Source organism: Amycolatopsis halotolerans, from assembly GCF_042647905.1.
In the GTDB taxonomy this organism is placed as follows: domain Bacteria; phylum Actinomycetota; class Actinomycetes; order Mycobacteriales; family Pseudonocardiaceae; genus Amycolatopsis; species Amycolatopsis halotolerans.
The window spans coordinates 1-115,343 of record NZ_JBHRWI010000011.1 but is presented as its reverse complement, the minus strand read 5'-3'; the positions used below and the strand labels follow the sequence as shown (position 1 = coordinate 115,343).

The 115,343-nt window shown below is 69.5% G+C and carries 102 protein-coding genes, 1 pseudogene and 1 riboswitch (1 of these 104 running past the window's edge); of the genes and pseudogenes, 47 read left to right on the top strand and 56 right to left on the bottom strand.

Annotated features, from left to right (window positions below; all coding sequences use genetic code 11):
- A protein-coding gene (locus tag ACFORO_RS08065; protein ID WP_377870624.1) for a cytochrome P450 family protein crosses the window boundary here: on the top strand, positions 1–467 show its final stretch. 757 nt of this gene lie to the left of the window's left edge; only the last 467 of its 1,224 coding nucleotides appear in the window; the start codon falls outside the window, past its left edge; the stop codon is at positions 465–467.
- 103 nt (positions 468–570) lie between these two features.
- Here ACFORO_RS08065 and ACFORO_RS08060 read toward each other — a convergent pair whose 3' ends face one another.
- The gene (locus ACFORO_RS08060; RefSeq protein ID WP_377870625.1) at positions 571–1,665 is read right to left on the bottom strand and encodes a CaiB/BaiF CoA transferase family protein; all 1,095 of its coding nucleotides are present in this window, start codon (positions 1,663–1,665) and stop codon (positions 571–573) included.
- A 209-nt stretch (positions 1,666–1,874) separates the two neighbouring features.
- On the opposite strand from ACFORO_RS08060, the gene ACFORO_RS08055 reads away from it, so the two are divergent.
- Positions 1,875–2,315 carry an antitoxin gene (locus ACFORO_RS08055; RefSeq protein ID WP_377870626.1) on the top strand — a complete coding sequence of 147 codons (441 nt, stop codon included), beginning with the start codon at positions 1,875–1,877 and terminating at the stop codon, positions 2,313–2,315.
- A 584-nt stretch (positions 2,316–2,899) separates the two neighbouring features.
- On the opposite strand, the gene ACFORO_RS08050 is transcribed toward ACFORO_RS08055, so the two are convergent.
- The 3 genes from ACFORO_RS08050 to ACFORO_RS08040 are packed head-to-tail and all read right to left on the bottom strand — an operon-like array spanning position 2,900 to position 5,066.
- On the bottom strand, positions 2,900–3,529 hold the full coding sequence (locus tag ACFORO_RS08050) for a class I SAM-dependent DNA methyltransferase (RefSeq protein WP_377870627.1): 630 nt from the start codon (positions 3,527–3,529) through the stop codon (positions 2,900–2,902).
- A 32-nt stretch (positions 3,530–3,561) separates the two neighbouring features.
- On the bottom strand, positions 3,562–4,674 hold the full coding sequence (locus ACFORO_RS08045) for a DUF1648 domain-containing protein (RefSeq protein WP_377870628.1): 1,113 nt from the start codon (positions 4,672–4,674) through the stop codon (positions 3,562–3,564).
- Entirely contained in the window at positions 4,671–5,066 is a 396-nt protein-coding gene (locus ACFORO_RS08040; protein ID WP_377870629.1) for a GntR family transcriptional regulator, read from the bottom strand. The genes ACFORO_RS08045 and ACFORO_RS08040 overlap by 4 nt, the downstream gene beginning before the upstream one ends.
- 57 nt (positions 5,067–5,123) lie before the next feature.
- Here ACFORO_RS08040 and ACFORO_RS08035 point away from each other — a divergent pair, with 57 nt between their 5' ends.
- The 3 genes from ACFORO_RS08035 to ACFORO_RS08025 are packed head-to-tail and all read left to right on the top strand — an operon-like array spanning position 5,124 to position 7,134.
- Positions 5,124–5,471, top strand: a complete 348-nt coding sequence (locus tag ACFORO_RS08035; RefSeq protein ID WP_377870630.1) for a hypothetical protein — start codon at positions 5,124–5,126, stop codon at positions 5,469–5,471.
- Positions 5,468–6,349: an ABC transporter ATP-binding protein gene (locus tag ACFORO_RS08030; protein WP_377870631.1), complete on the top strand. Its 882-nt coding sequence runs from the start codon at positions 5,468–5,470 to the stop codon at positions 6,347–6,349. Before ACFORO_RS08035 ends, ACFORO_RS08030 begins: the two co-directional genes overlap by 4 nt.
- Entirely contained in the window at positions 6,346–7,134 is a 789-nt protein-coding gene (locus tag ACFORO_RS08025; RefSeq protein ID WP_377870632.1) for an ABC transporter permease, read from the top strand. Before ACFORO_RS08030 ends, ACFORO_RS08025 begins: the two co-directional genes overlap by 4 nt.
- Here ACFORO_RS08025 and ACFORO_RS08020 read toward each other — a convergent pair.
- Positions 7,127–8,011, bottom strand: coding sequence for an ornithine cyclodeaminase family protein (locus tag ACFORO_RS08020; protein ID WP_377870633.1), 885 nt, complete (start codon positions 8,009–8,011; stop codon positions 7,127–7,129). The genes ACFORO_RS08025 and ACFORO_RS08020 overlap by 8 nt on opposite strands.
- A gap of 92 nt (positions 8,012–8,103) precedes the next feature.
- On the opposite strand from ACFORO_RS08020, the gene ACFORO_RS08015 reads away from it, so the two are divergent.
- The 3 genes from ACFORO_RS08015 to ACFORO_RS08005 all read left to right on the top strand — a co-directional run bounded on the left by ACFORO_RS08015 (position 8,104) and on the right by ACFORO_RS08005 (position 13,584).
- Positions 8,104–8,742: a GntR family transcriptional regulator gene (locus tag ACFORO_RS08015; protein ID WP_377870634.1), complete on the top strand. Its 639-nt coding sequence runs from the start codon at positions 8,104–8,106 to the stop codon at positions 8,740–8,742.
- Positions 8,739–9,962 carry an MFS transporter gene (locus ACFORO_RS08010; protein ID WP_377870635.1) on the top strand — a complete coding sequence of 408 codons (1,224 nt, stop codon included), beginning with the start codon at positions 8,739–8,741 and terminating at the stop codon, positions 9,960–9,962. Before ACFORO_RS08015 ends, ACFORO_RS08010 begins: the two co-directional genes overlap by 4 nt.
- Positions 9,963–10,206: 244 nt before the next feature.
- Positions 10,207–13,584 (top strand): S8 family serine peptidase, encoded by a 3,378-nt coding sequence (locus ACFORO_RS08005; protein ID WP_377870636.1) that lies wholly within the window; start codon positions 10,207–10,209, stop codon positions 13,582–13,584.
- Between the two features lie 63 nt (positions 13,585–13,647).
- Here the strand turns inward: ACFORO_RS08005 and ACFORO_RS08000 are convergent, their stop codons facing one another.
- Both ACFORO_RS08000 and ACFORO_RS07995 read right to left on the bottom strand, forming a co-directional pair.
- A complete protein-coding gene (locus ACFORO_RS08000) occupies positions 13,648–14,583 on the bottom strand; it encodes a LysR substrate-binding domain-containing protein (RefSeq protein WP_377896510.1) in 936 nt (311 codons plus the stop codon).
- Positions 14,559–15,512 carry a LysR family transcriptional regulator gene (locus tag ACFORO_RS07995; RefSeq protein WP_377870638.1) on the bottom strand — a complete coding sequence of 318 codons (954 nt, stop codon included), beginning with the start codon at positions 15,510–15,512 and terminating at the stop codon, positions 14,559–14,561. Before ACFORO_RS07995 ends, ACFORO_RS08000 begins: the two co-directional genes overlap by 25 nt.
- 318 nt (positions 15,513–15,830) lie before the next feature.
- Here ACFORO_RS07995 and ACFORO_RS07990 point away from each other — a divergent pair, with 318 nt between their 5' ends.
- The 5 genes from ACFORO_RS07990 to ACFORO_RS07970 all read left to right on the top strand — a co-directional run bounded on the left by ACFORO_RS07990 (position 15,831) and on the right by ACFORO_RS07970 (position 21,307).
- Positions 15,831–16,514 carry a tRNA-dependent cyclodipeptide synthase gene (locus ACFORO_RS07990; protein ID WP_354744545.1) on the top strand — a complete coding sequence of 228 codons (684 nt, stop codon included), beginning with the start codon at positions 15,831–15,833 and terminating at the stop codon, positions 16,512–16,514.
- Entirely contained in the window at positions 16,511–18,193 is a 1,683-nt protein-coding gene (locus ACFORO_RS07985) for a cytosine permease (protein WP_377870639.1), read from the top strand. The genes ACFORO_RS07990 and ACFORO_RS07985 overlap by 4 nt, the downstream gene beginning before the upstream one ends.
- Before the next feature lie 11 nt (positions 18,194–18,204).
- Positions 18,205–18,669: a thioredoxin family protein gene (locus ACFORO_RS07980; RefSeq protein ID WP_377870640.1), complete on the top strand. Its 465-nt coding sequence runs from the start codon at positions 18,205–18,207 to the stop codon at positions 18,667–18,669.
- A gap of 61 nt (positions 18,670–18,730) precedes the next feature.
- Entirely contained in the window at positions 18,731–19,894 is a 1,164-nt protein-coding gene (locus ACFORO_RS07975; protein ID WP_377870641.1) for a S8 family peptidase, read from the top strand.
- A gap of 252 nt (positions 19,895–20,146) precedes the next feature.
- The gene (locus ACFORO_RS07970; protein WP_377870642.1) at positions 20,147–21,307 is read left to right on the top strand and encodes an MFS transporter; all 1,161 of its coding nucleotides are present in this window, start codon (positions 20,147–20,149) and stop codon (positions 21,305–21,307) included.
- A 15-nt stretch (positions 21,308–21,322) separates the two neighbouring features.
- Here ACFORO_RS07970 and ACFORO_RS07965 read toward each other — a convergent pair whose 3' ends face one another.
- Entirely contained in the window at positions 21,323–22,393 is a 1,071-nt protein-coding gene (locus ACFORO_RS07965) for a TetR/AcrR family transcriptional regulator (RefSeq protein WP_377870643.1), read from the bottom strand.
- A gap of 97 nt (positions 22,394–22,490) precedes the next feature.
- On the opposite strand from ACFORO_RS07965, the gene ACFORO_RS07960 reads away from it, so the two are divergent.
- The 4 genes from ACFORO_RS07960 (at position 22,491) to ACFORO_RS07945 (ending at position 26,230) form a co-directional block, all read left to right on the top strand.
- On the top strand, positions 22,491–23,627 hold the full coding sequence (locus ACFORO_RS07960) for a cytochrome P450 (protein ID WP_377870705.1): 1,137 nt from the start codon (positions 22,491–22,493) through the stop codon (positions 23,625–23,627).
- 86 nt (positions 23,628–23,713) lie between these two features.
- A complete protein-coding gene (locus ACFORO_RS07955) occupies positions 23,714–24,307 on the top strand; it encodes an HdeD family acid-resistance protein (protein ID WP_377870644.1) in 594 nt (197 codons plus the stop codon).
- A 44-nt stretch (positions 24,308–24,351) separates the two neighbouring features.
- Positions 24,352–24,903: a DUF6069 family protein gene (locus ACFORO_RS07950; RefSeq protein WP_377870645.1), complete on the top strand. Its 552-nt coding sequence runs from the start codon at positions 24,352–24,354 to the stop codon at positions 24,901–24,903.
- 94 nt (positions 24,904–24,997) lie between these two features.
- Entirely contained in the window at positions 24,998–26,230 is a 1,233-nt protein-coding gene (locus ACFORO_RS07945; RefSeq protein WP_377870646.1) for a pentapeptide repeat-containing protein, read from the top strand.
- Here ACFORO_RS07945 and ACFORO_RS07940 read toward each other — a convergent pair.
- The 4 genes from ACFORO_RS07940 to ACFORO_RS07925 all read right to left on the bottom strand — a co-directional run bounded on the left by ACFORO_RS07940 (position 26,227) and on the right by ACFORO_RS07925 (position 28,485).
- Positions 26,227–26,991 carry a hypothetical protein gene (locus tag ACFORO_RS07940; RefSeq protein WP_377870647.1) on the bottom strand — a complete coding sequence of 255 codons (765 nt, stop codon included), beginning with the start codon at positions 26,989–26,991 and terminating at the stop codon, positions 26,227–26,229. The genes ACFORO_RS07945 and ACFORO_RS07940 overlap by 4 nt on opposite strands.
- On the bottom strand, positions 26,988–27,152 hold the full coding sequence (locus tag ACFORO_RS07935; RefSeq protein WP_354744560.1) for a hypothetical protein: 165 nt from the start codon (positions 27,150–27,152) through the stop codon (positions 26,988–26,990). Before ACFORO_RS07935 ends, ACFORO_RS07940 begins: the two co-directional genes overlap by 4 nt.
- A 25-nt stretch (positions 27,153–27,177) precedes the next feature.
- Positions 27,178–27,534, bottom strand: coding sequence for an ArsR/SmtB family transcription factor (locus tag ACFORO_RS07930; RefSeq protein ID WP_377870648.1), 357 nt, complete (start codon positions 27,532–27,534; stop codon positions 27,178–27,180).
- Between the two features lie 96 nt (positions 27,535–27,630).
- On the bottom strand, positions 27,631–28,485 hold the full coding sequence (locus ACFORO_RS07925) for an NAD(P)H-binding protein (protein ID WP_377870649.1): 855 nt from the start codon (positions 28,483–28,485) through the stop codon (positions 27,631–27,633).
- Positions 28,486–28,572: 87 nt separating this feature from the next.
- Here ACFORO_RS07925 and ACFORO_RS07920 point away from each other — a divergent pair, with 87 nt between their 5' ends.
- Complete coding sequence (locus ACFORO_RS07920) at positions 28,573–28,980, top strand: winged helix-turn-helix transcriptional regulator (RefSeq protein WP_377870650.1); 408 nt, start codon at positions 28,573–28,575, stop codon at positions 28,978–28,980.
- Between the two features lie 590 nt (positions 28,981–29,570).
- Here ACFORO_RS07920 and ACFORO_RS07915 read toward each other — a convergent pair.
- Both ACFORO_RS07915 and ACFORO_RS07910 read right to left on the bottom strand, forming a co-directional pair.
- Complete coding sequence (locus ACFORO_RS07915; protein ID WP_354744570.1) at positions 29,571–30,725, bottom strand: acyl-CoA dehydrogenase family protein; 1,155 nt, start codon at positions 30,723–30,725, stop codon at positions 29,571–29,573.
- A 20-nt stretch (positions 30,726–30,745) separates the two neighbouring features.
- Positions 30,746–31,597: a 3-hydroxybutyryl-CoA dehydrogenase gene (locus tag ACFORO_RS07910; protein ID WP_377870651.1), complete on the bottom strand. Its 852-nt coding sequence runs from the start codon at positions 31,595–31,597 to the stop codon at positions 30,746–30,748.
- Positions 31,598–31,737: 140 nt separating this feature from the next.
- Between ACFORO_RS07910 and ACFORO_RS07905 the strand changes: the two genes are divergently transcribed.
- Complete coding sequence (locus ACFORO_RS07905) at positions 31,738–32,406, top strand: TetR/AcrR family transcriptional regulator (protein ID WP_354744574.1); 669 nt, start codon at positions 31,738–31,740, stop codon at positions 32,404–32,406.
- A 4-nt stretch (positions 32,407–32,410) separates the two neighbouring features.
- Here the strand turns inward: ACFORO_RS07905 and ACFORO_RS07900 are convergent, their stop codons facing one another.
- From ACFORO_RS07900 to ACFORO_RS07885, 4 genes are all read right to left on the bottom strand, one after another.
- Complete coding sequence (locus tag ACFORO_RS07900) at positions 32,411–33,013, bottom strand: YbaB/EbfC family nucleoid-associated protein (RefSeq protein WP_377870652.1); 603 nt, start codon at positions 33,011–33,013, stop codon at positions 32,411–32,413.
- A gap of 1 nt (position 33,014) precedes the next feature.
- Entirely contained in the window at positions 33,015–34,052 is a 1,038-nt protein-coding gene (locus ACFORO_RS07895; RefSeq protein ID WP_377896509.1) for a hypothetical protein, read from the bottom strand.
- Between the two features lies 1 nt (position 34,053).
- On the bottom strand, positions 34,054–34,431 hold the full coding sequence (locus ACFORO_RS07890) for a hypothetical protein (protein WP_344279014.1): 378 nt from the start codon (positions 34,429–34,431) through the stop codon (positions 34,054–34,056).
- A 121-nt stretch (positions 34,432–34,552) separates the two neighbouring features.
- Positions 34,553–35,377, bottom strand: coding sequence for a DUF1295 domain-containing protein (locus ACFORO_RS07885; RefSeq protein ID WP_377870655.1), 825 nt, complete (start codon positions 35,375–35,377; stop codon positions 34,553–34,555).
- Between the two features lie 51 nt (positions 35,378–35,428).
- On the opposite strand from ACFORO_RS07885, the gene ACFORO_RS07880 reads away from it, so the two are divergent.
- A complete protein-coding gene (locus ACFORO_RS07880; protein WP_377870656.1) occupies positions 35,429–35,935 on the top strand; it encodes an EXPERA domain-containing protein in 507 nt (168 codons plus the stop codon).
- A 200-nt stretch (positions 35,936–36,135) separates the two neighbouring features.
- Here the strand turns inward: ACFORO_RS07880 and ACFORO_RS07875 are convergent, their stop codons facing one another.
- From ACFORO_RS07875 to ACFORO_RS07865, 3 genes are all read right to left on the bottom strand, one after another.
- On the bottom strand, positions 36,136–37,503 hold the full coding sequence (locus tag ACFORO_RS07875) for an MFS transporter (RefSeq protein WP_377870657.1): 1,368 nt from the start codon (positions 37,501–37,503) through the stop codon (positions 36,136–36,138).
- A 159-nt stretch (positions 37,504–37,662) separates the two neighbouring features.
- Entirely contained in the window at positions 37,663–38,031 is a 369-nt protein-coding gene (locus ACFORO_RS07870) for a VOC family protein (protein ID WP_377870658.1), read from the bottom strand.
- A gap of 16 nt (positions 38,032–38,047) precedes the next feature.
- Positions 38,048–38,593: a dihydrofolate reductase family protein gene (locus ACFORO_RS07865; protein ID WP_377870659.1), complete on the bottom strand. Its 546-nt coding sequence runs from the start codon at positions 38,591–38,593 to the stop codon at positions 38,048–38,050.
- 98 nt (positions 38,594–38,691) lie between these two features.
- On the opposite strand from ACFORO_RS07865, the gene ACFORO_RS07860 reads away from it, so the two are divergent.
- Together ACFORO_RS07860 and ACFORO_RS07855 are read left to right on the top strand one after the other, a co-directional pair.
- The gene (locus tag ACFORO_RS07860) at positions 38,692–39,063 is read left to right on the top strand and encodes a YciI family protein (RefSeq protein WP_354744589.1); all 372 of its coding nucleotides are present in this window, start codon (positions 38,692–38,694) and stop codon (positions 39,061–39,063) included.
- Positions 39,060–40,268, top strand: coding sequence for an RNA polymerase sigma factor (locus ACFORO_RS07855; RefSeq protein WP_377870706.1), 1,209 nt, complete (start codon positions 39,060–39,062; stop codon positions 40,266–40,268). The genes ACFORO_RS07860 and ACFORO_RS07855 overlap by 4 nt, the downstream gene beginning before the upstream one ends.
- Here the strand turns inward: ACFORO_RS07855 and ACFORO_RS07850 are convergent.
- Entirely contained in the window at positions 40,265–40,816 is a 552-nt protein-coding gene (locus ACFORO_RS07850) for a D-alanyl-D-alanine carboxypeptidase (RefSeq protein ID WP_377870660.1), read from the bottom strand. The genes ACFORO_RS07855 and ACFORO_RS07850 overlap by 4 nt on opposite strands.
- Positions 40,817–41,015: 199 nt before the next feature.
- On the opposite strand from ACFORO_RS07850, the gene ACFORO_RS07845 reads away from it, so the two are divergent.
- From ACFORO_RS07845 to ACFORO_RS07835, 3 genes are read left to right on the top strand one after another with little or no spacing between them, the layout of a single operon-like run.
- Positions 41,016–41,708, top strand: coding sequence for a response regulator (locus tag ACFORO_RS07845; protein ID WP_377870661.1), 693 nt, complete (start codon positions 41,016–41,018; stop codon positions 41,706–41,708).
- Positions 41,705–43,114, top strand: coding sequence for an ATP-binding protein (locus ACFORO_RS07840; RefSeq protein ID WP_377870663.1), 1,410 nt, complete (start codon positions 41,705–41,707; stop codon positions 43,112–43,114). Before ACFORO_RS07845 ends, ACFORO_RS07840 begins: the two co-directional genes overlap by 4 nt.
- Complete coding sequence (locus ACFORO_RS07835; protein WP_377870664.1) at positions 43,111–43,569, top strand: hypothetical protein; 459 nt, start codon at positions 43,111–43,113, stop codon at positions 43,567–43,569. The genes ACFORO_RS07840 and ACFORO_RS07835 overlap by 4 nt, the downstream gene beginning before the upstream one ends.
- A gap of 1 nt (position 43,570) precedes the next feature.
- Here the strand turns inward: ACFORO_RS07835 and ACFORO_RS07830 are convergent, their stop codons facing one another.
- The gene (locus tag ACFORO_RS07830) at positions 43,571–44,740 is read right to left on the bottom strand and encodes an MFS transporter (RefSeq protein WP_354744599.1); all 1,170 of its coding nucleotides are present in this window, start codon (positions 44,738–44,740) and stop codon (positions 43,571–43,573) included.
- A gap of 110 nt (positions 44,741–44,850) precedes the next feature.
- Between ACFORO_RS07830 and ACFORO_RS07825 the strand changes: the two genes are divergently transcribed.
- Positions 44,851–45,450: a TetR/AcrR family transcriptional regulator gene (locus ACFORO_RS07825; protein ID WP_377870665.1), complete on the top strand. Its 600-nt coding sequence runs from the start codon at positions 44,851–44,853 to the stop codon at positions 45,448–45,450.
- Positions 45,451–45,962: 512 nt separating this feature from the next.
- Here the strand turns inward: ACFORO_RS07825 and ACFORO_RS07820 are convergent.
- The 4 genes from ACFORO_RS07820 to ACFORO_RS07805 all read right to left on the bottom strand — a co-directional run bounded on the left by ACFORO_RS07820 (position 45,963) and on the right by ACFORO_RS07805 (position 49,170).
- Complete coding sequence (locus ACFORO_RS07820; RefSeq protein ID WP_377870666.1) at positions 45,963–47,057, bottom strand: Gfo/Idh/MocA family protein; 1,095 nt, start codon at positions 47,055–47,057, stop codon at positions 45,963–45,965.
- Positions 47,054–47,785, bottom strand: a complete 732-nt coding sequence (locus tag ACFORO_RS07815) for a sugar phosphate isomerase/epimerase family protein (protein ID WP_377870667.1) — start codon at positions 47,783–47,785, stop codon at positions 47,054–47,056. The genes ACFORO_RS07820 and ACFORO_RS07815 overlap by 4 nt, the downstream gene beginning before the upstream one ends.
- 94 nt (positions 47,786–47,879) lie before the next feature.
- Positions 47,880–48,419, bottom strand: a complete 540-nt coding sequence (locus tag ACFORO_RS07810; protein ID WP_377870668.1) for a GNAT family N-acetyltransferase — start codon at positions 48,417–48,419, stop codon at positions 47,880–47,882.
- A 19-nt stretch (positions 48,420–48,438) separates the two neighbouring features.
- On the bottom strand, positions 48,439–49,170 hold the full coding sequence (locus ACFORO_RS07805) for a FadR/GntR family transcriptional regulator (protein WP_043833627.1): 732 nt from the start codon (positions 49,168–49,170) through the stop codon (positions 48,439–48,441).
- A gap of 214 nt (positions 49,171–49,384) precedes the next feature.
- Here ACFORO_RS07805 and ACFORO_RS07800 point away from each other — a divergent pair, with 214 nt between their 5' ends.
- Genes ACFORO_RS07800 through ACFORO_RS07770 form a run of 7 tightly spaced genes read left to right on the top strand, consistent with a single transcriptional unit; the run spans position 49,385 to position 59,680 of the window.
- Positions 49,385–50,992, top strand: a complete 1,608-nt coding sequence (locus ACFORO_RS07800; RefSeq protein WP_377870669.1) for an ABC transporter substrate-binding protein — start codon at positions 49,385–49,387, stop codon at positions 50,990–50,992.
- A 15-nt stretch (positions 50,993–51,007) separates the two neighbouring features.
- Complete coding sequence (locus tag ACFORO_RS07795) at positions 51,008–51,967, top strand: ABC transporter permease (RefSeq protein WP_354744610.1); 960 nt, start codon at positions 51,008–51,010, stop codon at positions 51,965–51,967.
- 40 nt (positions 51,968–52,007) lie between these two features.
- On the top strand, positions 52,008–53,969 hold the full coding sequence (locus tag ACFORO_RS07790; RefSeq protein WP_377870707.1) for a dipeptide/oligopeptide/nickel ABC transporter permease/ATP-binding protein: 1,962 nt from the start codon (positions 52,008–52,010) through the stop codon (positions 53,967–53,969).
- Positions 53,966–54,925, top strand: coding sequence for an oligopeptide/dipeptide ABC transporter ATP-binding protein (locus ACFORO_RS07785; RefSeq protein ID WP_377870670.1), 960 nt, complete (start codon positions 53,966–53,968; stop codon positions 54,923–54,925). Before ACFORO_RS07790 ends, ACFORO_RS07785 begins: the two co-directional genes overlap by 4 nt.
- Positions 54,922–55,851 (top strand): dihydrodipicolinate synthase family protein, encoded by a 930-nt coding sequence (locus ACFORO_RS07780; protein ID WP_377870671.1) that lies wholly within the window; start codon positions 54,922–54,924, stop codon positions 55,849–55,851. Before ACFORO_RS07785 ends, ACFORO_RS07780 begins: the two co-directional genes overlap by 4 nt.
- The gene (locus ACFORO_RS07775; protein ID WP_377870672.1) at positions 55,851–57,857 is read left to right on the top strand and encodes a beta-galactosidase; all 2,007 of its coding nucleotides are present in this window, start codon (positions 55,851–55,853) and stop codon (positions 57,855–57,857) included. The genes ACFORO_RS07780 and ACFORO_RS07775 overlap by 1 nt, the downstream gene beginning before the upstream one ends.
- Positions 57,854–59,680, top strand: coding sequence for an exo-alpha-sialidase (locus tag ACFORO_RS07770; protein ID WP_377870673.1), 1,827 nt, complete (start codon positions 57,854–57,856; stop codon positions 59,678–59,680). Before ACFORO_RS07775 ends, ACFORO_RS07770 begins: the two co-directional genes overlap by 4 nt.
- 43 nt (positions 59,681–59,723) lie before the next feature.
- Here the strand turns inward: ACFORO_RS07770 and ACFORO_RS07765 are convergent, their stop codons facing one another.
- Positions 59,724–60,449 carry a sulfite exporter TauE/SafE family protein gene (locus ACFORO_RS07765; protein ID WP_377870674.1) on the bottom strand — a complete coding sequence of 242 codons (726 nt, stop codon included), beginning with the start codon at positions 60,447–60,449 and terminating at the stop codon, positions 59,724–59,726.
- Between the two features lie 142 nt (positions 60,450–60,591).
- The gene (locus tag ACFORO_RS07760; protein WP_377870675.1) at positions 60,592–61,317 is read right to left on the bottom strand and encodes a GntR family transcriptional regulator; all 726 of its coding nucleotides are present in this window, start codon (positions 61,315–61,317) and stop codon (positions 60,592–60,594) included.
- Positions 61,318–61,483: 166 nt separating this feature from the next.
- Here ACFORO_RS07760 and ACFORO_RS07755 point away from each other — a divergent pair, with 166 nt between their 5' ends.
- Positions 61,484–62,413 (top strand): LLM class flavin-dependent oxidoreductase, encoded by a 930-nt coding sequence (locus ACFORO_RS07755; protein ID WP_377870676.1) that lies wholly within the window; start codon positions 61,484–61,486, stop codon positions 62,411–62,413.
- 287 nt (positions 62,414–62,700) lie between these two features.
- Here ACFORO_RS07755 and ACFORO_RS07750 read toward each other — a convergent pair whose 3' ends face one another.
- Entirely contained in the window at positions 62,701–63,465 is a 765-nt protein-coding gene (locus tag ACFORO_RS07750) for an SGNH/GDSL hydrolase family protein (protein ID WP_354744626.1), read from the bottom strand.
- A 126-nt stretch (positions 63,466–63,591) separates the two neighbouring features.
- Here ACFORO_RS07750 and ACFORO_RS07745 point away from each other — a divergent pair, with 126 nt between their 5' ends.
- Positions 63,592–64,791, top strand: a complete 1,200-nt coding sequence (locus tag ACFORO_RS07745) for a glycosyltransferase (protein ID WP_377896507.1) — start codon at positions 63,592–63,594, stop codon at positions 64,789–64,791.
- A gap of 10 nt (positions 64,792–64,801) precedes the next feature.
- On the opposite strand, the gene ACFORO_RS07740 is transcribed toward ACFORO_RS07745, so the two are convergent.
- The 5 genes from ACFORO_RS07740 to ACFORO_RS07720 all read right to left on the bottom strand — a co-directional run bounded on the left by ACFORO_RS07740 (position 64,802) and on the right by ACFORO_RS07720 (position 69,070).
- On the bottom strand, positions 64,802–65,170 hold the full coding sequence (locus ACFORO_RS07740) for a DUF5684 domain-containing protein (RefSeq protein ID WP_377870678.1): 369 nt from the start codon (positions 65,168–65,170) through the stop codon (positions 64,802–64,804).
- Positions 65,171–65,314: 144 nt separating this feature from the next.
- Complete coding sequence (gene glgC / locus ACFORO_RS07735; protein WP_354744632.1) at positions 65,315–66,532, bottom strand: glucose-1-phosphate adenylyltransferase; 1,218 nt, start codon at positions 66,530–66,532, stop codon at positions 65,315–65,317.
- Complete coding sequence (gene glgA / locus ACFORO_RS07730; RefSeq protein ID WP_377870679.1) at positions 66,529–67,686, bottom strand: glycogen synthase; 1,158 nt, start codon at positions 67,684–67,686, stop codon at positions 66,529–66,531. Before glgA ends, glgC begins: the two co-directional genes overlap by 4 nt.
- A gap of 66 nt (positions 67,687–67,752) precedes the next feature.
- Positions 67,753–68,505 carry a putative protein N(5)-glutamine methyltransferase gene (locus ACFORO_RS07725; RefSeq protein WP_377870680.1) on the bottom strand — a complete coding sequence of 251 codons (753 nt, stop codon included), beginning with the start codon at positions 68,503–68,505 and terminating at the stop codon, positions 67,753–67,755.
- 70 nt (positions 68,506–68,575) lie between these two features.
- The gene (locus ACFORO_RS07720; protein WP_037713536.1) at positions 68,576–69,070 is read right to left on the bottom strand and encodes a universal stress protein; all 495 of its coding nucleotides are present in this window, start codon (positions 69,068–69,070) and stop codon (positions 68,576–68,578) included.
- 201 nt (positions 69,071–69,271) lie between these two features.
- Here ACFORO_RS07720 and ACFORO_RS07715 point away from each other — a divergent pair, with 201 nt between their 5' ends.
- The gene (locus ACFORO_RS07715) at positions 69,272–71,344 is read left to right on the top strand and encodes an AMP-binding protein (RefSeq protein ID WP_377870682.1); all 2,073 of its coding nucleotides are present in this window, start codon (positions 69,272–69,274) and stop codon (positions 71,342–71,344) included.
- A gap of 1 nt (position 71,345) precedes the next feature.
- Here ACFORO_RS07715 and ACFORO_RS07710 read toward each other — a convergent pair whose 3' ends face one another.
- The gene (locus tag ACFORO_RS07710) at positions 71,346–75,506 is read right to left on the bottom strand and encodes a tetratricopeptide repeat protein (RefSeq protein WP_377870684.1); all 4,161 of its coding nucleotides are present in this window, start codon (positions 75,504–75,506) and stop codon (positions 71,346–71,348) included.
- A gap of 73 nt (positions 75,507–75,579) precedes the next feature.
- The gene (locus ACFORO_RS07705; RefSeq protein ID WP_377870685.1) at positions 75,580–76,464 is read right to left on the bottom strand and encodes a LysR family transcriptional regulator ArgP; all 885 of its coding nucleotides are present in this window, start codon (positions 76,462–76,464) and stop codon (positions 75,580–75,582) included.
- 40 nt (positions 76,465–76,504) lie between these two features.
- On the opposite strand from ACFORO_RS07705, the gene ACFORO_RS07700 reads away from it, so the two are divergent.
- From ACFORO_RS07700 to ACFORO_RS07670, 7 genes are all read left to right on the top strand, one after another.
- Positions 76,505–77,140, top strand: coding sequence for a LysE/ArgO family amino acid transporter (locus tag ACFORO_RS07700; protein WP_377870686.1), 636 nt, complete (start codon positions 76,505–76,507; stop codon positions 77,138–77,140).
- A 70-nt stretch (positions 77,141–77,210) separates the two neighbouring features.
- Positions 77,211–77,666: a MarR family winged helix-turn-helix transcriptional regulator gene (locus ACFORO_RS07695; protein WP_354744644.1), complete on the top strand. Its 456-nt coding sequence runs from the start codon at positions 77,211–77,213 to the stop codon at positions 77,664–77,666.
- Positions 77,663–78,460, top strand: a complete 798-nt coding sequence (locus ACFORO_RS07690; RefSeq protein ID WP_377870687.1) for an ABC transporter ATP-binding protein — start codon at positions 77,663–77,665, stop codon at positions 78,458–78,460. Before ACFORO_RS07695 ends, ACFORO_RS07690 begins: the two co-directional genes overlap by 4 nt.
- Entirely contained in the window at positions 78,420–79,241 is an 822-nt protein-coding gene (locus ACFORO_RS07685) for an ABC transporter permease (protein ID WP_377870688.1), read from the top strand. Before ACFORO_RS07690 ends, ACFORO_RS07685 begins: the two co-directional genes overlap by 41 nt.
- Before the next feature lie 45 nt (positions 79,242–79,286).
- A complete protein-coding gene (locus ACFORO_RS07680; protein ID WP_354744650.1) occupies positions 79,287–81,416 on the top strand; it encodes a transglycosylase domain-containing protein in 2,130 nt (709 codons plus the stop codon).
- 102 nt (positions 81,417–81,518) lie between these two features.
- Positions 81,519–81,938, top strand: a complete 420-nt coding sequence (locus ACFORO_RS07675; RefSeq protein WP_377870689.1) for a contact-dependent growth inhibition system immunity protein — start codon at positions 81,519–81,521, stop codon at positions 81,936–81,938.
- Between the two features lie 408 nt (positions 81,939–82,346).
- Positions 82,347–83,960: an AMP-binding protein gene (locus ACFORO_RS07670; RefSeq protein WP_377870708.1), complete on the top strand. Its 1,614-nt coding sequence runs from the start codon at positions 82,347–82,349 to the stop codon at positions 83,958–83,960.
- A 162-nt stretch (positions 83,961–84,122) separates the two neighbouring features.
- Here the strand turns inward: ACFORO_RS07670 and ACFORO_RS07665 are convergent, their stop codons facing one another.
- The 5 genes from ACFORO_RS07665 to ACFORO_RS07645 form a co-directional block, all read right to left on the bottom strand.
- The gene (locus ACFORO_RS07665; protein ID WP_354744677.1) at positions 84,123–84,539 is read right to left on the bottom strand and encodes an ATP-binding protein; all 417 of its coding nucleotides are present in this window, start codon (positions 84,537–84,539) and stop codon (positions 84,123–84,125) included.
- Between the two features lie 2 nt (positions 84,540–84,541).
- Complete coding sequence (locus ACFORO_RS07660; RefSeq protein ID WP_354744654.1) at positions 84,542–84,916, bottom strand: STAS domain-containing protein; 375 nt, start codon at positions 84,914–84,916, stop codon at positions 84,542–84,544.
- A 204-nt stretch (positions 84,917–85,120) separates the two neighbouring features.
- Positions 85,121–85,387: a hypothetical protein gene (locus tag ACFORO_RS07655; RefSeq protein WP_377870690.1), complete on the bottom strand. Its 267-nt coding sequence runs from the start codon at positions 85,385–85,387 to the stop codon at positions 85,121–85,123.
- A gap of 25 nt (positions 85,388–85,412) precedes the next feature.
- Positions 85,413–87,008, bottom strand: a complete 1,596-nt coding sequence (locus tag ACFORO_RS07650) for an FMN-binding glutamate synthase family protein (protein WP_377870691.1) — start codon at positions 87,006–87,008, stop codon at positions 85,413–85,415.
- 41 nt (positions 87,009–87,049) lie between these two features.
- Complete coding sequence (locus ACFORO_RS07645; RefSeq protein ID WP_377870692.1) at positions 87,050–87,568, bottom strand: DUF6790 family protein; 519 nt, start codon at positions 87,566–87,568, stop codon at positions 87,050–87,052.
- 59 nt (positions 87,569–87,627) lie between these two features.
- Here ACFORO_RS07645 and ACFORO_RS07640 point away from each other — a divergent pair, with 59 nt between their 5' ends.
- From ACFORO_RS07640 to ACFORO_RS07630, 3 genes are all read left to right on the top strand, one after another.
- Entirely contained in the window at positions 87,628–88,041 is a 414-nt protein-coding gene (locus ACFORO_RS07640; RefSeq protein ID WP_354744662.1) for a MarR family winged helix-turn-helix transcriptional regulator, read from the top strand.
- 114 nt (positions 88,042–88,155) lie between these two features.
- Positions 88,156–89,436: an AAA family ATPase gene (locus tag ACFORO_RS07635; RefSeq protein WP_377870693.1), complete on the top strand. Its 1,281-nt coding sequence runs from the start codon at positions 88,156–88,158 to the stop codon at positions 89,434–89,436.
- 126 nt (positions 89,437–89,562) lie between these two features.
- Positions 89,563–90,021: an RloB family protein gene (locus ACFORO_RS07630; RefSeq protein WP_377870694.1), complete on the top strand. Its 459-nt coding sequence runs from the start codon at positions 89,563–89,565 to the stop codon at positions 90,019–90,021.
- 131 nt (positions 90,022–90,152) lie between these two features.
- On the opposite strand, the gene metH is transcribed toward ACFORO_RS07630, so the two are convergent.
- From metH to ACFORO_RS07565, 13 genes and pseudogenes are all read right to left on the bottom strand, one after another.
- On the bottom strand, positions 90,153–93,758 hold the full coding sequence (gene metH, locus ACFORO_RS07625; RefSeq protein ID WP_377870695.1) for a methionine synthase: 3,606 nt from the start codon (positions 93,756–93,758) through the stop codon (positions 90,153–90,155).
- A 17-nt stretch (positions 93,759–93,775) separates the two neighbouring features.
- Positions 93,776–93,852: riboswitch (S-adenosyl-L-homocysteine riboswitch) on the bottom strand.
- A gap of 44 nt (positions 93,853–93,896) precedes the next feature.
- Positions 93,897–94,499, bottom strand: a complete 603-nt coding sequence (locus ACFORO_RS07620) for a maleylpyruvate isomerase N-terminal domain-containing protein (protein ID WP_377870696.1) — start codon at positions 94,497–94,499, stop codon at positions 93,897–93,899.
- 4 nt (positions 94,500–94,503) lie between these two features.
- Positions 94,504–95,874 (bottom strand): carboxylesterase/lipase family protein, encoded by a 1,371-nt coding sequence (locus ACFORO_RS07615; protein ID WP_377870697.1) that lies wholly within the window; start codon positions 95,872–95,874, stop codon positions 94,504–94,506.
- Positions 95,875–96,125: 251 nt separating this feature from the next.
- Positions 96,126–96,887, bottom strand: a pseudogene (locus ACFORO_RS07610) (lysylphosphatidylglycerol synthase domain-containing protein); the annotation flags it as partial.
- Positions 96,887–97,903, bottom strand: a complete 1,017-nt coding sequence (locus tag ACFORO_RS07605; RefSeq protein ID WP_377870698.1) for a glycosyltransferase family 4 protein — start codon at positions 97,901–97,903, stop codon at positions 96,887–96,889. The pseudogene ACFORO_RS07610 and the gene ACFORO_RS07605, both read right to left, overlap by 1 nt.
- 47 nt (positions 97,904–97,950) lie before the next feature.
- Positions 97,951–98,790, bottom strand: coding sequence for an aldo/keto reductase (locus tag ACFORO_RS07600; protein WP_377870699.1), 840 nt, complete (start codon positions 98,788–98,790; stop codon positions 97,951–97,953).
- Between the two features lie 43 nt (positions 98,791–98,833).
- Positions 98,834–99,169: an STAS domain-containing protein gene (locus tag ACFORO_RS07595; RefSeq protein ID WP_354751122.1), complete on the bottom strand. Its 336-nt coding sequence runs from the start codon at positions 99,167–99,169 to the stop codon at positions 98,834–98,836.
- 619 nt (positions 99,170–99,788) lie between these two features.
- The gene (locus ACFORO_RS07590) at positions 99,789–100,202 is read right to left on the bottom strand and encodes an SsgA family sporulation/cell division regulator (RefSeq protein WP_354751121.1); all 414 of its coding nucleotides are present in this window, start codon (positions 100,200–100,202) and stop codon (positions 99,789–99,791) included.
- 1,035 nt (positions 100,203–101,237) lie between these two features.
- Positions 101,238–101,546, bottom strand: coding sequence for a DUF4190 domain-containing protein (locus tag ACFORO_RS07585; protein ID WP_377870700.1), 309 nt, complete (start codon positions 101,544–101,546; stop codon positions 101,238–101,240).
- 101 nt (positions 101,547–101,647) lie between these two features.
- Complete coding sequence (locus tag ACFORO_RS07580; RefSeq protein ID WP_377870701.1) at positions 101,648–103,054, bottom strand: L-fucose/L-arabinose isomerase family protein; 1,407 nt, start codon at positions 103,052–103,054, stop codon at positions 101,648–101,650.
- Between the two features lie 3 nt (positions 103,055–103,057).
- Positions 103,058–104,068: a substrate-binding domain-containing protein gene (locus ACFORO_RS07575; protein ID WP_377870702.1), complete on the bottom strand. Its 1,011-nt coding sequence runs from the start codon at positions 104,066–104,068 to the stop codon at positions 103,058–103,060.
- 23 nt (positions 104,069–104,091) lie between these two features.
- Complete coding sequence (locus tag ACFORO_RS07570; RefSeq protein WP_354751058.1) at positions 104,092–105,081, bottom strand: ABC transporter permease; 990 nt, start codon at positions 105,079–105,081, stop codon at positions 104,092–104,094.
- Positions 105,078–106,607, bottom strand: coding sequence for a sugar ABC transporter ATP-binding protein (locus tag ACFORO_RS07565; RefSeq protein WP_377870709.1), 1,530 nt, complete (start codon positions 106,605–106,607; stop codon positions 105,078–105,080). The genes ACFORO_RS07570 and ACFORO_RS07565 overlap by 4 nt, the downstream gene beginning before the upstream one ends.
- 509 nt (positions 106,608–107,116) lie before the next feature.
- Between ACFORO_RS07565 and ACFORO_RS07560 the strand changes: the two genes are divergently transcribed.
- Positions 107,117–112,579 carry an ATP-binding protein gene (locus ACFORO_RS07560; RefSeq protein WP_377870703.1) on the top strand — a complete coding sequence of 1,821 codons (5,463 nt, stop codon included), beginning with the start codon at positions 107,117–107,119 and terminating at the stop codon, positions 112,577–112,579.
- A gap of 131 nt (positions 112,580–112,710) precedes the next feature.
- Here the strand turns inward: ACFORO_RS07560 and dnaE are convergent.
- The coding region (gene dnaE / locus ACFORO_RS07555) for a DNA polymerase III subunit alpha (RefSeq protein ID WP_377896506.1) at positions 112,711–115,343 on the bottom strand (2,633 nt) is incomplete at its 5' end.

Sequence of the window (115,343 nt, the reverse complement as noted above, 5' to 3'; positions counted from 1 at the left end):
CCGTGACCGCGCTGCTGACGCATCCCGCGCAGCTGCGTGCGGTGCTGGACGGAACGCGCACTTGGTCCGACGTCGTGGACGAGACTTTGCGCTGGCAGGCACCGCTTTCGCACCTGCCGCTGCGGTTCGCGCGGGAGGACATCGAGGTCGAGGGCACGACGATCCACGCGGGCGACCCGATCCTCGCGTCGTTAGGCCCCGCCGGACGCGACGAAAACCACCACGGGCCGGACGCGAACGAGTTCGACCTGTCCCGGAAGGACAAGTCGGCGCTCGCGTTCGGGCACGGCGTGCACTATTGCCTCGGCGCACAGCTCGCCCGGATGGAAGCGGAGCTCGGGCTGCCCGCGTTGTTCGAGCGCTTCCCGGACTTGGCGCTGGCAGTGGCCGGGGAGAAGCTGGAGCCGGTGCCGTCGTTCATCACCAACGGGCACGTGACGCTGCCGGTGCGGCTCAGGCGCTCGTGACTCTTCTGCTGCGCCACGGCCTCCCCGCGCCAGCGCGCCTGTCCCGCGCGGGTATGCGTCGGGGGTCGTGAGTGCGCATCCGGGTTCTCACCGGCAGCGCCGCTCACGACTCCCAGTCGGCCAGCACCTCTTCCGTGTGCGAGCCCGGGACCGGCGGCGGCGAAGGCACATCCGTTGTGCTGCGCGAAAACCGCGGCGCCGGAGCGGGCTGGACGATGCCGTCCACCGTGATCAGGCCTGACCGTGCGGCGATGTGCGGATGCTTGGGCGCCTCGTCGGGCGCGAGGACCGGCGTGACGCACGCGTCGGTGCCGTCAAAGACCTCGGCCCATTCGTCGCGGGTCCGGCTGAGGAAGGCGCGGGTGAAGGTGGCGCGGAGCGTGGGCCAGCCGTCGCGGTCGAGCTGCGGCGGCAGGTCTTCCGCAGCGAGGCCGAGGCCGTTCAGGAGAGCCGCGTAGAACTGCGGTTCGAGCGAACCGACGGCGACGTAACGGCCGTCCGCGCAGACGTACGTGTCGTAGAACGGCGCGCCGCCGTCCAGGAGGTTCGTGCCGCGCTCGTCGGACCACGAACCCAGGCCGCGCAAGGCCCACATCATCTGGGACAGCACGTTCGCGCCGTCGACCATCGCCGCGTCCACGACCTGGCCGCGCCCGGTCCGGCCGCATTCCCACAGCGCCGCGAGCACGCCCGCGATCAGGAACATCGAGCCGCCGCCGAAATCGCCGACCAGGTTGAGCGGCGGCACCGGCCGTTCGCCCGCGCGGCCGATCGCGTGCAGCACGCCGGTGAGGCCGAGGTAGTTGATGTCGTGGCCGGCGCGCTGGGCGAGCGGGCCCTCCTGGCCCCAGCCGGTCATCCGGCCGTAGACGAGGCGGGGATTGCCCGCGAAACAGTCGTCCGGGCCGACGCCGAGCCGTTCGGCGACGCCCGGGCGCAGACCCTCGATCAGCACGTCCGCCTTCGCCGCGAGCCGCAGCACGAGGTCGCGGCCTTCGGGGGTCTTGAGGTCCGCCGCGACCGAGCGGCGGCCGCGCAGCAGCGGGTCCGGCTTGCCGCCGCTGAGGTCGAGCGAGCCGGAGGGCCGTTCCACCCGGACGACGTCCGCGCCCAGGTCGGCGAGCACCATGCAAGCGTGCGGCCCCGGCCCGATCCCGGCCAGTTCGACGACTTTCAGCCCGCTCAACGGTCCCGCCACATGTCCTCCTCGGCTCCGGTGCCCCTGCCGCGGCGACCCTACCGGCCGGTCCGGCCCGCGTCCGGGCGTGTGGGGTAACCCACCCGTGCCCCGACCCGGGCAGAACCGGCGCCGCACCTCACCCGAACCGGGGACTGGCGTCTCGCCGCCGCGTCAGCCGGGTACCCGGCTGGTATCCATGTGTCACGAATAGATCAAGGAGGATTTCGATGAGCTTTTTCGACCAGGCCAAGGACAAGATCCAGGAATTCGCGGGCAACAACCAGGACAAGGTCGGCGAGGGCATCGACAAGGCCGCCGAATTCGCCGACGAGAAAACCGGCGGCAACCACGGCGACCAGATCCGCCAGGGCGCGGACAAGCTGAAGGAAAACTTCGGCGGCGGCCAGCGAGGCGGCCAGGAACAAGGCGGCGGGCAGCCCCAGGGCGGCTTCGACCAGGGCGGTCAGCAGGGTCAGCAAGGCGGCCAGCAGGGCGGTTTCGGCCAGGGCGGCCACGAGCAGGGCGGCCAGCAAGGCGGTTTTCAGCAGGGCGGCCAGCAGCAGGGCTTCGAACAGGGCGGCCAGCAGGGCGGTTACGGACAGGGCGAACAGGGCGGCTACGAGCAAGGCGGTCAGCAGGGCGAGCAGCAGTGGGGAAACCAGCAGTAGCAAGGACTGTTCCGGCCTGAGTCCCCGTGCCGGGCGCGTCCGCCGGACAGCCGCGGCGAGCGAACGGCGCACGCGGCAACCGCGGTCAGCCGCGGAAATCGTTGGCAGCAAAGGAAGAAAGCCAGCCGGGAACCTCAGGCCGGACGTTGCGGACCAGCCGCACGAACGGTAGCCACAGGCAGTCCGCCGGTCGGTCGCGGCGAGCGACCCGCGCTCTCCAGGCACCACGGCAAGCTACCGTGCGAATCGACCACCCTGGACAGCCCGCGGGCCGGGAGCGGCAAACGAACAACGCGAGTCAGGAGCCGCAGCAAACGATCCGCGCGAACCGACCGTTGCGGCCGACACGCGAATCGGCTGAGGCGAGCGAACCGCGCTGATCCAGGAATCGCCAGGTCGCAGCGGAGATTTATTAGTCTGGCCAGAGAACCGGCCGCACAGAGCGGACGGGGCGGCATTTTCCGCGCGGTTTCCGGCGTGTTCACCCGGCCGCGCGGAAATGCCGCCCCGTTTTCGTGCGCGGGACGCGAGCCGCTGAATTTATTTCACGCCCCCGTTGACCCGGCGCGCTTTTCCCGGCTCGCTCAACCGGGTTTGCGGGCCGAGATCAGCAGGTGTTCCTCCGGTTCCGCTCCCGGCTTGCCGGGCGCGAACCTCTCCGCCCTGGTTCCGGTCACCTCGAACCCGGCCGCGCGCACCCGGTCGGCCAGTGCGTCCGCCGAGAAGCTCGTGACCCGGATCGAGTGGCCGAGGAACTCGATCGGCACGTCCTCGATGTCGGCGGGCACCGTCACCAGCGCGAACCTTCCGCCCGGGGCGAGCCAGCCCGCGATCCGGCCGAGGACCTGCTCCGTCTCGGCCCTCGACAGCTGCACGAACGAGAAGAACGCGCACACCGCGTCCCACGTCCCCGGCGCGGTTTCCCATTCCCGCACGTCAGCCCGCACGAACTCGGCCCCGGGCACCTGTTCGCGCGCGATCCGCAGCATCTCTCCGGACACATCGATCCCGGTCACCCGGTGTCCGGCGGCAGCCAGCTCCGCAGCAGCGGGACGGCCGGTCCCGCTGCCGATGTCGAGCACCCGCGCGGACGGCGGCAGCACCTCGATCAGCTCGCGTACGGCCGCGTCCACCACGGGTCGGTGGCCGAACGCCTCCTCGTACCTGGTGCCGATCGCGTCGAACAGCTCCGCGGTGGTCAGCTCTTCGGACATCCCGGTCTCCCCTCGCCGTCGAAGGAACCAGGCTAGCGGCCACGGGAAGGCAGTTCGACGACGCCGAATCCGGCCAGCGCGACCACCGCCGCGAGTGCGGCGAGGATCGCCCAGCTGATCGGGTGGCCGAGGTTGAGCGTCCAGGCGACGCCCGCACGCCGGTGCACGAGAAGAGCCGGGTCGCCGCGGTTGACGTAGACCTGGCCCGCCAGGTGCCAGTACCGGTCGTCGTCGCGCTGTACGCGGCTGGAATCCTCTTCTTCAGACGGCAGCCGATGCCCGGCGTCGCCGACCCGGAACGTGAAGGCCACCCACGCAACCAAAGCGACGGCGAGCGGAAGGTAGCTGACGACAGTCACGCCGGTCGTGGCCGGGACGATCTCCCATACTTCCAGCGACGCCACCAGCAGGCTCGCGGTCACGCACCCGGCGGTGCCGAACAACAGCCGCAGCACGCCGGCGAGGTAAACCCGGTACCGGGCCGCCGAGGCAGCGGGCTGCGCGGCGTCGAGTTCCGGGCGGGCGCGCGGGAGGGCGATCCCCAACAAGCCGACGAGAACGGTGATCAGCAGCTGCGCGATGACGGTCGCGAAGGCGTGGCCGACCGTCGTCTCGCTGCGCCGGGCGACGTCGACGATCACTCCGTTCGGCGTCGGCAAGGTCGCGGGCAGCTCGCCGTATCGCCAGGCCCCGATCGCCGCCGTGATCCCGAACAGCACCGCCGCAGGTGCCAGGAAAATCCACTGTGGACGGACGGGGTCGGTGCGCAGGGAGGTATCGGTCGCGACTGCCTGGCGGGTGCCGGAATACCAGTCGCCGGAGCGTTTCGCGGCAGCGACCGTGCGGTGCGCGAGGTAGCCGAGGCCGCAGCAAGCAGCCGCGAGTACCGGCACCGCGAACGCGGCCGCCGATTCCCAGCGCAGTCCGGCCGAGGCGAACGCGACCAGGACGAACGCGAACGTGCCGGCCACCAGCACTCCGCGCGCGTAACGATGGTGCGCGCGGACGATCGCCGATTCGGCGATGCGCGCGGCCGGCACCCGTACGCCGAACGGAAGCGTCGGCCGCGTCAGCGCGGGCATCGCCCAGAACACGGTGGCCAGCAGGGCGATCACCGCAAGATCCAGCAAAACCGACGACGTCACGACGACGCCTTCGCACGGAAAGACTCGAGCACCGAGCCGCAGCGAGCGGTCACCTCGTCCGCGTCCAGCCCGAGCGCGACAGCCTCCGCCAGCAGCGTGCGGAGCCGTTCCTGCCATTCGTCGGCGAACCCGGATTCGGCGGGACCGGACCGGGCGTCGCGGCGGATCACCGCGCCGCTCTTGCGGTTGATGCGGATCAGGCCCTGCGCGCGGAGCAGGTCGTAGGCCTTGTTCACGGTGTGGAAGTTGATGCCGAGGTCGGCGCCGAGCTGCCGGGTGGACGGCAGCGCGTCGCCCTCGGCGAGGTCGCCCTCGGCGATCGCCTCCACGATCCGGTCGCGGATCTGCAGGTAGATCGGAGCCTCGCTGTCGAGATCCAGAGTCAGCAGCACCCGTCCAGGATATCTGCTATACATCTAATAGAACAGATAACGCAGGGGGTGGTGGCGATGGCGACGGCCGAGATCGTCGGCGACGGGCTCCGGGTGCGGTTCGCCCGCTGGGAGCGGTTCGCGGTGCGGCGCGAAGAAATCACGTTCCCGCTGGCCAGGGTCCAGACGGCCGAACTGGTCGGGAATCCGCTGGCCCGCACGCGCGGCGGCCGGATCGGGATGCTGGTCAGCGGGGTGTTCAAGGTCGGGGTGTGGGGGCTGGGGACCGGGACGCGCCAGCTGGTTTCGGCGCGCAGGCGCGGCCCGGCGCTGCGGATCGTCCTGGACGGCGGGAAGTTCGACGAACTGCTCCTCAGCCTGCCCGACGCGGCCGCGTTGGCCGACGCGATCAAGGCCCGCGCATGACCATCGCCGTCGCGAACCTGACCAAGCGGTTCGGCACGACCCCGGCAGTCACCGATCTGACGTTTTCCGCCGCTCCCGGGGAAATCACCGGTTTCCTCGGGACGAACGGATCCGGCAAGACCACCACGATGCGGATGCTGCTCGGCTTGGTTCGGCCGAGCGCCGGAACCGCGACGATCGAAGGCGTCCGGTACGCCGAGCTGCCGCATCCGGTCCGTACCGTCGGCGCCGTGCTCGACGGAGCGGACCCGCATCCGTCCTGCTCCGCGCGCGAGCACCTCCGCGTCTACGCCGCGATGGCCCGGTTGCCGCGCCGACGCGTCGACGAGGTCTTGGAGCAGCTGGAGATGACCGACTTCGCGGGGCGGCCGTCGCGCGGCTATTCCACTGGCATGCGGCGACGGCTCAGCCTCGCGACCGCGTTGCTCGGCGACCCGCGGGTGCTGGTGCTCGACGAACCCGGCAACGGACTGGACCCGCAGGGCATGGCGTGGCTGCGCGACCTGCTCACCGGGTTCGCCGCGAGCGGTCGCACCGTGCTCGTCTCCAGTCACGTGCTCAGCGAACTGGAGCAGATCGCCGGGCAGGTCGTGGTCATTCGCGACGGCCGCCTCGTCGCCGCCGGGGCGCTCGCGGAACTGTCCGGCGCGACCGCGTCCACCGCGCTCGTCCGCTCCCCCGACACCGACGGCCTCGCTCGAGCATTGGACGGAACCGCCGAGCGGATCGCGCCGGATCTCCTTCGCGTCACCGGTCTCAGCACCGCCGAGATCGCGGACCGGGCGGCCGCGGCCGGGCTGCGGATCCACGAGCTGACTCCGGAAAAGCCCGGCCTGGAACAGGTTTTCCTCGCCCTCACCTCGGGAGAGCGCCGATGATCGCCGCGGAACTGCGCCGGCTGCGCTCCACCCGGCTGTGGCTGTGGGCGTTCGTCACCGCCGCGGTGTGCGGCGGCGGCCTGGTCGGGCTGATCGGCTTGATCGGCCCGCAGCACGTCCAGCCGCCGATGCCCGGTCTCGACACCGCCGCCGGGGTGCGGAACGTGCTCGGCATGGCGACCGTGACGGTGCTGTTCCCCGCCGTCTTCGGCACTGTCGCGATGACGTCGGAATACCGGCACCGCACGATCTCCGTCACGTTCCTTTTCGCCCCGCGCCGCTGGCGGATCCTCACCGCGAAACTCGCGGCGTTCGCCGTCGGAGGTCTCTGCTACGGCGTCGTCACCGCGTCGGCCGCCGGGCTCGCGCTTTACGGAAGCGCCGCTTTCCATGGCGTGACAGTCGGTCTCGCGCCAGCTACCGTCGCCGAGCTTCTCCTCCGGATGGCCGCCGCGATGGCGATCTATACCGTGTTGGGCGTCGGAATCGGGGCGCTGCTGCGAAATCAGATCGCAGCGCTAGCTGTCGTGATCGGCTATCTGTACGTGGCCGAAATCGCGCTTCTCGCCATTCCCGGCGTGAACACGATCTACCCGTACCTGCCCGGTGGCGCGACCGCCGCGCTCACCGAATTCGGCTACCTCACCGACGCGCTGGCACAGCAGACCGGCCACGCGGGCGGGCAACTGCTGCCCACCGCGGGCGGCGCGCTCGTTCTCCTCGGGTACGCACTGGTCGCGGCCGGGCTGGCGGTCGCGTTCCCGCTGCGCCGGGACGTCACCTGACAGCTTCGTAGGCGGCCGCGGCGACCACCAAATCCTCCCAAGCCATCCCGACACTCTTGAACAGCCGTGGCCCCGAAGGCACCGCATGCCCCTGAGCCAGCGCTGCGAGCGGGACAAGATCATCCGCGGCGAGGGCACCGGATTCCAGTGCCAGCACCACATCCCCGGCCTCGCGGGTAGCCGCGCCGATTCCTTCGACGACCACTGTGGACCGTCCGATCAGGACATCGTCGACTTCCCGCGCTTCCGGTTCATGCGAACCGACGGCGACCACGGTGGCGTGTTCCGGGACTTTCGCGCCGTCGAAGACCGGGGTCCGCGACGAGGTGCAGCACACGACCAGATCGGCCGACGCCACGTCGTCCGGCGTTCCGACCCGCGCGAACGGGTACTGCTCGGCAAACGCTTGCGTCCGCTCGGGATTCCGCCCGACGACCACCACCTCCCGCACCGGCCGGACCGCCCGGAAAGCCTCGATGTGGCTCTCCGCCTGCGGGCCGGTCCCGAACACCACCAGGCGTTCCGCGTCCGGCACGGCAAGCAGGTCCGCCGCCACCGCGGAGACGGCCGCCGTGCGCACCGAGGTGAGCGCGACGCCGTCCAGGAGCGCCATCGGCGTGAGCGTCGGGCCGTCCATCAGCAGGTAGTGGCCTTGGATCCGCGGCAGGCCCCGCGCCGGGTTGTCCGGCGCGACGGACGCGACCTTGACCCCGGCGTAGCGGTCCCAGAACGCGGGCATGAGCAGGAACTGCCCGGTGGGCACGGGGACGACGGACCGCGGCGGGTCCTGGTCGGGGTCCAGGCCCGCGGCGAGCGCCGCGCGGACCGCATCGACGGCTTGCTGGACAGTCGGCCGGGCATCGAGGAGCAATCGCACTCCCGGAGCATGGCACAGGCCACCGACAGAACGTTGAGCCGCAGGTCACAACGCCTTAGATACAAGCTGGGATGCATGTTAGCGTCGAGCGCGTGACCGCTGTGAAACCCGCCGCCGACCGCGCCTACGAGCTCACCAAGGAACTGGTGCTCACCGGCGAGCTGCCCGGCGGGCACCTGTTCAGCGAGGGCGAGATCGCCGAGCGCCTCGGGGTCAGCCGGACTCCGGTGCGCGAGGCGTTCCTGCGGCTGCAGGTCGAAGGACTGCTCAACCTCATCCCGAAGCGCGGCGCGATCGTCGTGCCGATCACGCCCGGCGAGGCCGAAGACGTACTCGAAGCCCGCGAGGCCGTCGAGAGCGCAGCGGTACACCGGCTGGGCCGCCGTCCGGACCTGATCCCGGACGCGCTCAAGCAACTGCGCGCGGTGCTGGAAACCCAGCGCAGGCACGCGGACGCGGGCGACGTGCCCGCGTTCGCCGAGGCCGACGAGCTGTTCCACCGCACGATCGTCGCGGCAGGCGGCAATGCCCTGCTGCTCACCTTCTACACCACCCTCGCCGACCGCCAGCGCCGGATGAACGTCCACGCGCTCGCGCCGATCCCGGCCCGCCTGCCGCAGGTCGTCGGCGAGCACGAAGAGCTCCTGAACATCATCGCGGAGGCCGGGACGAAGGCCGACACCTTCGCCCCCGCCCTGCGAGCACACCTGGATTCGGTGCACCGTCGATGACTACTACCGCTGATCGCGCTCCTCTGCCCGGAACGCCCGAAACAACCACCCGCCCGGCCTGGTTCCCCGCCGCCGCCGCGGTGTTCGCCGCCGGATGGGGCGGCAACCAGTTCACGCCGCTGCTCGTGATGTACCACGCCGCGGGCTACTCCGCGTTCACCGTCGACGCCTTGCTCGGCGCGTACGTCGTCGGCCTCGTGCCCGGACTGCTGCTGTCCGGCGGACTGTCCAATCGGTACGGTCGCCGTCCGGTGATGTTCGCCGGAACCGTGGTGTCGCTGCTGGCGAGCGTGCTGCTGGCGCTCGGCCCGCTCGGCGTCGCGTGGATCGCCGGCGGCCGGTTCCTCTCCGGCATCGCGGTCGCGGTCGCGATGGCCGTGGGGTCCACCTGGATCAAGGAACTCGCCGACGCCGACCCGTACACCGCGGCCGACACCGGCACCCGCCGCGCGGCACTGTGCCTCACGCTCGGGCTCGGCATCGGCCCCGGCGTCGCCGGAGTGCTCGCGCAGTGGGGCCCGTGGCCGATGGTCCTCCCCTACCTGGTCCACATCGGACTCGCGCTGGTCTCGCTGGCCGCGGTCACGCGCAGTCCGGAAACGCTTACCGTCCGGACTGATTCGGTCCGCGCCGCACTTCCCGTCGCCACGCGGCATCCGCGGTTCCGCCGCGTGATCCTGCCTGCGGCGCCGTGGATTTTCGGCTCCTGCGGGGTGGCGTACGCGATCCTGCCGCAGCTGGTCCAGCACCGGACCGGGTCGTGGGCGCTGGCCTACTCCACCTTGCTGACCGTGTGCGCGATCGGCGCGGGCGTCGGGATTCAGCCGATCGCCAAGCGAGTCGACCGCGCCACCAGCGCGCGGGCCGTGCTCACCGGAATGACGGTGCTGTGCGTCGGACTCGTCCTGAGCGTCTTCGCGGCTGCCCAGGAATCGCCGTGGATCGCACTCGGCGCGGCGGTCGTGCTGGGAACCGCTTACGGCATCGTCGTGGTGTCCGGACTGCTGGAATTGCAACGCCTCGCCCGGCCGGACGAAATCGCGGAACTCACCGGCGTGTACTACGCGCTGGCGTACATCGGATTCCTCCTGCCGTCACTTTTAGCGGCACTGAACGGAGTAGCGGGCTACCCGGTGCTGCTCGCCTGCGTGGCACTGGTCGCGATCGCGGGAACCCTTGTGGTGTCCCGACACTCGCGCCGGCACCTGCCCCAGGACTGACCCCGATTCCGGCAAACGGGACCGAATGCGCGACCGCGCGGAAATTCGGTCCCGTTTGCCGGATTTGTTTCCCACTATTGTCTCTTGTGGATCGTGAAGGACTCGGAAAGAGTTCTGACTGCCGGGAAAACGAGCGTGCGACAAGTGCGCCCGATTTCATCGGGGCCGGTAACTCACGAACCCTTCTAGCAGGAAGTGGGAACTGCACATGGGGCGTTCCTCGCGATCCGTTCGCGCCCTAGTCATGGCTGCGACCGGCAGTCTGGTGCTGGCCGGGGTCACCCAGCCGGCGCAGGCTGCCGGGCCAGCCGCGGCTACGGCCGACACGACGCCGCAATCGGTGATCGTCGTCCTCTCCGACCAGCTGCCCAGCGCGCCGCCCACCAAGGCGGCCTCGGACACTCGCCGCGCCAAAGCCACCCAAGAACAGGACTCGGTGCTGGCCAAGCTCGCTGGCTCGGCACCGGCCAAGGTCAAGCACTTCGCTCTGGGCAACGCGTTTTCCGCCACCGTCACGCCCGCGCAGGCCGCACAGCTCGCGCACGACCCGGCGGTCGCGCAGGTGCTGCCGGACAGCAAGGTGACGCTGCCGGACGCCAAGCCGAGCGCACCGGCCGCCGCGCCGAAGGCAGGCGGACCGGCCACGTCGCAGGCCTTGCCGAACGCGACCTGCCCGAGCGACCCGGCGAAACCGTTGCTGGAGCCCGAAGCGCTGACCTCGATCCGCGCGTACAGCACCACCGGCGGGAAGAGCGCGTCCGACCTGGCCAACGGGGCCGGGGTGAAGGTCGCGTTCCTCGCCGACAACATGGACCCGAACTACGCGGACTTCATCCGTCCCGACGGCAGCCACGTGTTCTCGGACTACCAGGACTTCTCCGGCGACGGTCCGAACACGACCGACGCCGGGGCCGAGGCCTTCGGCGACGCTTCGTCGATCGCCGCACAGGGCGTCGTGGTCCACGATCTCTCGAAGTTCGTGAACGAGAAGCACCCGCTCCCGGCGGGCTGCAATATCGTCGTCAAGGGCGTCGCGCCGGGCGCGAGCCTGGTCGGCCTGAACGTTTTCGGCAAGACCGCCACGAACTCCGCGGTGCTGCAGGCGATCGACTACGCGGTGACCGTCGACCACGTCGACGTGATCAACGAGTCGCTCGGCCTCAACCAGTACCCGGATTCCAGCTCCCGCAACCTGTTCCAGGTCTTCAACGACCAGGCCGTGGCCGCGGGCGTCACGGTGACCGCCTCCAGCGGCGACGCGGGCACCACGTCCACGATCGGCAGCCCCGCCACCGACCCGCTGGTGATCTCCACCGGCGCGACGACCGACAACCGGCTGTACGCGCAGACCGGCTACGCGGCTTTCCCGTTCTCCAACGGGAAATGGGTGAGCGACAACATCTCCGCGCTGTCGTCGTCGGGCATCACGCAGAACGGCCGCACCATCGACCTCGTCGCGCCCGGCGAGGGCAACTGGGCCGACTGCGCGCCGGCGTACTCGGAATGCCGCAACTTCACCACGGTCCCGCAGCCGACCGACCTCGAATCGTTCGGCGGCACCAGTGAATCCGCCCCGCTGACCGCGGGGGTCGCCGCGCTGGTGATCCAGAGCTACCGCAATGCGCACCACGGTGCGTCGCCGTCGCCCGCGCAGGTGAAGCAGATCATCACCAGCACCGCGCGCGACCTCAACCTCCCGGCCGACGAACAGGGCGCTGGCCTTCTCGACGCGCGCGCGGCGGTCGAGGCCGCGCTCACCGCTCCGGGCTCGACCGGGGCGCCGACGGGAGTCGCGTCGAACATCTCGCTGTCGGCCGACCAGCTGACGCTGGAAGGCGCGCCGGGCAGCACGCAGCAGGCGTCGGTGAACGTCACCAACTCGGGCACCAAGCCGCTGACGGTCAGCACCGGCACGCGGACGTTCTCCCCGATGGGCACGCAGGCGCAGACCACCGCGTTCGACTCGACGAAGCTGCCGACGTTCCCGTACTACAACGGCACGAACTGGGCGTACAAGAAGGTCACGTTCTCCGTGCCGAACGGCGCGCAGCGACTGCTCGCGCGGATGGCGTGGCAGGGCAGCCCGAAGTCGGTCAACGGCCAGTCGGTCACCCCGGTGGTGCGGCTGACGCTGCTCGCGCCGGACGGCACTTTCGTCGCCAACAGCCGTCCGCAGGGCGGGGCCGCCACGGCGAACTACGCCAATGTGGACGTCACGCGGCCGGTCGCGGGCACGTGGACCGCGGTCCTGTACTCGGCGTCCGGACCGGCCGGTTACACCGGTGACGTCCAGCTCGCGACCACCGCGCAGCGCGCCGTCCCGTACGGCCAGGTGTCGCCGCAGATCCTGGAGCTCAAGCCGGGCCAGACCAAGCCGGTGCACGTCTCGCTGCAGACCCCGGCGAGCGGCGGCGACGCGGACTACTCGATCACCTTCGGCAGCTCCGACGGCCACCAGACCTCCGTGTCGGCCGTGCTGCGCAGCCTGATCCCGACCAAGAACGGACCGGGCTCCTTCAGCGGCACGATCACCGGGGGCAACGCGCGTGCCCAGTCGCCCGCGCAGACCTTCTCCTACGAATTCGATGTGCCGCGCGGCAAGCGGGACCTCGACGTCGCGGTGAAGCTGCAGGACCCGGGCACGCTGCTCGACGGCGTCCTGGTCGACCCGAACGGCGAACTCGCCGACGTGAACAGCAACGCCTTCCTCACCTCGGCCACGACGGTGGGGCAGGGCACCGGGTTGCAGCTCGTCGACGCGAACCCGCTGCCGGGCCGCTGGCACCTGGTGCTCGTCGTGCAGAACCCGGTGACGGGCAAGCAGATCGACCAGCCGTTCACCGGAACCGTCGGCTTCGACCAGGTCTCGGCCAGCGCCCCCGCGCTGCCGCAGTCCGCGTCGCTCGCCGCGGGCAAGGCCGTGACCGTGCCGGTGACGGTGCGCAACACCGGAGTCGAGCCGATCGCCATCGGCGTCGACGCGCGCACGAACGCCCGGCAAACGCTGCAGCCGCAGCCGATCCAGGGTTCGACCGAGGTCAACCTGCCGGAACTGAACACGGACGCACCGGTGTACTCGATTCCGCCGGAGACGAGCAAGTTCACCGTCGCGACGTCCTCGACCGTGCCCGCGCAGGCGGAGATCCAGGGCTCGGCGGCGGGCATCGACGTGCTCGGCGACCTGAAGTCCGCGCAGAACGGCAGCACGGTGTCGGTCGCGACGATCGGCGAGAAGACCGGGTATGTCACCAAGGGCGTCTGGTTCGCCGACGTGCAGGAGATCGGCCCGTTCGGTCCGGAAGGCGCGCCTGCCGGGCATTCGAGCTACACGGCGTCGATCCAGACGGCGGGCTTCGACGGTTCGGTGACGTCGTCGACCGGCGACCCGTACGGCCAGTCGGTGGACCCGAACGGCACCGGCGGCACGCCGCAGCTGGTGAAGCCGGGCGAGACCGCGACCGTGCTGGTGACGATCACGCCGTCGGGCAACCGCGGCGACAAGGTGGCCGGGCACTTGAACATCGTGACCGTGCCTTCGCTGCCGACCGGCGCGACCGGTCTGCCGCAGGTCGGAACCGGTGAGGTGCTGACGACTCTGCCGTACAGCTACCGCATCGGCTGATTTCGCGTTCCGTGAGGGGAACCCTGAGGGACTCTGAGTCCCTCAGGGTTCCCCTCACGTACGTCACGTGATGAGCGCGCGAAGGGATTCGGCGTGCGCGCGCGTCATTGCCGCACGGACGCGCGGGACGCAGTCAACGAGCGGCCCGTCGTCTGTCCAGGCCAGCACGAGAGTCGAATTCGTGGCCGCGCAATGCAATGGCCGGTAAGCGGTGTCCGGCATCGGCCTCGTCGGCGGAGCCGTGACGGTCAGAATTCCCGCCCCGTAACCAAAACACAGCACTGCCCATTCGCTGTTGGCGTAGCAGAGCCGCGGATCGGCACCGGCGTCGGCGAAGGCCGCTAGCAGTGCGCGCGTCCGGGGTTGCACTGCTTGGTCGAGAAGAACGCAGCGCTGCCCGGACAGCGCGGCCGGGGTGAGCGAGTCCGGAATGCCGAGCGGATGTCCGGGCGGAATGCCGACCACCAGCGGTTCCGTGGCTACCGACACCCATTCGAGAGGTCGTTCCCGCACGGCGTCCTGACGCAGCAGGCCGAGGTCCAGTTCGTCGCGAAGCAGCGCTTCGGCCAGCTCCGCCGCCGATTCGCCGGCCCGTACCGCCAATCCGGCGCCAGGATTGCGCAGGCCCACCTCGCGGATCAGCCGCGGCAGCACGGGCGTCAGCACCGAACCGATCCGGATCTGCGCCGCGGGGCGCTCCAGCCCGGCGCGAGCGGCGGTCAGCATCCGGTCGAATTGCGGCACCACCGCCGAGGCGTGTTCGAGCAGGAGCTCGCCGGTTTCGGTGAACAGCTTCCCGTCCGGTTCCGCGGCCAGCAGCGCGGCGCCGACCATCCGTTCCAGCCGCCGGATCCGCGGCACGAGTTTGGCCGGGGTGGTCCCGAGCGCGGTCGCCGCGGCGGCCACGCTGCCCGCCTCGGCGACCGCGACCAGCAGCTTCAGCTGCCGCAGCTCGAGGTCCGCGCCAGTGCGGATCAGCTGGTCCGGGCGGTCAGCCACGGCAGTTCCCCCGGAATCGCGCGCGGACCGTCGAAGCCGCCCCGTTCGTCGTGATAGGCGTCCAGGATCAACCCGGCCAGCAGGACCGCCCGCCCCGCGACCGGACTGTCCTCCCGGTACAGCAGGAAGTGGCTGGTCCGTGACCGCAGACCGGGGACCGGGCGGTGCACCACCCCCGGGGCGAGCGGGCGCGAGGCCTGGACGAGCGTGACGTCGCCCTGGTAGCGGACGATCTCGTCGCGCGGGCCGGAGACCGGCACGTAGTGGGCGATCACCGGGGCGAACCCGTACGGGCCGCACACCCGGGCCAGGAACTCGCGGCAGCGGTCCGGCCCGGTCGAGGAGATCCACCGCTCGTGCTCCAGGTCGGCCAGGTCCACCTCGCGGCGGGCGGCGAGCGGATGCCAGTCCGGGAGCATCATCAGCAGCGGGTCCTCGGCGAGGTCGATCCGGCCGGTGTTCGCGGGAAGCGGCACCTCGCACTGTTCGGACAGCACGGCGAGGTCGAGTTCGCCGCGGCCGAACCAGCCGAGCATCTCCGCGGTCGACTCGGCGGTCCGGATCTCCGCCCGGTCGCCGAGCCCGGTCGTCTCCAGCGCGCGGAGCAACGGGCCGGACAGCACGGTTTCCGACCAGCCGACCCGCAACGCGCTGTCGCGCTGGGCGCGGTGCTGCGCGAGAGCGGGCCCGATCCGGGCGGTGCGCGCGAGGATCCCGTCCGCGTAGTCGAGGATCAGCTGCCCGAACGGCGTGGGCCGCACCCCCGCGCGGGCGCGTTCGAACAGCGCCCGGCCGAGCAGTTCCTCGATCCTGCGCAGTTCGCGGCTGAGGGCGGGCTGCGGCAGCACCAGTTCGGTGGCCGCGCGGTTGAGGCTGCCCGCTTTGGCGATCGCCTGGAGGTGGCGCAAATGCTTGAGTTCCAACTCCACGAAAGTCCACGATATGACTCCCGCCGGGACGAGTGCACCGGCGAAAGTGTGGCAATCGCCCGACCAAAGTAGGAAATCCTCTTTCCGAACTGCGGCAGGGCTTCCCTCCCGCAGAAGTTCGTGAGGGGAACCCTCAGGGAATCAGATTCCGTGAGGGTTCCCCTCACGGACCTCCGCATCGCACGGCCGCCGCCGTCCCGCGACGGCATAACCGGCAGGCATTACCCGCGCCGCCCGGATCCCGGCACAGTGAGCGCACCAGACCCGCACCGCCGGGAGAAAACGCGGAATCGAGACGAGAAAAGGTGGAGATTTCCCATGTTCGACGCGACTCCGCTGTCTTCCGGCTGCGCCCGCCTGTATCCGGACGTCCGGCACGCCTGTGTCGGGGTGAGCCCGTTCAACGGCTATTTCACCGCGGAACGGCTGACCCGGCTCGCCGCCTGGACCGCGGACCGCTTCGCCGAGTTCTGCTTTTTCGTCCCGGACGAGGTCACCGCCTACACGCTCGAAGCGCTCGGATACCCGCCGGCCAGGGCGAAACAGAAGGCGCACCGGCAGTCCTGCCACGTGCACAACAAGATCGCCGCCGCGCTGCGCGCGCTGGACGTGCCCGACCCGGAGAGCCGGATCCTCGGCATGGCCCGGCTGCGCGAACTCCCCGCCTATCGGCGGCTGCTGGCGTCGGCGGAAAACCGCTTCGAAACCGACGGCGCATTCCGTTCCGCCTGCTACGGCGCTTCCACCTGGGTCCTGCAGGGCCGGACCGGAAACGTGCCGGACGAGCGGGCGCTGCGGCTCGCGGTGCGCTACTTCCTCGCCGAACTCCCGTTGTTCGCCGGTTCCGGGCTGATCACCGGAAATCCGCGGTCGATGTTCGTCTACCACCAGCGGGTGCCGTTTCTCGAGAAGTTCTTCGACCGGGAATTCGCGTTCCGGCCCGAGCCGGGCCAGGGTTTCCTGGTCGTCGCCGAAGCCGCGCTGGAAGCGACCGGCCGATGAGCGACCGCCACGACGACTATTCGCTGACCCGCGTCCCGGACGCCGCCCGCCGGTCCTGGCCGTCGGTCGCGGTGCAGCGGTTCGGGCAGGTCTCCTCGTTCCAGCAGTTCATCGTCGGCGCGCTGCTCGGCTACGGCATGACGTTCTGGCACGCGGTGCTGGCCATCACGATCGGTTCGGTGCTGCTGGAGGTCATCACCGTGCTGCTCGGCATCGCCGGGGTGCGCGAGGGACTGTCCACGTCGGTGCTCGCCCGCTGGGCCGGGTTCGGCCGGAAGGGCTCCGCGCTGGTCGGCCTGCTGGTCGCGGTCAGCCTCGCGGGCTGGTTCGGCGTGCAGAACGGGGTGTTCGCGCACGGGATGCGCGCGCTCGGCGGCGCGCTGCCGGAATGGGGCTGGGCGCTGGTCGGCGGGGCGGCGATCACCGTGATCACCGTCTACGGCTTCCGCCTGATGGCCTGGACCGCCTACCTCACCGTGCCCGCTTTCCTTGTGCTGGCCGGGTATTCGGTGCTGGACGCGCTGCACACGCACTCGCTCGCGGACCTGGTCGCCGCTCCCCCGCCGGGACCGCCGCTGTCGCTCGGCGCGGCGACCACGCTGGTGTCCGGGGCGTTCATCCTCGGCGCGCTGATGACGCCGGACATGACGCGGTTCAACCGCACCCGCGGCGACGTGGTCAAGCAGACCGTGCTCAGCGTGACGCTCGGCGAGTACCTGATCGGGCTGATCGGCGTGCTGCTCGCGCACGCCGCCGCGACCTCGGACGTCGTCGGCATCGTCACCACCTCCTCAGGGCTGCTCGGCACCCTGGTGCTGGCCACCGCGATCCTCAAGATCAACGACTGGAACCTGTACTCCTCCTCGCTCGGCCTGGTCAACGTCGTGGACGTGCTGTTCGACCGCAAAGTCAGCCGGGTGCGCGTGGTCCTGGTGCTCGGGGTGTTCGGCACCGCCGCGTCCGCGCTGGGGATCGCCGACAATTTCGCCGGGTTCCTCACCGCGGTCGGCGTGCTCGCCCCGCCGGTCGCCGGGGTGCTCATCGCGGAGTACTTCGTGCTTCGCCGGTGCCGTCCCGTTTTCGCCGCCCTGCGCCGCGGGCAGGCGGTCGCCGGTCGCGACTGGGAACCGGCCGCACTCGTCAGCTGGACCCTCGGGACCGCTTTCGCGCTCGTCTTCGACTTCGGGATTCCCACGATCAACTCGGTGGTCGTGGCGTTCGTCTGTCACCTCGCGGCGGGCCTGCTGGCCCGCCGCCGGAACCCGGGAGGAACCGGCATGCTGCCGCTGATCGGCCGCCAAGAGCTGAAAACCGCGATGGACGAGGGCACGGTGATCGTCGTCGACACCATGCCGCCCGACTACTACGCCCGCGAACACCTTCCCGGCGCCCGCAACATCCCCGGCTTCCCCTACGAGCAGGCCGCGCGGTTCACCGACGAGCACGCGCCGGGGGTGGTCCCGGACAAGACCGCGGCGATCGTCGTCTACTGCGCCAACACCCCTTGCCGCAACAGCGAATTCGTCGGCGCCCGGCTGCTCGAACTCGGGTACGCCGACGTCCGCAAGTACCGCGAAGGAATCGAAGACTGGGTCGAAGCCGGGCATTCCACCGAAACCGGCCCCGCCCCCGAAGCCCCGGCGCGCCCGGCGCCGGTGCCGGTCAACCACCCCGAATAGAGGAGAAGAACATGGGAACCAGAATCCGGATGTTCGCGGCCGTCACGGCGATCACGGCGGGAATCCTCGGCGGTGCGGCGGCGACGCCGGCGAGCGCCGCCCCGGCGTCTTACGTTTCGCTGGCCCCGCAGGACGAGACCGTCATCGACGTCACCTCGGCCAACTACGACCAGGTGATGGAGATGTCCAAGACCAAGCCGGTGGTGCTGGACTTCTACGCCAGCTGGTGCGGTCCCTGTCAGAAGATGGCCCCCTACCTGGAGAAATACCACGCCGCCGACAACGGCAAGTGGATCTGGGCGAAGGTGGACCTGAGCGAGCAGGGCCAGAACAAGGAGGTCGCCGACAAGTACGGCATCGAGTACATTCCGACGCTGATCGACGTCTCCAGCGGCCAGGAGAAGGGCAGCCGGGTGGTCGGATTCGACGAGGGCAGCGGCCCCGACGACCTGCGCACCTGGCTGAACGGTCTCTGACATCGACGACCGCCGCCGAGGCTCCCCGAGGTCCCGGCGGCGGTCCCCCGAAGGGATAACCATGAAACGCACCCCGAAAGCCGTCGTGCTGGCGGCGCTTCTCTGTGTCGCGGCCGGCACGGTGGCGCCCGCGGCGGTCGCGGAAGACACCGCGGTGTACATCGTGCGGCTCAAGCCGATGGACAAGGACAAGGACAAGGTCACCGCCGCCGCGAACGCGCTGATCGCCAAGTACGGCGGCACGCTGCGCCGGGTCTACTACTCGGTCTCGCAGGCGTTTTCCCTTTCGCTGACCAAGGAACAGCACGACAAGTACCTGACCGACGCCGCGGTCACCACGGTCGGGGCCAACCAGGTCTACACCGCGGCTGGCACCCAGGACGACCCGCCTTCGTGGGGACAGGACCGGATCGACCAGACGGACCTCCCGCTCGACGGCAGCTACACCTACCCGAACACCGCGGCCAATGTGCACATTTATGTGCTCGACACCGGGGTGCGCACCAGCCACCACGACTTCGACGGCCGCGCGCACGCCGCGTACGACGCGGTCGATCCCGACAACGACCAAAGCGGATCGGACTGCAACGGCCACGGCACGCAAGTCGCGGCCGCCATCGCGGGCCGCCGCTACGGGGTCGCGAAAGAGGCTTCGGTCGAGTCGGTGCGCACTCTCGGCTGCGACGGCACGGGCACGTCCGAGGAGATTCTGTCCGCTTTGGACTGGGTGAACCTCAACGCACAGCGCCCGGCCCTGCTGAACCTCAGCTTCGCCGGTCCGAGCGGCACGGTCCTCGACATCCAGCTCTACAAGATGACCCAGAACGGCCTCGCCTACACCGTCGCCGCGGGCAACGGCGACGGCAGCACCGGGGTGAACGCCTGCGACGTCACACCCGCCCGGCAGACCACCGGGATCACCGTGGGCGCCACCGATCAGGCCGACCGCCGGGTGCCGTCGTCGAATTTCGGCAGCTGCGTGGACCTTTACGCGCCAGGCAAGGACATTCCGACGGCGGACAGCACCGGCGACTGCGCGTCCGCCGTGGTTTCCGGGACGTCGATCGCTTCGGCGGAAGCCGCCGGGGTGGCCGCGATGTTCCTGTCCGCGCACCCGGACGCCACGCCGGACCAGGTGGCCAAGGGCATGACCGACGCGGCCACGAAGGACAAGGTCGTCGATCCCGGCGACGGATCGCACAACCTGCTGCTGCACACCGCATAACCGGTCGCGGCCGGGCCGCCAAAACCACCGCCCAACCCGCTGCAGCACCAATGCCAGGAACTTACGGCGGGCGAGACCAACTGTCCGTGAGGGGAACCCTGAGGGACTCTGAGTCCCTCAGGGTTCCCCTCACGGACAGTTGGCAACGGTCACGGGGTCATCAACCGGGCATTCCGGTTCCTGGCATTGGCTACTGCACACCACACAACCCGCGGCCGGGCCGCGGGCCGCCACGACCCCGAGGACCCCGCCATGGACGTCACGGCACCGCCCGGCCGCACCGCGCTCCCCCTCCCCGCCCTGCTGGCCCTGGCCGCCTCGGTGTTCCTGGGCTGCCTGACCGAGATCGTCCCGGCCGGAATCCTGCTCCCCGCCGCGGCCGACCTCGGCGTTTCCCCGGCCGCCGCGGGACAGCTGGTGACGGTGTACGCGATCACCACCGCGCTCACCGCGCTGCCGCTGACCGCGGCGTCGGCCCGGGTGCCCCGCCGGAAACTCCTGCTCCTGCTGGTCGCCGGGTTCGTGGCGACCAACCTGGCGATCGCGCTGTCCCCATGGTTCGCGCTGGTGCTCGCGGCGCGGGTGGCTTCCGGAGCGCTCACCGGGATTCTGTGGTCCCTCGTGGCGAACTACGCCATGCGCCTCGTGCCCGCGGCGCGTGCTGGCCGCGCGCTCGCCGTCGCGATGGCGGGCACCCCGGTCGGTTTCGCGCTCGGAGTCCCGGCCGGCGCCGCCCTCGGCGAACTCGTCGGCTGGCGCTGGGTGTTCGCCGGAATGGCCCTCGTCGCGGCACCGCTGCTGTGGTGGATCGTGGCGGTGGTTCCGCCGCTGTCCGGCGAGGAACCGGGTGCGCGGACGAGTCTCCGCGCAGTGCTGCGCACGCCGGGGCTGCGCCCGCTGTTGCTTCTGGTGATCGCATTCTCGCTGGCGCACAACATGTTCTACACCTATCTCGGACCGTTCTACGCCGGTCGCGGGCATCTCGCGCTGTTGAGCGCCGGGCTGTTGCTGTTCGGCGCCGCCACGGTGGCCGGGCTGTGGCTGGTCGGACTCGCCCTCGACCGGCATCCCCGCGCCGTGCTCACGTGCTGCGCCGCCGTCACCGCTTGCTGTTTCGGGATACTGGTCTTCGGCGGCCGCGATCCGGTGCTGCTGCTGGCCGCGTGTGCGTTGTGGGGCTTGGCTTTCGGCGGCGCGCCGACGTCGTTCCAAGCGGTCACCGCGGTCCTGGCCGGACGCCGTGCCGACATCGCGCAGTCGCTGACCATCGCCAGCTGGAACGGAGCCGTCGCGGGCGGCGCGCTGATCGGCGGCGTCCTGCTCGGCACGGCGCCCGGCGCACTGCCCTGGACGGCCATCGCGCTGATGGTCGTGCCGGTTTGCCTTTCCCGTTTTGTTCTCCAGCAACGGTGAAACGCCGGTCAGCTTTCAGCGCCCTTCCCCGGATTCGGCGGGCACCGGGCTGGTAGCGGCGGCCTGGCAGGCACCGAAGCCCTCGGCACGCAGCAGAATATGTCCATTGTGGACCCGGATCGCGGTCTCGGTCGCGTCGCTCACCGCCGAAACCCCTGCCGCGGCAGCCACCGCGCCGGTCTCGTCCACGATCACGCGCACGTTCGGCCACGCCGATTCCGGGCACGAGCGCTTCAGCAATCCGCGCAGATCCGCCAGCACCAGATTGGTCAACGGCACCAGCTCCCCCGGCTGACCAGTCACCACCACGAGCGTGACCTCGCCAGCCGCACGCAAGGCCTCCTCCACCGCGGACAACCGGTGCAGCCCGATCACCGCGACCACGCCGTCGCCGTCGATGCGCGCCGGGCGTTCGCGCATAGCGTCGAAAACCTCTGGCGGAGACCAGGATTCCCCTGCCGCCCGCGCTTGCGGCACGATCGGCGGCTCCGGCCAGGTGTCGCTCAGTCCTAGCGTGGGCAACGCTTCGCACGCGCGCACGACATTGAACGGCTCGCCGAAACCGGGTGCCGCGGCCGCGAGCTGACTCGCGCCGTGCAGCATCGTCAGCGCCGCTTCCGCCACCCGCACCAACCGGCCCGACGACGGCGAAAGCCGTTCCAGCGCCAGGCCGAGCACAATCGCGTCGAAGCGCAGCAACTGCGCGTACGGCCGGTGGGTGAGTTCGTCGGCAAGGATTTCCGGCAGCAGGTCGACGCCGAGGCGTGCGTCCAAGTCGGTGGCCAGCGGCAGCCGGGCGACCCACGCGCGGGCGAACGCGCCGAGCGCTTCGGCGGGCGTCAAGCCAGGGTCCGGTTCGGGCGGCTGGGCGGCGAACCGCTCCGCCTCGGCCGCGAGCACGGCGAAGTAGAGCGCGCGTTTGCCAGGGAAGTTGGAGTAGACCGCGCCGCGGGTGAGCTCGGCGCGCTCGGCGATCACGTCGATCTTGGCGTCGCGGAACCCGCGCTCGGTGAACTCGTCGCGAGCGGCGGCCAGCACCTTCGCCCGGTTGCGCTCCTGAGTCTGCGCCCTGGTCAGCCGCGCCATCGTGAGTCCTCCCGGTCCGCTTCCTTGCCAAGATACCGCCACCATTCATATGATGAGATCATCTGAATTACCCATCTGGAGGTTGCTGGTGTCTGCTTTGGCCCCCGTTCCCGAACTCGACCTGACCGATCCGGCCGTCACGAGCGACCCGTTCGCGACTTACGGCGCCGCTCGCGAGCAGGGCCCGCTCGCCAAGCTGACCGGCCCCGGCATCCCGCCGATGTGGGTGCTGACGCGGCACGCCGAAGCCCGCGCGATGCTCACTGACCAGCGGTTCGCCTTGAGCGAGGCCAGTTACCAGCGGCCGGACGTGCCCGAGCACTGCCGTCCTTACCTGCGGACCATGCAGGAAATGGAGGGCGCCGAGCACACCCGGCTGCGCCGTCTCGCCACGCCCGCGTTCGCCGCCCGCCGCGCGCTGGATTTCCGTCCGGAGATCGAGAAAATCGTCGCCCGGTATCTGGACGCGCTGCCTTCGGAAGGCCCGGTCGACCTGCTGACCGAGTTCGCCCAGCCGCTGCCGATGGAGGTCATCTGCGCGCTCGTCGGGGTGCCGGAAGCGCAGCGGCCGCGCTGGCACGAATACGGCGCGGCGGTCGTCCAGGTGTCCGGCGACGAATTCGCCACCGCCGTGCCCGGGATCATCGACAGCTCGCGGACTTTGGTCGCGCATCCCGACAGCGCGATGCTCGCGCATCTGACGGATGCGGGCCTGACGGAAACGGAAGCCGTCGCGTTGGTCTGGCAGCTCGTTCTGGCCGGGCAGACACCGGCGAATTTCATCGCCAATTCCGTGGAAACCCTGCTGGCGCACCCGGATCAGCTCGAACTGCTGCGCACGGAACCGGAACTGTGGCCGGGCGCGGTCGAGGAATTGATGCGCTGGTGCGGTTCGCAGCTGCTGACGATTCCCCGGCGGGCGACCGAGGACCTGGAATTGTGCGGCGTGCGGATCCGCGAGGGCGAGCCGGTGACCGCGTCGATCGCGGCGGCGAACCGGGACCCGCGCGTCTTCGAAGATCCGGACCGCTTCGACGTGCGCCGTTCGGCGGGCGCGCACCTCGGTTTCGCGCACGGGCCGCATTTCTGCCTCGGTGCGTCGTTCGCGCGGGTGCAGGCGGAGGCGGCGCTGACCGCGTTGCTGGACCGGTTCGCCGGACTGCGTGTCCTCGAGGCGAAGCGGGTACCCGACCCCGGAACCTGGCGGCTCGCCGGACTGACCGTCGATTGGTAACGCCCTCGATCGGGTGAGGTCCCGGCGACGGCGCCCAGGTCCGGCTACCGTTTCGCCAGGTCAGCACGACACCCAGGGAGGCATCCATGTCCACGCCCATTCCGCCCGTCCTCGGTTTCGCGGTGCTCGACCCGCGGCGCGCGTGGCCGCTCGTGCTCACGCGCGGGATCCTGGGCGTCCTGTTCGGCGTGCTCGCGCTGGTGTGGCCGGGGATCACCGTGCTGGCGCTGGCTTTCCTGTTCGGGATCTACGTGCTGATCGACGCGGTCGGCGCGATCATGCAGGCGTTCCGGCCGGGCGACGGCGCGCACCGGATCGCGTACGCGCTGCTCGCTGTGCTGGGCCTGGTCGCCGGGATCATGACGCTCGTGTGGCCCGGGGTGACCGTGCTGGTGCTGGCGACGCTCGTCGGGGCGTGGGCGGTGGTCACCGGGATCATGGAAATCGTCGCCGCGATCCGGCTGCGCAAGCAGATCACCGGCGAGGCGTTTCTCATCGTGGCGGGCGCGCTTTCGGTGATCGCCGGGGTGCTCGTGCTGTTCCACCCGATCGCCGGGGCCTTCGGCGTCGCGCTGCTGATCGGGATTTACGCGGTCATTTACGGGGTAACCCTGGTGGTCCTGTCGTTCCGGTTGCGTTCGCTGGCGAAATCCGCAGACCCAGCGAATCAGCCGAACTAGCGGGACAATCGGCAGCGACCGGTTTTGCGACGGAGGGACCACCGATGGCGCAGCACTACCCCGGCGATTACGGGGAGGACACCCGGCCAGGCATCGACGCGGCGAGGCTGTGGGCGGGCGGTGTGGCCACCGCGGTAGTCGCGGCGCTCGTGGCGGTGGTCGGCCTGCTGATCGCGCGAGGGATTTTCGACGTGCCCGTCCTGGCCCCGAAAGGCGATGGCCTGTGGGGCAAGGCGAGCACGCCGACGTACGCGATCTCCGCCGCTGCTGTCGCGCTGCTGGCGACGGGGCTGATGCACCTGCTGAGCGTGGCGACACCCGCGCCGGGCCAGTTCTTCGGCTGGATCATGGTGCTGGTCACGGCCATCGCGGTGGTCCTGCCGCTCACCCTGACGGTGGGCATGGAGGCGAAGATCGCCACGGCGGCGATCAACCTGGTGATCGGCTTGGTGATCGCTTCCCTGGTGAGCAGCATGGCGGCCAGTGCCCGGACGTTGCACCGGCGGAAGCGGAGCAGCCGGGCGGAGCAGCAGCCGCCCCCGCCTCCGCCTACGCGGCAGTGGCCGGAGGGGCCGACTACGTATTACGACCGCTGAGTCGTTCCGGGGTCTCGCGAACCATCCGGACGGCGGAGCGGGTTCCACCCCGATTGCCGCTTTCTTCCGTCGGCTGAAGGCTGATCATGGAGGAATGGCCGGCCCCGCCCCGAACGACTCCCGCACCGACGGCGTCCTCTCCAGCCGGACGATCCTGGTCTGCGCGGTAGCAGTGGCCGCGGTCGCGGCGGGCGCGTGCTGGATTCTCTTCGCCTGGTACGGACACGGCACCGAAGCGGACCGCATCCGGCTGGACGGAATCCGGACAGTGGGCACGATCGTGGTGGGCACCGGCGGCGCACTGGCGCTCCTGCTCGCCGCCCGTCGTCAGCAGACCGCCGAACGGGACCTCGCGACCAAACGCGCGGAATTGCGCTTGCGCGAGCAGGCGAATGACGATGCCCGCCACGACGCGACCGAACGGCGGATCAGCGAGCTCTACCTCAAGGCCGTCGAGCAACTCGGAGCCGGGAAGGCTCCGGTACGGCTGGCCGGGCTGTACGCGCTGGACCGCCTGGCCCAGGAAAACCCGCGGCTGCGCCCGACGATCGCCAACGTGCTGAGCGCCTACCTGCGCATGCCGTACGACCTTCCGGTCGACAGTGCCGACCCGCAACCGCGGCAGGAACGCGAGGTCCGGCTCACCGCGCAACGGCTGCTGGTCCAGCACCTCGTACCCGATGCCCCGCAGGAACTGTTCTGGAGCGGGGTGGAACTCGATCTTTCGGGTGCGGTGCTGTTCGACTTCACTTTGAACAGCGCCGCGCTGCACAACGCCCGCTTCGCCGGCGCCCGCTTCATCGGCGACGCCTGGTTTCACGAGGTCACGTTCACCGGCACGACTCGCTTCGACGACGCTGTCTTCGAGAACGACGCCTGGTTCGTCCGAGCCACCTTCTCCGGCAGCGCCGATCTCGGGCACACCGTCTTCCGTGGCGAAGCACGCTTCGAGGACACCGAATTCGTCGGGACCATCATGTTCCGCCACGCGAAGTTCGAGCAAGCCGCGCGATTCGACCATGCGCTGCTCCGCGGCGTCGCCCGTTTCAGCGGTGCGGAATTCGAACGCAGTGCGAGGTTCGACGGGGCTGGTTTCATGACCGCACCGGTGTTCGACGACGAGGCCGCGACCCAGAGCGCGTACTTCGACCGCGCCCGTTTCGGGAAGGAGGCGTGGTTCGACCAGGTGAGCTTCACGAACTACACCACCTTCGAAAACGCCAACTTCGACGGTGACGTGGGTTTCGACGGCACCACCCTCAACGGCGCGTCTTACCGACCTCCGCAGCTCCAGTCCGACCGGCTCAGCCTCGAGGACACCGTCTAGCGCCGCCGAGGCTGCCGAACCGCCTCCGTTATCGCGTCCAGCACCCGGGTGGCCACGTCCGGATCCGACAGCTCCGGCAACGGCCGATCCACCGGCGCGAGCGTCGTCAACGCGTGCGCGCAAGCCCGGTGCACGTCCAGATGGTCCATCGGGTCGGACACGCCCAGCCCCCGCCGCAGGGCCGCGAACAGCCCCGGCAGCGGCAGCAGCCTCGCGCACCGATCCGGCGGCATCAGCGCGGAACCCCCGAACTCCCCCACCACGTCGACCACCACCGTCGCGTTCCGGGCGACTTCCGGCAGCGGGAACCCGGCCGCGTCGTCTCGCCGCCAGGCCACCACCTCGCCCACCCCGGACGCCACCAGAAGCGGTACCAGCAACGGCATCGTGTCCGAACCGGCTACCACCACTTTCGCGTCGAACGGCGCGACGTGCAGCCGTCGCGAGCGGATCAGCACTGCTGCGGTCAGCACGATCCCGGCGGTTTCTTCCTCGGTGACGACTGGAACAGTCAAGGCGAGTTCCCGTTGCGCCGCACGCGCTTTCGCCGGTTCCGCCCCGGTCAGGTACACCGCCGCGACCTCGTCCGGCAGCGAGCGCAAGGCGGCCGCCAGTTCCGCCGCGTCCCTCGACCGCACGGTGAACGCCGACGTCGGCACGCCGGTGTGCTCCCGGATCGCCCGCGCGTCCTCCTGCGGCCGCGACACCCCGGCCGACGCGCCGTCCCCGACTATCGCCAGTTCAGGGTGCGCCCAGCTCATCGGCCGGACTCGCCGAGGTCGATGTCGTTCTGCTGCGCGATTTCCCGCAGTTCGGCCAATCTCTCGCGGTGGCCCTCCGCCTCGTCCTCGCCGGCGTGCTCCAGCGCCCGCTGCGCCGCCGCGATGCCCCGCTTCAGTTCCCGCACGAATTCGCTCGTCACATCGCCTCCGGTCGGATCGTCCGTCTCAGCTCTCCGGGGAACGCGGGCCGCCCGCGTGCGCGGTGCGCAGGTCGTCGAGCAGCTCGGCCTGACCCGACAGCACGCCGGTCAGGATCTCGCGCGCGACCGCCAGCAGCTCCGCGACCTGCGGGCTGGTCAGCGAGTAATAGACGCTCGACCCTTCCTTGCGCGTGGTGACCAGCCCCATCCGCCGCAGCACCGCGAGCTGCTGCGACAGGTTCGCCGGCTCGATCCCGACCTCCGGCAGCATCTCCGCGACGGCGTGCTCGCGCTGCGACAACAGCTCCAGCACCCGGATCCGCGCCGGATGGCCGAGCGTCTTGAAGAACTCGGCTTTCAGCTGGTAGAGCGGTCTGCTCACGATGCCGCCTCCGGGTCTCGCCTTCCCGCGCCGGAGGGAAGGGTTCAGCAATTGCAAATATTAGCAATTGCCGAACCAGTTAGACACCGGGCCTCCTCAACGCTCTGCGGGACCGAACTCGGCCGCGTGATCGGCCACCCACTGGGCGAAAGTCCGCGCCGGGACCCCGGTGACGTCCTCCACCGTCGTCGTCGGCCGGTCAGGTTCGCGACCGGCCAAGCGGGCGAACGCGTCGAGCATGGCGTCCGCGTACTTCGCCGGGATCCGCTCGAGCAGGAGTTCGCGCGCGGCCTCCCGGGACACCTCCTCCCAGCGGGTCTGGCGGCCGATCACCTCCCCGATCACCCGGACCTGCTCGACCTGCGTGAGCGCGGCGGCGCCGGTGAGGTCGTACTTGGCGCCGACGTGCCCGTCGGAAGTCAGCGCGGTCACCGCGACCGCCGCCATGTCGGCCTCGTGGATGAGCGTCGAGTACACCGGGCCGTAAGCCCCCCGAACGACGCCGTCCTCGCGAACCTGCGACGCCCAGCCGAGCGTGTTGGCCGCGAAGCCGTGCGGTTGAAGGAACGTCCACTCCAGACTCGTGCGCTCGATCGCCTTCTCCACCGAGCGATGGACCTGGCTGATCGCGTCGTCCGAGTCACTGCGCGCCGCGGCCGACGACAACAGCACCAACCGACGAGCGCTTCCGGCGATCGTGTCCGCGATCTCCTGGGCCGGATCGGCGGAAATCAGCGGCCACATCAAGAATACCGAGTCCACGCCCCGCAACGCGGCGCGCAGACTGTCCACATCAGACAGATCACCGGGAACGACCTCAACGCCGCCGGGCAGATTGGCCTGTTCCGGCCGCCGAGCCAACGCGCGCACGGGAAGGCCGCGCTCAGTCAGCTGAACAACCACCTGACGGCCGACGTTGCCGGTGGCGCCGAGCACCAGAGTCATGGTCATGGGAGTACCTCCTTGTGTCGCAATGAGGCTCACCGTAGGTTTTGGGCTATCCTTTCGTAAGTACGAACCGCGAGGTAAGCTCCCGACATGGGAGTAGGCATCGAGGCAGGACGCCGCGCCGCCGCGGACCCGGGTGACGCATTCAACAGCGACTGCCCCGGCCGAGAGGTGTTCAACCACGTGTGCAGCCGCTGGGGCATGCTGCTCCTGCTCTCGCTGCGCGATCGACCGGCGCGCTTCTACGAACTGCGCGACACCATCGGCGGGATCAGCGAGAAGATGCTCTCGCAGAACCTCCGCACCCTGACCCGGGATGGGTTGATCCACCGTGCGGTGGAGCCCGCTACGCCGCCTAAGGTGACGTACTCGCTCACCGAACTTGGCCAGGAGCTCACGACGCCGTTGCAGGGGCTGCTCGATTGGGTCGGTGCGCGGACGATTGATGTGGTCAAGGCGCAGCGGCGGCATGATCGGCAGCACAAACCCGCGTCCTGAACGAGGCAACCCCAGCAGGCAGTAACGGTCGGTCCGGAACAGCGAACCCTGTATGTAACAGCCTCGGTGTTCCATCCGATTTATGTGATATGGCTGGGCCAAATGGCGGAAAAGGGCAACGATCGCAGTCTGGAACCAAGGCTGCCGCAAGGATTGTTGCACGCCTTGAGGCAGATGTCGCAGCTCACGTCGCGCGTTATGGCACCAAACGTCGCCGCAAGCCGGGCCCCTTCCCCGCAGAGGCTCGCCAACACGAACGTGATCTCGAAGAGGCCCTTCGGGCTGTCATCCGGGTTTTCGAACGGAATCCGGCCCATTCCGTTCGGCAAAACGGTGTCCGCGCTCGTGCCTGGGCAACAATCCACCGGCTGCGCGGCACAAAGCCGAGGCTATTCGCTCCGGGCAAGGACAGGGCGAAGAAACGGATCAGCGGGCCGCTGTACCCGATGCGCCATGTACAGATTGTCAGCGGCGGACACCCGGGCTTGGGGAAGCGCGCCTGACCCCTCAGACGGCCTGGCACTCATGACAGCCTCGACGAGGCTCGATCATGAGCAGCCAGAACCGCCCGGACTACCGGATCAAGAACCTCAGCCCTTCAAAAGCTGCCGAGCCATCACGAGCCGCTGGATCTGGTTCGTGCCCTCGTAGATCTGGGTGATCTTCGCGTCCCGCATCATGCGCTCCAGCGGGAAGTCCCGCGTGTACCCGTACCCGCCAAGCAGCTGGACCGCGTCCGTGGTCACGCTCATCGCCACATCCGAGGCGTGGCACTTCGCCGCCGCGCCGAAGAACGACAGGTCGGCATCCCCGCGTTCGGACTTCGCCGCCGCGGTGTACACCATCTGGCGCGCCGTCTCGACTGCCATCGCCATGTCCGCCAGCATGAACTGGATTCCCTGGAAGTCCGCGATGTGCTTGCCGAACTGCTTGCGCTCCTTGACATACGCCAGCGCGTGGTCCAGCGCGCCCTGGGCGATCCCGACAGCCTGCGCGGCGATCGTCACGCGGGTGTGGTCGAGCGTCCGCAGGGCGATCTTCAGGCCCTGACCCGGCTCTCCGACCATCCGGTCACCGGGAATGCGCACCTGGTCGAACAGCAGCTCACGCGTCGGCGAGCCCTTGACGCCCAGTTTCTTTTCCTTGGCACCGAAAGAAAAACCAGCGTCGGACTTTTCCACCACGAACGCGCTCACGTTGGCGCCGCGGCGGCCGTCCGGGTCGGTTACCGCCAGCACCGTGTAGTACTCCGACACGCCGGCGTTGGTGATCCACGACTTCTGTCCATTGAGGATCCAGTCGTCGCCGGAAGGGGTGGCGCGGCACCGCATCGAGGCGGTGTCCGAGCCTGCGTCGCGTTCGGACAGTCCATAGGAGAATCCGGCCTCGCCCGAAGCCAGCGGCGGCAGGTATTTCGCCTTGACGTCCTCGTTCGCGGCCAGGATCAGCGGCAGGCTGCCGAGTTTGTTCACCGCGGGAATGAGCGAGGACGACGCGCACACTCGCGCCACTTCCTCGATCACGATGCAAGTGGCCAGAGCGTCGGCACCGGCGCCGCCGTACTGCTCCGGCACGTGCGGGGCGTGGAAGTCCGACGCGACCAGTGCGTCGTAGGACGCCTTGGGGAATTCTTCGCGCTCGTCGGCCTCGGCGGCGTGCGGGGCGATCTGCTCTTCGGCGACCGCGCGGACGGCCTCGCGGATCGCTTCGTGGTCTTCGTTGATTTTGAACAGGTCGAAACTCATCGGGATCTCCTCGCCGGAACTCAGTAGGTGTAGAAGCCGCGGCCGGTCTTGCGGCCCAGCAGGCCCGCGTCGACCATCCGGGCCAGCAGCGGCGGCGGCGCGTACAGCGGCTCCTTGAACTCCTCGTACAGCGATTCCGCGACCGCCTTCGTGGTGTCGAGCCCGATCAGGTCGGCCAGCGCGAGCGGGCCCTGCGGGTGCGCGGCGCCGCGCACGAGGCCCTCGTCGATCGCTTCCTTCGTCGCGAAGCCCGACTCCAGCATGCGCACGGCGGCGAGGATGAACGGGATCAGCAGCGCGTTCACCACGAACCCGGCCCGGTCCTGGCACAGGATCGCGTGCTTGCCGAGCGTCTCCTCGGCGAACTTCCGCGCGCGGTCGGTGGTCTCGTCGCCGGTGAGCAGGCTCGGCACCAGCTCGACCAGCGGCAGCACCGGGACCGGGTTGAAGAAGTGGATGCCGAGCACCTGCGCCGGCCGCTGAGTCGCGGTGCCGAGCTTCATGATCGGGATCGAGGACGTGTTGGACGCCAGCACCGCGTCCGGCGCGGCGACGATCTTGTCCAGCTTCTTGAACAGCTCCGCCTTGACCGCCTCGTTCTCCACGATCGCCTCGACGACGAGCGTGCGGTCGGCCAGGTCGTCGAGGTTCTCGGTGATCCGGATCCGCCCCAGCACGTCGGCCGCGGACGCGATCTTCCCCTTGCGCTCGGCCCGGGCCAGCGAGGCTTCGAGCCGCGCCCGGCCCGCGTCGGCGGCGGCCTGGCTCGACTCGACCGCCACGACGTCCAGCCCGGCCCGGGCGCACACCTCGGCGATCCCCGCCCCCATCTGGCCGCAGCCGACCACGCCGACGAGCTCCACGTGCCTCACCCATCCCTCCGGTACTTGGTTTCATGATGACGGTACTCAGTACCGACGGGTAGGCCAGGGCGGGGTGGCCCACCTCACCCTGCTCGCTCGGGCCGGCAGGCGATTAGGCTGGCCGCAGCGTGCGTGCGAAAGGTGGCCCGATGCCCGACAAACCGGCCAAGCAACGGCTGACCGAGGCCGCGTTCGCGCTGTTCGAGGAGCGCGGGTACGACCAGACGACGGTCGACGACATCACCGACCGCGCGGGCGTCGGGCGCAGCACGTTCTTCCGCGCGTTCCGGTCCAAAGAGGACGTGATCTTCCCTGACCACGAGGTGCTGCTGAGCGCGATCGAGGCCCGGCTGGCCGGTTCCGACCCGCGCACCGCGACCGTCGCGGTCACCGAGGCGTCGCGGCTGGTGCTGCGGCATTACGTCGCCGAGGGCGATCTGGCGCTGGCGCGGTACCGGCTCACCCGCAGCGTGCCCGCGCTGCGCGCGCGGGAGATCGCTGGCACACGGCAGTATCAACGGCTGTTCCAAGAATTCGTCCACCGCTGGATGGGCGGCGGTGAGGAAACCGCACTGCGCGCCGAACTCATGGCGGCGGCCGTGGTGACGGCGCACAACCACGTCCTGCGTCGATGGCTGCGCGGGCAGACGACAGACCCGGAAGCGGCCTTCGACGCCGCGATGGCGGACACGGTCGCGCTGTTCGGCAACACCGGCGAGACCGAGACGACGGTCGTCGCTTTCCGTACGGGCAAAGACCTTTCCGCGGTCCTGCCGGGGTTGCGCAAGCTGCTCGGCGACGAGGGCACGCTCAGCTGAGCCGCTACCAGGCCTCGTCGAACCGCACCCCGGCCTCGTACCAGTCCTCGTCGCTCACCGGGCGTTCCGGTTCCGCCGGTTGCCTGGGGTCGGCGGTGCGGTCGCGGAGGTAGTCGCCCTCGCCCGTCGCCGCGGAAGCGCCACCCGTTGTTTGCCGAGGACCGGGAGCTGCTGCCCGCGGTACGGAAGAATTCCCTGGCGCAGCAACGGGTTTCGGTTGGATCGGCACCACAACCGGTTGCGGCGGCGCAGCCGGTTTCGCTTCGACGGACGCACCAGGCCGCCGAGGAGCAGCGGGTGGAGTCGCGGGAGCGACGTCCGGAGTGAACCCGGCCCGCCACTTCAGCCGGTCCATCACGTACCCGCGAGTGCCGAGCGGAGCCAGCAACGACGCTGTCTCGTGCGCCGATTTCCGCTGCGCTTCGGCATACGTGTGCAGCACCAGCGCTGCCAGCTCTTCCGGCGGCAAATTCCGCACCGCGGCAGAGAGTTTCAGTCCAGTGAGGACACCGTCGGTGTTGACTGTGGCAGTGACCGCGTTGTCGGCCGAGGACGCCTCGACCGACAACGCGGACAGTGCCTGGAGCAGTTCTCCCGGATCGGCCACGTCAGTCCAGTGTGGACGGCGTCAGCGGCTGCGACACCGAACCGTCCGGCGCGATGTCGACGTTCCGGTCCCGGACCTTCTTCTCGGTGTCCTTCGGGGTGTTGGAGGTCTCGAAGTTGGACGGGTCGAACGAGTCGCCGGGGCTCACGTCGGCGGGCTTCGGGATGTCGGGCAGGCCGTCGGCCTTCTCGCGGATCTTGTCCGCGAGCCGTCCGGTCGACTGGTCCATTCCCGAGCGGATCTTCTCGACGTTGTCGAGGAAACTCTCGAAGATCTCCTTCGAGGACTCCCCTTCGACCCGCGCCGAGGCCTCCGCCACGACCTCGGACAGCCCCGCGCCCGCACCGGCCACCGCGGCCTGCGTGCCCGCCGCCGCGAGGCTCAGCCCGGCGCCCGCGGCCGCCGGGGTCGCGACCGCGGCCAGCATCCCGACCAGCGCCGCGGTGAAAGCCGTCGTCATCACCTTGGACAGCGAGATCTCGCCCTCCTTGGCCTTGTCCTTCTGGTACTTCTCCGCGGCGTCCTTGAACGACTTGCCCAGCGTATTGAGGTCGTCCCGCGCACCCCACACGCTGTCCCGGCCCGCGACGACGCCACTCTCCAGCACCGAGATCTCAGTGGCCATCTGGTCGTATGTCTCCGACAGCCGGTCGAGATACGTCTTCACGTCCTCGGCCGCCTCGCCGCGCCAGGAGCCCATCAGTTCCTTCGCCCGGCGCAGCTCCGTCATCGAGCCGCGGCCGAGGTTCTGCCAGATGTGCTCGTAGGAGTTGATCAGCGCCTGCAGGCCAGCGCCGGTGTCCTTGAGGTCGGCCTCGGAGAACTCGCGGAAGATGCTCGTGACCTCGTCCTGATAGGACTCGTACAGGCCGTCCATCATCTGGAACAGCATGAACTCCGCGTAGCGCAACGCCAGCACGCCGTCGAGCGCGTCGTTCGCGCCTTGCCGCAGGTCCTCACAGATGCCTTCGAGCAGCTGCTCGCGCGGGCGCTCGTCCGAACCGCTGCTCAGCCCGAAGTAGTTTTCCTGGTCGCTCACGTCAGAGCCCCTCCCCCGCCGCGTTGCGCACGCCCATCCGCGCTTCCCCGTCGGCGCTCTCGTACAGGTCGGCCACGCGCGCGAGCGCGACGCTCGCCTGCTGCGTGGTGAAAGCGAGCTTCGCCAGCGCTTCCTCGACCTTCGAGCGGTGGTACTCGTACGCCGCCGCGACCTGGCGCATGCCGAGCGAGCCGCCGAACGCCGTCGTGGGGCCGCCGCCGAACGGGTTGAACCCGCCGAAGATGCCCTGTGGTCCGGTGGCCTCGGGCATGTCCAGCCCGCGCACGCCGTCGCGCGCGGTCTCCGCCGCGTGCCCGGCGTCCTCGACGAACCCGCTCGCCTTGCGCAGATCCTTCACGTCGGTTTCGAAACCGATCATGGGTCCACCCCCAGTCGTATGAACCGTCACCCTACTGAGCGAACGGTATCCTTCCGACTCATCGGACATGACGTCGGTTCACGGCATCGACGTGACCACCGCCACATTCCGGACGTACCGGCTAGCCCTCGCGCGCGGGCGCGGACGCCGCGCGCCGCGGAAACCACGGCACGATCGGCGAAACGCGCCGCTGGTAGTCCGCGTACTCCGGATAGCGGCCGAGGGTGATGCTCTCGGTGAAGATCGTCGAGCCGATGAACAGGGCGGTCAGCAGGACCGCGCCGGCGATCGTCCAGGTGACCGCGCCCGCCGCGGAGACGCCGAGCAGGAACACCAGCCACCACTGCGCTTGTTCGAAGAAGAAGTTGGGGTGGCGGGAAAAGCGGAAGAGCCCGGTCTGCGCGAACCGCGGGTCCGGAGTGCGCCCAGCGGCCGTCTCGCGCTTCTTCCCTTGGTGGAAGTTCCACTGCTGCTGATCCGCGAGGGTCTCACCGAACAGGCAGCCCACGAACGCGACCGCCAGCACGATGTCGACAGCGCCCAGCGGCGTCCGATGATCCAGCGCGGTCCACGCGGGCAGCGTGATGAGCAGGAGGATCACGTTCTGGTAGAGCGTGATGAAGAAGAGGTTGAACAGCTGGAACTGCCACGGAGCCATCCGGGCGCGCAGCACTGCCCAGCGGTAGTCCTCGCCGCCGCGTGCGTAGCCGCCCTTGCGGCCGTAGTTGAACGTCAGCCGCGCGCCCCACAGGAACACGAGCGCGAACAGCAGGTTCAGCCTGGCGTCGGAGAACCCCGCGTGACCGGCGAAGATCCCGACGTAGGCCACCGGGACGACCGACCAGATCCGGTCCACCCAGGAGTACTCCCTGGTGAGCACCGACAACAGCCAGCAGCCGGCGCACACGCCCGCGAAAACCCAGAGGCACACCTGGAACGCGTTCATGACCGCGACTTTACTGCCGGAATCGCCCGCGCGACGCCGTAGAATCCGCCGATGGGCACCACGACGGCGAACCTGCCCCCGCGCGAGCGCAAGATCGACCTCTTCTTCGCGGTGATCTTCTCGGTTTTCATCGTGACGTCGCTGATCAGCGACCTGCTGCCGACGATCGGCGTCGACTTCTCCCACCCGACCGGCAATTTCTTCGTCGACTCCAACTACTGGTACGCCCACGACGCCGACCCGCTCTTCATGCACCCGCCGGACTGGATGCGGATCGTCACCGGGTTGTCCGCGTTCGCGTACCTGCCTTTCTATGTCGTGCTCGTCTGGTGCCTCGTCGCGGGCCGCAACGGGATCCAGCTGTTCGCGGTGATCTACGCGACGATGATCGTCACGCTCACCGGGATCGTCGTGTTCGGCGTCGAGTTCTTCGGGGACCCGGCGACCCGGACTGGCAACCCGGGCAAGTTCCTCGCGTTCAACCTCCCTTACGTGCTGGTCCCGTTGCTGTTGCTGGTGCGGATGCGTCGACCGTTGCCGTTCGCCCGGCGGTTTTGACCACTGTGGACAGTCATGGGCAGGGACGTGACCGGCGGCGAAAGCACCATCGGGCCAGCCAGCCGCCGCGCCGGTTGAGAACGACACCGACCCGGCGATCCGCCGCGCTGGCCGTCGTCGGACACATCAGCGGCAAACGGCAGGAACACCACCGTCATCGTGTCGACGCTCAGCAAGGCGACCACTGACAGACCCCGCAGTCACCCCACCTCCGCACCGGCCTTCCGCAGCATCCGTTGTCGTCGGCTTGTGTAAGCGGCGACCGAACCGCACAGCAGCGCGAGGAGCGCGACCGCCGTCAGCACATCCGGCACTGACGTGACCAGAAGCGAAAGCACCAGCGGACCGGCCAATCCGCCGAGCCGGTTGAAGAACGACACCGATCCGGCGACCCGGCCGCGCTGGCCGTCGTCGGCTACGTCGGCGGCGACGGGGAGGAACACCGCGGCCATGGTGTTGACGCCCAGCAAGGCGACCGTCAGCACGGCGGCCGACAGCCACGGCGCGGCGACTGCCCATCCGGACACCGCGAGTGCCAGCAACAGCACCGCGGTGCAGACGGCCAACCGCACCGTCACGCCGGTCGGGCCGAAGCGGCGGTAGCCGAGCACCAGCAGTCCCGCACACAGCACCATCGCCACCGCGGATCCGGTGAGCAGGGCGTTCGCCGTGGTCAGCGAAAGGCCGCCGACGCGGGACAAGGTCGGCACCCAGGTTGTCAGGCCGAACGTGGTCAAACCGATCGAAAAGGCGAACACCCATTGCAGCCGCGTGGTGAGCGTGTTCCGGGCCAGCCAGTTCGTCTCGGTCGCGGGTTGCGCGGGGGCGCTGCGTTGATCCGGGATGACGGCTGCCGCGGCAGCCAGCAGCAGGCCGGTCGGCGCGCCGATGAGCCACAGCACCCGCCATCCGAACACCGGCTCCAGCCACAACGCCGAGCCGGACGCGACCAGGTAGCCGATCGCGGTCGCGACGATCGACAACCCGGTCACCACCGCTCCCCTGCCGCGTCCCGGGAAAAGGTCGCTCAGGACCGTGATCAGCATCGGAGCCAGCCCGCCGACGGCGATGCCCATCAGGAAGCACATCACCGCGTTGCCGCCGAAGTTCGGCATCGTTCCGCACATGCTGGTCGCGGTGAATCCGAGCGTGGCGAGCAGGTAGCAGGCCCGCCTTCCGATGCGCTCGGCCAGCTGGCTGCACAGCAGAGCGCCCAACGCGGTGCCGGACAGCCCGCTGACCGCCAGCAGCGACGCGGTCGAGGCGTCGATGCCGTATTCCGCACGCAGGCCGGGAATGACGAAACCCAACGTCGACGTCTTGCTGATGTCGATTGTCAGCGCGGCGGTGGCGACCACCGCGATCGTCCGTTTTCCCCGGACTTTCGGCTGTGGCAGGGCAACTGGGGCAACACTGTGCCGTGTCCGGCCGAGAACCAGCGCGGCTCCCAGGGCGAGCAGCAACGCTGTTCCGGCCACGAACATCTCCGGCATGTCGGCCAGCGCCATGCCGTGCAGCCGCCGGTCGGCCATCGAACCCATCGCACCGGCCGGGTCCGTCCCGGGCATTTCGAAAGCACGGAAAAAGCCCACCGCCGAAGCGACCACAACCGCTGCCGCCGCCACTGCGAGCAATCCCCGCCAGCTCCTCCGGGCCGGCGCCGAAATCGTCGTCATGCCTCCAACTTCTCACCCGGGCGGCCGGTCCGGCATCTTCAGTCTTGCGCTTCAGTTTTCTTGGAGGACAGAAAGAATATTCCCCGCCGGATCCTTGAACCACGCGATCAGCGGACCGCCGAGCCGGAAGACGCCCTTCTCGTCCACCCCGTCGAACGGTTCGAAGGAAACGCCTGCCGCGCCGAGGTCCGCGACCGCTTGCTCGATGTCGTCGACCGGGAAGTTGAGAATGGTGTACTCGGCCGGAACGTGCTTGTCGCCCTTCGGGTAGACGAGCACTTCGCGTCCTTCGGCGAGGCGCAGGCGCAGCATCCCCCAGTTTTCGGTGACCTCGATGCCGAGCGTCTCGGCGTAGAACTTCCGCGCGACCGGGATGTCGTCCACGGAGAAACCGCTGAATGCTTTGCTGGTGTCGAACATTTTTCCTCCTTGAGAATCAGGAACCCGGCTTCGGCCGGTAGGTCACCGAGAGAACGCCGTTTTCGAAGGTCCGGGAAGCAGCGAGTTCGAGATCGACCCGATCGGAGGGCGACTCGAACAGCCGCGTGCCCGAGCCGAGCACGATCGGGTGGATCAGCAGATTGAGCTCGTCCAGCAGACCCGCCAGCAGCAGCGAGCGCACCAACCGGGGGCTGCCGGGAATGTGGATGTTCTTGCCCGGCTTGCCCTTGAGCGCGGTCAACTCGGCCGCCAGGTCCGCGCCGAGCAGCGTCGAGCCGCTCCAGTCCAGTTCGGCGAGCGTACTCGACACGACGTACTTCGGGGTGTTGTTCAGGAACGCGGCCATCGGCGACGAGTCGCCCAGCCCGGGCCACATCCGGGCGAAGTCCGCGTAGGTGTTCCGGCCGAGCAGGATGGCGTCGGACTCGGCGATGCTAGCCCGGATCACCTCGTCCGCCTCGTGGTTCAGCAGCATCCAGTCCGGCGGCGACTCGGTCACCCCGTCCAGCGAAACCGACAGTCCGGCCACGATCTTCCGCACTACTATGCTCCTTCCTCAGCTGACTTTCACCGGGGACGTCGGAGCCGGAATCCGGAAGGCGACACCGGCGGCGAAAAACTTTCGAAGGGGGCCCGGGAGTGCGGTACCTGATCATGATCCACAGCAATCCGCGGTTCCGCGCGCTCTGGGAGGAACTGCCGGACGAGAAGAAGGCCGAGTTCGGCCGCAGCCACCTCGCGCTCAACCGGTCCCTCGAGGAGTCCGGCGAATTGGTGCTCAGCGATGGGCTGGCGGACCCCGCCGAAGCCAGGTGCGTCACCGTGCGGGACGGCAAGGCAGTGGCGAGCGACGGGCCGTTCGCCGAGGTCAAGGAGCATCTGGTCGGCTTCTACCTGGTCGAATGCGAGAGCATGGAACGGGCGCTGGAGCACGCTGCCCGGGTGCCGGACGCGGTGTACGGCAAGATCGAGGTACGGCCGCTCCGCAACGTGAAAGAGCTGGATCTCTGACTCCCCCGCCCGGTTTCGACCAGCTTCTGCGCGACCTCGCGCCGCAGGTGCTCACCGCTGTCTGCCGCCGGTTCGGCGACTTCGCGCTGTGCGAGGACGCGGTGCAGGAAGCGCTGCTGTCCGCCGCGGTGAAGTGGCCCGAGCAGGGCCTGCCGGACAATCCCAGGAGCTGGCTGATCACCGCGGCCGCGCGCAGGCGCATCGACATCGAACGCAGCGAGTCCGCCCGCCGGCAGCGCGAGCACACGGCCGCCGGGTTGGCGGTGCCGCAACCGGAACTGGCACCGGCCGACGACGACACGTTGACCCTGCTGATGCTGTGCTGTCACCCCGAACTCGGCAAATCGTCGCAGCTCGCGTTGACACTGCGAGCGGTCGGCGGCCTCACCACGGCGGAAATCGGCCGGGCTCTGCTGGTGCCGGAGAAAACCGTGAGCCAGCGGATCAACCGGGCGAAGAAACGGCTCAGCGGCGCGCGATTCCGGATGCCGCCGCCGGAACAACGGGCCGAGCGGATGGCCGCCGTGCTGCAGGTGCTGTACCTGATCTTCACCGAGGGGCACACCGCCAGCTCTGGGACCGCGGTCAACCGGGTCGAACTCACCGCCGAGGCCATCCGGCTCACCCGGCAGCTGCACGCGCGGGTCCCCGGCGACGGCGAGGTCGCCGGGCTGCTGGCGCTCATGCTGCTCAGCGACGCCCGGCGGCCCGCGCGGACCCGGCCGGACGGCGCCGCCGTGCCGCTGGCCGAACAGGACCGCTCCCGCTGGGACTCCGCCGCGATCGCCGAAGGACTCGACCTGATCGGGAAAACCCTGGTCACCGCCCAGCTCGGGCCGTATCAGCTCGAGGCCGCGATCGCCGCCGTGCACGACGAGGCGGCCCGCGCCGAGGACACCGACTGGCCGCAGATCCTCGCGCTCTACGACCTTCTGCTCGCCGTCGCGCCGAGTCCGGTCGCGGCGCTGAACCGGATCGTCCCGGTCGCCATGGTCCACGGCGCGCGCGAGGGATTGCGGCAGCTGGACGAGATCGCCGGGCTGGACGACCACCATCGCGTCGACGTCGTGCGCGCGCACCTGCTCGACCTGGCGGGCGAGCACGGGCAGGCCAGGGTCTATTACCGTTCAGCGGCAGAGAAAACACTCAGCGTTCCCGAACGACGATACTTGGAATCCCGTGCCGCGAACGGGAAATCACCCTAGCTGGCGACCCTGGCCATCGAAGACGGACGCAAGGAATCCGGGTCAGGCAGCCGCATCGGCACGGTGTGCGCGTGGTACTCGAAGTGCCACCATTCGTTGTCGTAGCGGCGATACAGCCGATACTGCGGCCCGTGCCGCTCCAGCCACGCCGCGCCCTCGCTCGGGCGCACGTCCAGTGCCGTGCCGCGAACGTGGGCCGACTCGTGCGGCGGCAGCACCCGGCGCCGGGCCGCGGTGACGGAACCGGTGCGGTGCACCTCTTCGGCGAACAGCCGGTGCTGGTCGGCGGCGTCGCGGTGGCCGGAGGTGAGGCCGATGAGCTGGCGGTGCCGCCAGAACGCCTCGGTGCGCGCCGCGGTGAAGGCCGCGCGGGCCGGTTCGTTGAGGCCCTCGAGGTCCTCGGCCGGGTATCTCATCGCGAGCGCCCACTGGCAGGCCAGGTACCGGCCGCGGCCGGGCGAACGCAGGGAAGCCGCCGGGAGCAGCGCCACCGCGAGGAGGCGGGTGGCGGCTGCGAGAACCTGGGGCCGGCGAAGCGACTCGATCATGACGTTCACTTTCGGGCCCCAGTGTGCGCGCACTGCGCACGGAGTTTGACGGCTCTGTAACAGTTCGCGACGGCGGCGCTGTTACCGAACGATGACACGGCACGCACCGGGCGGGGATCCGGGCCGGGCAGGCTGGGGCCGGGTTGTCCGCTGTGGACTGTCCGGGCGGACGGACGGGCGGGCTGCGATAGTGGGAGACATGCCGAGGGTGCTGCTGATCGAAGACGACCAGGCCGTGCGCGACGGCCTGCGGCTGGCCCTGACGTATCAGGGCCACACGGTCGAAGCGGTGGAGACCGGCGAGGAAGGCCTCGCCCGGCTCGCCGGGGACCCGGCCGACGTCGTCGTGCTCGACCTCATGCTGCCCGGGATGGACGGCTTCGAGGTCTGCCGGCGCATCCGCGCGTCCGGCGACCTGCCGATCATCATGCTGACCGCGCGCAACGACGACATCGACGTGGTGGCCGGGCTCGAAGCCGGAGCCGACGACTACGTCGTGAAGCCCGCGCAGGCCCGCGTCCTGGAGGCGCGCATCCGCGCCGTGCTGCGCCGAACCGGCGGTGAACCGCGCGGCCAGGGCGCGAAACCGGGTCCGGAACGGCACGGCGACCTCACGATCGACCGCGAGGGTCTCGTGGTCAGCAAGCACGGCACGGTCATCGGCCTCGCGCCCACCGAACTGCGGCTGTTGCTGGAGCTGTCCGCTTCCCCCGGCCGCGTGCTCAGCCGCCAGCAGCTGCTCGAATCCGTGTGGGATCAGGGATATCTCGGCGATTCGCGGCTCGTCGACGCGTGCGTGCAGCGGCTGCGGTCCAAGATCGAGGACGACGCCGCGAAACCGGTGTACGTCCAGACCCTGCGCGGTTTCGGCTACCGATTCGGGCCGCTGTGACCGGCTGGCAGTTCCGGGGCCTGCGCACCCGGCTGCTGGTCGCGTTCGCGCTGCTGAGCGTGTTCACCGCGGTGGCCGTCGCCGGGATCGGGTACGTGCGGGCCCGTGACGGGATCCTGCAGCGCACCCAGGACAACGCCGCCGTCGAGATGACGAACCAGCTCAAGCAGCTGTACCCGCTGCCCCGGCGGCCGGTGGACACGGGCGCGCTGCAGTCGGCCGCCGACCGGCTGAACAGCCGGAAGAACTCCGCGCTGGTGACGAGCGGCGGGCACAGCGCGGGCACCATGCCCGCCTCGGCGATCACGCCGGACCTGCGCGGGGCAGTGCAGGCCGGCCGGGTCGCGTGGCAGCGCGTGGACGTCGGCGGCGTGACGCAGCTGGCGCTGGGCTCGCCGTTGCTGATCTCGACCGGCGACCGGCGGAATCCGACGATCCCCTCCGGCATCGAGGTCTACGAGCTGCGCAATCTCGACGCGGAAATCGAGGCGGTGAACGGGCTCGCCAGGAACGCGTGGCTCGCCGGCGGGGCTGCGCTGGTGGTGGCGTTGGTGCTCGCCGTACTCGCCGCCAGCAGCGTGTTGCGGCCGGTCGGCGAGCTGCAACGCGCGGCCCGCAGGCTCGGCGCGGGCGACCTCGACGCCCGGATCACGGTGCGCGGCAGCGACGAGCTGGCCAGTGTCGCCGAGACGTTCAACTCGACCGCCGAATCGCTGCAACGGCACGTCGGCGAACTGCGCCGGATGGAAGCCGACGCCCGGCGGTTCGTCGCCGACGTGTCGCACGAACTGCGCACGCCGCTGGCCGCGATGACCGCCGTCACCGACATGCTCGACGCCGAAGCGGAGCGGCTGCCGGACGCGGCGGGCGAGGCGGTGCGGCTGGTCAGCCAGGAGACGCACAACCTGGCGCGGCTGGTGAACGATCTGATCGAGGTCACGCGGTTCGACTCGGGTACCGCGTCGCTCGCGGTGGACGACGTCGACGTGGCCGAGGCGGTCCGGGCGACTCTGCGGGCGCGGGGATTCGCCGTGGAGACCGATCTGCCGGACGGGATCCGGGCGCGAGTCGATCCGCGCCGGCTGGACGTGATCGTGGCCAACCTCGTAGGAAACGCGCTGCGGCACGGCGGGGAGCCGGTGACCGTCCGGTTGTGGGGCGACCAGGGGGGGATCACGCTTTCCGTCGAAGACTCCGGCTCGGGGCTGGACGAGGCGGTGCTTCCGCACGTGTTCGCCCGGTTCTACAAGGCGGATACCGCTCGCAGCCGGTCGGAAGGGAGCGGGCTCGGGCTCGCTATCGCGTGGGAGAACGCGCGGTTGCATCACGGGGAGCTGACCGCCGGGAACCGGCCCGGCGGCGGTGCGGTGTTCACGTTGTGGCTGCCTCGGGAGGTGCGGCAGTGAAGCGGTTGCTGGGGCTGATCGCCGTGTTGGTGCTGACCGTGAGCTGCGGGGTGCGGCCCAGCGGCGTGATCACCGGGGAGAACGCGCCCAGCGGGCCGCCCAACGGGAACCTCGGGCACGCGGCGATGGTGTATTTCGTGCTGAACGGGAACGTCGTGCCGGTGGTCCGCAGCGGGGTCGGCGACGTGGCCGCGGATCGGGTCCGGGTGCTGGAACAGGGGCCGGACGAGGGCGAACGGGCCGGCGGGTACACGACAGAGCTGCCGCCGTCGTTCGAGCCCATCGCCATCGGCGTGAGCGACGCGGCGATCGGGGTCAACGTGCGGGAACTGACGCCCAACGCCGTCTCACAGATCATCTGCACCGTGCTCGAGGCAGGTGGTGGCGGAGCGTCCGGGACCGTCACGCTTTCCGGCGGCGGCCAGAAACTGCAACCCCAGGCTTGCGGCCGATAGCTCAGCCGCGAGGCTTCATCACCGGCGCGAACACCACCGCCACCACGCACAACGCCAGCGGCAACAGGAACGCGACGTTCAGCGGCACCCAGTGCGCCAGCCCGCCGATGATCGCCGGGCCGGCCAGCAGCCCGACGTATCCGACGCCGACCACCCGCGCCATCAGCGCACCCGACGCCCGCTTGTCCAGGTTGCCCGCCGCGGTGAACAGCTGCGGGACGCCACCGGAAAGCCCGAGCCCGAACAACGCCCAGCCGCACAACGACAACGGCACCCACGGCGCCAGCGACGCGATCGCGAGCCCCAGCGCGGCCAGCCCGCTTCCGTAGCGCACCACAGCGACCGGACCGGCTAGCGCGGCCACGCGGTCGGTCGCGAATCGGCCGACGGTCATCGCCACCGCGAACGAGCCGTAGGCCAGGGCGGCGGTGCTTTCGGACGTCCCCAGCCCGTCTCGCAGATACAGCGCGGCCCAGTCGTTCGCGACACCTTCGGACAGCATCAGCGCGAACGCCAGCAGCCCCAGCAGCCACACCACGCGGGCGGGCGTACGCGTCGGTTTGGCTTCCTCAGTGGTTTCCTCGGCAGCCTCGTTCGACGAGTCGAGCAGATACCGGCGGACCAGCAGCGAAACCACGATGCACAGCGCGCCAGTACCGCCGAGCGACACGAGCGTCGGCACGCCCGCCCCCAGCACCGCCGCGCCGACGACCGCCGCGATCGCACCGCCGATCGACCACATCGCGTGGAACGCGGCCATGATCGGCCGCGGATACGCCCGTTCCACGACCACCGCGTGCGCGTTCATCGCGACGTCCAGTGAGCCGTTGAAGAACCCGAACGCCGCGAGCGCCAGCCCGAGCGTCCACCAGTTCGCCGCGAACCCCGGCAAGACGACAGCGACCCCGACGAGCACCCCCGCGACGGACACCACGCGCGGATGCCCGAACCGGTCCGCGAGCGGCCCGGTGACCTGCATCCCGATCAACGCCGAGCCGCCGAGCACCAGCAGCAGCGCCCCGAGCGCGGTGTGCGAGACGCCGGTCGCGCGCTCGATCACCGGAATGTGCACCACCCACATGCCGACCGCGAACCCGCAGAGGGCGAACACGATCCAGGTGGCGACGCGGGCCGCACGGGGCAGCACCGGAGGCGGGGAAAGCTCGGTCATCGGGCTCGGCTCCTCTTCGGGGGTCGGGTCCAGTCAGGAACACAGGCACGGGCAGGAGGAACAGGGCTGGGGCATGATGGGCGCGTGGAAGCCGACCTGATCGCCGCCCCGTGAGCGGGGGCTACCTGAAGGGCAGAATCCGCCGCGACGACATCGTTTCGGCGGCCGCCGCGGTGTACGGCGAGGCGGGCTACCACGCGTCGTCCCTGCGGGAAATCGCCAAACGAGCCGGCATCACCCACGCCGGCTTGCTGTACCACTTCCCGACGAAGGAAGCGCTGCTCGCAGCGGTCCTGGAACGCCGCGACGCCGAGGACGCCGCCCGCGAACAACTGACCGCCACCCCGCCCGGCCTGGACGTCCTGCGCCGCTTCGTCGCACTGGCCGAACACAACGTCCGCCACCGGGGCATCGTCGATCTGTACTCGCGCCTCGCCGCCGAAGCAGTCTCCGAAGACCACCCCGCGCACGCCTACTTCGCCCGCCATTACCGCGAGGCCCGCGACAGCATCGCCCAGTCGTTCCACGCGCTCGCCGAAACAGGCGAGCTGCGCCCCGGCGTAGACCCGGACTTGGCGGCGCTCACCTTCGTCGCGCTGATGGACGGCCTCCAGGTCCAGTGGCTCACCACCCCCACGCAAGTCGATGTAGTCGGTTCCCTCCGCCTCTCTCTGCAAACTCTCCTGGCCGTGCCTCTGTTCCCGAATTAGGCGGAATCCGGAGATCTAGCCCCAGATGGCCGCTAATCGCACCGCCGCTGTCCGTGAGGGTTCCCCTCACGGAATCAGATTCCCTGAGGGTTCCCCTCACGACCCGCGACCGGTCAGTGAAGGGCTCCTTCACGGAATCTGATTCCCTCAAGGAGCCCTTCACAGCCCGCTCGCCCGCTCGCTCGCCCGCCCGCTCACCGCCCGCCGGGATGCTCCCCAATGTGGCATTGGGTGCATCTGACGCACCCAATGTGGCGTTCGGTGCGTCCCACGCACCCAATGCCACATTGGGGCGCAAGCCCCCACCGCCAACCAACCGCGGCCGACGCACCCAACCAGCGAGGCACCCACACCACCCCCCCAACCCCGATACGAAGCCTCCCTGCGGTCCGGGGGTGCTTGTCAAGGCATCTTTCCCGCCTTGACAAGCACCCCCGGACCGTCAGCACAATCAAGCTTCGGGGTGCCCCACGCACGCCAGCGCCGATGTCGCCGCCAGGCGACGAGCCGCCCTACAACGTCCGCACGTACGGATCCCACTCAACGGGCAACGGCCGAGCCACCTCCACCCGGCTGACCACCTCAACCCCCGCCCCACGCGCCATGGATTCCTCAACCGCCACCATCACGTCCAGCACGTGATAAGCCAACTCCCCCGAAGCCCGCTCCGGCGCCCCAGCCCGGATCGATCGAGCCAGATCGAGAACCCCGGTACCGCGAGAAGCTTTATGCCCCACCGCAACCACCTCCTCCGACTCCCCGTCCCCGCCCGGATGCACCACCGTAGAACCGTCAAACCGATTCGGATCCGGCAAAACCGCAGTCCCCAGCGGCCCGGTCACCTCGACAAACCCCGTACGCCGCAACGCGGAATCAAACGTCAGCACAACCTGCGCACTACCCCCGCGCACAAACTCCACCAACGCGCTCACCGTAGTGGGCACCGTAACCGGAAACTCAGTCCCAGCCCGAGGCCCAGCCCCGATCACCCGGGTCTCCCGCCCCCGCCCGCCAACCCCGGTAACCTTCCGCACAGAACCAAACACCTGAACCAGCTGCGTCAAGTAATACGGCCCGATATCCAGCAGCGGCCCACCACCGGCCTGGTACAGGAACTCCGGCGCGGGATGCCAGCTCTCCGGCCCAGGCGTCTGAAACAACGCCAACGCAGCAAAAGGCGTACCGATCCGACCAGCTTCGAGCACCCGCCGAGCGGTCTGCTGCCCAGCGCCGAGAACGGTGTCCGGCGCCCCAGCCACCCGCACCCCTCTCTCCCGCGCCCGGTCAAGAAGCTCCCGCACGGACTGCCGATCCAACCCGATCGGCTTCTCCGTCCAAACGTGCTTCCCCGCCTCCACCGCCGCGCGACTGACCTCGACATGCACCGCGGGCACAGTCAAATTCACGACGATCTCCACCTCCGGCGACGCAAGAAGATCCGCCACCGACCCACCACGAGGAACCCCGTATTTCGCGGCCTGCGCCGAAGCCCGCTCCACATCGAGATCAGCGACAGCCGCCACCCGAAGATCCGGAAACGCGGTCAGATTCTCCAAATACGTATCACTGATGAACCCCGCCCCGACAACCCCGACCCCGACAGTCACGCCCCCACCCCAGCGAGATAGGCGAAACTCTCAGCAATACCCCCGAAAACATCCTCGTGCTGATCGAACTCCACCACCCGCAACGCCTCCGGAACCGCATCAAGCACCGACCGTATAGGCACCCGCCCCTGCCCCGCGGGAACCTGCCCAGAAGCGTCGACAGCCAACGACCCGTCCTTCACATGGATCGCGCACACCCGCTCCCCCAGCCGACGCAGCAACGCGGGCGCGTCCTCCCCGCCCGCGGTAGCCCAGTAAGCGTCGACCTCCAGCACAACCTCCGGCGAGAGCCGATCCGCGAATACCTCCAACGCGCTGCGCCCGTCGATCCGCGATTCCAACTCCCACCAATGATTGTGGTAACCGACCCGAACCCCATACCCCGCCGCAACCTCAGCCGCGGCATTAAGCGCCGACGCGGTATCGGCGATATCCGCCGAACTCCCCCACTGAGAAGCAGGAACCAACGGCTCGATCACCACCCCGATCCCCAATTCCCGAGCCGCCCCGAACACCGAGTCCAGATCCTTCCCGACCAACGCGGCGTGCGCGGTAGGCGCGCTCAACCCGTGCGCCGCCAACCCGGCCCGCAGCGCCTCGACGTTCTCCACCACCCCGTACGGCTCCACCCGGCTGAACCCGATCGCAGCCAGCCGCCGCAACGTCTCGTCCGGATCAGCCGCGAACGCGTCGCGCACCGAGTACAGCTGCACCGAAGGTCCGCCCATGCCAACTCCCAGCGATAGAGGGGCTTTCGCCAATTTCTACCACCTGGTCAGAATTGACACCAGGACAGAACCGGACGGAATTCCGGAACCACGATCAGCCGAGATCCTTGTGCCAGATGAGAAAATCGCACGGAGTGGCCAGCAGCGGAGCCAGCTCCGGATGCGGCCCGTCGATCGTCGACGTCTCCACCACCCGGTACCCGAGCCTGGTGTACCACTGCGCGAGAAACTCCTTCGACGGATGCGTCCACCCGCGCGGCACCAACAGCTCAAGCTGCATCCGCGTACACCCGGCAGCCCGCCAGTGGTCCTCCGCGAACCGCACGAGCTCCCGCCCGACCCCCGCCCCGCGCACCTCCGGCGAAGCGGCGAGCAGACCGAACTCCCCCAGATCCTCGGCCAGCCGCTGGATCCGGACCGAACCCACCACGTCCCCGGCGAGCCGGGCGACCGCGATCTCGCCCGCGCGGACCAGTCCGGCCATCTCCGAAGCGTTGGTCCGGTCGGCCGAACCAGCCCACAACCCTGCCTCAGCCTTGGCGTAGACGGTGTTCACCAGCTCAGTCAGCAGAGCCACCAGCGCAGCGTCCTCGGCGGCGGACGGCGGCAGAACAGCGATCTCCGGAGTCGTCACCCCTCCAGATTAACCGCAATCAGCTGGCGGCCGAGCCGGAAACCGCGGGCCGGGCCTCGCCGAAGCCGCCGTAGCGACCGGCTTTCGCGCGCTTGCGCACCTCGTCGAAATGCCGGTGCACCGCGTGCGCGGCCGCTTCCGCGTCCCCGCTCACGAGCGCGTCCACGATCGCCTGGTGCCGTTTCGCGGTGGCCGGCGCCGACGAGACCGGACCGCCCATTTCGCCTTCCGCGGCCCGGTAGACGTCCCAGAACAATCCGGTCAGCTCGCGCGCCAGGTCGAAGCCGGCCTCGGCGCAGATCAGGTCGTGGAACTCGCGGTCGGCCACCGCCGCGTCCGGCCCTTTGCGGCGCATCCGCGCGACGCACGCCTGCAGCTCGCCGATCAGCTCCGGCCGGTGGTCGCGGGCGACCCGGCTGGTCAGCTCCGTTTCGATCATCTCGCGCACCTCGAGCAGGTCGCGCAGCCGCCCGGCGTCGGTGCTGCCGCGGCTGCGCGTGCGGAAGAGCAGCCACGTCTGCAGCGCCTCCGACCCGGCCGAGCCGACGAACGTGCCGTAGCCGTGCCGGACCTCGACGATGCCGAGCGCCTGCAGCGCCTTGACCGCCTCCCGGATCGAGTTCCGGCTGACCCCGATGTCCTCGGCGAGGCTCAGCTCGGTCGGCATCGGCGCGCCGGTCGGCAGCTGCCGGTCGACGATCAGGTCGATGATCTGCTTGGTGATCTCTTCGCTGCGTTGCGGGCGCGCCACACGTGTCTCCCGGATGTCTTTCTTGCACTGGCACGTCGCCATCGGAGGACATCCTACGTCATGATCGGCAACCGCGGCTGCACCCGCGCGGGTGGGAACAAGCCTCTTGACCGGGGCGGGAACGGGACTTAGGGTTCCGGCAAGTCATAGGACGTCCCACGTCCTACTTCTCGATGCTTTCTGGGTGGAACACCGCATCAAGTCAGGAGACGCCATGTCCCGAACCGCCATGGGGACTCAGTTCAACCGGCGCGCGCTGCTGCGCTACGCCGGCCTCGCCGGGGCTGCCGCAGCGGTTTCGTCGACGCTCGCCGCGTGCGGCGGTCCCGCGTCGACCAACAAAACCGGCAGTTCGTCCGGTTCCGTCACCGCGGTGATCGGGTACGGCAACAACCAGACCTGGGACCCGCTGCAGACCGCGTCGGCGTTCGCGATGGCGGCGATCCTGCACAGCTACGAGTCGCTCGTCGAGGGCGATCCGGTCACCCGGGAACCCTTCCCCGGCTTGGCCAAGGCGCTGCCGACGGACCTCAAGAGCACCAAGCTGCGCTTCGAAATCCGCGACGGCGCGAAGTGGCACGACGGACAGCCGGTGACCGCCGACGACGTCGTGTTCACCTACGCCCGCGTGCTCGACGCAGGAGAAAACGTTCTCATCCACAGCTTCTTCTCGCAGTGGCTGCAGTCGGTCACCAAGGTCGACGCGAAGACGGTGGAATTCGGCCTGAAGTTCGCGTTCCCGTACGCGCTGCAGCGGATCCAGATCTGCAAGATCGTGCCCAAGCACGTCTTCGAGAACAACTGGAAGGCCGCTGCGGCGGGCAAGGTCGTCGGCTCCGGGCCGTACAAGATCACCGAACAGGCTCCGCTGTCACACACCACGTTCGAGAAGTTCGCGGACTACAACGGCCCGCGCCCGGCCGCGTACGACAAGATGCTCTGGAAGTCCATTGTGGATTCCGCACCGCGCGTCGCCGCGGTCTCCGGGGCCAAGCCGGACGCGCAGATCGCGGAGAACATCCCGCCCGCCAACGCCGAGCAGCTGCGCAAGGCGGGCCGTACGGTCGAGTTCGCCGACGGCGGCAACAACCTGTTCCTGCTCTTCAACACCAAGCACTCGCCGTTCTCCGACAAGCGGGTCCGCCAGGCGCTGCATTACGCGATCGACAAGAAGAAGATGATCGAGATTGGCCTGCGCGGCACAGGCACCGCGGGCACCTCGTTCATCAACCCGAAGCTGCCCGGTTCACAGCCCGCGGCGCAGGACTTCAACTTCAACCCGGAAAAGGCGAAGCAACTGCTCGCCGAAGCGGGTGTCAGCGGCCTGAAGATCTCGCTGTCCACAACGAACACCTCGCTGGTGCTCGACTGCGTGAAGGTGATCAAGGAGGGCTGGGACGCGATCGGCGTGCAGACCACTTTGGACTCCCAGGACACCAAGGCGCTGTTCTCCAAACTGGACAACGGCGACGACTTCCAGGTCGTGGCCACCACGAACAACCCGCTGCAGTTCGGCAACGACCCGGACCTGCTGATCCGCTATTACTACGACGCGCAATCGGTCCTCATGACGAAGTACGCGCGCTGGAACGGCGACGACACCACCGCGTTGCTGGCGCTGCAGGACAAGGCCGCCGCGGAAACCGACGAAACGAAGCGGAACGGGCTGTACAAGCAGTTGCTCGACCAGATTTCCGAGCAGGCGGTGATCTACCCGATCGTCTTCACGCAGATGGGCACCGCGTGGGACCCGAAGGCGATCAGCGGCGTGCGTGCCCAGGGCTACCCGGGCATCTACCTCAACCAGGCCAAACCGGCCTGACGGGAGGGCACGGAAGTGACAGTCGTCGTGCGGATGCTGGCCGGTCGCATCCTCGCCCTGATCCCGCTGCTGCTCGGCGTGATCCTGTTCGTGTTCATCGTGATGCGGTTCTCGCCGGTCGACCCGGCGATGGCCGCGTTCAACGGCGCCAACGCCACCGCCGATCAGCTCCAGCAGTTCCGTGAGCAGAACGGCCTGCTCGACCCGTTGCCGCTGCAGTACGTGCACTTCGTGTGGCATCTGCTGCAAGGCGATTTCGGCACGAGCGTGGTCACCAAGGAGCCGGTGGGCCAGACCATCGCCACCGCGCTCCCGCTCACCCTCCAGCTGACCTTGCTGGGCCTGGCGCTCGCGCTCGTCGTCTCGGTCGTGCTCGGCGTGACCTCGGCGCTGTTCCGCGGCCGCTGGCCGGACCACCTGATCCGGTTCGTGACGCTCGCCGGGGTCGCCGCGCCGGCGTTCTGGATCGCGCTGCTGCTGGTGCAGTGGCTGGCCGTGGGCAAGGGCCTGTTCCCCACCAGCGGCTACGTCAGCCCGGCGGATTCGTTCCCCGGCTGGCTGAACTCGCTGACGCTGCCCGCGATCGCGCTGTCCGCGCCGGTCGCGGCGCAGCTGACCCGGGTGATCCGGACGTCGATGGTCGAGGAACTCGACAAGGACTACGTGCGCACCGCGCGCGGCGGCGGGCTGCCGCCGGTCGTGGTGGTCGGGCGGAACGTGCTGCGCAACGCGCTGGTCAACCCGCTGACCGTGCTCGGCCTTCGCGTCGGCTACCTGCTCGGCGGCGCGGTGGTGATCGAGACGATGTTCGCGCTGCCCGGCATGGGCCAGAACATGATCCAGGCCGTGCAGGACGGCGACACCGCCAAGGTGCAGGGCTTCGTCATCACCATCGCGGCCGGGTTCGTGCTCGTGAACCTGATCGTCGACGTGCTCTACCTCGTCGCCAACCCCCGTCTGCGGAGCCGCTCGTGATCCGCCCCGTCGCCAATACCCGCCCGCGGAGCCGCTCGTGATGCGCCCAGTCCTCCGCCCGAACCTCACCGCCCGGCTCTCGCGGCCCGGCGTCCGGTTCCGGCGGCTTCCCCTGTCCTCCTGGATCGCGCTGGCCGTCCTGATCGTGCTCGGGCTCGTCGCGGTCCTCGGCACCGTCGTGGCCACGCACAATCCGGACCTGCTCAGCACCGACACCGGCGGGCCCAGCGCGGCGCACTGGTTCGGCACCGACCAGTCCGGCCGCGACATCTTCTCCCGGCTGGTCGCGGGCACCCGCTGGTCGCTCGCGATCGGCCTCGGCGCGACGCTGCTCGCACTGGTCGCGGGCATCGTCGTCGGGTCGTTCGCGGCGACCTCCGGCCGCCGGGTCGACGGGCTGGTCATGCGGGTCCTCGACGTCCTGATGGCCTTCCCCGGCATCGCGCTCGCCGCGGTGCTGGTGGCGGTGTTCGGGCGCGGCATCCTCGTGCTGATCCTCGCCATCGGCTTCCTCAACATGGCTCCGGTGGCGCGGGTGGTGCGGGCGAACGTGCTCGCGCAGTACGGCGAGGACTACGTCGCGGCCGAGCGGGTGATCGGCGCGAAACGGCTGTTCATCCTCGCCCGCCACGTCGCGGTCAACTGCGCCGCGCCGATCCTCGTGTACTGCACGGTGACGGTGGCGGACGCGATCGTGTTCGAGGCGTCGCTGTCGTTCATCGGCGCGGGCATCCAGCCGCCCGATCCGTCGTGGGGTTCGGTGCTGGCGGACGGCAAGGACCTCGTGCTGACCGGCGGTTGGTGGGCGACGCTGTTCCCCGGCCTGCTGATCCTGGCCACCGTGCTGGCGTTGAACATTCTCTCCGAAGGGATCTCCGACGCCTGGGCCGCGCCGTCGGCTCGCACCGCGAAGGCGGCGGAAGCGGCACAGCAGATCGAACTGGCTCCGGAGGCCACCGCTGCGGTGCTGCCGCTGCGCGGCCTGCGCGAAGCCGGACAACGACTGGCGGCGAAGGCGCGGGATCTGTCCGGCAGGGAAACCGTGCTGGCCGTGGAGAATCTCGCGATCTCGTTCCCGGATCGGCACAACGGCGTGAACGTCGTCGACGGCGTGTCCTTTTCGATCCGTTCCGGCGAGGTGCTGGGGCTGATCGGCGAGTCGGGCTGCGGGAAGTCGCTCACCGCGCTGTCGATCATGGGCCTGCAGCCGGACGCCGCGCGGCTCAGCGGCGAGATCCGGTTCGCGGGCGACGACCTGCTCACCATGAAGCCGAGCGTCCGCCGCCGGCACCTCGGGCACGACCTGGCGATGGTGTACCAGGACGCGCTCAGCTCGCTGAACCCGGCGATGACGATCCGCGCGCAGCTCAAGCAGTTCACCCGGCGCGGCGGCACCCGCACGCCGGAAGAGCTGCTGGAGCTGGTCAACCTCGACCCGGGCCGGACGCTGCGGGCGTATCCGCACGAACTGTCCGGCGGACAACGGCAGCGCGTGCTGATCGCGATGGCGCTGTCCCGCAGCCCGAAGCTGATCGTCGCCGACGAACCGACGACGGCGCTCGACGTGACCGTGCAGGCGCAGATCATGGCGCTTTTGCTGCGGCTGCAGGAGGAACTCGGCTTCGCGCTGGTGCTGGTGTCGCACGACCTCGCGCTGGTATCCGACATCGCCGACCGGGTGGTGGTGATGTACGGCGGGCAGGTCGCCGAGACCGGTGCGACCGCGGCCGTCGTCGGTGCGCCGCAGCACCACTACACCCGCGGCCTGCTCAGCGCGGTGCTGTCGCTGGAGGAGAACGAAGCGAAGCTCACCCAGATCAAGGGCGTCGTGCCCGCACCGGCGGACTTCCCGCCCGGTTGCCGGTTCGCCAGCCGGTGTCCCGCCGCGCGCGGGCACTGCTTCGAGGTCGCGCCTGAACCGGCGGGCGAAGGACATCTCGTGGCCTGCCACTACCCCGCCGAGAACTCCCTGGAGACGATGGCGGAAGGAGCGTCGGCATGAGCCTCGTCGAAGTCGACGGCGTGCATGTGGTGCACAAGATCCGCGGGTCGGGTCTGTTCGGGCACGACCGGGTCTACGCGCTCACCGACGCGACCCTCGCCATCGCGAAGGGCGAAACCGTCGGCGTGGTCGGGGAATCCGGCTGCGGGAAGTCCACTTTGGCCAAAGTGCTGGTCGGACTTCAGAAGCCGACCTCCGGTACGGTTCGCTACGCGGGGCAGCCCCTTTCCGCATTGCGTCCGGCCGAACTGGGCCGCACGGTCGGCATGATCTTCCAGGACCCGTCGACCGCGCTGAACCGGCGGCTTCCGGTCGCGAAGATCCTGCGCGACCCGCTCGACGTGCATCAGGTCGGCACGGCCGGCGAACGCGCCGAACGCGTCTGGGAGCTGATGAACCTCGTCGGGCTGCCGTCCAGTGTGGCCGACGCGCTGCCGTCGCAACTGTCCGGCGGACAGCGGCAACGCGTGGCGATCGCCCGTGCGCTCGCGCTGCGACCGGCGTTGCTGGTGGCCGACGAGCCGACGTCCGCTTTGGACGTTTCGGTGCGCGCGCAGATCCTGAACCTGTTGCTGGAACTGCGCGAACAGCTCGAGCTCGCGATGGTGTTCGTGTCGCACGACATCCAGACCGTGCGCCGGATGAGCGACCGCATCGTGACGATGTACCTCGGCCGGATCGTCGAACAGGCCCCGGCCGCCGAACTGCCGCACCACGCGCACCACCCGTACACCCGGGCGCTGTTCTCGGCGACGCCGAGCCTGCTGCACCCGGTGGAGCCGATCGTCCTCAGTGGACCCGTGCCGTCGGCGACCGCGCCGCCGCCCGGCTGCCCGTTCCACACGCGCTGCCCGAAAGCCACCGACGAATGCTCCCTGGCCTTGCCACCGCAGTCCGGGCCGGACGAGCACACCTACCGCTGCATCCACCCAGAAATCGGAGTGACTGCCTCATGACTGCGCCCAAGTTCGCCGGCATCATCCCGCCGCTGTGCACGCCGTTCCACGACGACTTCACCGTGGACACCGCGTCGCTGCGGCGGCACATCGAATTCCAGCTCGACGCCGGCGTGCACGGGATCTTCGTGCTCGGTTCGTCCAGCGAGGTCGCCTTCCTGCCGGACGACCAGCGGCGGATCACCGTCGAAACCGCGGTCGACCAGGTCGCCGGCCGGGTCCCGGTGCTCGCCGGCTGTATCGACATGACGACCCTGCGCGTCGCCGAGCACGTGAAGACCGCCGAAGCGGCCGGTGCGGACGCGATCGTGGTGACCGCGCCGTACTACACCCGCACGCACGTCGCGGAAATCGACCGGCATTTCCGGTTGTTGCACGAGCGGACGTCGCTGCCGATTTTCGCCTACGACATCCCGATGGCCGTGCACACGAAGCTCGACCGCGACCTGGTGCTGAACCTGGCCGCGGACGGCGTACTGGCCGGGCTCAAGGATTCCAGCGGCGACGAGGCCGGGTTCCGCCTGGTGCTGCAGCAGCGCCGGGAGCGCGGCCTGGAGCACTTCGCCGTGTTCACCGGCTCCGAACTGCTCGTGGACTCCGCGCTCGCGCAGGGCGCGGACGGTGCGGTGCCGGGACTCGGAAACGTCGACCCGGTCGGCTATGTGCTGATCTACGACCACTTCCGCGGCGGCAACCCGCAGGCCGCGCGACGCGAACAAGAACGGCTGCTGACGCTGTTCAGCATCACCGACGTCGCGCCGCCGCATCGGATGGGCCGCGGTTCGGCCGCGCTCGGCGCGTTCAAGGCGTCGATGAAGATGCGCGGATTTATCGACAACGCGGTGATGGCGCCGCCGCAACTCCCCCTCAACGACGACGAACTGCTGCAGATCAAGGGAAAACTAGCGGAAGCGGGTCTCCTCTGATGGATCGGCTGTACTACGGCGGGGATTACAACCCCGAGCATTGGTCGCCCGACGTGTGGGCGGAAGACCTGAAACTGATGGCCGAGGCGTCGGTTTCGATGGTGACTGTCGGGATTTTCTCCTGGGCGCAGGTCGAACCGCGGCCCGGGGAATTCGATTTCGGCTGGTTCGACACGGTGCTGGACAACCTCGCTTCCGGCGGGGTCCGGGCCTGCCTCGCCACCATGACGGCCTCGCCGCCGCCGTGGCTTTCGCATCAGTATCCGGAAATCCTGCCGGTGCGCGCGGACGGAACCCGGCTGTCCGCCGGTGCGCGGCAGCAATTCTGCCCGTCCAGCCCGGTGTTCCGCGAGCACGCCGCCCGGCTGGTGGAACAGGTCGCCACTCGGTACGCCGGGCATCCGGCGCTGGAAATGTGGCATATCGGCAATGAGTTCGGCTGCCACATCCGTGCCTGCTACTGCGACGAGTCCGCTGTGGACTTCCGGCGCTGGCTCGTCGAGCGCTACGGCAGCATCGAGGCGTTGAACGAAGCCTGGAGCACCACTTTTTGGTCGCAGCGGTACTCCGATTTCGCCGAAGTGCAGCCGCCGCGCGTCGCGCCGACCTTCCCGAACCCGGCGCAGCAGCTGGACTTCCACCGGTTCTCCTCCGACGCTTCGCTCGGCTGCTACCTCAACGAGCGCGAGGTGCTCGCCCGCATCACCCCGGACGTCCCGGTGACGACGAACTTCGTCGGCCGCGTGCAGAAGTCGCTCGACTGGCACCGGTGGGTACCGCACGAGGACGTGGTGAGCCTCGACTCCTATCCCGACCCGCACGATCCGCGCTCGCACGTGGAAGCGGCGTTCGCTTATGACCTCGTCCGGTCCCTTAAGGACGGTCAGCCGTGGCTGCTCCTGGAACAAGCTCCGAGCGCGGTGAACTGGCGCACCCGCAACGGCCCGAAGCCGCCGGGAACCATGCGGCTGGACAGCTGGCAGGCGGTCGCCCGCGGGGCCGACGCGGTGCTGTTCTTCCAGTGGCGGCAGACCTCGGGCGGCGCGGAGAAGTTCCACTCGGCGATGGTGCCGCACGGCGGCCCGGAAACCCGCACATTCCAGGGTGTCCGTGACCTCGGCCAGGAACTGGCCACGGTGCAGCAGCTCGCCGGATCCAGGGTGCGCGCCGAGGTCGCCTTCCTGCACGACTGGAACAACTGGTGGGCGCTGGAGCTGAACTCGCATCCCTCGGATGACCTCGACCAGCTCGAAACGCACCTCGCCCACTACGCGCCGCTGTTCGACGCGAACGTGACCTGCGACGTCCTGCATCCGGCGAAGGACCTTTCCGGGTACAAGCTCGTCGTCGTGCCCAACCTGTACCTGATGGACAGTGCGGTCGCGGCCAATCTACGCTCCTATGTGGAGGGTGGCGGGCATCTGGCGGTGTCGTTCTTCTCCGGCATCGCCGACGAGAACGACCGGGTGTACACCGGCGGCTATCCCGCCCCGCTGCGCGACATTCTCGGCCTGCGCGTCGACGAATTCTGGCCGCTGCCCGAAGGCGGTTCGACTACGCTCGACCTCGATGGTGCCGCCGTTGGCGCGACGATCTGGTCCGAATGGATCGAAACCGAGGGCGCTGACGTCGTGGCCACGTTCGCCGAAGGCCCGCTGGCCGGTCGACCCGCTGTTACGCGGCACGAGTTCGGCTCCGGCGTCGCGTGGTACCTCGGCACCCGGCCGGACGCGGACGTCATGCGCACGCTCTTCGACCGGATCACCGCCGACGCCGGAGTTTCGCCGGTGCTGCCCGGTCTGCCGGACGGCGTCCAGGCAATCGTGCGACACGGTGCGGACGATTACCTCTTCCTGCTCAACCACAACGCCGAAGCCGTCACTGTTTCCTTGCCTTCGCCCGGTACGGATTTGCTCACCGATCCCGCTCAGCCATCGTCCGAAGTGGAATTGGCCGCGCACGGCGTGGCCGTCCTTTCCGGACAGTTCGGAACGGAGACCAGATGAGAACCGCCCTTCGCGTGGTGCTGGCGTTCGTGCTGCTGGCTTTCTTCGCGCCGGCTTCAGCGCAGGCCGCCCCGCAGTTCGATCAGAAAGCGCTGTTCAACCCGCATCAGGAAACCGGCTACGCCTGCTTCCGCATCCCGGCGATCGTCCGCAGCACGCACGGCACGCTGCTGGCGTTCGCCGAGGGGCGCAAGGACAACTGCGGCGACACCGGTGACATCGACCTGGTGCTGAAGCGGTCGACCGACGGCGGCACCACCTGGTCGCCGCTGCAGGTGGTGAACCGCGGCGGCGGGGACACCCACGGCAACCCGGTGCCCATTGTGGACACCAAGACCGGCCGGATCGTCCTGATCACCACCTACAACAAGGGCCGCACCGACGACAAGGGCTGCTCCGTGCCGTGCCCGCGCACGCCGCACTCGCAGTACAGCACCGACGACGGCCGCACCTGGTCCACGCCGGTCGACATCAGCGCGCAAGCGAAGCTGCCCGCGTGGGATTCCTGGTACGCCTCGGGTCCGGTGCACGGCATCCAGCTTCAGCACGGCCGGCACGCGGGCCGGCTCGTCTTCGGAGTGAACGCCGAACGCAGTGACGGCAACAATTCCGTCGAAAACTACGCCGGACTCATCTACAGCGACGACGCCGGCTCCACCTGGCACGTCGGCGCTGTCGACAACTACCTGCATCCCGTGGGCGGCACCTTCACGCAAAAGCCGTCGGAAGTCAGCGTCGTGGAACTGCCGGACGGCACCATTTACGCGGGCGGTCGCGAACAGAGCGGCACCGACATCGGCAACCGCGACTACGCCCTGAGCCGCGACGGGGGCGAGACCTTCTCCCAGCGCTTCACCACGATTCCCGACCTCGTGACGCCGATGGTGCAGGGTTCGCTGCTGCGCCTCGACCGTCCCGGCGGCAAGCGGATCCTCTTCGCCTCCCCCGCGGACACCGACCGGCGGCGCTGGATGACCATCCGTTCGTCCTATGACGACGGTCGCACGTGGGAAAACGCCGACCAGGGCACGCGGATCACGACGGACTGGTCGGGCTACTCCGACCTGGTCCAGCTGAGCGGTCCGCAGGACAGGAACGCGAAAATCGGCCTGCTGTACGAGGGCGGCGCAGTGGACGCCCGCGACGAGATCCGCTTCGCTCGCTTCGGCGAGAACTACCTCGGCTGGAAGCGTTCGCCCGGAGTGTCCACTCCAGACGTCGCAAGTGGACAGCCCGCGCGCGTGCTCGGCGATGCCAGTACTGTCGCTGGCAAGTTCGGCAAGGCTGTGGAACTGCAGAACGGCTTCGTCCGCGTTCCGTACTCGCCGGCGCAATTGGTGGGATCCGGCGACTTCACCTTCTCCACCTGGGTCAAATACGGTGCTTCAAAGGACCCACAACCCATCCTGTGGCTGGGCGGAATGGGCTCGACCGCACCGCAACTGTGGCTGCGCGCCGAACCCGCGGCACACCGTCTGATCGCGATGATGACCACCGCTGCCGGAAGCAAATCTGTCACCACGCAATCGGCGTACGATGATCAGAAATGGCACCACGTGGCGCTCCAGCGGTCGGGCGGCCAGCTCCGGATCCTGGTCGACGGCGCGGTGGCGGCGTCCGGTCCGGACTCCCCCGGTTCGGTCACCCAGACCGTCTCGTTCCAGTTGTGGCTGGGTGAACGCCTCGACGGCGCGCAGCACCTGACCGGCGCGCTGGACGACGCTCGCCTCTACCGCCGCGCTCTGTCCACTGCGGAATTGACCACCGTCCGCGCCGGGAAGCCAGTCCCGGGAGCGGTCATGGAGCTTCCCTTCGACCGGTAATTCTTTCTGAAGCCGGGTGGTTCCTTTTCGGAGCCACCCGGCTTCAGCCGTGCAACGCGAGATACGGCGCGATCCCGACCAGGACCGCGATCAGCGCGGCCTTGAGCGTCTTGGTCGGCAACGCGTGCGCGATCCGCCAGCCGATCAACACGCCCGCCAGCTCCGGAATCCCGACGATCGCCGCCAGCCGCCAGTCGACCGCTCCGTGCAGGACGTAGCCGACGGTTCCCACGCTGGCGATCACCACCGACTGCGCCTGCGCCGCGGCGAGCGCCCCCAGCACCGGCATCCCGGCGACGACCAGCAACGGCACCGCGAGCATCGGGCCGCCGACCCCGACCAGCCCCGCCACCACCGCGACTCCCGCCCCGATCGCTCCCGCGACCGGCAGCCCGACGGCCCGCTCCCGTCCCTTCAGTCCGACGAACACCGCCACGACGAGCGCGAACCCGCCGAGCACGATTCCGAAGGCCTTTGTGGACACCCAGGAGTTGAGCAGCACTCCGAGCGGTGTCCCTGCTACTGCGGCTGCCGCAAGAACTCCCGCGATTTTCCGGGTTTCGGGCTCGCGCAACTGTCCGGAATGGACGAAGGCAGCGCTGCCGAGAATCCCGGTGGCCACGTGCGTGACGATCGCTGTTCCCGCGACCTGCGCCGGAGTGAGCGAGGTGAAGACGAACAGCCCCACGGTCGCTAGCACCCCGCCCGGTCCGACCGCGGTGATGCCGATCCCGGCCAGCAATCCGGTGACGATGAGCGCGGGGATCATTTCGGCTGCCTCCGGAAGTCGTTCTCTCGTCCGCGCGCCGCGGCGCGTGCATCACGAACCAGGCCGCGCGTTGTCCGCCGCCGGAAACCGGGGCCTGCCAACCGAATCACTCCCAATCTCAGCGCACCTCTCCCGGTGCGGGTCACTCCGCTCCACGCTGCAAAGTCGCCCGCAACGTCAACCGATCCGCGCGAATATGCAGCCACTCCGCGTCCACCGGCCGCCCGTCCGGCAGCCGCGTCAACCGGTCCAGCGCGAAAACCGCGGTCCCCGGCGCGATCTCCAGCAACGCGGCCGTATCCGGCCCAGCGGACACCGCATGGACCTCCACCTCCGCCCGCCCCAGCCGGATGCCGTTCGTCTCCTCCAGCAACGCGAACAGATCCCGGTGCGCCAAATCCTTCCCCAGCAACGGAATCCCCAAATCCGCCACCAGATAAGTCGAGTCGAGCGACAACGGCACCCCGCCGAGCCGCCGGACCCGCTCCAGGTGCACGACCTCCTCCCCCGCCGCCAGGCCAAGGCGGTCCGCGACCGCAGGCGGCGCGGCGACCGTCTCGGCCGCGCGCACCTCGTTCACGACCTCGCCGTGCCCTTCGAGCGCCTCCGCCAGCCCGGACAACCGGTCGAGACCGTGGCCGTACTTCGGGCGCACCACCAGCGTCCCGACGCCCTGCCGACGCTCGACGAGCCCTTCGTCCCGCAGCAAGGCGAGCGCTTCCCGCACGACGTTCCGCGACGCGCCGAACCACTCGCCCAGCTCCCGCTCGCTGGGCAGCAGTTCGCCGACCTCGCCCGCGACGATCCGCTGCCGCAGGCCGTCGGCCATCTGCCGGGCCCGTTCCGCCCTCCGCCGCGTAGTCACCACGTCGGCGACGCTACCTGGATTTTGATTACGCCGAGGTTACGCCACCCACATTGACCTGCGGAAACGCTGTGAGCAGCAGCAACAGCGACCCCGTCGGCGCGTTCCGCCACCGCGGGCCGGTGGCACCGGCGCGAGAGTTCCGGCAAGGTCGGAACGGGGAGGGACCATGACCGTCTTCGGAGTCCGGCTCGATTCCGGGTTCAACGGCACCGCGGTCGGCGAGGGCGATCCCGCGCGGCTGATCGCTGAGGCGCAGGAGGCCGATCACGCCGGGCTGGACGTCGTCACGGTGACCGATCATCCGTACCACGCGCGGCATCTCGACGCGTACGCCACGCTCGGCTTCGTCCTCGGCGCGACGTCCAGGATCAGCGGCGCGGCCACCGTCACCAACCTGCCGATCCGCCCGGTGCCCGCGCTGGCCCGGACAGTCAGCGCGTTATCCGAACTCTCCGGCGGACGCATCCGGCTCGGCGTCGGCGCGGGCGCGCTGTGGGATCAGATCGAGGCATTCGGCGTCGAACGCCGCACGCCGGCCGAGGCGGTGCGGCTGTTCGCCGAAGGCATCACACTCCTGCGCGCCCTCACCGGCGGCGGCACGGAACCGGTCACCTTCGACGGCGAATTCCACCGCGTCACCGGCGTGCTGCCGTCCGCCGCCGCGACACCGCCGATCTGGACCGGCTCGATCGGCCCCGCCTCGCTCGCCGTGACCGGCCGCCTCGCCGACGGCTGGTTTCCCGCCGTCGCCCAGGACTGGCGCAGCGAAACGGTCGCGAAATCCCGCCCGCTCATCGACCGGGCCGCCGTCGAGGCGGGTCGCGATCCGGCCGCGATTTCCACCCTGTACAACGTCTTCGGCACCATCAGCGGCGGTGCCGCCCCACTCTCCCGAGGCACTGGCGAACACGGGATGGGCGTGCTCGCCGGGTCGGTGCGGGCTTGGACCGCGGAGCTGGCCGAGGCGAGCGAAGAGCATGGTGCGGACGGGTTCGTGTTCTTCCCGAACGTCGGCACTGTTGCCGAGCGGGAAGAGTCCCGGCAGCGGTGGTTGCACGAGGTCGTGCCCGCAGTCCGTGCGGCAATCGGACGCTGAACCCGACGCCGTCGTCAGCGGATCAGGCTCTCCGATCCTCGTGCGTGTACAGCGCGCTCACGGCTGCGGGATCGTCGCTGGAGCACAGGTCGGCGAGGTCCTTCACCGCGAAGTGCCGACAGGTCCCGACCACGCGCTTCTCAGATACGCGAGCAGTGGTCAACGGCACCGGGTCCAACGCGAGCAACAGGCGGCCACCGATCCTGGCCAGTCACCGGCCGATGTCGCGCTGGTTTCACCGCCGCGGCGTCCCCCGGAGACACCGCGGCGGGACTACTCCGGACGCCTCAGCAAATGCTCCCCAGGCTCGACGTCCACCCCCACCACATCCCGTACTCGGCGAGGTTCCCCGCGTCGTTCAGGTGCACGTTGTCGGCCAGCCACGGGCTCGGGTTGGGCAGATTCGCCGACCCCGCGGGCGGGATGTACTGTCGCAGATCGACCAGCGCGGTGCCCTTCTCGACCGCCGTCTGGTAGATCGACGTCGCGTACTGCGACCAGAAGTACTTCTGCGTCTGGCCGCCCCACGGGTTGGGCGTCCACTTCAGCTCGGCGTAGATCGACAGCAGGATGTCGACCCCGGGCCGGGCGGTGCGGATGTTGTCGATGACCTTGCCGAGGTTCGCCTTGAAGACCGCCGGGTCGGCCTGCGAGATCAGTTCGTTGCCGCCGAGGTCGACGAGGACCAGGTCGGGCTGGCGTTGCGTGATGTCGGCGAGCGCGCCGGTCGTGTCGGGCCAGCGGCCGCCGGGGAGGTAGTCGGTGGCCATCGCGCCGTTGTGCGCGTAGTTCTTCGTCGTGGTGTTCCACTGCGCGTGGAGGTCGTTGGCGATTTTCGTGGTCCAGCCGTAGGTCGTCGGCGCGTAAGTGTCCGTAGCGGACTTGTAGCCCGTGGTGCCGTAACCGGTGTCGGCCGACGTCCCGAGGATCGCGACCTGCTCCTTTTTGGTGCACCAGGTGCTGGTCTGACCCGCGTCGGCGGTGACGGCGGGGGACATCGCGATGCCGAGGCCGACCAGGGTCAGCAACGCCGCGATACGGGCTTTTCGCATGGGGACCGGGCCTTTCCGGAAGTGATGATCTGCGGATGTGTCGCCGCGACGGCCCCGCGCGTTACCGCCGCGCGGAAACCGAAACCGGGATGCGGGGAGCATCACGGTTCTGGCAGTCTCGAGGAGGTGAAGATCCTGTTCGCGTCCGCGCCCGGGTACGGGCTCACGCTGCCGCTGATCCCGGTCGTCTGGGCCGCCCGCGCCGCCGGGCACGACGTCCTGCTGGCCACCACCGCGGAGATCGCCGAGGTGTCCGCGCGCGCCGGGCTGCCGGTCGTCGACGTATTCCCCGGCCGCGACGTCTGGACGGACCTGCTGGCCACGATCAAGGACGGGGCCGCGCCGGATCCGGACGAACCCGAGGAGTACCGGATCGCGCGGCAGCACCAGGGTCCGTTCGGGCTCTTCACCGCCGCCATGACCGAGGGCACGATCGAAGCCGGCCGGGCGTTCGGCGCGGACCTCGTCGTCTACCCGTCCGACCACGGCACCGGCGCGCTCGCCGCGGCCGCGCTCGGCGTGCCCGCGCTCGAGGTCGGCAACCGGATCTCGTGGTCGGCCCGGGACCTCTCGTGGCGCACCGAGCACGCCGACTTCCTGGACAGCGACCTCGTCACGCTGATGCGCGAGAAGCTCGGCATCGGCGACGCCCCGGTGAACGTCATCGCCCGGATCGACCCGCGCGCGCCGAGCATGGGCGGCCTGCGCGCGGACGAGGAGCCCGCCGACGAACGCGACGGCGCGCCGTGGTGGCCGATGCAGTTCGTGCCCTACAACGGCGGGTCGGTGCTGCCGGAGTGGGCGCTGCGGAAGCTGCAGCGGCCTCGGGTGGCGGTCACGCTGGGCACTGTCGTGCCGGCGATGTCGGGGATCAGCAGCCTGAAGGTGGTGCTCGACGCGCTCGGCGGGATGGACGTCGAGGTCATTCTCGCGGCGGGCGCCGCTGATGTGAGCGAGCTGGGCGAGCTTCCGGAGAACGTCCGCTCGGTGGGGTATTTGCCGCTGTCGGCGTTCTTGCCGGAGTGTTCGGCGATTGTGCATCACGGCGGATCCGGGACTACTGCCGCGCCGTTGTTCTACGGGGTGCCGCAATTGGTGCTGCCTAGTTTCGCGGACAATCCGATGTCGGCGGAGCGGGTGGTCGAGCGGGGCGTCGGGCTGAGCCATGATCCGTCTGCTGTGGACGTCGAGACCCTGCGGAAACTGGTGCGGCGACTGTTCGAAGAAGATTCCTTCGCGGTGGCTGCGGCCGAGGTGCGCGCGGAGATCGCCGGGCAGCCGAGCCCTTCCGACGTCATCGCGCGCGCCGTCGCCGCGTTGGGCTGAACCGGGGTCGTCACCGCGGGCCGGGCGCGGTGTACCGGGCCCGGCCGAAGCCCAGGATCAGGTAGCCGATGATCGAGAACAGGAACAGGCCGAAGAACCCGAAGACGCCGCTCTTGCCGAACGCCCTGGCGATGTCGAGCGACACGACGATGACGACCACGAGGTTGACCAGCGGGACGAGCAGCAGGAGCAGCCACCACCCGGAGCGGCCGGCGACCTTCAGCCAGACGTAGACGTTGTAGATCGGGATGATCGCCGCCCAGCCGGGGTATCCGGCCTTGGCGAACACCAGCCACAGCGCGACGATCGTGAGGACCGTGACGACCACTCCGCCCGAGCCGAAGCCGAGTGCCGGGTTGAACGAGGTCTCTTGGTTCACAGTGCGGGAGTCCTTTTCGAAGTGCCTGCCGGACGCGTGACTTTAGCGTCGCGGGGCGGGCACAGCAGGACGGACCGAGGTCGCGCTTCGGTTACTGACCGAATGTGCCCGGCAATCGGGACAACGGGGCAGCGCCACCCTCCGCTAGATCGCGGTTTCTCCCTTGCCCAGCACCACAATCCCGAAATCGCTCACGTGGTAATGGCTGCGGTCCCGGGCCAGGTCCACCCCGATGTGCGCCCCCGGCGGGACCACCACGTTCTTGTCCAGAATCGCACGCCGCACCACCGCGCCGCGGCCGACTCGCGCACCGTCCAGCAGCACCGAACCCTGCACCACAGCGCCGTTCTCGATGAAAACGTCCGGCGACAGCACCGAATCCACCACCTGCGCACCGGAAATGATGCAGCCGTTGCTGACGATCGACTGGGTCGCCGTGCCGCCCTCCACGAACTTCGCCGCCGCGCGCTGGCCGGGATGGGCCAGGATCGGCCATTTCCGGTTGTACAGGTTGAAAATCGGCTGCGTCGAGATCAGGTCCGTGTGCGCGTCGTAATAACTGTCGATCGTTCCGACATCGCGCCAGTAGCCGTGGTCCCGGCCGGTTTCGCCGGGCACCACATTGCCGTTGAAGTCGTAAACCGCGGCCTCGGATTTCTCCACCAGCGCCGGGATGATGTCGCGGCCCATGTCGTGTTTGGACGCCGGGTTCTTGGCGTCCGCGTGCAGCGCGTCGAGCATCACCTGCGTCGTGAAGACGTAATTGCCCATCGACACATACGATTCGTCCGGCGAATCCGGCAGGCCCGGCGGGTCCTCGGGCTTCTCCAGGAACGCGTCGATCTTCGTCCCGTCCCCGGTGCTGATCACGCCGAACGAACGGGCCTCCGCGCGCGGCACGCGGATTCCGGCGACCGTCACGCCCGCGCCGGACGCGATGTGCGCGTCGATCATCTGCCGCGGGTCCATCCGGTAGATGTTGTCCGCGCCGAACACCGCGATGTACGCGGGCGATTCGTCGTGCACGAGGTTCAGGCTCTGGTGGATGGCGTCCGCGCTGCCCTGGAACCAGCGCGGGCCGAGCCGCTGCTGCGCGGGCACCGGCGTGACGTACTCGCCGGTCAGCGACGACAGCCGCCACGTCGTCGAGATGTGGCGGTCCAGCGAATGCGATTTGTACTGCGTCAGCACGCAGATCCGGCGGATCCCGCCGTGCACCAGGTTGGACAGCACGAAGTCGATCAGCCGGTGCACGCCGCCGAACGGGACCGCGGGTTTCGCGCGGTCGGTGGTCAGCGGCATCAGCCGTTTGCCCTCGCCGCCGGCGAGGACGATCCCCAGCACATCGGATCCGTCGATCACGAAACCCTCCCGCACGCCTCGTAAACCCCGACCGTCGCGGCGGCGATCGCTGCCCAGCCGAACTCTCCCACCGCGCGGTCCCGTCCGGCGAGGCCCAGCCGGGTGGCGCGGGCGCGATCGGCGGCGAGGTCGTTGATCCCGCGCGCGAGCCCGGCCTCGAAAGCGCCGGGCTCGGACTCGTCGTAGTGCACCAGCACCCCGGTCTCGCCGTCGGCGACCACCTCCGGGATGCCGCCGACGTCGCTGGCGACGACCGTGGTGCCGCACGCCATCGCCTCCAGGTTCACGATGCCGAGCGGCTCGTACACCGACGGGCACACGAACACCAGCGCGTGCGTCAGCAACTGGACGACTTCGTTGCGCGGCAGCATTTCCGGGATCCAGTGCACGCCGGACCGGTTTTCCTGCAGGTCCGCGACCAGCCCGCGGAACTCCGCGTCCAGCTCCGGCGTGTCCGCGCCGCCCGCGCACAGGATCAGCTGCACGTCTTCGTCCAAAGCGGCCCCGGCGCGCACGAGATGCGGCACGCCTTTCTGCCGCGTGATCCGGCCGACGAACAGCGCGTACGGCCGGTTCGGATCGATGCCGTGCTTCTCGAGCACATCAGTGCCGGGATCGGGTTGGTACAGCTCGGTGTCGATGCCGTTGCGCACCACGTGCACCCGCGCCGGGTCGACGTTCGGATACGCGGCGAGCACGTCGCGCCGCATGCCGGAGCTGACCGCGATGATCGCGTCCGCAGCCTCGTACGCATCGCGTTCGATCCACGACGACACGCGGTAGCCGCCGCCGAGTTGCTCGGCCTTCCACGGCCGCAGCGGTTCGAGCGAATGCGCGGTGATGACGTGCGGGATGCCGTGCGCGAGCTTCGCCAGATGACCGCCGAGGTTCGCGTACCAGGTATGACTGTGCGCGAGATCGTGGCCGGCGAGCGCGTCGGCCATCGAGACCGCGATGTCCATCGTGGCGAACGCGGGCTGGGCGTAACCGTGCGCGTCGCGGTGCCCGTGCGCGCCGTCCGGGCGGTCGGAGCCCCAGCAGTGCACGTCCAGGTCGACCAGCGACCGCAGTTCCCGCGCGAGGAACTCGACGTGCACCCCCGCTCCCCCGTACACGTCCGGCGGGTACTCCCGGGTGAGCAGGCCGACCTTCATGCGTCGACCCTAGACGGCCCCACCGGCCGCACGCAGTACGGAAAGCGGGCGAATCCGGTTCGCCGCTCAGTGTTCGCGCAGTCCCACCACGACTGTCGCGCCGAGTTCGTCGTCCTCTTCGACGGACGCGGCCAGCCCGGCCCGGCGCACCTCGGCGACAGCAGTGGCCGATTGGCGTTCGCTGGCCTCGAAAAGCACGTGCCCGCCCGGCGCGAGCCACGCCGGGGCCTCGGCGACGACGCGACGGAGCACGTCGAGACCGTCGGTTCCCCCGTCAAGTGCGACGCGGGGTTCGTGGTCGCGCGCCTCGGGCGGCATGAGCGCGACGTCGTCGGTCGGGACGTACGGGACGTTCGCGATCAGCACGTCCACCCGGCCGCGCAACCGTTGCGGAAGCGGGGAGTAGAGATCGCCTTTGTAGACCTCACCAGGCACGTTGTGCCGAGCGCAATCGACCGCGGCGGGCTCGACGTCGGCGGCGTGCAGCTCGATCCCGGGCACCTCGGCCGCGACCGTCGCGCCCAGTGCGCCGGAGCCGCAGCACAGGTCGAGCACCACTGCTTTGTCGTGCGCGAACCCGACGGCCAGCCGCACGAGCGACTCGGTGCGGTGCCGGGGCACGAAAACACCCGGCGCGACGACGAACCGGCGACCGGCGAACTCCGCCCAGCCGAGGATGTACTCCAGCGGTTCCCCGTCGACCCTCCGCTCGACCATCCCGGCCAGATCGCCCGATTGGCCCAGCAGGAGCCGGGCCTCGTCCTCGGCGAAGACACACCCGGCGGCCCTCAAGCGCGCGACGACCTCGACGAAATCCACTACGCCTCCACCTCGCTGAAGCCTCGTGAGTGGCAATGCCGGTTCTAACCGGCACAAACGCGCACGCGCCCTACGGCACCACGACGACCGGCCAGGTCGCGGCGCGCACCAGCCGGTTGCCGACCGAGCCGACGAGCCGGTGCCCGCCCTGTTCGGACGCGCCGACCACGACCATGTCCGCGTTCACCTCCTGCGCGGCCTGGCGCAGTTCCGGGAAGGTCTCGCCGCGACGGACCACGAACGTGACCGGCACCTGCAGGTCGGCCGCCCGGTCGCGCAGTTCCGCGCGCAACTGCTCGATCTCTTCCTCGAAGGTCTGCTGCTGCACGTCGACGACCGCGGCCGCGGCGAGCCCGGTCCACACCGTCGGCGCCGCCACGTACACCACGACCAGCCGCGCGCGCTGCCTCCGGGCGAGACCGCCGCCGTAGGCCGTCGCCCGCAGCCCGGTCGGCGACGTGTCCGCGCCGACCAGGATCACGCGCGGTCCGTCGGTGCCCCGTTCGTACGGGCCCGGGTCCCAGCTGGGTCCGTATTCCTCGACCAATTGCTCCACTCGGCCCATTATGTCCGGGGCGCCGGAACCCGCCCGGCCGCGTCCGTCGTCGGCGCGGAAAACGCCGCAAGAAAATTCCCACCTGGTTGGATTTCCGGTCCTTCGGAGTACCCCAGGCCTCTCTTGCCTGGTAGCGTCCCCGCAACCTGAACACACGCGTCCGGGAAGGACCGGGGAGCCCACACGCGTGCGGCGGCGAGGCGGATCGCGATGCGAGACGATGTAGTCGAGGCGAGTGCGGTGGTCGGGCACTCGCCCGAACAGGTGTGGCAGATCGTCGGCACCCCGGAGCTGTACCCGAGGTTCGTCCCGGCGATCAGCTGGTGCGAGGTCACCGTGCCCGCCGAACGCGGCCGCGGCCCGCACTGCCTGATCCGGCTGGCCCCGGACCGGGAAACCATGGTCGAGGGCACCGTCCACGCGGCGGTGTACCGGCCGGGCGAGCACGTCGTCTGGTGCGGGCTGCCGGACGAGCGGACGTGGGTGTCGATCGAATTGCGCCCGGTCCCGCGCGGCGGCACCGAGATCGTGCTGCGGATGATGCTCCCGTCGCTGCCGCCGGAACACTCCGGACTGCTCGCGCGCGGCACGGCGAAAGGCCTGCTCAAGCAGCTGTCGAAGCGGATCGGCCAGCAGCTGTCCGGCCTGCCGGGCGACCCGCCGGAGCATGAGCCGGCGACTGCGCTGCGCACGGCGAACACGCTGGTCCGCGCCGGCGTGCTGGCCGCCGGGCGGCCGGACAAAGTGGTCAAGCAGCTCAGTTCGTTCGCCCGCTGGGGCGCGACGCTGGCCGGCGGGTACCTCGCCGCGACCGCCCGCGGCGCCGACGACGTCGCGGTGCACGACGAGCGCAACTCGCGCACGTTCGGCGAGATCGACGAACGCAGCAACCAGCTGGCCAACGCACTGGCCGCGCTCGACGTCGAGGCTGGTTCGCGGGTCGCGCTGATGTGCCGCAACCACGCGGCGATGGTCGAGGCGTTCGTCGGATGCAGCAAGCTCGGCGTCGACGTCGTCCTCCTCAACACCGGTCTCTCCCCCGCCGCGGTCGAAGAAGTACTGACGCAGCACCCGCCCGCCGCGGTCCTGGCCGACGACGAGTTCGCGCCGATCATCGCGTCAGTGCCCGGCGAATTCCCGCGCGTGAGCACGTGGGACGACGCCGACCAGGGCTACCGCACGCTGGACGAGCTGCTCCAGGACGCCCCCACGGCGCGGCCGAAGCCGAGCGAACGCGAGGGCCGGATCGTCGTGCTGACCTCGGGCACCACCGGAGCCCCGAAGGGCGCGCGCCGTCCGACGCCGAAGGGCGTGAGCACGTCGGCGACCGTTTTGTCGCGAATCCCGTTGCGGGCCAGGGACAAGATCGCCGTGGCCGCCCCGCTGTTCCACAGCTGGGGACTGGCCGCGATGCAGCTCGGCATGGCGCTGCGCGCGGAACTGTCGCTGATCCGCCGGTTCGACGCGGAGCACACGCTGCGCACGATCGCCGAACACCGCTGCGACGCGCTGTTCGCGGTGCCGATCATGCTGCAGCGGATCCTCGACCTGCCCGAACGCGTGCGCAACCGGTACGACCTGTCGTCGCTGCGGATCGTGGCGAGCAGCGGGTCGGCGATGCCGGGCGCGTTCGTGACGTCGTTCATGGACACCTTCGGCGACGTCCTCTACAACTTCTACGGCTCCACCGAGGTGTCCTGGGCGAGCATCGCCGACCCGGCGGACCTGCGCGCCGCACCGACCTCCGCCGGCCGTTGCCCGCCCGGCACCCAAGTCGCGATCCTGGACGAGGACCGCCGCCCGGTCCCGCCCGGCGACGAGGGCCAGATCTTCGTCGGCAACGACATGCTCTTCGACGGCTATACCAACGGTTCCAGCGTCCCGCGCGCCCACGACCTGATGGCCACCGGCGACGTCGGCTACCAGGACGCGTCGGGTCGGCTGTTCGTGACCGGGCGGGCCGACGAGATGATCGTGTCCGGCGGCGAGAACGTGTTCCCGCGTCCGGTCGAGGAAGCTTTGGCCGCGCTGCCCGGTGTTTCCGACGCGGCCGTGGTCGGTGTTCCGGACGACGAGTTCGGGCAGCGCCTCGCCGCGTACGTCGTGCTCCGCCACGGCGCGCGCATGCACGCCGAGGACGTCCGGCACTACATCCACCAGAAACTCGCCCGGTTCGCGGTGCCGCGCGACGTCTACTTCGTACCCGAACTTCCCCGCAACGCCACCGGAAAGATCGTGAAGCGGCTCCTCAACGACGACCTCTGGCCCATCGCCCAGGGATAACTCAAAGTCTGGCCAACTGCCCCTGCGGCCCCGGACTCGACGCGGCCGCGGTGACGCTGAACCGGCCCGGTCCGAACGTCTCCTCGCCGGTCGGGCCGGACGAGATCTGCCGGATGCTCGCGCTCAGATCCGCCTCGACCCCGCCGGGCAGCTTCAACCGGATCAGGAACGGCAGCACCAATCCCACGACCATCAGCCCGACGAGCACCGGCGTGAGCGTCGTCAGCATGACGCCGGTGATCTTGTCGGACAAGAAGAACGCGACCCACAACGCGATCAGCGCGGCGATCCCGACGACCACCACGATGACGCTTCCCGCCGTGCTGCTCCGCGTGATCCGCAGGCTTTCCTCCATGATCTGCAGGCTGCGCTGCGCCTCTACGTTCCCCGGATCGAGTTTCACGCACCGGCGCAGATCACGGATCGCCTTGCGCCGCTGCATCGGCTTCGCCGGGAAGTCCCCGGCGGACTCGGCCAGCTTGTACCGCGCGACCGCGGCGACGAAATACGGCTCGGCTTCTTTCGAGGCAAGGGAAATCGCCTCCTGCGCGTGAGCGAGCGCGTCGGCGTGGAACTGCCTGCCCTGAGTGGCATCACCGCGTTCGATGAGCAATTTGGCCACTGCCACCAGCAATTGCCACCGCGGCAGGTCACAGTCGTTGCGGCGCAACGCTTGCCGCAGTACGTCTTCTCCCTCGACAAAATCCCCTGCCGACCGCATCAGCGCGACGGCGAGCCCGAGACTCGCGCTCCCGTTGGCCGGATCGATCTGCCGCGCCTGCCGGAAATGCCGCGCGGCACTGGCACTGGGCTTGCCCGCCGGATCGTCGATTCCCCGCTGCAGGTGGAGATACCCGAGTTCGACATGCGCCTGCGCGTCGAACCAATCGCGTTCCAGCGCCGCGTTGAGGTGCGCTTCCGCCTCGTCGAACCGGCCCAGCTGCGAGTAAAGCGCACCGAGATCGACGTAGCTGGCGTGATGGTGATCCAGTTCGACCGCACGACGGAAATGCTGCTCCGCCTGAGCGAACTGCCGCCGCTGGAAATTGAGCACCCCAAGGCAGGTGTGCGCGGCGTGATACTGCTTCTCCTTCTCCAGCACGGAAAAACACAGCTTCTCGGCTTCGTCCCGACGCTGCGGCGTAGCCTGCCGAACCAGGCACCAGGCCAGACCGAACTGGTGATCAGCGCTGTCCAGCTCCTTCTCGCACGCGGTGCGGAACCGTTCCTCAGCGGCGGGATAGTCCCCCGCGGCGAACCGGATCCAGCCCGATTGCGCCGCGGTTTCGGCCTCCTCGCCGGAATTCCGCGCATCGGCTCGCAACAAAGCGAGCTGCTGGTCAGCTTCGTCAAGTCGACGGCTGTCGTGGTAAATCCAGACGAGCTCCTCGCGCAGCGACCGGCTCCACGGCATCCGTTCCAGCGCCTCGGCGACGCCCCGCTCGGCCTCGTCGAAGCGGCGCAGCGAGCGCAGCGCGGCAGATCGCCCGGTGATCGCGTCGACGAGGAACGGATCGATCCGCAGCGCCCGGTCGAACCAGCCGATGCTTTCCTCGTACTTCAGCTGTTCGTCGTGCAGCAGACCCATTTCCACGAGCAGGTCGGGCTCGTCCGGACGACGTTCGATCGCTTCCTTCGCCGCTTCTTCAGCCTCCGGGAACCGGCGGAGACGCCGCAGCGCGGTCACCCGCCATTCCAGCGCCAGCCTGTGCAACGGATCGAGGTCGAGGGCCTGCCGGATGCTTTCCAGCGCCTCCTCGAAATGCCCCTCGTCGCCCAGCAGCAAGGCGCGTTCCACCAGCAGGTCAGGGGTATCCGGGCAGAGCGCGATCGCTTCCGTCACCGCGGCCCGCGCTTCGCCGAACCGCCGCAGCCGACGCAACGCGGTCACCCGCCATTCCAGCGCGCTGGCGTGCTTCGGGTCGACCGCCAGCACCTGGTCGTACCATTGGAGAGCTTCCTCGGCGCTGCCGTGGGTGCGACAGAGCGCCGCCATCTGCATCAGGCCGGCGGGGTTGCCCGGCTGCCGGTCGAGGATCGTCTGCGCGCTCTCCTTCGCCTCGTCGAACCGGCGCAGCCGCAAGCACGCCACCGACAGGGCCAGCAACGCCCAGGCCCGTCCCGGATCGAGGTCCAGCGCCCGGCGGAACGCGTCCACTGCCTCCTCGAACCGGGACTGGTCGTAGCGCACCCAGCCCAGCTGCACCAGGAGGTCCGGCTCGTCCGGACGCAGCTCGATCGCCTCGTTCGCCGCCGCTTCGGCCTCCTCGAACCGCCGCAGCTGGCGCAGCGAAGCCACGCGCTCCCCCAGCGCCCGAGCGTGCGCCGGATCGAACTCCAGCACCCGTTCGCACCACGAAAGCGCCTCGTCGAACCGGAACCGATCGGTCGCCAGCCAGGCCCGTTGCATCAGCAGTTCCGGTTCGTCCGGGCAGTGCTGGACCGCTTCCGCGAAGATCGCCTCGGCCTCGCCGTGCCGGCGCAGCGAAACCAGTGCCGACATCCGGGACCGCCAAGCCCAGGAGGACCCGGGGTCGAGGTCGGCGGCTCGCTGGAACCAGTCCAGCGCCCGGTCGTGTTCGTGCTGTTCGCTGTAAACCCAGCCCCGGTGCACCAGCAGGTCCGCGTTCTCCGGACAGCGCGCGATCGCGTCCTCCGCCGCCGCTTCGGCGTCGGAGTAACGGCGCAGGTCGCGCAGCGTCTCGATTCTCGACCGCAGCGCGGGCAGATGCGCGGGCTCCAGCGCCAGCGCCCGGTCGTAGCGTTCGAGAGCCTCCTCGTGCCGGAGCAAATCCCCGGCGACCCACCCGGCGAGCACCCAGCGAGCGGGGTCGTCCGGATGCTGTCCGACAGCCTCTCGCACGACCTCCTCGGCCGCTTCGAACCGCCGCAGCCCGCGAAGCGCGAACACCCGGCTCTGCAGCACGCTCAGGTCCTGCGGATCGACGGCGAACGCCCGCTGGGCCCAGCTCAGCGCCTCCTCGAAGCGGAACTGGTCCTCGGCCACCTCGCCCGCTGTCAGCAGGCCGCCCACGTCGCCCGGCAGCAGGTCGATCGCCTCCTGGGCGGCACCCTCCGCCTCGGCGAACCTCCGCTGCTTGCACAGCAGGTCCACCTTCGACAGCAAGGTGAGTTTGTCCCGCGGTTTGACCGCCAGCAGCCGATCGGCCCAGCCCACCGCCTCCTCGAAGCGCGACTGGTCCTTGGCCAGCCAGCAGCCCTCTTTCACCAGGTCCGGGTCGTCGGGGCGGATTTCGAGCGCGTCCCGCAGGGCCGTCTCGGCTTCGCCGAACCGCTTCAGCAGCCGCAGTTTCCGTACCCGCCACCGATGAGCCACGCCGAACCGCGGAGCGATTTCCAGCGCTCGTTCGAACCAGGTCAACGCCTCCTCGTCGCGCTCCCGGTAGTCGGCCACCCAGCCCATCTCGGCCAGGAGCCGCGGTTCGCGGGGAAGCAGCTCCAGCGCCGCCTTGGCCGCGTCCTCCGCCTCCTCCGCCCGGTCCAGGTACCAGAGGGTGCTGATCCTCGACCGCAGTGCCCACTCGCTGCGCGGATCGACCGCCAGCGCGCGTTCGTACCAGGCCAGCGCCTCTTCGTCGCGGTCGCGCTCGTCCTCCATCCAGCCCATCGTCGTCAGCGGATCCGGCTCTCCCGGATGCCGCTCGATCGCCCGCCGGCCGGCCGCCTCCGCTTCCTCGTACCGGTTCAGCGAAGCCAGCGCCATCACTCGCCAGCGCTCCGTGTCGATGCGCCCGGGATCCGCCGCCAGCGCCTGTTCGAAGATCGGCAGCGCGCTCGCCCAATCCTCCTGATCGCAGTGAATCCGCGCCCGGGCGTGCAGGATCTCCGCGTCGTCCGGGAACCGGATCAGCCCCGCTTCGGCCGCTTCGTGCGCCTCCTCGAACCGGCGGAGCTGGCTCAACGCGGCCACCAGCCACGCCGCCGCCAGAGCCGGGGACTCCGGGCAGTTCACCGCGTGCGCGAAGGACTCCAGCGCCTCTTCCCGGCGGGACTGGATCAGCTGCACCTTCCCCAGCGCGATCCACCGCGCCGGGTCGTCCGGGAAGTCCCGCACCGCCTGGCGGCCCAGTTCCTCGGCCTCGTCCAACTGCCAGTCGTCGCTCAGCCGGTCGATCGCCTCGGCGGTGGCCGGTTCCGTCACGGGAGTCCCTTTCCTTAGCAAAGCCCGCGCACAGCATGCCTGGTCCGGGCAGGTTCTGTCTGCTGATCCGCGGTCATGGCCCGAGCGCGCGCCCGGCCGCCCTGCCCACCGCCTCCGCCACCGCGGCCAGCGACGGCGAGTCGAGCTTCCACTGCTGCCAGTACAGCGCCACGTCCACCGCCCGGTCCGGCGCGAGGTCGACCAGTTCCCGCCCGGTCAGCTGCAGGTCCGGCACCATTCCCCACCCCAGTCCGGCCGCCACCGCGTCCACAAAGGACACCGACGCCGGGATGTAGTGCCGGACCCGGCCCGGCAGTGTGCGGCGGGTCAGCCGACGCAGGAACCGGTCCTGCAGATCGTCTTTTCGATCGAACAGCACCGCGGGCGCGGCAGGCAGGCGCTCCGCCAGCGAGCCGCCGTCCAGCCAGCGCCGCGCGAACTCCGCGGACGCCACCGCGCGGTACCGCATCGTGCCGAGCCGGCTGACCGTGCAGCCCTGCACCGGCTGCGGCGTCGCCGTGATCGCGGCCATCACCAGCCCCTCGCGCAGGAGGGCGGCGGTGTGGTCCTGGTCGTCGCTGCGCAGGTCGAACGAGACCGGCGGCTCGGCGGGGACCTCCTCGAGCGCGGACAGGAACCAGGTGGCCAGCGAGTCCGCGTTGACCGCGATCGGCAGTGTCGTCGGCAGGCCGGGACCGCCGAGGCCGAGCTCCGCGCGCGTGTCCGCTTCGAGCCGGGTCAGCTGCCGCGCGAACCGCACCAGCACCTCGCCGGATTCGGTGAGCCGCACGGGTTTCGACCGCAGCACGAGCACCCGGCCGATCCGCTGCTCCAGCGCTTTCACCCGCTGGCTCACCGCGGGCGGCGTCACGTGCAGCACCGCCGCGGCGCGGTCGAACGACTGCTCGTCCACCACCGCGAGCAAGGTGCGGACCTGGTCGAGCGGAAGATCGGACATCACAATCGCTTATCTTAGTTCAGAATCTTTACCTGGAATAATGGTCGCTCCCGCTCTTAACGTCGGCGGGGTGATCGCTGCTCTCACCGCCGGATTCGGCACCGGCCTGTCCCTCATCGTCGCCATCGGCGCGCAGAACGCCTTCGTGCTCCGCCAAGGGCTGCGCGGCGGCCTCGTCGTGCCGGTGATCCTCGTGTGCACGCTGTCCGACGCGGTCCTCATCGCCGCCGGGGTGAGCGGGATCGGGGCGGTGCTGCAGCGGTGGCCGTCAGGGATCAAGGTGATCGCGATCGTCGGCGGGCTCTTCCTTGTCGGGTACGGGATCCTCGCCGCGCGCCGCGCCTTCCGCCCGGGCACGCTGGCCGTCTCCCCGGCGGACCTGACCTCGCCGAAGCGCACGCTCCTCACCTGCCTCGCGCTCACCTGGCTGAACCCGCACGTCTACCTCGACACCGTTCTCCTCGTCGGCTCCGTCGCGGCCGGACACGGCGACAGCCGCTGGCTGTTCGGCATCGGCGCGGTGGTCGCGAGCGCGGTCTGGTTCAGCGCCCTCGGCCTCGGCGCGCGGCGGCTGTCCGATGTGTTCGCCCGCCCCGCGGCCTGGCGGATCCTGGACGGCGTGATCGCGGCGACGATGATCGCGCTGGGCGTCGCCCTGCTCCTGCGCCGGGGATGAATCAGCAGGCTTCCGGCGAACGGGACATTTAGTGTTGCTAAAGACTCTGAGTCAGAGCTAACTTGGCGGCATGCCCGCACCCCGGATCGACCTCGCCGAACGCGTCCTCACCGCCGTGCTGGGCGTACGCCGGGTCGTGCGCCGCCGGGTGCGCGCCGAGCTGCCCGGGCCGCATCTGCCCGGCTCGCAGGTGGAACTGCTGCGCGTGGTGCACCGGAATCCGGGCATCGGCGTCGCGGCGGCGGCCCGGGAGCTGAGCCTGGCCGGGAATTCGGTGAGCACGCTCGTGAACGTGCTCACCGAGGCGGGCCTGCTGCGTCGCGAAGTCGACCCCGCCGACCGCCGGGCCGCGCGATTGCAGCTCACCGACGCGGCCCGGGACCGGATGGCGGCCTGGCGGCGTACTCGCATCGGCCTGGTTTCCGCCGCGCTCACTCAACTGTCCGAAGAGGACACGACGGCGATCGTCGCCGCGCTGCCCGCTCTCGAGCGGCTCACCGAGGTGCTCAAGGAGGACACGGCATGAGCGAACCCGCTGTCCGCTGCACTGACTTGCGGCACGCCTTCGGCACCACCGTCGCGGTCGACGGCGTGGATCTCGCCATCGAGTCCGGCGAAGTCTTCGGTCTCCTCGGCCCGAACGGAGCCGGGAAAACCACCACGATCCGGATGATCACGACGCTGCTGCCCGTCTCCGCGGACCGCATCAGCGTCTTCGGGCTCGACGTCGCCCGCCGCCGGATGGCCGTCCGCAGGCTGATCGGCTATGTCCCGCAACAGCTTTCCGCCGACGGCGCGCTCACCGGCCGCGAGAACGTGGCGCTGTTCGCCCGGCTTTTCGACGTCCCACGGGCCCAGCGTGCTTCCCAAGTGCGCGAAGCACTCGAACTGGTCGGCCTGGAGAGCGAGGCGGATCGCCCGGCCGGGCGTTACTCCGGCGGCATGATCCGCAGGCTGGAACTGGCACAGGCGCTCGTCAGCTCGCCCCGGCTGCTGATCCTCGACGAGCCGACCATCGGCCTCGACCCGGTGGCGCGCTCGGCGGTCTGGGAGCGGATTTCCGAGATCCGCGCCAAAACCGGGATGACCGTGCTCGTCACCACCCATTACATGGACGAGGCCGAGCAGTATTGCGACCGCGTGGCACTGATGCACGCCGGCCGGATCCGCGCGCTCGGCACCCCGGCCGACCTCGAAGCCGGGCTCGGCCCGGAGTCCACTTTGGACGACGTCTTCCGGACCGTCACCGGGAACGCGCTCGACACAGGAGGGATCCGCGATGTCCGTGCCGCTCGCCGCACCGCCCGCCGTCTCGGCTGACCCCGGCCCGCTGGGACAGCTGCGCGTCCTGTTCTCCCGGATCGGCGCGATGTGCCTGGTGGAACTGCAGAAACTTCGCCGCGACCAGACCGAACTGCTCACCCGGGCGATCCAGCCCGCGCTGTGGCTGCTCATCTTCGGCGAAACGTTCACCCGGCTGCGCGCGATCCCGACCGGATCGGTGCCGTACCTCGACTACCTCGCGCCCGGCATCCTCGCCCAGTCCGCGCTATTCATCTCCATCTTCTACGGCATCCAGATCATCTGGGAGCGCGACGCTGGCGTCCTCGCGAAGCTGCTCGTCACGCCCACACCGCGTGCGGCACTGGTGGCGGGCAAGGCGTTCGCGGCCGGAGTGCGCGCGCTCGTGCAGGCGTTCATCGTGGTGATCCTCGCCGCGCTGCTCGGCGTCGGGCTGACCGCGAATCCGTTGCGGCTGCTGGGCACCGCGGTGGCCGTTGTGCTCGGTTCGGCCTTTTTCTGCTGTCTTTCGATCGTTATCGCCGGTTTGGTACTTTCGCGCGAACGGCTGATGGGCATCGGCCAAGCGATCACGATGCCGCTGTTTTTCGGGTCCAACGCGCTCTATCCGGTGAACCTGATGCCGTCCTGGCTCAAGGTTTTGAGCCATGCGAACCCGCTCAGTTACCAAGTCGATGCCTTGCGGGGACTCTTGATCGGCACCCCTGCGAACCTCGGGGCCGACTTCGGCGTCTTAGTGGGTGCGACCGCATTGGCGATCGCGGTCGCTTCGGCTCTGCTCGGAAGGTTGGCTCGATGAAACACCCTCGTCCGCACACCGGTTTCTCACGAGGACAGGCATAACGTGGGAACCGTGTCTCGTCGCAGGGGGATAGCCCCGTTCCTCGGATTGTGCGTGCTGGCCGGGATTCTCGTCGCGGGCGCGCTGGCCCCGGTCGCGATCGGAGCCGGCGTGCTGTCCAACCAGGTGAGCGATTCCGTCGACTCCATTTCCGCCGATCTGGTGCACGCGGAGCCGCCGCTCGTCACCACGGTCACCGACCGCAGCGGCGGGACGATCGCGACTTTGTACGCGCAGTACCGCATTCCGGTCACTCCCGCGCAGATCTCCCCCGCGATGAAAGCCGCGATCGTCGACATCGAGGACCGCCGGTTCTACAGCGAGGGCGGCGTCGACCCGCAGGGCATGCTGCGCGCCGCGGTGCACAACAGTTCCGGCGGGAACCTGCAGGGCGCGTCCACGCTCACGCAGCAATACGTGAAGAACTACCTGGTGAACGTCGTGGACCGCAACGACAAGGCGGCGCAGCAACGGGATCAGGAGGATTCGCTGGCGCGCAAGCTGCGCGAGGCGAAGATCGCCGTGCAGTTGAGCCAGACCGTGTCCAAGGACGACATCCTGGCCGACTACCTGAACGTGGTCGAGTACACCGGCACGGTCTACGGCGTCGGAGCCGCCGCGCAGGCGTATTTCGGGACGACAGCGGACAAACTGACCGTGCCGCAGGCCGCGCTGCTGGCCGGGATGGTGAACAACCCCAACGTCTACAACCCGTACACGCATCCGGACAAGGCGCTCCAACGGCGCAATCTGGTGATCGATTCGATGGTGTCGGCGCGCTCGATCCCGGCGTCCTACGGGGCGACCGCGAAGGCGACTCCGCTGGGCCTCAGCGGGTCGCGGCCGCAGGCGCCGTCGAGCACGTGCCTCGGCGCGGCCCCGGACGCCGGGTTCTTCTGCGCGTACGCGGTGCGCTACCTCGTGCAATCCGGGCTCACCGCCGACCAGATCGACACCGGCGGGTACACCGTGAAGACCACAATGGACCCGCACGTGAGCCAGGTGACGAAGGACGCGGTGAACGCGAACGTGCCGACCGCCCAGGACGGCGTCGCGAACACCTTCGCGATCGTGCAGCCCGGCAGCGACGGGCACCAGGTCCTCGCGATGGTCGCGAACCGCAACTACGGCACTGACCCCGACCAGGGCGAGACGTCGACGAACATCGTGGCCGACGCGAGCAACAAGTTCGGCGCGGGCTCGTCGTTCAAGATCTTCACCTCGGCCGCGGCGATGGTCACCGGGAAAGCGGGCCTGAACACGCCGCTGACGAACCCGTTCAGCGACTGTTTCAACCCGCCCGACATGAACCGGTACACGCACTGCTATCCGGTGAGCAACGACGGCACGAGCTACCCGAACCCGATCTCGCTGTCCGCGGGCCTGGCGACGTCGCCGAACGTCGCTTTCGTCGGCCTGGAGGCGCAAGTGGGCATGCCCGCGGTGCTGGACATGGCGCGGAAACTGGGGCTGCGCAACACCATGGCGACCAACGACGCGGGCAGCAAACCGATCACCGACCCGTCCGACGCGCGGTCGAAGAACCCGCAATACAACGAACCGCAGTCGCAGTACTTCCAGAACCTGCTGTCCTTCACCCTGGGCAACAGCCCGGTAAGCCCGCTGGAGATGGCGAACGTCTCGGCAACGCTGATGAGCGGCGGCATGTGGTGCCCGCCCGACCCGATCCTGTCCGTCACCGACCGCCACGGCCAGCCGGTTTCGCTGCACCAGCAAGCCTGCGAACAGGTGATCCCGCCCGGCGTCGCGAACACGCTGGAGGCCGGGCTGAGCCAGGACACCACCGTCGGCACGTCCGCCCGCGCGGCCCAGTCGGCCGGGTGGACCCACCCGGACATCGGCAAGACCGGAACCACGCAGGAAAGCGAATCCGTCGCGTTCGTCGGCGGGGTCGACCACTACGCGGTGTCCTCCATGGTCTTCGCCGACGGCCCCCACCCCCAGGAAATCTGCCCCGGCACCCCGGTGCACCTGGGCGACTGCGGCCACGGCGCCTTCGGCGGCACGGTCGCCGCACCGCCGTACTTCACCGCGATGAACCAGCTCCTGGCCGGGCAACCGGATGTCCCGATCCCTCCCCCGGATCCCGCCTACCTGGACGCCCACGCCTGAGCAGCCGCGTTCCGTGAGGGGACCCCTGAGTCCCTCGGGGTTCCCCTCACGGACTTCTCGCTGCCGCGCCGATGCGAAAATCCTCGCCGGAAGGTGCCTCCCATGTCCCGACGAGCCGACCGGTCCGCCCAGTCGCTGGAGCACATCGAAAACTCCGACTGGGGAGACCCTCCCGCCGACGCGACCCGGTTGATCGCGACCGTGCTTCGCTTGCGGCGCAAGCCCATCGGCCTGCTCACCGCCGAGGACCTCCGCCTCCTGCTCGGCCAGGACGTCGGCGCGCCGATCCTCGTGCCGCGGGCGCTGGCGATGCTGGAGCAAAACCCGCTCTGCGAAGGCGACCTCTATCCCGGCGACCTCCTCGCGTCGACGATGCGCGTCCCGCCGTCCCACTGGCACGCACGACCGGACCACCTGGAGCGGCTCGAACGGGTTATCGCCGCGATCGACACCACCGCCGAGGACTACGACGATCTGCTCCGCGAGCCCATCACCAAGTTCCGCGAGCAACTCCGCTCCTGACCGGCACCATCCGCTGCCGCCCGACCACCTGCGGCCGCGCCGAGGGCTTGGTCCCCGGCCCGCGCACCACAATCGCCCCTGCCCGGGCGCCCCGAAGTTCGCACCAGCTGCGGCGGCCCGGAGCGAGGCCCCTGCGGCCAGGGCACTCCGCCCAGCCCACCCGAAGCCGCAACCAGCCGTGTCCCGCAGCGCGATTTTCGCTCGCCGACCGGATGGCCGCCTTCCTCGAACAGCTCCGCGCCCGGCCACCACGCCGTTCCAGAGCCGCCGCACCCCTCGGGCAACCGCGTCCCGACTGCGCTCCGTGCCCTCGCGAGCGCCGTCCGATGTTGCGTCTTCCTGACGGTCGTAAAACGTATTACAGTAGCTGGACGCGTGAATGGCCGTCGTCCGAAATGGGGGCACGTGGTGCAGCTCCAGCCGAGTGCGCATGTCGACACGTTCTGCCGGGATCACCTCCCGCCGTTCGAGCAGTGGCCGCGGTTGTGGTTCGACCTGCCCGAACTGCAGTACCCCGACCGGCTCAACGCGGCCACTCGCCTGCTCGACGACACGATCGCGCGCTGGGGAGCGGACCGTCCCGCGCTGCTGTCCCCCACCGAATCCTGGTCCTACGGCGAGCTTCTGACCCGCGCCAACCAGATCGCCCACGAACTCACCGCACAAGGCGTCGTGCCGGGGAACCGTGTGCTGCTGCGCGGGCCGAACACCCCGTGGCTCGCCGCGTGCTGGCTCGGCGTCCTGAAAGCGGGCGCGGTCGCCGTCGCCACCATGCCCATGCTGCGCGCGCACGAGCTGTCGAAAATCATCGAAGCGAGCACGCCCGTCATCGCCCTTTGCGACCACCGGTATCCCGAAGAACTGCGGTCCTTCGACCTCCCCCTAATCGGCTACGGCGGCGACGCTCCCGACGATCTGGCCGCCCGCTGCGCCACCCGCGCCGAGACCTTCGAGGACGTCGACACCGCCGCGGACGACGTCGCCCTCCTCGCCTTCACCTCGGGCACCACCGGCCGTCCCAAGGCGACCATGCATTTCCACCGCGACCTGCTCGCCATCGCCGACACGTTCTCCCGGCACCTGGTCAAACCCCGGGAAACCGACCTGTTCTGCGGCACTCCCCCGCTGGCGTTCACCTTCGGCCTCGGCGGCCTGCTGGTCTTCCCGCTGCACGCCGGCGCCGCGACGCTGCTCGTCGAACGCGCCACTCCGGCCGAACTGGCCGACCTCGTCGCCGAGCACCACGTGACCGTCCTGTTCACCGCGCCCACCGCGTACCGGGCGATCCTGGCGTCCGACCACCGCCCGCTGCTTTCCGGTTTGCGCCGCGCGGTGTCGGCAGGCGAGGCACTGCCCGAGTCCGTCGCGACCGACTTCCACGAGGCGACCGGCCACTGGCTCATCGACGGCATCGGCAGCACCGAAATGCTGCACGTCTTCATCTCCGCCGCCGACGAGGACGCCCGCCCGGGCGCCACCGGCCGCGCCGTCCCGGGCTACCGCGCGCGAATCGTCGACGACGAAGGCCGCCCCGTCCCCGACGGCACCCCCGGCCGCCTGGCCGTCCAAGGCCCGACCGGCTGCCGCTACCTGGCCGACGACCGGCAAACCGTCTTCGTCGAGGACGGCTGGAACTTGACCGGCGACACCTACGTCCGCGACCCCGACGGCTACTTCCACTACCGCGCCCGCAGCGACGACATGATCGTCTCGTCCGGCTACAACATCGCCGGTCCCGAGGTGGAGGAGGTGCTGCTGCGCCATCCCGACGTGCTGGAGTGCGCCGTGGTCGCCGCCCCGGACGACGCGCGCGGCTCGATCGTCGCCGCCTACGTCGTCCTCAACGACGGCGTTCTCGGCGACGACGCGAAGGTGAGGGAACTGCAGGACTTCGCGAAATCCCTTGCCGCGCCGTACAAATACCCGCGACGGGTGGAGTTCATCCCGGACCTGCCGCGCAACCCGAGCGGGAAGGTGCAGCGGTACCTGTTGCGGCGGCGCGCCGCCGAACCGGTGAGCTGATCTTTCCGCGCACCGAACCGGATCCTCGCCCGCCTCGGCCGACCTGCCCCTCAGCCCAGGTGCCGCCCCGACGCGACCACCATGTCACGTGCACTGGCCCGCTCAGCCGACACTCCGCCAAACCGCAGCCCGCCCCAACCCGAACCGGGGCGAAACCGGTCCTCAGTCCAGCTGCCACCCCAACGTGACCACCGTGCCGTCCGCGCTGGTCCGCACGTCCGCCCGATCCGCAGTCGCCTGCACCAGCAGCAATCCGCGTCCGCGCACCGAAACCGGGTCGTCCTCGGCCTCGGTCTCGTCCGGCGGGCGCCACTCCCCGTGGTCCTTGATCACGACCTCGACGCTGTCCGGGCGGCACACCGCGTCGAGATCCACCAGCCCCGGTTCCCCGGGGTACGCGTGATCCGCGACGTTAGCCAGCGCCTCGTACCCGGCCAGCACGATGTCGTGCGCGCGATCATCCGGAATGCCCGACTCCAGCGCCCACGCCAGCAGCCGGTGCCGCAACGCGCGCAACGCCTCCGGCTCCGCCACGATCCCGTGACAGCTCAGCGCGCGGGTGTCCTCCTGCACGTCCATGGTCAACCGCCCGCTCCGGCCACCCCGGCCAGCGCCTGGTCGACCGAGGGGAACAGCGAGATCCACTCGTCGAGTCCGGTGGTCGTGAACGGCCGCGAGGTGATCGAGGACGTGCTCACCACCCGCAACGCGCCCGCGGTGAGCTGGCGATGCGCCCCGGCCAGCACCTGCAGCCCGGACGAGCTGAGGAAGTCGACCGCGCGCAGGTCCACGACCAGCACGCCGGGCTCGCGCTCGAGCACCCCGCCCACGAACTCGCCGAGTTCCGGCGCGGTGACCAGATCGATCTCGCCGCCCACGGTCACGACCGCGGCCGGTCCCCTCCACCGGACGGAAACCTCGAGGTCGCCCATGTCCTGCCCGTCTGCCGAAGCCACGGGCCCCGATCCTGCCCGATCGGGGGACGGATCGCCAGTGGACCGCCGGTCGGCCCCTGCGCGAGACCCCCGCCCGGCCGTGCCTCCGCTCGGCCATCAGCGGGTCCGGCGCACGCCACTTGCGGTGAACCGCACGTCAACCGGACGGAAGCGCCGCCCGCCCGCGTCCGGCGACCCGAACCCGCTCGCGCGAACCACAGCGAATCATCGGGCGCGCCGTCTCCTCAGCTCGACCAGCCAATCCCGTATCTGGCTGTCGTCATGCAGATAGTCGCCACCGGGCCCACGCGGCAGATCGATTCCGAAGAGGAGACGCAAGGCCCACAGGCTCAGCTCGTCCCACGAAAGCCCGTCGTCGGCCAGCCACCGACCCGCCCAGCGGTCCACCGCGTCGCGGGTCATCCGCCCGTCGAGAAGCGCCACGAAACGCGCCTCGATCTCGTCCAAGCCCGGCTGCTCACCAGCGATCACGCATCGACGGTACCCAAAGGCTCGCTCAGGCGAACCGGTCCGGATCGGCCGCTGCCCACTCCTCCGCCCACCCCTTCGGCGGATCCCCCAGCAACTCCCCCGGCGACAGCCAGTCGTACCACTCTCTATACGACAGCACCGTCCGCGCATCCACCCGCCGTCGCAGCAACTGCGGCGACAGCTCGGCCGGATCCGACACCCCCATCGCCGCCATGATCCGCATCGCCGAGGCGACCGTAGCCTCCTGATAACGCCGCACCCGCTCGGTCTTGTCCCCCACGTCGAGCGCCCGCCCCCGGCGTGGATCCTGCGTCGCGACCCCCACCGGGCACTTGTTCGTGTGGCACCGCTGCGACTGAATGCACCCCACCGCGAACATCATCGCCCGCGCGGCGTTCGTGTAGTCCGCGCCCTGGATCAGCCGCTTCACGACATCCGCCCCGGTAGCGACCTTTCCGCTCGCCCCGAGCCGGATCCGGTCCCGCAATCCGGTGCCGACCAGTGCATTGTGGACAGTGTGCAAGCCCTCGGTGAGCGGCGTGCCAAGGTGATCCGCGAACTCCAGCGGAGCGGCACCGGTACCGCCCTCGGCACCGTCGACCACAATGAAGTCCGGCGTAACCCCTTCAGCCAGCATCGCCTTGCACACCGCCAGCACCTGCACCCGCGAACCGACGCACAGCTTGAATCCGGTCGGCTTGCCACCAGCCAACTCACGCATCCGGGCAATGAACAGCACCAGTTCACGCGGCGTCGAGAACACTCGATGGTACGGCGGGGAAACCACGGTCTCCCCTAAGGGAACCTCGCGCACCCGGGCGATTTCCGCGTTCACTTTCGTACCCGGCAGCACCCCGCCCATCCCGGGCTTCGCGCCTTGCGAAAGTTTGAGCGAAACGCATTTCACCGAGTCGTGCGCGGCTTTGTCGGCGAAGGTCGAGGGGTCGAAGTCACCGTCGGAGGTTCGGCAGCCAAAGTACCCGGTGCCGATTTCCCAGATCAGGTCGCCGCCGCCGCGCAGGTGATACTCCGACAGGCCGCCCTCGCCGGTGTCGTGGGCGAAACCGCCTCGGGCGGCTCCTTGGTTCAGCGCGAGGATTGCGTTGCTGGACAAGGAACCAAAGCTCATCGCGGACACATTCAGCAAAGCCATCTCGTACGGCTGCTCGCAGTCCGGCCCGCCGACCCGGACCCGCGGCACGGTATCCGGAACCGGCACCGGCGCGAGTGACGGGACGAGGAATTCGTATCCCTCGGCATACACGTCGCGCTCGGTGCCGAATGGTTCTTCCGCGGCCGTGCCCTTGGCGCGTTGATAAACTATGGACCGGACATCGCGGTCGTACGGGCGGCCGTCGAAGTTGCGTTCCACGAAGTACTGCTGCAATTCCGGCCGGATGCTTTCGAGCAAGAACCGCAGGTGGCCGAGCACCGGATAGTTCCGCAGGACCGAATGCCGCCGCTGGGCCACGTCGTACCCCCCGGTCGCCGCGAGCACGAGCAACGGCGCCGCCAGGAACCACCACCACGCCGACACCGCCGCGCTGAGCACTGCCGCCCCGGCCCCGAGCACGGCCAGCCCCGCGACCAGTCCGAATCGGACCACACTGAGTCTTGCCACGGCGTAGAAACTAAACCCCGCCGCCGAGCCGCGCAGGTCGGCTAGACCAGCTCCGGCTGCTTGGCCGCGACCAGCCGCTTCGAACGGACCGCGAGGACGATCAGCACCGCCGGGAACAGCAGGTCGCAGACCAGGACGCCACCGGTGTTGCCCGGCGCGTGGTCGCCGTTCGCGAACCACTGGTACACGTGCCCGATCAGCGCGCCCCACAGGAACATCCCGGCCCCGAGGCCGACCGTGATGCGCTCCCGCGCGGTGGCCGAGGCCGAGGCGGCGCGGAAGCCCATCACCGCGAGCCCGAGGTTGGCGAACGCGATCTCGAACTGGAACGCCGACGGGGCGAACCCGATCACCTCGGCCATCATGCCCGGCGCGCCGAGGAACGCGAGGACCATCCACAGGCTGCCGCACCCGAGCGCGGCGCCGGCCCACCACCGCTGCCAGGTCTCGAGCCTGGCCTGCGGCGAGGGGCTCTTCCGGGTGCGGACCACCGCACCGACGACCGCGATCAGCGGCCAGATCAGGGGGAACAGGGTCTGAGCGACGTAAGGGATCTCCATGCCGATGAGTCTTGCATAGTTAATATTAACTCGTCAACACTCCTGGTAGGCTCGCCCTCGTGGACGACGGACTTGCCGAAGCGCTGCATCGAGTGGTGTTCCTCCTGGGCGAAGCCGCGCGGCAGCGCGCGGACGGCTCAGGCGGACTGACGTACAGCCAGCTGCGACTGCTGGGCACAGTGGAAGACATCGAACCCGCGACGCAGCATCAGCTGGCGCAGGCGATGTCGGTATCCGACCCGGCGATCAGCCGCGCACTGCGCCCGCTGGAATCGGCCGGGCTCGTGGAGGTGCGCCAGGACCCCGACCACGCCCGACGACGGCTGGTCACTCTCACCGACGCGGGCCGGACAGCCTTCCACGACACGGGGAAACCGCTTCGGGACGAGTTTCGGGAGGCCTTGCTGAAGGCGGGTTTCCCGTACGAGCAGTACCTGCGCGACACGGAGCGGCTCGCCGAACTGCTGTCCTGAGCCGACCAACCTGACGACACCACAGGTGTCGACAGAGGGGCATATTCGTCTTGATCTGACGAAATCAGGATCCTTCCTGCAACATTACCGCGAGAAGGAAGCTATGCTGAGTCCATGCTGATCCGCTTCGAGGCCTCGAACTACCGGTCGATCGACGACCCCGTGGAGCTGTCCATGGTCGCGATCGACCGGGACCGCGAAGCCGCGAGGGAGGAGCCGATGCTCGGCGAAAGCCTGCTGCCGGTGGCAGCAGTGTTCGGCCCCAACGCATCCGGAAAGTCCAACATCATCGCGGCCTTCGCCTGGCTTCGCGACGCCGTGCAGCATTCACTGCGGACATGGGACGAGGAGATCCCGGTCGAGCCGTTCGCCTTCGGCGCCGGTCCCACCGCTCCCAGCCAGTTCACAGTGGAGTCCACGATCGACGGGGTACGGTTCGAGTACGTCCTCGAATTGGATGCCGCCAAGGTGCGCTACGAGGGACTCTTCCACTACCCGGAAAAGAAGCGGCGTCGAATTTTCGAGCGCGAGGGCCAGGAACTGAAGCTCCAGCGCGGACTCGGCAAGCTTTCCGGAACCCGGGAGCTTCTGACCGAGCGAACGCTGGCGCTGTCCATCGCACGCCGATTCGACGAGCCGTTGGTTTCCGACTTTTCGCGGACAATCGTTCGCACGCAAACCCTCGGGCCGGTCCGCAGGCACGGTACGGCACGAAATCGCGACGGGAGGCCGCCATCCACCCATCAGCTGCGGTCGACCTTTCGGTTCTTCCAGGAATCCGACCAGCCGTCCCTCTTCGAGGAAGGCGCATTTCCGAATGTCCGGAGCGACAGTGACCGGGAACGCGCGCTGGCGCTTTTGCGGCTCGCGGACCTGGGCATCGACGACGTCGTGATCGATCCGGGTCAGACGGGACTCGAACCGCTCAGCCGCCGGATCCGGCTCGTGCACCGCATCGCCGACGAGCGTGCGTCGCTGGAGTTCGCGGCGGAGTCCGATGGAACCAGAACCTGGTTTCATCTCATCGGCCCGGTTCTGACCGCACTGCACGAGGGATCCCTGCTGTTGTTCGACGAACTCGATGCCAGCCTGCATCCGACACTGTCCGCGCAGCTGGTCCATCTGTTCCACGACCCGGGCACCAACCCGCTCGGCGCCCAGCTCGTCTTCACCTCCCACGACACGAACCTGCTCAACCATCTCAACCGGGACGAGGTCTGGCTCACCGAGAAAAACTCGCGCGGCGCCACCCGGCTGGGAGCGCTCGCCGAATTCGCCGGAGAGCGAGTCCGCAAGTCACAGAACCTGGAGACCGCCTATCTGCACGGCCGATTCGGAGCACTTCCGCAAGTTGACCAAGCAGACTTCCTCCGCTCGCTCGGCCTGATCGGCTAACGGCATTGTCTCCCCGCAGAACGCAGGCTAAATCACTGAAGCGCACCATCGCGAAGCGACCGGAACGGCGGACAATCGCGGTCTTCACTGAAGGAAAGAACTCAGAGCCCGGACTACGTCAACGGATTGAAGCGACTTCCGCACATCGCTCGCGACGTCGCGCTCAACCTCGAGTTGCATCCCCAGCACGGAGTGCCGCTCACGCTCGTCCGGCTAGCGGTCGAGCGTGGCAAGGATCCTGAAATCGACGAGTGCTGGTGCATCTTCGACGTCGAATGGCCCAGAAACCACCCACACCTCGAAACCGCGGTTTCCCTGGCCCGCAAGCACGGCATCGGCCTGGCTATCTCGAACCCGTGCTTTGAAATCTGGTTGGTGCTGCACCACAAAGACTTCGACAAGTTTTGCACGACCGCGGATATCGAGCGAGCGAGCCGCACGCTGGACAAACGGGCGGGCAAAAGCATCGACGCCTCCCAGTACCTGCCGTTCCGCGCGCAAGCCGTACGTCGCGCTCTCGTCCTGGAAAAGCGTCATCGCCGCGACGGCACGAGATTTCCGCACGACACCCGTCGTCCGGCATGAACGCGTTCCTGCATGCCGTCGAAGGCGACCAGCCGGCGGCTGGCCCTGACTGCCCCTGACGGCGCGGAGCTAACCGCCAGAACTCTGAAGAAAAAGGGGGAACGACCGCACCGGTCGTTCCCCCGAGAGACTCAGTAAGCCAGATTAGGCCGCAGCCACCGCTCTACCTCGGACAGTTCCTCGCCCCGCCGGGCCGCGTAGTCCTCCATCTGGTCGCGCCCCAACCGGCCGACCGTGAAGTACCGCGATTCCGGATGCGCGAAGATCAGCCCGCTCACCGCGGCGGCCGGGGTCATCGCGTACGACTCGGTCAGGCCGATCCCCAGCTCATCAGCCCCCAGCAGCGAGAACAGGTCCTTCTTCTCGCTGTGGTCCGGGCTCGCCGGGTAGCCGAGCGCGGGGCGGATGCCGCGGAAGCGTTCCGCGTGCAGGTCCGCCAGGTCGGGCTGCACGTCCGGCTCGAACCAGCGGCGGCGGGCTTCCAGGTGCAGGTACTCGGCGAACGCCTCGGCCAGCCGGTCGGCCAGCGCCTTCACCATGATCGCCCGGTAGTCGTCGTGTTCGGCCTCGTACTTGCGGGCCAGGTCCTCCGCGCCGTGGATCCCGACGGCGAATCCGCCCAGATGGTCGCCGTAACCGGCGGGGGCGATGTAGTCGGCGAGGCACCGGTTCGCGCGGCCCTCCGGCTTCTGCGTCTGCTGGCGCAGCATCGGGAACTTCCAGTCCGAGTACTCGCCGTCGAGCAGGATGTCGTCGCCCTCGGAATGCGCGGGCCAGAACGCGTACGCGCCGCGCGCGGTGAACGAGCCATTCTCGATGATCTCGTCCAGCAGCTGGTTCGCGTCGTCGAACAGCTCGCGCGCGACCGGCTGGTCGAGGATCGCCGGGTACTTGCCCTTGAGCTCCCAGGCCAGGAACAGGAACTGCCAGTCGATCATCTCGCGCAGCTCGGGAATCGACGGCTCGACCACGCGCACGCCGGTGAATTCCGGCGTCGGGACCTCGTCGAACGACACCTTCTCGGCGTTGGCGCGTGCCTGCGCGACAGTCAGCATCGGCGTCGAGTGCCGGTTCTCGTGCTGGATGCGCAACCGCTGCTGCTCGGCGCGGTTGGCGGTGTCCAGCGCGTCGGCACGGTCGGTGTCGAGCAGGTCGGACACCACGCCGACCACCCGCGACGCGTCGAGCACGTGCACCGTCGTGTGGTCGTACGCCGGCGCGATCTTCACCGCGGTGTGCTGTTTCGACGTGGTCGCGCCGCCGATCAGCAGCGGCAGCTTCAGCCCGCGCCGCTGCATTTCCTGCGCCACCGACACCATCTCGTCCAGCGACGGCGTGATCAGCCCGGACAGCCCGACGACATCCGCGTGCTCGGCGACCGCGGTGTCGAGGATCTTCGCCGCGGGCACCATCACGCCGAGGTCGATCACCTCGTAGTTGTTGCAGCCCAGCACGACGCCGACGATGTTCTTGCCGATGTCGTGCACGTCGCCCTTCACCGTGGCGAGCACGACCTTGCCCTGCCCGCGGGAGGTCGCGATGCGGCCCTCGGCCTGCATTTTCGCCTTCTCCGCCTCCATGTACGGCTCGAGGTAGGCGACCGAACGCTTCATCACCCGCGCGCTCTTCACGACCTGCGGCAGGAACATCTTCCCGGAGCCGAAGAGGTCGCCGACGATCTTCATGCCGTCCATCAGCGGACCCTCGATCACCTCCAGGGGCCGGTCGAACGACTGCCGGGCCTCCTCGGTGTCCTCCTCGATGAAGTCCACGATGCCGTGCACCAGCGCGTGCGAAAGCCGTTCCCGCACCGGGTTTTCGCGCCAGGACAGGTCAACGACGCGCTTGGTGCCGCTGCCCTTGACCGTCTCGGCGAACTCCACGAGCCGGTCGGTGGCGTCCTCGCGGCGGTCGAACAGGACGTCCTCGACCAGTTCCAGCAGGTCCTTCGGGATGTCCTCGTACACCGCGAGCTGGCCGGCGTTGACGATGCCCATGTCGAGCCCGGCGCGCACGGCGTGGAACAGGAACGCCGAATGCATCGCCTCGCGCACGACGTTGTTGCCGCGGAAGGAGAACGACAGGTTCGAGATGCCGCCGGAGGTGTGCGCGCCCGGACAGCGTTCCTTGATCAGCGGCAGCGCCTCGATGAACGCCTTCGCGTACCCGTTGTGCTCGCTGATGCCGGTGGCGACCGCGAGCACGTTCGGGTCGAAAATGATGTCCTCGCCGGCGAAACCGGCCTCGCGGGTGAGCAGATCGTAAGCGCGGGAACAGATTTCGACCTTGCGCGCGGCGGTGTCGGCCTGGCCCTTCTCGTCGAAGGCCATCACCACGACGCCGGCGCCGTAGTCGCGGATGCGCCGGGCCTGCTCCAGGAACGGGCCCTCGCCCTCCTTGAGGCTGATCGAGTTGACCACGCCCTTGCCCTGCACGCAGCGGAGCCCGGCCTCCAGCACGCTCCAGCGCGAACTGTCGACCATCACCGGGATGCGCGCGACCTCGGGCTCGGTGGCGATCAGGTTGAGGAACGTCGTCATCTCCTGCTCGGATTCGAGCAGGTCGGCGTCGAAGTTCACGTCGAGCAGGTTCGCGCCGCCGCGGACCTGCTCCAGCGCGACGTCCACCGCCGCCTGGTGGTCGCCCGCCTCGATGAGCCTGCGGAACTTCGCCGACCCGGTGACGTTGGTGCGCTCGCCGATCATCACGAACCCGGTGTCCGCGCCGATCTTGAACGGCTCCAGGCCGGAGAACCGGGTGCTCGGCTCGTGCTCGGGCACCGGCCGCGGCGGGAGGCCCTTGACCGCTTCGGCGATCTTCGCGATGTGCGCGGGCGAGGTGCCGCAGCAGCCGCCGACGATGTTGACCATCCCGGCTCCGGCGAACTCGCCGAGCATGCCGCCGGTTTCCTCGGGCGTCTGGTCATAGCCGCCGAACGCGTTGGGCAGGCCCGCGTTCGGGTGGCACGCGGTGTAGGTGTCGGCGAGTTTCGCCAGTTCCGCCACGTGCGGGCGCATTTCCGCGGCGCCGAGCGAACAGTTGACGCCGACGACCATCGGGTGCGCGTGCGCGATCGAGGTCCAGAACGCCTCGACGGTCTGGCCGGACAACGTGCGCCCGGACAGGTCGACGATGGTCACCGAAATCCACAGCGGCAGGTGCGGGGCGACCTCGCGGGCCGCGGTGATGGCGGCCTTGCAGTTGAGGGTGTCGAAGATCGTCTCGATCATCAGCAGGTCGACGCCGCCGTCGGCGAGCGCCTTGATCTGCTCGGCGTACGAGGCTTTGACGTCCTCGTAGCTGACCGCGCGGTACGCCGGGTCCTCGACGCGCGGCGACAGCGACAGCGTGACGTTGAGCGGCCCGATCGACCCGGCCACGAACCGGTTGCCGAACTCGTTCGCGGCCTGGCGCGCGAGTTCCGCGGCGCGCAGGTTCATCTCGCGCACCCGGTCCTGCAGCCCGTAGTCGGCCTGGCCGATGCTGGTGGCGGTGAAGGTGTTGGTGGTGGTGATGTCCGCGCCCGCGGCGAGGTACTGGCGGTGCACGTCGAGCACGACGTCCGGCCGCGTGAGGTTCAGCAGGTCCGGGTCGCCGGTGACGTCCTTCTCGTGCCCTTCGAGCCAGTCCGCCCGGTAGTCCCCGGGAGCGAGACCGGCGCCCTGCAGCATCGTGCCCCAGGCCCCGTCGAGCACGACGACGCGCTGGTCGAGCAGGTTCCGCAGGTTCTGGGTCATCGCCACCTCCGCATGAGTTCACGGAGGCGCCCTTGGATGGTGGTACCGGCCGAGCGTGGCGGACCACCGGTCCGTTGCAGCGCCTCTCGACCTGGTCGTCAAGACTACCGGATGTGACCAGCCCGCGGGCAGGCGTGTTCACTCCTCGGGAATCGACCGGTCCTCGAGCGGGCTGCCCCGCCACTTCCAGCCGGTCCGCCGCGGTCGTCCGGGCAGGTCGATCCGGCCGGCGCACCAGCGCAGAGCTTCCCACGCGTCGGGAATCGGCTCCTGCTCAGGGAAAAGCCGCGCGACGACGCGAGCGCAGACCTCGCGCGGCGGATCGATCGCGACGCCGAGTCCTCGGGCGATGTCGTCGCCGTGCAACAGGAGTTCCACGCAGCCCATCGCGGCGAAACCGGCCGGATCGGAGCTGCCGGTCGGGTGGTAGGCGCGTTCGTCCGGCCGGCTGGCCCGGACGGCGGCGGCGAGCAGACGGCCGCCGGTCAGCGCGAATTCGAGCAGTTCGGCCGGGGACGCGTCGTCCTCGGTTTTGGCGAGGAAACGCACGTAACGGTCGACCGGGCGGCTCACGACCTGCGCGGCGTAGGACAGGAGCGTGTCGCCGAGGTGCTCTGCGGTGTAACGGCAATCCCACTCGAGATCGCCCGCTGGCCGCGTCCAGTCACCGCCGGTGACGGGCGTGAGAGTGGCGGAAACGCAGGTGAGGGCTTCGTCGAGGTCTTCGGCGCGCACGATCATGCGGTCAGCGTAGAGAAGCCCAGAAGCCGCAGTGGTGATCTTTCGCGAAACCGGTCAACGGCTGCGCGCCGCCCGGCCGGTACGCGACCGACTGGCCGGTCGGGCCGCCGCGGACGAACGACGTCCAGTCGTCCACCATCCGGTCCGCGAGCCGCTGCTGAGAGGGGGTGAACGTTGTTGGCTGCTCGGCAAAATCGAACAGGTACGGCAGTTCCGCGGTGTGCGTGGCCCCGAGCGGGAACGGCGCTCGCAGCGCGGCCGCGGCCGGTGAAGTCGGGTCGTTGAACTCGTACGTCGACACGCTCGGCAGCGAACTGGCCAGCTTCGCTGTCGGGCAGGCGAACGCCCAGTCGGTGACAGCCGCCGCGTACGCGAGAGAAGCGTTGCCGCTGAACGCATCCACCGGGTATTCGCGAGCGACCGCGGCCGCGTTGGGGAACACGGCGGCAAGCGCTTGCGGGTAGCCGTGGCGCGTGACTTCGCGACCGGCCGCCGCCTGCTCGGCGAGGAAATACGTGAACTCGTCGTGCGTCGTGCCCAGCATGACCGGCACCGGGGTGGCGGGAACCTTGCCGGGCAGCACCGAACCGCCGGTGACCGGCCCGGGCATCTCGATGCCCGCGATCGAGCCGTACGCCGGAGCGGCCAGGAGTTTCTTGACGGGCAACGCACGCAGGCATTCCGCGGCGGTCTTGCGGTCGGTGCAGCCGCGCGCGGCGGCGTACTCGACGCTCTTGTTTTCGGCGGCGGGCAGCGTCGCCTGCGCCTGGCACGGTCCACTTTGGATGATCGCGGCCCGGAACAGCCCGCGCGAACCGGGCGCGACGAGGTGGTCGCACACCGACATCCCGCCCGCGGACTCCCCCGCGATCGTCACCTGGTTCGGGTCGCCGCCGAAGGATTCGATGTTGTCGCGCACCCACAGCAGCGCCTGCTGCTGGTCGAGGAAGCCGTAGTTGCCCGGCTCCGGGCCGAGCGACGGGTCGGCGAGGAAGCCGAGCGCGCCGAGCCGGTAGTTGAGCGTGACGACCACCGCGTCGCCGCGGTCGACGAGCCGGGCGGCACCGTAGCGGTCGCCGCCTCCGCTGAGGAACGCGCCGCCGTGCAGCCACACCAGGACGGGCCGCCCGGTGTGGCCGGCCGGCGGGGTCCAGACGTTCAGGTAGAGGCAGTCCTCGCTGGTCAGGGCTCCGTCGGCGGCCTGCGGACAGCGGGGCCCTGGTTTCGTGGCGTCGCGCTCCCCCGCCCAGGGCTCGACCGGGGCGGGCGGCTGCCAGCGCCGCTGCCCGACGGGTGCGGCCGCGTACGGGATGCCTTGGAAGACCCGGTGGTCGGGAGTGACGTCCCCGCGGACGGCGCCGGCGGCGGTGTGCACGACGTCGCCTGCCCGGCTGATCGACGCGTCCGAAGCCGCGCAGGCCGAGGCGGCCAGAACGGGGACGAGGGCCAGCGCCGCGAACCACCGTCGCCGAATCGCCCGAAAAGCCGCTGCCACTGGCCGGACGATACCGGCTCGGCGTCCGGGTCCGGCCGCCGGATCATCCGGCGGAGCGCGAGAACCGCCCCTCCGGGCAGCGTCGAGACCAGACCGAGCACGCCGTAGCCGACCGCGACCGTCACGCCCTGCTCCGCGCCCAGCCCGGCGGCGGCGAACGAAAGCGCCGCAGTGCCCTCGCGCGGGCCGAATCCGCCGACGTTGAGCGGCATGCCCATCGCCAGCAACGCGAGGACCAGCAGCGGCAACAGGACGCTCAACGGCGCGGTCGCGCCAGCCGCCCGGGCGGCGACCACGAACAGCGTCAGATGCCCCGCCACGGCCAGCACAGACCAGCCGGTGACGCCGGGCCACGCGCCGAGCACGCCGGTCCGGAGGTCGGCCGCCCAGACGTGCCTGAGCCGTTGCCGCATCGCCACTGCCACCACAACGAGCGCCACCGCCACGATCCCCAGGCAGATCAGCACCTGACGCGGCAGCAGCTCCGGCCGGAAGACCACAACGGCGAGTCCGGCGACCACCACCACGGTTTGCCCGGCGACGCGTTCGAGCACGACCGCCCGGACGCCGCGGCCGACGTCACCAGAGCGTCGTCCGTGCTGCACCGCGCGGTGCACGTCGCCGAGGACGCCAGCGGGCAGGACGCCGTTGAGGAATTGCGCGCCGTAGTAGTCGCCGACGGCTTCGCGGAACGGCAGGTGCAGGCCGAGCCGCGCCGCGACCAGCCGCCAGCGAGCCGCGCTCGCCAGCGTCGTCACGACGCCGATGACGAGGGCTATCGCGATCGGAACCGGGCCCAAGGCACGCAGACCACCGGCGAACGCCCCGGTCCCCAGCCGCCACCACAGCGCGGCGATGAGCGCGGCCCCGGCCAGCAGTCGCAGCCACCGCATCAACCCACCGCCAAGATTCCGCGCAACCGAGCCGCCGCGGCGGCCCACCCCTCCAGTGTGCGCGCTCTCGCCGCAGCCGCGACACGGAGGCGTTTCCGCAGTTCAGGGTCGTCGCGCCAGCTTCGGAGCGCTACCGCGAGCGCTGCTTCGTCGCCGGGCGGGACGAGGACGCCGGGTCGCTCGCCGTCCGGTGTGCGGCCGAGTGCGTCGGGGATGCCGCCGACGTCCGAGGCCAGCACCGGGATGCCGCGCGCGAGCGCCTCCGTGACGACCATGCCGTAGGTCTCCGCGCGCGAAGGCAGGACCAGCAGATCGGCCCGGTCGTAGGCGGCTTCGAGCGCTGAGCCGTCGAGCGGGCCGGTGAAGCGGGCCCGAGGGTGGCTCAAGCCGTTGGCGTAGGCCGGGTTTCGGGTTTGTGAGCCGACGAAGTCCACTCTTACGTCGTCCACTTCGGACAGTACGTTGAGGAGGATGTCCTGCCCCTTGCGCGGGGTCACTGCCGCGACGCAGATCAGCTGTGACACTCCGTCGGTTCCGGTCGCCTGCGGTGCCGGATCGGTCCCGGGCGGCGCGATGTGGACAGTGGCTAGGCCGTGGCGTTTCTCGACGGCACCGGCGGCGGCTGCGCTGGTGACGATGACCTGGTGCGCCAGGTGGAGCGTCTGGCGCTCGCGGGCATCGAGGTCAGCCGCGCGCTGCGGGTCCAGGCCGGTTTCGTCGGCCAGCGGCAGGTGCACGAGGACAGCCAGGTCGAGCCGGTCCGCATGCGAGGCGAGGACGTCCGGCACTCCGCAGGCGACCAGGCCGTCGAGCAGCACTTTCGCGCCGTCGGGGACCTGCGCGAAGACCTGGTCCAGCTGCTTTTTCGCGCCCTCGTCAGGGTCTGGCCAGGCACCGCCGACCGGCCGCAGCCCTACCGGCAGGTGCTCGGCCATGCGGCGGTCGTAGGTGTTGCCGCCGCTGGGCACGCCGCGGTCGTCGATGTCGCCGGGGACCACGAAACAGGACAGTCGCACGCTGCCTCCTTCCTCAATGGAGACAACGTGCGACTGGGTGATCTGGTTCAGCCTTCGAAGGTGTCCGGGTCGAAGCCCGTGCGGCGACCCTCGTCAAGACCGCTGAGGACGTCGAGGTCGCTGTCGCTGAGGGAGAAGTCGAAGATGTCGATGTTCTCCCGCATGCGCTTCGGCGACGACGACTTCGGGAACACGACGTTGCCGAGTTGCACGTGCCAGCGCAGCACGATCTGCGCGGGCGTCTTGCCGTGTTTCCCGGCCAGTTCGGCCAGCAGCGGGTCTTCGAGCACCTCGCCTTGGGCGAGCGGGCTCCACGCCTCGGTCACGATGCCGTGCGCCTCGTGGTAGGCGCGCAATTCCGGTTGCTGCAACGCGGGATGCAACTCGATCTGGTTCACCGCGGGCACCGTCGCGGACTCGGCCGCCAGCCGTTCCAGGTGCGGGACCTGGAAGTTGGACACCCCGATCGCGCGGGCCTTTCCGGCGCGCTGGAGTTCCTCGAAACCGTGCCAGGTGGCCACGTATTTGTCCTGCTTCGGCAGCGGCCAGTGGATCAGGTAGAGGTCGACGTAGTCCAGTTCGAGCCGCTGCAGGCTGCCCTCCATCGCGTTGATCGCGTTGTCGTGGCCCTGCGCGTCGTTCGCCAGCTTCGTGGTGACGAAGATTTCCTCGCGCGGCACGCCGGAATCGCGGATGCCCGCGCCGACGCCTTCCTCGTTGCGGTACATCTGCGCCGTGTCGAGGTGCCGGTACCCCGCCTCCAGCGCTTCCCGCACCCTCGCGGCGGTTTCCTCCGGCGGGATCTGGAAGACGCCCAGGCCGAACTGCGGGATCCGGACGCCGTTGGTGAGTTCGAGCTGCGGAACGCGGTTCGTCTCGATCGTCATGTCGGCGGCCTACCCGTGCGCGGCGGCGGCGAAACTCGCTCGATCAGGCGGCGACAGTCTCGCGGACACCGAGGATTTCGTCCGCGCCGGTCACCGCGAGACACCGCCGGACCGCGTGCGCCGACCCGGGCACGACCGTGAACAGGGGGATCCGCTCGTGCGCGTCGAGCAGGGCGCGGACCCCGGCGCAGCTCAGGAACGCGACGCCGGACAGGTCGACGACCACCGGCCCGGTCAACGGCGCGACCGCCTCTGCGAAGACGTGCGCTGTCGCCGCGTCGAGATCGCCGACCGGGGCGAGGTGGATCGCGTCCGCCTGCCTGGCCGCGCGAACAGTCAATTCGACCGGCGCGGTGACGCCGGGAAAGTGGGGAGTCATGGGTTTGCGCTCCTCTCGCAGAGATCTGCTTGGGGCGCTGACCGCAGTATGGTTCTGGACAACAGCCAACACAGGCGACCGTACGCGCTCTGCGAGTGCGGTCAACCCGGGTGACGGGGAGGTTCACTCCCGCGGCGGCGGAGTCCGCCTGTTCGGGGGTGCCTAGGTTGACGGGGTGCGCGGGGATTGAGCCGGACTGGGCGGGTGTCGGCGGGTTTGTGAGGTTGTGGTGCGGGGGCGGCGTTCGTTCACTGGGCGTTCACTCGGGGGCACCTGGTTGGGGGACGCCTGCCCGCAGTCGGCCGATGCGATGACGGTCGGGTTTGCCCCGCGAGATCTCGCCTTTCGCACTGCGGCTGTCAATTCGCACAGTGACCGAACCACGTCGCCGTTTCCTGTCGCAGCAAGCGAACCGGCTCCGCGTAGGGGCTTCTCGCATCCGCTCGTGCGGCAGCCGCATCGCCCCGACGTCGCTGCGCGGACTCGCCGCCGCACCACGCGATTCGCGCGGCGGCCGAGCCCGGACGTCAACGGCCGGTCAGTCTCGCGGCGGATCAGTCCGCTTGCTCCAGAACTGCCCACGGCCGGTCCGTCCGCGACTTCTGTCCACTGTGGACCGTCAGTCGCGGAAGGCGAGCTTCGCCAGTTCCTCGTCGAAGTCGAAGCAACGGTCTTCGGAGCCGACAGGAACCTCGTCGTAGGTGCGGTCGAGGAAGTCGGCGAGTTCGTTCGCCGCCGCCTCCAGCACCGCGGAGCCGTCCGGCGCGTTCAGCTCGACGAGCACCCGGCTGTCGTCGGCGGCCGGTCGCACCTGGACGTCCCCGTCGCCCGCGGGGGCGAGCAGGCCGTCGGCGAGAAGGTCGCGCCCGAACAGCCAGCGCACGACGCCGCCGCCGGCGTGGTAGCCGACCGACACCGCGAACGGATCCGCCGGGTCGTATTCCAAATCGGCGCGCACCGGCAGCGGGACGGACCCGAACGTGCGCAGCCCGAAGATGATCGTCGCGCGGACGACCTGCGGTTCGGTTTCCACGACGGCGCCTCCTTCGTTACCCGGTCGCGAACCTGTCCGGACCGAAGTGAATGTTTCTCAATAAGTAACGCGCCGTAAGAGCCTAAGCTGCCCGACCGAGCAGATTTCACCCCAACGGTGGAGATCTACGTCTCAGTTGGCTACGCAAGGGCAGCATTGACAGCGGGAACGGGCAGCGCGCACGGCAGTGCCCCAGCAGCGCGCGGACGCCTTCGACCTGCGGAAACGGATCGCCACGATCGTGGAACCGGACGGGCTCGGGTCCGAGGGGCGGCGAACCGGACAGTTCTCGCCGAGAAAACGAGCTTTGAAGACCTGCCGGGCCGAATCAGTTCACAGCCGAGCGGCGAATCGGTTGGCGGCGGATTCCCGCATTCACCGCCAGCCGACCGCCCGAAGCGACCCGGTTGTGAAACGACCCGGCCGCGAAGCGACGCGGGTTGCGAAGCGACGCGGTTGCGAGGCAGCCCGGTTGGCGAACCGGCCCGGTTGGCGAAGCGCGCGGTCGCGAAGCAGCCCGCTTGGCGAACCGGCCCAGCAGGCGACGCACCCCCGTGAGCGACAACCCTTCACACACCCGCGCTGAACGGCATCCCCGCCTCCGCGCAATCAGCGACGGCACCTTCGCCCCCGAGGCCCCCTGCCAGGAACTTAAGGCTGCGATGCGGACGCGTCTCCGGCGTGTTTCCGCAGATCAGCTGGCTCGATCCGGTTGAACGCACGTCACTGTGGGCCCCGGACCCAGGAACGGAAGCCGGGTTGTGGTCCGTGAAGGACTCCTTGAGGGAATCAGATTCCAATGCCAGGGACTTGGCGCCGCGGGTGCAGTTTGCCCAGGTCGAAGGATCCGGGTGGGGCCAGGCGTCCGTGAGGGGAACCCTGAGGGACTCTGATTCCCTCAGGGTTCCCCTCACGGACTTCAGCAAACGGCCACATGGTTACGAATCGGGCATTCCGGTGCGATTGGCGTCCTTTGTGGACGGTCAGCGGCCCGAGGTCACGCGGCTCATGTTCCTGGCATTGCCTCGCGGCCGGTCACTGTGCCGTCGCTATGCCGACCAACCGGACCGCGCCGAACGCAAGGGCCAGGTATCCGAGCACCAGCGCCGTCGTCGCGCGGCCGCGGCTCTTGGCGCCGGGTCGGGTCCGGTGCAGCCCGGCATGGCCGAAAACAATCGCGAGCAGGGGCAGCACCACCGGTCCCAGAACCGGGACCGGCTCCCAATAGAGCGCGTCGCCGAAGCCGCGGCTTCGGCTGGGATGGGTCCCGACCACCAAGAGCCAGCTGAGGATGCCGAGCACCAGCGCTGCGGTGGCCGCCTTGGTCGACGGCTGTTCGCTCATGCCGCGAAGCTAGCCAGCCAGCGCGGGACCGGTCCCCGACGCCGAGCCGAAACAGCGACGCGGGGCGCTGCGGGAAACCCGGGAACCCGCCAGCCAACCGGTCAGCGGCTCCACTCCTCCACCCGGACCCCCATCAATCCAGCAGCTGCGCGTAGCTCCCTCCGCCGGTCTCCCGGCACCGCGTGCACGTGATTCGCCCCGAAGCGCGACAAAAACGTCTCCGCAGCCACGTCCAGACGCGCGAACGCATGCGGCCACTCCCGCGTAGATCGCGAGACCAGTTCCTCCGTCGTCCGCTCGTCGTAGTTCTCGAATTCCCCTAGCACCAACTGCATCCGATACTCCCCGTTCAACCGGCTCAGCCGCGCCAAGGTCATTCGGCCGGGGGCGGCGATGTGCTGCACCGAAGCACCTCCAGCGGGGAAGAAGAAAACTTCCGGATAGAGGTGCACCTTGGCCAGATTCTCCGCCGGGTCCTCGCTCCGCGCGGCAAACCAGGTCGCGTGCTGGCCGGAGTTGCACAAATCCCACACGTCTCGATCCGGGTGGTAGTGCCGGACGTCGGCGAAAAGCACTGGCGTACCGGTGATCCGGTGCATCAGCTGCATGGTCAGCGCACCGTCCATGTCCGACTCGGTCGCAGTGACGTGCACGGCTTTGGGGCCGTTCCAGTCATAGGGGTCGTTGAGCAGCGCCTCGGCGACATCGGCGGTCGCGAAGTGTTCAGTCAGCTCCGGTTGTGCTTTGATGCCAGAGAAATCCAGGTGCCGTTCCGCCGCGACATCGCGTACGGCCAGGTACAGGCGGAGTTGGCGTTCCAAGAGTTCCGGAGTGAGTCGATCTCCATCGTAGTGGACGGTAGCGTGTTGCTCCAACCATTTCCGGCCGTCCGCAACCTCAGAAGAAGAACCGGATTCCGCACGGCGGACCAGTTCGTATTGGTCGATTTCCTCGACGTCCACACCGAATTGGCGCATCCATTGATCGGTGTTGGCCACCGCCGTGTTCATCCCCATCGGCCGCCCGCCGAAGCGGCCGAATGTCGAGCCGCGCAGCGAACCGACGGCAGCGGCGGCGCTCGCGTGTGCACTGACTTCGGCGATCAACCCGGGGTCGGCGGGCGCGCCCCACAGGCGGGTGTGCGAGCGGCCGATCTGGTCTAGCGCACCGCCGGCGGCGAGCATTCCGACCAAACCCGGCTCGGTCGGGTCGGTGCTCGCGACCAGCAGCAACGGGCCCGGTGTCGCGTCCGCGGCCAGCATGGTGAAGTGCGGGAACGCCCACACGGCGTAGTACAGCACCGTCACGTCCACCGAGCTCGCGGCGACCGAGCGGGCGGCCGCGGTGGCGGTGGTGTTCGTGGCGACCAGTCCCCCGGTGACGACGTCGTGCCCCGCCGCGGTCAGGGCCGCGGTGAAGTCGTCTGCTTTGGACCGGATGAAGCCGGTGTTCCGCCGGTGCACGTGGTCGCGCCCGTCGGATACGGCAAGGACACCGATTCGCGCCATATGTCAGCTCCGGTTCAGCTCGGCGTACACCTGGGCCGCGTTGTCGCGCGTCACCAGGCGGGTGGGCAGGGTCTGCGTCTTGGGTACGGTCTGGCAGTCGACGAGCAGTTTCTTCGCCGCGGCAACGGCTTCCTTGCCGCCAGTCGGGTAGATGAAGGTCGCGGACAAACGCCCGGCTTCTACCGCTTTGATGCCGCCCTCCGGAACCGGGAGGCCGTCGATGCCGACGATCGGCAGGTCCGCGCGGCCCGCGTTCTGCGCGGCGATGCGCGCGCCTTCGGCCATCGGGTCGTTTTCGGAGAACATCGCTTGCGCGTCCGGGTGCGCCTTCAGCAAGGCGTCCGCCTGCTGTTGCCCCTTGTCCCGCAACCAATCCGCGTCCGCGCTGCCCACGACGGTGATGTTGCGGTCGGTGATGCCCTGGTTGAATCCGTCGCTGCGTTCCTTGGCGGGCGTCGACCCGGCGAGACCTTTCACCTCGACGACTTTTCCGCCGTGCGGCAGCAATTTCTCGGCGAAGAACTTGCCCGCTTGGCGGCCGATGTCCACATTGTCCGCGCCGATGAAGGACGTGTATCCGTCGCCGTCCACCTTCCGGTCCAGCACCAGCACTGGAATTCCCTGGTCGTAGGCCTTCTTCACGACGCTGGTGAGCGGCGTCGCCTCGTTCGGGCTGATGATCAGCAGATCGATTCCCTGAGTGAGGAAAGTGTTGACCTGCTCGACCTGTTTCGCGTTGTCCTGCGCCGCATCCGCGTAACTGACGCTGAATTGCGGCACGCCGGCCGCTGCTTTGCGGACGTCGTCGTCCATCCGCACGCGATACGGTTCGGCGAGATTCGCTTGGCTCATCCCGATTTTGTATTTCCCGCTCGGGCCATGGCATTGTTTCGCGGCCGGCGCGGTGCCGGACGACGCGCCCGGTGCGTTCTCGTGGGTCGTACCGCAGGCGGTGACGGCCGAGACGAGGGCCAGCCCCGCCAGGACCGCCCCGCCGCGGATGATGCCGGACATCTGCTCCTCTTTTCCCCGAACGCCTAGGCCGTGGCCGGGCGCAGCCGCTGCAGGCCCGCGGCGAGCACGATCACCACGCCGACCACGATCAGCTGGACGTTCGAATCGATGTCGTTGAGCTGGAGGATGTTGTCGAGCACGCCGACCAGCAGGGCGCCCGCGACGGTGCCGGACACCGACCCGCGCCCGCCGGACAGGCTGGTCCCGCCGATCACGACGGCCGCGATGGCGTTCAGCTCGTAGCCGGTGCCGTCGTTGGGCCCGCCGAAGTTGTACTGTCCCGCGTGGACGATCCCGGCCAGCGCGGCGAGCAGCCCGCACAAGCCGAAGACCAGCACTTTCACCCGGATCACCGGCACCCCGGACAGCACCGCCGCCTTCTCGTTGCCGCCGATCGCGTACACGTGCCGGGAAAACGCGCTCGCCCGCAGCACGAGCACCGCCAGCGCGGCGACGACCACGAAGAACAGCGCCGGGATCGGGACCACGCCGCCGAACGTCCGCTCGCCGAGCAGCGAGAACGGCACCGGGGCCTGGCCGGGACCGTCGCCGTAGGTGATCGAAACGCCCTCGCCGCCGGACCACATCCGGGCGATCCCGCGGGCGATCTGCATCCCGGCGAGCGTCACGATGAAGGACTGGATCCGGAACCGCGCGCTCGCGATCCCTTGCAGCAGACCGAAACCGAACCCGAGCGCGAGAATCATCAGCACGCCCGGCACGAGTCCCCAGCCGCCGCTGGTGAGCAGCAGCGCGACGCCGACGCTGGCCAGCCCCATCACCGAGCCCACCGACAGGTCGATGCCGCCGACCAGGATCACCAGCGTCATGCCGACCGCGATGATGCCGATCTCGGAGATCGCGCGGACGACGTTGAACAGGTTGCCGCTGCCGAGAAACACCAGCTCCCCGTTGCGATGCGGGGAAAAGACGATCGCAGCGGCGAAGACGAGCACCAGCCCGAAGACGCTCTGGAACCGGAACACCGCGGCCAGCACGGCGCGCCCCCTCACCGGACGTCTCCCATCGACGCGGCGAGCAGTTCCGCCTCGCCGGCGCTGGCCGTGTCCAGTTCGTGCACGCTGCGTCCGCCGCGCAGCACCACCACGCGATCGCACACCCCGACCAGCTCAGCCGGTTCCGAGGACGCCAGCAGCACGCCGACACCGCTCCGCGCGGCCTCGCCGAGCAACCGGTAGATCTCCGCTTTCGCCCCCACGTCCACCCCGCGCGTCGGTTCGTCCAGCAACAGCAACACCGGTTCGGTGAGCAAAGCCCGGCCCAGCACCACTTTCTGCTGATTCCCGCCGGACAGCGAGCCCACCGGATCGGCGAGCGAACCCAGTTTCACCCCGAGCCGCCCCGCTTCCTCCCCCGCCACCGCACGCTCGCGCCGACCGGGCACGATCCCGAACCGAGCCAGTCGCTCCACAATGGACAACACGGTGTTCGCCACGACGGAATGCTCCAGCGCCAGCCCCGCGATCCGCCGGTCCTCGGGCACGAACGCGATCCCGGACCGCAGCGATCGACGCGGCGAACGTGGCCGGAACTCCTTGCCACGCAAGAAAATTCGCCCGCCCAGCAGCTTACCCCCGGAAGCCCCGTACAGCGCCTCCAGCAGCTCAGTCCGCCCCGCGCCGAGCAACCCGGCGACACCGACGATCTCCCCGGCCCGCACGGTGAGACTGATCCCGTCCGGCTCCCGCCGCCCGGCACGCGGCCGCACCACGAGATCCTCGACGCGAAGCACATCCTCCTGCTCCGGCGAGGACACGCTGTCCGCGCGGAACATCAGGTGCACCGGACGGCCCACCATCGCCTCCGCGGCCCGCTCGGCAGTCAGCTCCGCCGCACTGAACTCCGCGACGACCTCGCCGTTGCGCAGCACCGTCGCACGGTCCGCGACCCGGCCGATCTCGTCCATCCGGTGCGACACATAGACGATCGCCGCCCCGTCGGCACGCAGTTGGTCGATGACCGTGAACAACCGCTCCACCTCGCGCGGCGACAGCGCCGACGTCGGTTCGTCCATCAGCAGGATCCGGGCGTCCAGCGACAGCGCTTTCGCGATGGTGACCAGCTGCTGCTCGCCGGTGCGCAGCCGTTCGACCGGCGTGCGCGGATCGAGGTCGACGCCGGAGCGCTCCAGCACCTCGCGCGTGGCCGCGACCATCCGCCGCCGGTCGATCGTGCCGCCGCGGGTGTGCGGTTCACGGCCGAGAAAGACGTTCTCCGCCACGGAAAGCGCGGGAACGAGGTCCAGTTCCTGGTGGATCATCGCGACCCCGGCGCGGCGCGCGTCGGCCGGACGGGCGAACCGGACCGCCTCCCCCGCGATCCGGATCGCCCCCTCCCCGGCGGCGACCTCCCCGGACAAGATCTTCAGCAGCGTGGACTTGCCTGCCCCGTTCTCGCCGAGCAGCGCGTGCACCTCCCCCTTCGCCGCGGTGAAGTCCACCGCGCCCAGGGCACGCACCCCGCCGTAGGTCTTGCTGACGCCGGCCAGCTCGGCCAGCGCGACGCCGCCGTCGCCCATGCCCCGCCCTCTCGGCCCGCCCCACGTCGAGAAATCGATTACCCGCACGGTAGGGGCACCCGCGGAGGAGTGTCAAGGGTCACATTTTCCCATTGCCCACGGGGCATCGGCGAAGGTCCGTGAAGGACTCCTCGAGGGAATCAGATTCCTTCAAGGAGCCCTTCACGGACCGTTGGGGACGAGGGCCGCCGCCTGCCAGGTCTCGCGCCTGAACTACGGGTAACCCCTGACCAACCCCCTGGAAACGCCTGGCCGTCCACTTGCCGCCGCCCCTGGCCAACCGGGCGTGATTTGTGGCATACCTCGCGAGAAATCAGGTCCGGACGACGTGACACGAGCCGTTTTTGGCGGGTTCCTACAAACCGGCAGGCGCGGCATGCGTCATCCGCGACATTGGTGTACCCGGCGGTAAGGGAGCAATGTGTAGGACGAAGACAGGCGACGTTCCGGCGGGTCCGGCGTCGCCTGCTGTGCGTGGGTCTGGTTGCGTTCGCTGGGAGGCTTTGTCCGTGTTCAATCGCGTCGCCATCGTCAATCGCGGAGAGGCCGCGATGCGGCTGATCCACGCCGTCCGGGACCTGTCCGCCGAGACCGGGCGACGGATCGAGACGGTCGCGCTCTACACGGACGCGGACGCCACCGCGACTTTCGTCCGCGAAGCCGACGTCGCGTATTCGCTCGGCCCCGCCTCCGCGCGGCCGTATCTCGACCTCGCCAAGCTGGAGAAGGCGCTGGTCGAGACCAAGGCCGACGCCGCGTGGGTCGGCTGGGGCTTCGTCGCCGAGGACCCGGCGTTCGCCGAGCTGTGCGAGAAGGTCGGGGTCGCCTTCGTCGGCCCGAGCGCGGACGCGATGCGCAAGCTCGGCGACAAGATCGGCGCGAAGCTGATCGCCGAGGAGGTCGGCGTCCCGGTCGCTCCGTGGAGCGGCGGCGAGGTCGCGACGCTCGAGGAAGCGCTCGCCGCGGGCGACAAGATCGGCTACCCGCTGATGCTCAAGGCCACCGCGGGCGGCGGCGGGCGCGGCATCCGCAAGGTGGAGTCGGCGGGCGACCTCACCGACGCGTACGAACGCACCAGCCAGGAAGCGCTGCGCGCGTTCGGCAGCGGCGTCGTGTTCCTGGAGCGCCTGGTCACCGGCGCGCGGCACGTCGAGGTCCAGGTGATCTCCGACGGCGAGACCGCGTGGGCGCTCGGCGTCCGCGACTGCTCGGTGCAGCGGCGCAACCAGAAGATCATCGAGGAGTCCGCGTCGCCGGTGCTCGGGCCGGACCAGACAGCCGAGCTGAAGGCGTCGGCCGAGCGGCTCGCGGTCGCGGTCGGCTACCGCGGCGCGTGCACCGTCGAATTCCTCTATCACCCCGGCGACCGGATGTTCGCCTTCCTCGAGGTCAACACCCGGCTCCAGGTGGAACACCCGATCACCGAGATCACCACCGGCACCGACCTCGTGCGGCTGCAGCTGCACGTCGCGTCCGGCGGCAAGCTCGAGGGCGAGCAGCCCGCCGAGTCCGGGCACGCCGTCGAGGCGCGGCTCAACGCCGAGGACCCGGACCGCGACTTCGCGCCGTCCCCCGGCCGCATCGCGCGGCTGCTGCTGCCCGCCGGTCCGGGCATCCGGGTGGACACCGGGGTCAGCGAGGGCGACACGATCCCCGCCGACTTCGACTCGATGATCGCCAAGATCATCGCCTACGGCCGCGACCGCGACCAGGCGCTCGCGCGGCTGCGCCGGGCGATGGCCGAGACGTCCGTGCTCATCGAGGGCGGCGCCACCAACAAGAGCTTCGTGCTCGACCTGCTCGACCAGCCCGAGGTGATCGACGCCAGCGCGGACACCGGCTGGATCGACCGCGTCCGCGCCGAAGGCCGTCTCGTCACCACGCGGCATTCCGCGGTCGCGCTCGCCGCCGCGGCGATCGAGGCCTACGAGGACGACGAGGAGGTCGGACGGCAGCGGCTGCTGTCCACCGCTTTCGGCGGCCGTCCGCAGGTGCGCCACGAAATCCGTCCGCTGGACCTGAAACTGCGCGGTGCTTCGTACCGGGTCACGGTCGCGCGCACCGGACCGAAGCGGTTCCGGATCGGCGTCAGCGGCGGCGGCGACGTGCACCCGGCCGACGTCGAGATCGAGCGCTTCGACGAGTACAGCGGGCAGATCACCGTCAACGGCACGCGGTTCCGGCTCGTCACCGGGACGCACGGGCCGATCCACCTGGTCGAGGTCGACGGCGTCACGCACCGGATCAGCCGCGACGAGGGCGGCGTCGTCCGCTCCCCCGCGCCCGCGCTGGTGGTCGCCACGCCGGTCGCGGTGGACGACGAGATCGAGTCCGGCGCGCCGGTGCTCGTGCTGGAAAGCATGAAGATGGAGACGGTGCTGCGCGCGCCGTTCCGGGCCCGGGTCACGGAACTCCCGGTGTCGATCGGCAGCCAGGTGGAGACCGGCGCGCCGCTGCTGCGCCTCGAACCGCTCGCCGACGAGGCCGAGGACGAGGCCGCCGCGGAAGCCGAGACCGCCGAGATCGACCTGCCCGCCGAGCAGGACGGCACCAGCGCGGCCGACCTGGTCGAGCGCGGCAGCCAGGACCTGCGCAGCCTGCTGCTCGGCTTCGACGTCGACCCGCACGACCAGGGCCGCGTGCTCAGCGGCTACCTGGCGGCGCGCGCGGAGCTGCCGGCGCGTCCGCTGGAGGGCGAGCTCGGGCTGCTGGGCGTCTTCGCCGATCTGTCCGAGCTGAGCCGGAACAAGCCGGCCGCGGACGACCTCAGCGCGTCGAGCCCGGTGCACAGCGCCCGCGAGTACTTCCACACCTACCTGCAGAGCCTCGACGTCGAGCGCGCCGGGCTGCCGGAGAAATTCCAGGGCAGGCTGCGCCGCGTGCTCGGCCACTACGGCGTCGGCGACCTGGAGCGCACGCCGGAGCTGGAAGAGGCGGTCTTCCGGATTTTCCTTGCCCAGCAACGGTCTTCGAGCGACAGCGCGATCGTTTCCGCGCTGCTGCGGCAGTGGCTCGCCGAGGCCCCGCCCTCGGCCGAGCTGCGCGAAGCGGCCGGGCTCGCGCTGGAGCACCTGGTCTCCGCCACCCAGCTGCGTTTCCCGGCGGTCAGCGACCTCGCCCGCGGCGTGGTGTTCCGCTGGTTCGCACAGCCGCTGCTGCGCCGGGCCCGCGCCGAGGTGTACGCCGAGATCCGCGGCCACCTGCGCTACCTCGACCGCAACCCGGACGCGGCCGACCGCGCCGAGCGGATCTCCGGCATGGTGTCGAGCAACGAGCCGCTGGTGCGGCTGCTCGGCCAGCGGATCGGGCGGCCGGGCGCGGACCCGGCCCCGATGCTCGAGGTCCTGACCCGGCGCTACTACGGCAACAAGGCGCTCACCGACGTGCGCGTGCGCGAGGTCGCGGGCTGCCCGTTCGTCACCGCGGAGCACCCCGAACCGGCGCGCGTCGTCACCACCGCCGTCGACTTCCCGCAGCTGCCGGACGCGATGCGCGCGGTGGCCGAGCTGTCCGCGGACGCCGGCGTGCCGGTCGCCGCGGACGTGTACCTGAAGTGGACCGACCAGCCCGACAGCGACGCGATGGCCGCGAAGCTGGGCGAGATCGTCGCGGCGCAACCGCTTCCGGCCGACGTCGACCGGGTCGTCACCACTGTCGCCGGGGGCGGCGGCGCGGTGATGCACCACCACTTCACCTTCCGCCGGACCGAATCCGGGTTCGCGGAGGACCGGGTGATCCGCGGGCTGCACCCGCGCGTCGCCGAGCGGCTGCAGCTGGAGCGGCTGCAGGAATTCGACCTCACGCGGCTGCCGTCGGCGGACGAAGAGGTGTACCTGTTCACCGGCACCGCGCGGGCGAACCCGGCCGACGAGCGGCTGATCGCGATGGCGCAGGTCCGCGACCTCACCCCGCTGCGCGAGGCGGACGGCAGGCTCGTGTCGCTGCCCTCGGCCGAGGACACGCTCGCCGCGTGCCTCGACGCGGTCCGCAACGCGCAGGCGCGGCGTCCGGCGAAGAACCGGTTCGACACCAACCGGATCGTCATCTACGTGTGGCCGCCGAGCGACCTGACGATGGACGAGCTGAACCTGCTCGCCCGCCGCGTGCTGCCGACCACCGCGGGCGCGGGCCTGGAGGAGATCCAGTTCCTGGCGCGGCAGCGGAACGCCGAAACCGGCGAGCTGACCGACATCGCGGTGACGGTCCGCAACGAGGTCGGCGCGGGCGTGCGGCTGTCGGTCGAGGCTCCGAGCACCGGACCGGTGCAGCCGCTGGACGACTACCGGCAGAAGGTGCTGCGCGCGGCGCGTCGCGACACGGTGTACCCGTACGAACTCACCGAACTGCTGGCAGGCGGCGGCACCTTCGCGGAGCACGACCTCGACGACCGCGGCGTTCTGGTCCCGGTCGACCGGCCGCGCGGGCAGAACAAGGCCGGTCTCGTGGCCGGTGTCGTCAGCACGCCGACCGACCGCGTGCCCGAGGGCGTCAAGCGCGTGGTGCTGCTGGGCGACCCGACGAAGTCGCTCGGCGCGCTGGCCGAACCGGAGTGCACGCGGGTCATCGCGGCGCTGAACCTGGCCCAGGAGCTGCGGGTTCCGGTCGAGTGGTTCGCGCTGTCGTCCGGCGCGCGGATCTCGATGGAGTCCGGCACCGAGAACATGGACTGGGTCGCGGCCGCGCTGAAGCGGATCGTGGAGTTCACCCAGGACGGCGGCGAGATCAACATCGTGGTCGCCGGGATCACCGTCGGCGCGCAGCCGTACTGGAACGCCGAGGCCACGATGCTCATGCACACCAAGGGCATCCTGGTGATGACGCCGGATTCGGCGATGGTGCTGACCGGCAAGCAGTCGCTGGACTTCTCCGGCGGCGTGTCGGCCGAGGACAACTTCGGCATCGGCGGCTACGACCGCGTGATGGGCCCGAACGGGCAGGCGCAGTACTGGGCGCCGAACCTCGCCGGGGCGCGCGACGTGCTGATGGCGCACTACTCGCACACCTACGTCGTGCCGGGCGAAGCGGGCCCGCGCCAGGCGGTCACCACCGACCCGGCGGGGCGCGACGTGTCGGACTACCCGCACGCCGTCGTCGGCAGCGATTTCGCCACGGTGGGCCAGATCTTCTCCGCCGAGCACAACCCGGACCGCAAGAAGCCGTTCGACATCCGCACGGTGATGCGCGCGCTGTCGGACCAGGACCACCCGGTGCTGGAACGCTGGGCGGGCATGGCGGACGCGGACACCGCCGCGGTGCAGGACGTGCACATCGGCGGCCGTCCGGTCTGCCTGCTGGGCATCGAGTCGCGTTCGGTGCCGCGCCGCGGCTTCCCTCCCACCGACGGCCCGGACACGTTCACCGCGGGCACGCTGTTCCCGAAGTCGTCGAAGAAGGCGGCCCGCGCGATCAACGCGGCGAGCGGCAACCGTCCGCTGGTGGTGCTGGCGAACCTGTCCGGCTTCGACGGCTCGCCGGAGTCGATGAAGAAGCTGCAGCTGGAGTACGGGGCCGAGATCGGCCGCGCGATCGTGAACTTCGAGGGTCCGATCGTGTTCACGGTGATCTCGCGCTACCACGGCGGGGCGTTCGTGGTGTTCTCGAAGGCGCTGAACCCGAACATGACGGTGCTGGCGCTGGAGGGCTCGTTCGCCTCTGTGCTGGGCGGCGCTCCGGCGGCGGCGGTGGTGTTCGCGGGTGAGGTCAAGACTCGGACGGCGAATGATCCGCGGGTGGCGGAGCTGCAGAAGCGGCTCGGCGAGCTGAGCGGGGCCGAGCGGGCTGCTTGTGCGGCGGAGCTGGCTGAGGTTACGTCTTCGGTGCGGGCTGAGAAGTTGGGCGAGGTGGCTTCGGAGTTCGACCGGGTGCACAGCATCCAGCGGGCGGTCGAGGTCGGGTCGGTGGACGCGATCGTGAGTACTGCGCAGCTTCGGCCGCGGATCATCGAGGCGATCGAGCACGGGCTGAAGGGCTGACAGGAGGGGCTCGTGAGTGCTGGCGCCGGTGAGAACCGGCATAGGCACTCACGAGCCCAGCCAAGACCCGGGCGGCTCGCTTTGCGGAGCGGGCAGCGGGGTGTCGTGAGGGTTCGTACCGTGATCAGCACTTACGAGGCCACGGTGATTCCCCGGATCGTCTTCACCTCGCCCAGCAGCGCCGAGGTCACCTTGACCGAGTACCCGTCCAGCGCGTAACGCCGCTCCCCCACGTGCAGGTGCACCGGCGTGTTTCCCTGGTGCGCCAGCAAAGTCTGCTTGAGTTCCAGCACCACCGGCAGCGTCACCTTCTCCGCCCGCGTGTGCAGCACCAGCGGCGTTTCCCCGAGTTCCGTCAGGTCGAGGGGCGCCAGATCCGCCCCGAAGACCGACATTTTGTCCTCCCGCCAGTTCACCCGGCCCTTCACCAGCACCGCGTTGTCCTCCACCAGATCCGTCGCGCACAACGCGTACGACTTGGCGAAGAACAACACCTCCAGCGACGCGTCCAAATCCTCGACCATGCAGATCGCCCACGGTTCGCCCTTTTTGTTCACCCGTCGCTCCAGCGACGTGATCAATCCGGCGACGACGAGTTCGCCTTCTCGCGGCGGGTTGTCGATGATCGCCGCGATCGTGCGGGGCGCGTGTTTGCGGAGGACGCCCTCGGCGCCGTCCAGCGGATGAGCTGAAACATAGAGGCCGAGCATGTCCCGTTCGTGCGCCAGCAATTGCTTGCGCGGCCACTCCTCAGCGGTGAATTTCACATGCGCCAAGGGCGACGAAGCCGGTTCTTTGTTTTCTCCGCCGAAGAGGTCGAATTGGCCCATCGCTTCCTGGCGCTTGAGCGGGACGACGGCTTCCACCGCGTCCTCGTGCACCTGGATCATCGACAGCCGCGTGTGGCCCATCGAATCGAACGCGCCCGCCTTGATCAGCGACTCGATCACCCGCTTGTTGCAGGCCACCAGCTCCGACTTGTCCAGGAACTCGGTGAACGAGGAGTACTTGCCCTTCTCCTCGCGCGTCTTGATGATCGACTCCACCACGTTCGCGCCCACGTTGCGCACCGCGCCCAAACCGAAGCGGATGTCGCCCCCGACGGCCGCGAACCGCAAAGCCGACTCGTTCACGTCCGGCGGCAGCACCTTGATCCCCAGCCGACGGCACTCCGACAGATAGATCGCCGACTTGTCCTTGTTGTCACCGACCGACGTCAGCAACGCCGCCATGTACTCCGCGGTGTAATTCGACTTGAGATACGCCGTCCAATATCCGACTAGCGCGTATCCGGCGGCGTGCGACTTGTTGAAGGCATAGCCCGCGAACGGCAGGATCGTGTCCCACAACGCTTGCACGGCCTCGCCGGAGAAGCCGTTGTCGATCATCCCGGCACGGAAGCCCTCGAATTCCTTTTCCAGGACTTCCTTTTTCTTCTTGCCCATCGCGCGCCGCAGCACGTCCGCGCGGCCCATCGAGTATCCGGCGACCTTCCGCGCGATCTGCATGATCTGCTCCTGATACACCACCAGGCCGTGCGTTTCGGCGAGGATCTCGCGCAGCGGTTCCGCCAGTTCCGGATGGATCGGTTCGATGGCTTGGCGCTTGTTCTTGCGGTCGGCGTAGTTGTTGTGCGTGTTCATCGCCATCGGACCCGGCCGATAGAGCGCGTTGACGGCCACGATGTCCTCGAACCCGGTGGGACGCATGCGGCGCAACAGGTCCCGCATCGCACCACCGTCCAATTGGAACACTCCGAGACTGTCGCCGCGGACCAGCAGGGCGAAGGTCTCGGGGTCGTCGATGGCCAGTCGGTCGAGGTCGATGTCCTCGCCGCGGTTGGCCTTGATGTTGTCGATCGCGTCGCCGATGACGGTGAGGTTGCGCAGGCCGAGGAAGTCCATCTTCAGCAGGCCGATGGCCTCGCACGACGGATAGTCCCAGCCGGTGATGATCGACCCGTCGTCCCTGCGCCACAACGGAATCGCGTCCATCAACGGCTCGCTCGACATGATCACCGCGCAGGCATGGACACCCGCGTTGCGGATCAGGCCTTCGAGGCCGCGGGCGGTGTCGAAGATCGTCTTGCACTCTTCGTCGGTCTCGACGAGCGTGCGGACCTCGGCCGCCTCCGCGTAACGCTCGTGCTTGGCGTCCACGATCCCCGCCAGCGGAATGTCTTTGGCGGCCACCGGCGGCGGCAAGGCTTTGGAGATCCGGTCCGCGATCGAATACCCCGGTTGTCCGAAGTGGACTCTTGCGGAATCCTTGATCGCCGCTTTCGTTTTGATGGTGCCGAAAGTGATGACCTGCGCGATCCGGTCGGAACCGTATTTCTCGGTGGCGTACCGGATCATCTCGCCGCGACGGCGGTCGTCGAAGTCCATGTCGATGTCCGGCATGGACACCCGTTCCGGGTTCAGGAAGCGTTCGAAGAGCAGACCGTGGCGGATCGGGTCGAGGTTGGTGATGCGGAGCGCGTAGGCGACCAGCGATCCCGCCGCCGACCCGCGTCCCGGGCCTACTCGGATTCCCGCCTCGCGGGCATGCGTCATCAGGTCAGCCGTGATCAGGAAGTATCCGGGAAACCCTTTGTCCACAATGACCTTGAGTTCGTACTCGGCGCGCTCCCGGTATTCTTCGGGCACTCCGTCCGGCAGTCTTTCCGACAGACCGCCCATCACCTCGTGATGCAGCCAGGTGGCTTCGGTGTGGCCTTCGGGGACGTCGAAGACCGGCATCCGGTCCTTGTGCGTGTACACGT

What these genes read in the sequence shown, in the direction of transcription:
- ACFORO_RS08055 (WP_377870626.1), top strand. Translation starts at nt 1,875, where the DNA reads ATGAGCTTTTTCGACCAGGCCAAGGACAAGATCCAGGAATTCGCGGGC.
- ACFORO_RS08050 (WP_377870627.1), bottom strand. Translation starts at nt 3,529, where the DNA reads ATGTCCGAAGAGCTGACCACCGCGGAGCTGTTCGACGCGATCGGCACC.
- ACFORO_RS08035 (WP_377870630.1), top strand. Translation starts at nt 5,124, where the DNA reads ATGGCGACGGCCGAGATCGTCGGCGACGGGCTCCGGGTGCGGTTCGCC.
- ACFORO_RS08030 (WP_377870631.1), top strand. Translation starts at nt 5,468, where the DNA reads ATGACCATCGCCGTCGCGAACCTGACCAAGCGGTTCGGCACGACCCCG.
- ACFORO_RS08025 (WP_377870632.1), top strand. Translation starts at nt 6,346, where the DNA reads ATGATCGCCGCGGAACTGCGCCGGCTGCGCTCCACCCGGCTGTGGCTG.
- ACFORO_RS08010 (WP_377870635.1), top strand. Translation starts at nt 8,739, where the DNA reads ATGACTACTACCGCTGATCGCGCTCCTCTGCCCGGAACGCCCGAAACA.
- ACFORO_RS08005 (WP_377870636.1), top strand. Translation starts at nt 10,207, where the DNA reads ATGGCTGCGACCGGCAGTCTGGTGCTGGCCGGGGTCACCCAGCCGGCG.
- ACFORO_RS07990 (WP_354744545.1), top strand. Translation starts at nt 15,831, where the DNA reads ATGTTCGACGCGACTCCGCTGTCTTCCGGCTGCGCCCGCCTGTATCCG.
- ACFORO_RS07985 (WP_377870639.1), top strand. Translation starts at nt 16,511, where the DNA reads ATGAGCGACCGCCACGACGACTATTCGCTGACCCGCGTCCCGGACGCC.
- ACFORO_RS07980 (WP_377870640.1), top strand. Translation starts at nt 18,205, where the DNA reads ATGGGAACCAGAATCCGGATGTTCGCGGCCGTCACGGCGATCACGGCG.
- ACFORO_RS07975 (WP_377870641.1), top strand. Translation starts at nt 18,731, where the DNA reads ATGAAACGCACCCCGAAAGCCGTCGTGCTGGCGGCGCTTCTCTGTGTC.
- ACFORO_RS07970 (WP_377870642.1), top strand. Translation starts at nt 20,147, where the DNA reads ATGGACGTCACGGCACCGCCCGGCCGCACCGCGCTCCCCCTCCCCGCC.
- ACFORO_RS07965 (WP_377870643.1), bottom strand. Translation starts at nt 22,393, where the DNA reads ATGGCGCGGCTGACCAGGGCGCAGACTCAGGAGCGCAACCGGGCGAAG.
- ACFORO_RS07955 (WP_377870644.1), top strand. Translation starts at nt 23,714, where the DNA reads ATGTCCACGCCCATTCCGCCCGTCCTCGGTTTCGCGGTGCTCGACCCG.
- ACFORO_RS07950 (WP_377870645.1), top strand. Translation starts at nt 24,352, where the DNA reads ATGGCGCAGCACTACCCCGGCGATTACGGGGAGGACACCCGGCCAGGC.
- ACFORO_RS07945 (WP_377870646.1), top strand. Translation starts at nt 24,998, where the DNA reads ATGGCCGGCCCCGCCCCGAACGACTCCCGCACCGACGGCGTCCTCTCC.
- ACFORO_RS07940 (WP_377870647.1), bottom strand. Translation starts at nt 26,991, where the DNA reads ATGAGCTGGGCGCACCCTGAACTGGCGATAGTCGGGGACGGCGCGTCG.
- ACFORO_RS07925 (WP_377870649.1), bottom strand. Translation starts at nt 28,485, where the DNA reads ATGACCATGACTCTGGTGCTCGGCGCCACCGGCAACGTCGGCCGTCAG.
- ACFORO_RS07920 (WP_377870650.1), top strand. Translation starts at nt 28,573, where the DNA reads ATGGGAGTAGGCATCGAGGCAGGACGCCGCGCCGCCGCGGACCCGGGT.
- ACFORO_RS07915 (WP_354744570.1), bottom strand. Translation starts at nt 30,725, where the DNA reads ATGAGTTTCGACCTGTTCAAAATCAACGAAGACCACGAAGCGATCCGC.
- ACFORO_RS07905 (WP_354744574.1), top strand. Translation starts at nt 31,738, where the DNA reads ATGCCCGACAAACCGGCCAAGCAACGGCTGACCGAGGCCGCGTTCGCG.
- ACFORO_RS07890 (WP_344279014.1), bottom strand. Translation starts at nt 34,431, where the DNA reads ATGATCGGTTTCGAAACCGACGTGAAGGATCTGCGCAAGGCGAGCGGG.
- ACFORO_RS07885 (WP_377870655.1), bottom strand. Translation starts at nt 35,377, where the DNA reads ATGAACGCGTTCCAGGTGTGCCTCTGGGTTTTCGCGGGCGTGTGCGCC.
- ACFORO_RS07880 (WP_377870656.1), top strand. Translation starts at nt 35,429, where the DNA reads ATGGGCACCACGACGGCGAACCTGCCCCCGCGCGAGCGCAAGATCGAC.
- ACFORO_RS07875 (WP_377870657.1), bottom strand. Translation starts at nt 37,503, where the DNA reads ATGCCCGGGACGGACCCGGCCGGTGCGATGGGTTCGATGGCCGACCGG.
- ACFORO_RS07870 (WP_377870658.1), bottom strand. Translation starts at nt 38,031, where the DNA reads ATGTTCGACACCAGCAAAGCATTCAGCGGTTTCTCCGTGGACGACATC.
- ACFORO_RS07850 (WP_377870660.1), bottom strand. Translation starts at nt 40,816, where the DNA reads ATGATCGAGTCGCTTCGCCGGCCCCAGGTTCTCGCAGCCGCCACCCGC.
- ACFORO_RS07845 (WP_377870661.1), top strand. Translation starts at nt 41,016, where the DNA reads ATGCCGAGGGTGCTGCTGATCGAAGACGACCAGGCCGTGCGCGACGGC.
- ACFORO_RS07830 (WP_354744599.1), bottom strand. Translation starts at nt 44,740, where the DNA reads ATGACCGAGCTTTCCCCGCCTCCGGTGCTGCCCCGTGCGGCCCGCGTC.
- ACFORO_RS07815 (WP_377870667.1), bottom strand. Translation starts at nt 47,785, where the DNA reads ATGGGCGGACCTTCGGTGCAGCTGTACTCGGTGCGCGACGCGTTCGCG.
- ACFORO_RS07800 (WP_377870669.1), top strand. Translation starts at nt 49,385, where the DNA reads ATGTCCCGAACCGCCATGGGGACTCAGTTCAACCGGCGCGCGCTGCTG.
- ACFORO_RS07790 (WP_377870707.1), top strand. Translation starts at nt 52,008, where the DNA reads ATGCGCCCAGTCCTCCGCCCGAACCTCACCGCCCGGCTCTCGCGGCCC.
- ACFORO_RS07785 (WP_377870670.1), top strand. Translation starts at nt 53,966, where the DNA reads ATGAGCCTCGTCGAAGTCGACGGCGTGCATGTGGTGCACAAGATCCGC.
- ACFORO_RS07780 (WP_377870671.1), top strand. Translation starts at nt 54,922, where the DNA reads ATGACTGCGCCCAAGTTCGCCGGCATCATCCCGCCGCTGTGCACGCCG.
- ACFORO_RS07775 (WP_377870672.1), top strand. Translation starts at nt 55,851, where the DNA reads ATGGATCGGCTGTACTACGGCGGGGATTACAACCCCGAGCATTGGTCG.
- ACFORO_RS07770 (WP_377870673.1), top strand. Translation starts at nt 57,854, where the DNA reads ATGAGAACCGCCCTTCGCGTGGTGCTGGCGTTCGTGCTGCTGGCTTTC.
- ACFORO_RS07765 (WP_377870674.1), bottom strand. Translation starts at nt 60,449, where the DNA reads ATGATCCCCGCGCTCATCGTCACCGGATTGCTGGCCGGGATCGGCATC.
- ACFORO_RS07755 (WP_377870676.1), top strand. Translation starts at nt 61,484, where the DNA reads ATGACCGTCTTCGGAGTCCGGCTCGATTCCGGGTTCAACGGCACCGCG.
- ACFORO_RS07750 (WP_354744626.1), bottom strand. Translation starts at nt 63,465, where the DNA reads ATGCGAAAAGCCCGTATCGCGGCGTTGCTGACCCTGGTCGGCCTCGGC.
- glgA (WP_377870679.1), bottom strand. Translation starts at nt 67,686, where the DNA reads ATGAAGGTCGGCCTGCTCACCCGGGAGTACCCGCCGGACGTGTACGGG.
- ACFORO_RS07720 (WP_037713536.1), bottom strand. Translation starts at nt 69,070, where the DNA reads ATGGGCCGAGTGGAGCAATTGGTCGAGGAATACGGACCCAGCTGGGAC.
- ACFORO_RS07715 (WP_377870682.1), top strand. Translation starts at nt 69,272, where the DNA reads ATGCGAGACGATGTAGTCGAGGCGAGTGCGGTGGTCGGGCACTCGCCC.
- ACFORO_RS07705 (WP_377870685.1), bottom strand. Translation starts at nt 76,464, where the DNA reads ATGTCCGATCTTCCGCTCGACCAGGTCCGCACCTTGCTCGCGGTGGTG.
- ACFORO_RS07700 (WP_377870686.1), top strand. Translation starts at nt 76,505, where the DNA reads ATGGTCGCTCCCGCTCTTAACGTCGGCGGGGTGATCGCTGCTCTCACC.
- ACFORO_RS07695 (WP_354744644.1), top strand. Translation starts at nt 77,211, where the DNA reads ATGCCCGCACCCCGGATCGACCTCGCCGAACGCGTCCTCACCGCCGTG.
- ACFORO_RS07690 (WP_377870687.1), top strand. Translation starts at nt 77,663, where the DNA reads ATGAGCGAACCCGCTGTCCGCTGCACTGACTTGCGGCACGCCTTCGGC.
- ACFORO_RS07685 (WP_377870688.1), top strand. Translation starts at nt 78,420, where the DNA reads ATGTCCGTGCCGCTCGCCGCACCGCCCGCCGTCTCGGCTGACCCCGGC.
- ACFORO_RS07675 (WP_377870689.1), top strand. Translation starts at nt 81,519, where the DNA reads ATGTCCCGACGAGCCGACCGGTCCGCCCAGTCGCTGGAGCACATCGAA.
- ACFORO_RS07665 (WP_354744677.1), bottom strand. Translation starts at nt 84,539, where the DNA reads ATGGACGTGCAGGAGGACACCCGCGCGCTGAGCTGTCACGGGATCGTG.
- ACFORO_RS07645 (WP_377870692.1), bottom strand. Translation starts at nt 87,568, where the DNA reads ATGGAGATCCCTTACGTCGCTCAGACCCTGTTCCCCCTGATCTGGCCG.
- ACFORO_RS07635 (WP_377870693.1), top strand. Translation starts at nt 88,156, where the DNA reads ATGCTGATCCGCTTCGAGGCCTCGAACTACCGGTCGATCGACGACCCC.
- metH (WP_377870695.1), bottom strand. Translation starts at nt 93,758, where the DNA reads ATGACCCAGAACCTGCGGAACCTGCTCGACCAGCGCGTCGTCGTGCTC.
- ACFORO_RS07620 (WP_377870696.1), bottom strand. Translation starts at nt 94,499, where the DNA reads ATGATCGTGCGCGCCGAAGACCTCGACGAAGCCCTCACCTGCGTTTCC.
- ACFORO_RS07600 (WP_377870699.1), bottom strand. Translation starts at nt 98,790, where the DNA reads ATGACGATCGAGACGAACCGCGTTCCGCAGCTCGAACTCACCAACGGC.
- ACFORO_RS07595 (WP_354751122.1), bottom strand. Translation starts at nt 99,169, where the DNA reads ATGACTCCCCACTTTCCCGGCGTCACCGCGCCGGTCGAATTGACTGTT.
- ACFORO_RS07585 (WP_377870700.1), bottom strand. Translation starts at nt 101,546, where the DNA reads ATGAGCGAACAGCCGTCGACCAAGGCGGCCACCGCAGCGCTGGTGCTC.
- ACFORO_RS07580 (WP_377870701.1), bottom strand. Translation starts at nt 103,054, where the DNA reads ATGGCGCGAATCGGTGTCCTTGCCGTATCCGACGGGCGCGACCACGTG.
- ACFORO_RS07575 (WP_377870702.1), bottom strand. Translation starts at nt 104,068, where the DNA reads ATGTCCGGCATCATCCGCGGCGGGGCGGTCCTGGCGGGGCTGGCCCTC.
- ACFORO_RS07565 (WP_377870709.1), bottom strand. Translation starts at nt 106,607, where the DNA reads ATGGGCGACGGCGGCGTCGCGCTGGCCGAGCTGGCCGGCGTCAGCAAG.